This is a genomic window from Pseudomonas sp. B6(2017), assembly GCF_002112765.1.
GTDB classification, from domain to species: Bacteria; Pseudomonadota; Gammaproteobacteria; order Pseudomonadales; family Pseudomonadaceae; genus Aquipseudomonas; species Aquipseudomonas piscis.
Map to the genome: position 1 here is coordinate 1 of NZ_NEIQ01000002.1, position 109,047 is coordinate 109,047.

The window sequence follows — 109,047 nt, forward strand, 5'->3', positions numbered from 1 at the left end:
TCGCCGATGGTAGTGTGGGGTTTCCCCATGTGAGAGTAGGTCATCGTCAAGATTAAATTCCGAAACCCCAATTGCGAAAGCAGTTGGGGTTTTGTCTTTGCGCGGAGGAAAAACATTCCGATTCGAGGACAAATTTGCACAGTTATTTTCGAATCGGAACACTAGAATAGTGGCTATTTTTCTCAATTCCCGAGCCCTCTATGCTGGATCCGGTTGATACCCCCGGGGTGTCGGAATTGCCGCTGGATGATCTGGTCGCCTGCCATGAGTGCGACTTGCTGATGCGCAAGCCAAGACTCGCCCATGGCGAAAAAGCCCAATGCCCGCGTTGCGGTTACGAGTTGTATGCCCACCGGCACAACGTCGTCCAACGCAGCCTGGCCCTGGTGATCGCCGCCTTGCTGCTCTATGTGCCGGCCAATTTCCTGCCCATCATGCAGCTCGATCTCATGGGCCAGTCTTCCGACGATACGGTCTGGAGTGGGGTTCTAGGGCTGTTCGACACGGGCATGCAAGGCGTGGCAGTGGTGGTGTTCCTCTGCAGCATGGGCATCCCGTTGTTGAAGCTGATCTGCCAATTGCTGGTCCTGTTGAGCATTCGCTGGTGCATCGGTCGAAGCTACGGTCTGTTGCTCTATCGTATTTATCACCACCTGCGCGACTGGGGCATGCTCGAGGTCTACCTCATGGGGGTGCTGGTAGCCATCGTCAAGCTGGCCGACATGGCGTCCATTACCGTGGGCCTGGGCCTGGTGTGCTTTATCGCGTTGCTGTTGATCCAGGTCTGGCTGGAAGTGGTGATGTCGCCACACCAGGTCTGGCAGGCGTTATCTGGAGAAGACGTACATGCGGGCGATTGATGCGGGCATCCTGATTTGTACCGAATGCCATGAGTTGAACCGGCAGCAGGCCGACAGTCACAGCCAGACCTGCACACGTTGTGGAGCCAAGGTCCATGCCCGTCGTCCCAACAGCATCCTGCGGACCTGGGCATTGCTGATCACGGCGGCCATCCTCTATATCCCGGCCAACGTCCTGCCGATCATGACGGTCAGCGCCCTGGGCCAAGGCAGCCCCAGCACCATCATGTCGGGTGTCATCCAATTGGTGCAGCACGGCATGATCCCCATCGCCACGGTGGTATTCGTCGCCAGCATCCTGGTGCCGACCTTCAAGCTGGTGGGTATCGCCTTGCTGCTGTTCTCGGTGCAACGCCACCAACCGTTGTCGGCTAGGCAGCGGATCGTCATGTATCGCTTCATCGAATTCATCGGCCGCTGGTCGATGCTGGATATCTTCGTCATCGCCATCCTGGTGGCGGTGGTCAACTTTGGCCGGCTGGCCAGCATCGAAGCCAACCTCGGTGCGGTCGCCTTTGCCAGCGTGGTGATCCTCACCATGATGGCTGCGATAACCTTCGATCCCCGACTGATCTGGGACAACACGGAGTCGGACGACGACCATGAGTGATTTGCCTACTGCCAAAACCCGACCGGCTTCCAATTGGTCGGCCATCTGGGTGCTGCCCCTGATTGCCCTGGTCATTGGTGGCTGGCTGGGCTGGCGCGCCTACAGCGAGACCGGGATCCTGATCCAGCTACGCTTTGAAAGCGGCGAAGGCGTCCAGGCCAACAAGACCGAGGTGTTCTACAAAGGCATGCCCGTGGGCAAGGTCAAGTCCCTGGAACTGGATGACGAAGGCAGCTCCAAGGGCGTGGTCGCCACCGTCGAGATGAGCAAGGATGTCGAGCAGTACCTGAAGACCAACACGCGCTTCTGGCTGGTCAAGCCTAGTGTCAGCCTGGCCGGTATCACCGGCCTGGAAACCCTGGTCTCGGGCAACTACATCGCCGTCAGCCCGGGAGAAGGTGGCGAGCCGACCCGCAAGTTCACCGCGCTGGTCGAGGAGCCGCCCCTGTCCGATGCCAAGCCCGGCCTGCACCTGACCATCAAGGCCGAGCGCCTGGGCTCGCTGACCCGTGGCAGTCCGGTGTTCTACAAACAGATCCAGGTCGGCCAGATCAAGAGCTACCTGCTCTCCGAAGACCAGAGCACCGTCGAACTCAAGGTCTACATCGAGCCGACCTACGCCAGCCTGGTGCGCAAGCACACGCGCTTCTGGAATGCCAGCGGCATCAGTGTCGATGCCAACCTGAGCGGGCTGAAGATCCGCAGCGAATCCCTGGCCAGCATCGTCGCCGGTGGTATTGCCTTCGCCACTCCGGAGAATCGCAAGGACAGCCCGCCAACCGATCCGAGCCTGCCGTTTCGCCTCTACGAAGACTTCGACGCCGCCCAGGCCGGTATCCGGGTCAAGGTCAAGCTCAGCGATTTCGAAGGCTTGCAGGCCGGGCATACGCCAGTGATGTACAAGGGCATCCAGGTCGGCAGCCTGAAAGCCCTGAAGGTCGATGCCGACCTGACCAGCGCCACCGCCGAACTGACCCTTGACCCACTGGCCGAAGACTACCTGGTGCAGGGCACCCAGTTCTGGACCGTCAAGCCATCCATCACCCTGGCGGGCATCACCGGGCTGGAGGCCCTGCTCAAGGGCAACTACATCGCCGTTCGCCCGGGTGACAAGGGCGCCGCGCCGCAGCGTGAATTCGAGGCTCGGGCCAAGGCGCCACCGCTGGACCTGCGCACACCGGGCCTGCACATGGTGCTGTTCACCGACAACCTCGGTTCCCTTGAGGTCGGCAGCCCGATCCTCTACAAGCAAGTCAAGGTCGGCGCGGTGCAGAGCTACCAGTTCTCCCATACCCGCAAGCAGCTGGTGATCGGCGTCCATATCGAGAAGGAGTACGAGAAACTGGTCAACGGTTCGACCCGCTTCTGGAACGTCAGCGGCATCACCCTTACCGGAGGGCTGACCGGCGGTATCCAGATCAAGAGCGAGTCGTTGCAAAGCCTGATGGCCGGCGGTATCGCCTTCGATACGCCGATACCTGACGTGCCGCTGAAAAAACGCATCCCGCGGTTCCGCCTGTTCGCCAACCAGGAAGAGGCAGCGCAGCGCGGCATCACGGTGCAGATCAAGGTCGATCGCGCCGATGGCCTGCGTGCCGGCACCCCGGTGCGCTTCAAGGGCCTGGATGTGGGCAAGCTCGAACAAGTCAGCCTCAGCCCCGATATGCAGTCGGTGATGCTCAAGGCGCGGATCACCGAGGTGCCCGAGCGTATTGCCCGGGTCGGCAGCCAATTCTGGGTGGTCAAGCCCGAGTTGGGTTTGATGAAGACCTCGAACCTGGAGACCCTGGTCACTGGCCAGTACATCGAGGTCCAGCCACCGGAGAAAAACCTCGGTGCGCAAACCAGCTTCGTGGCCCTGCCACAGCCACCACAGGCCAGTGTCCAGGAGCCTGGCCTGAGCCTGGTGTTGAGCGCTGCCCGGCGTGGATCGCTGAAGATCGGCGTACCCGTGACCTACCGCGAGATAACGGTGGGCAAGGTCACTGGCTACGAACTGGGGCAAACGGCCGATCGGGTCCTGATCCACATTCTTATCGAGCCCAAGTACGCGCCACTGGTACGCGGTGGCACGCGCTTCTGGAACAGCAGCGGCTTTGGCGTGGATTTCGGCCTGTTCAAGGGCGCGACCGTGCGTACTGAATCCCTGGAGACCCTGATCCAGGGCGGTATCGCCTTCGCCACCCCGGAGGGCGAGCGCATGGGCAACCCGGCGCGGCCCGAGCAGACTTTCCCGCTGTTCGACCAGTTCGAGGATGAATGGCTGACCTGGGCGCCGAAGATTCCCCTCGGCAAGCAACCGGCCGCCCCAGTGACGCGCTAGCGCCAACCCAATAAAAAAGGCCGCCCTCGCAAGAGGGCAGCCTTTGTGTTTCAGCGCAGGGAAATCAGGCTTCGTCCAACTCCGCCTGTGTTTCATCCTCGGCGTGTTCGTTCATCACCGCCTTGACCTGGTCGTGGCGCCGGATGAACTTCCAGTCCGCTTCATCGATATAGATGCCGTTCGGACCGCTACCGCCTTCCAGGTCGATGGCCACCTGGGCCGAAACCTGCGGCTTCACACTGGCCAGGATCGGCACGAAGCCCAGTTGCAGGCTGGTCTCGAGCAGCGCCGCCTGGTTGCGTTCGTCGATGTCCGCCGCCTCGTCGAGGTAGTAGGGCAGACGGATACGCCCGGCCTGGTCGCGGTCCATCAAGTGCAGCAACAAGTACATGTTGGTCAGCGCCTTGATGGTCATGGTGGTGCCGTTGGACGCCGCGCCATCGATGTCGGTATGGATCACCGGCTGGCCGTTGACCTTGGTGATCTCGAACGCCAGCTCGAACAGGTCCTTCAGGCCCAGCTGGTTGTGGTTGGCCGCCACCAGCCGCGCCAGGTACTCCTTGGCCTCTTCGTTCTTGTTGTCCTGCTCGGCGCTCTGGCTCAGGTCGAACACCGACAGGGTCTCGCCTTCCTCGTACTGGCCGGCGCTGTGGATGATCTGGTCGATGTGCTTGAGCGCTTCCTTGTTGGGCGCCAGGACGATGCGGAAGCTCTGCAGGTTGGAAACCTGGCGCTTGTTGATCTCGCGGTTGAACAGCGCCAGCTGGTGTTCCAGGCTGTCGTAGTCGCTGCGGATATTGCGCAGGGTCCGGGCGATGTCGGTGACCGCCGCACGGCGCGCCTTGCCCAGGGTCAGGGCTTCCTCGGTGCGGTGCGAATAGGCGTTGATCAGCAATTGCAGGCGACGCTCGACATCATCCTCGCTGTCGAACTTGGCCACGCCCTTGAGGCGCACCTGGGCATACAACGCCTCGATCTGGCCATCGACCCGCTGCAGGCCCTGCCAGCTGTCCTGGTAGTCGTTGAGCAACGGCAGCAGGTTGTCCATGGAGTCGTCCACCGGGTCCATGAACGGTGTGCCGAACGGCAGGTCCGCCGGCAGCAGCTGGCGACGGCGCAGGGCGTCGTCGAGGGTGCGCTGCTTGGCTTCCATGTCGCTGATCTGGCGACCCACCAGTTGCAGCTTGGCCGACAGTTGCTGGACGCGCTCGGTGAAGGCGTCGCTGGAGCGCTTGAGTTCGTCCTGGGCGGCCTCCATCTGCGCCAACTGTTCCAGCTTCTCGCCTTCCTCGGCGCTCAGGGTCTGGGTCCGGCGGAAGTCTTCCAGGGCTTTCTGCGCATCCAGTACCTGCTGGTACAGGGCCTCGGTCTGGGTCTTGCTCGCGGCGCGGTCGGCAGCCACGGCGGCCTGGGTCTTGAGCTGCTTGAGCTCCTTCTCCAGGCGCTCCTTCTGGTCGCGCAGGGCCGCGCGGTCGGCCAGGGCCTGCAACGCCGGTGGTTCGATATGGGAGATGTCGATGGTCAGCCCGGGCACTTCGAAACGCTCGCCCTTGAAGCCGTCGAGGATCAGCTCCACGGACTTCACCCAGTCGCCATTGTCGTCCAGGGCGATGCCGTGCTCGCCCAGGGGCAGGCTGAACAGCGCGCTGTTGAACAGGCGCATCAGGCGTTCCACATCCTGCTGGGAGAACTCCTCGCGCAGGCGGGCGTAGCTGTTGTTGTCGGCGTGGTCGAGCTGCTGCTTCACCGACTTCAGGCGTTTTTCCAGGTCGCGCAGGCGCTCTTCCAGGTCTTCGGCGGAGAACTGCCGGGACTGGGCCAGGGCGCCGGCCAGTTCGTCGTGGGCATCCTTGGCCGCCAGCAGTTGCTGCTCCAGCACCTTGACGTCATCCACCAGGGCGAAGCGGTGCTTGAGCACCGACAGCTCGCCCAGCCAGCGCTGGGTGCCGGTGATTTCCCGCTCCAGGCGCATCATTTCCTGGGTACTGCTGCGCTGGTCGTTCTGCAGGGCGTCCTGCTCGTTGCGGTAGTGCTCGGCCTGGATGGTCAGCTCTTCCTTGCGTGCACTGGCGTAGTCCGACCAGGTGCCCAACAGCGAGTCCAGCAGCGGCGACAGGCGATGCAGCTTGCCGCGCAGGATGTCCCGTTGCTTCACGCCGTTGGCCAGGGCCTCCACCAGCGGGCCGGCAGCCACCAGGGAGTTGTAGTCCTGCTCCATGCGCCGCACATCGCGGAACGCCTCGTCGCAGGCGGCGATGTAGTCGACGCTGCCCGAGCGCAGGCTGTGCTCGAAGGCATCGAGGAACAGCTGCTTGAGCTTGGCGGCGGTGATTTCGCGCATGTGCAGCAGGTTGATGAACAGCGCGCGGAAGGTCTTCAGGCTCTGCTCGCTGGTGGAGCGCAGCGGGATCAGGGTCAGGTCCAGCGGGATCGAGGTGTGGCCACCGACCAGCAGGCGCCGCAGTTCATCGGGCTTGAGCTCGTAGGCCTTCAGGCCATGGCGCTCCAGGTTGGTGAACAGCTCTTTCTGCCGCAGGCAGGTGTCGTCCTTCTGGTAGTGGGCCAGGTCCAGTTGTCCGGCGTAGGCGAAGAACTGGTGGCCGAAGCCGCCACCCGGGCCGCGTCCCGATACGCCGATGACGTGGGGGCCGTGGGGCAGCGAGACTTCCACCAGGATGTAACTGGTGTCGGAGGCGAAGTAGAAGCGCCGCGACTGCTCCAGGCTGTACTTGCCGAAGCTCATGTCCGACATGCGCGCCAGGATCGGGAATTGCAGGGCGTTGATCGACGCCGACTTGCCCAGGTTGTTCGCACCGTAGACCGACAGCGGCTCTTCCAGGGGGAACAGGCCCAGGCTGTAGCCAGCGGTGTTCAAAAGGGCAAAGCGGCGGATGCCGTAGCGTTCCTTGCTCATGCGTCGAGCTCCTGTTCTTCGGCGATGGCCCGGGCCAGCGCGTCTTCTTCACTTTCCTCGGACTCGTCGAATTCGCTCAGGTCCAGCGGGTCATCGGTTTGCAGCAGTTTCTCGTCGCTGTCCTCGTCCACCAGTACCGGGGTCGGCAATGGCAGCACGCTGTGCAGGCTGGCCGCCAGGTCGCGGTCTTGCTGTACCGACAGGCAGACGTCGAGGAAGCGGTGCATCGGCGGCAGGAAGCGGTAGATCCCCGGTTCCTCCAGGGCGAAGCCCAGCTGGGTCATGCGGCGCATGATCTTTTCTTCCAGCTCTTCCTGGGTCTGCACTTCGGCCTGGATGAACAGGTCGCGGTACTTGTCCAGCAGCGAGGGCAGCTCGTCGCGACCCAGGCTGCCGCCGTCGAGCACGGCGATCGGGTCGCGGCCCTGGTCGGCCAGGTGCTCCACCAGGATGAAGGTGAACAGCGCCAGGCGCTGGGCGGTCTTGTTCACCTGCGCCGCGGCGTTTTCCGGCACGAAGTAATAGAAGCCGCGGGTATCGCACACCAGCTCGAAGCCCAGGGCCTTGAACAGGGTTCGGTACTGGTCCTGGAAGTTCGACAGTTGCGCGTACAGCTCCGGATCGCGGCGGCTGACGTGGTAGCCCTTGAACAGCTCGCGGAAGATCGGCGCCAGCTGGGACAGTTCGGAAAGATCAAGATGCATTGGCATTACTCGCAGTTTGCTCGGGCTGGTCGTCGCGAGCCGAGAGCAGGGCGAAGGAGCGCAGGCTGACCTGGTGCTCCTGGGTGTGGTATTCGCGGCGTTCGAGACGCTCGCGCTTGAAGCGTTTTTCCCGGGACAGGCGGGAGAACCAGTACAGCAGCTCGTCGGTGGCGCCGTCCGGTTCCTGGTCCAGCAGCCAGCTCATCAGGTCCGGCATCGGTAGGGCGTTCTCGCAGCGTTCGAGCATTTCCCGGACCGTGCGCGGTGCCTTGGGGGCCAGGCCCTTGTGGGTCTTGTGGGCCTTGGGGAAGCGCGCCGGCTTGGGCTCGAAGCGGGCCAGGGCGTAGACATAGGCCTCCACCTGGCCGGAGCTGCCGAGGAAGGTACTCTGCGGGCGGGTGAACATCGGCATCGCCGCCTGGGGCACCGCATCGATGCCCTTGCGCCGGATGACCGACAGGGCCAGGGCCGCGCCGCGGGTCACGGCGTTGTGCCGGCGGGCCTCTTCGCGCAGCGGCAGCAGCAGTTCCCGGGCATGGCGCAGGGTCAGCTGGGCGCTGGTCTGCATCTCCAGGATCCGCGCGTGGGTGCGCAGCAGCATGTCGTCGTCCACCAGGTGGCCCAGGCGCTGCTGTTCGGTGAGCATGCGCAGCAGCACGTTCTCCACCTTGCGCACGCCCTGCTCGAAGGCGCCGTCGGCGTTCACCAGCTGGATCATCGGCTCGACGTATTCGTCCCAGGTGGCCAGCACCTCGGCGTAGCGCTGGCGCAGGGGGATCTGCCGGTCGCTGGTCTTGGCCCGTTCGGCCACCGCCACCAGGGCCTGTTCGTCGTTGGCGAGTTTCTTCAGGACATCGCGTACCCGCATGTCCAGCAGGCGCAGCTGGCGCGCCAGGTCGTGGCCGTCGCGGATCTCGAAGGCGTCCTGGATGTAGCCTGCCAGGCGCTCCAGGTGGCGCAGGTAGGCTTCGATCTCCAGGCACAGGCCCAGGCGGTGTTCACGCCGCAGGTAGGCGAGGAAGTCGTGGATCTGCGCGTTGAGCTCGAAGCGGTTCGGGCTTTTCGCCACCGGGACCAGGATGTCCAGGCGTATCCATACGTCCAGCAGGTTGGTGATGTCCTGGGGCGTACTGTCCAGTTGCTGGGTGGCCAGTTGTGAGCGCAGTTCGGCAAGACTCAGGGTGCCTTGGTCGAAGTGCTCGCACAGTGGCTCCAGAAGTGCCCAGTGTTCGGCGAGGGCGCGCAACACGCGCTTGGGTTCGATCATCGGAATGGCCGGCTGGTTGGCAATGAAAAGCGGCGATTGTACTGCATCAGGGGGCCGACGATTCACCCAGGATCCAGTAAGGAGACGGACTGTCGCTTTTGCGCTGCATCAACTGCGGGCGATCTTCGGCGAAGGACGGTAGAATCCCCCACCTCAGTTATCCACAAGTGGCCGACCCTTGCTTATCGAGTCCCGTCGTCGCGCTTATCTGTCCGCCATGCAGGTGGTCAGTTGGTTGCCGCGCAGCGAATTGCCCTTTGCCGCCCCCTCGCGCCCCGAATTGCTGGTTTTGCCGGAGCCGGTGGTGGAGGCGTCGCCTGCGCCCGTCGCCGAGGCCCGGGCCGCAGCGGCCCCGGTGGCACGCAGTGTCGAGCGGCCGAAGATCGAAGTGCCGCGCCCGGCTGCGGCCTCTGCCCGCCCGGTCGCCAAGCCCGTGGTCGAGGACGAGGAAGCCGCCCCGGTGGTCAAGGCGCCGGTGGTCCCACCGCCGCGCTTCGCCCTGCAACTGTTGCGGGCCGGACATTGCCTGTTGCTGGTGGAATTGCCCACCGGCGAGGCGTTCCAGAGCCGCGACCCGGCCTACCTGCTGCTCAAGGACATGTTGCGCGCCGCCGGCCTGCCGGACAGCCCGCAGATCCTCGCCGAGCCGGTGCGCTGGCCGCGCCTGACCCGCGGCAACCTGGACCAGGGCCCCGAGGCCGCGCGGGATTTCGTCCAGGCCTTCGTCGGCATGCGGGTCGAAGAACAACCCTGCGCCTGCCTGTGGCTGGTGGGCCTGCCGGCCATACGTTTTGCCGGCGAGGCCGATGCCGAGTCCTACAACCGTGAGCTGGAGGTCGAGGGCCTGGGCTCGGCCTGGGCCTTGCCCGGGCTGGAACTGTTGATGGACGAGCCGCAGCGCAAGGCCGACGTCTGGCAAGCCATGCGCCGGTTGATGGCGCGCTGGAAAAGCAATGATGAGTAAGAGTAGCGATGAGTGACGCGTTGACCTTCCGCCTGGCCACCGAGGCGGACCTGGATGCCATCCTGAAGATCGAATATGCCGCGTTCAGTCACCCCTGGACCCGCGGCATCTTCATGGATGCCCTCAAATCCTATGAAGTCTGGCTGATGTTCGAAGGCAGCCAGCAAGTGGGGCACGGGGTGATCCAGGTGATCATCGACGAAGCTCACCTGCTTAACATCACCGTCAAGCCGGAAAACCAGGGCCGCGGCCTGGGCCTGCACCTGCTGGAGGCACTGATGAAGCGTGCCTACCAGAAGGACGCCCGGGAATGCTTCCTGGAAGTGCGCTCGAGCAACCAGACCGCCTATCGATTGTACGAGCGTTATGGCTTCAACGAGGTCGGGCGCCGCCGCGACTACTACCCGGCGGTGGGCGGGCGCGAAGACGCGCTGGTCATGGCCTGTACCCTGGTGGATTGAGCCGCGCCAGCCAGCGCTTTCTTCAGCGCTGGTCATCCAGTGGCTTGCGCCTGGCCAGCTCGGCTTCATCCAGGCCCGAGCCACCACCGATCTGCGAATCGTCGACGATGCTCAGGTCCCAATCGGCGGGCCGGCTGGCCCCTTTCTCCCGGACGGAGCGGGCGCCATCTTCCGGCGTCAGGACCTCCGGGCTCAGGTCGTTCGCGGTGGACCCATCCTCGGTGGCCGGGCCGTCGCTGCCAGCCACCGGGGCCTGGTCGTCGAAATGCAATTCCTCCATCGAACCCATGCGGTCCTGGTCGTCATCGATGGGCTCGGGTTGGGGCGCGTTGTAGGGGCGTCGTGGTTCAGTCATGGAAGGTCCTCGAACTTCAGGGGCTTGTAGGGATGGACCGAGCCCCTTGCCGAAGATTCCCCCCCATGGGATGACCGGTATCTGCCGCATCGCGCGTGACCCCGGCCGGAGGTCGTCTGTCAAACCTGCGCATCATTCCTGAGGCTTCACAGCATGAACGAACTACAAGACCTGATTGATAACAACGAGCGTTGGGCCGAAGCGATCAAGCAGCAGGATCCGGAGTTCTTCTCCAAGCTTGCCCGCCAGCAGACCCCGGAGTACCTGTGGATCGGCTGTTCGGACGCACGGGTGCCGGCCAACGAGATTGTCGGCATGCTGCCGGGCGACCTGTTCGTACACCGTAACGTGGCCAATGTGGTGCTGCACACCGACCTCAACTGCCTGTCGGTGATCCAGTACGCGGTGGATGTACTCAAGGTCAAGCACATCCTGGTCACCGGCCATTATGGCTGTGGCGGTGTACGGGCCTCGATGCAGGACCGCCAGCTGGGCTTGATCGATGGCTGGCTGCGTTCGATCCGCGACCTTTACTACGAACACCGAGATGCGCTGGGGGCCCTGACCACGGAAGAGGAGCGGGTCGACCGCCTGTGTGAACTCAACGTGATCCAGCAAGTGGCCAACGTCGGTCACACCAGCATCGTGCAGAACGCCTGGCATCGTGGGCAGAGCCTGTCGATCCACGGCTGCATCTATGGGATCAAGGACGGCCGCTGGAAGAGCCTGAACACCACCATCAGCGGCCCCGAGCAGTTGCCGCCGCAGTACCGCCTGCGCCCGGTGGGCTCGCCCTGAGGCACCGCCAGCGCCGGTCCGGGCCGACGCTGGCGCGACCTCACAGGTGTGGCGCTTCGGTGCTGGGCGCCGGTGCGGGGGACTGGAGCTGCAGCAATTGGCTCTTGACCGCCGCGCTGGCGCACTTGGCCGCTGCCTGCTGCTGGTCCAGCTTGCGGATCGAGGTGTAGAACAACTCGCAGGTCTTGGCCTTCTGCGTCACCTGCCAGGTCTGGGTGCAACTGTTCAACTGCGCCTGCGCATCGCTACCCGGCTTGCTGCCCATTCCCGCCTGCCAGCAAGCCGCGCTCAAATCCTGGCCCATCACCTTCAAGCCCGCGGCATCGGCCTTGGTTTCATCATCGTCGTAGTTGGCCGGATCTGCCGCATACCAGATGTAGCTCGGGTGGTTGGAGCCCAGTACCGGCACCTTGAGCCCGGCACTGGGGCTGATCTGCGCCAGGCCCAGCACATTCACCGTTACCCCGTACTGCTGCTTGAGCCAGCTGCGCACCGGCGCGCCGAAGGCCACCATCGGCAGGGCGGCGCCGCTGCTGCCCTGGCTGACCTGCTTGACCATGGTGGTCTGGTAGTTGTTGAAGTAGCCGTAGACGCCTTCCAGGTCCTTGCCGGCATTGGACGGTGCGGCGATCGGCGCGATGTCGACGATGGTCTGGTAGGCCGGGGTCTGCGTGGCGTCGATGCCGTTGGCGACCAGCAGGGTGGCCCAGCGATCGGTGGTAGCCGATTCGAGGTAGTCCTGGGCCTGGGTCAGGGAGTAGTCCGGCGGGAAGTGCAGGAGCTCGACGCTCTTGCGGTTTTCCAGGGCCATGCCCAAGGGCAGGAACAGGTACCAGCTATAGGCCCACTTGCCGTCGCTGTTGAGTTGGCTGGCGCCCTTGTAGGCCAGGTCGCCGGCGTCCAGCAAGGCGCCCAGGGGCTTGCCGTAGCCCGCCGGAACCCCGCTGAACGAGGCCAGGACCTTGTCGCCAGCGGTCTTGACGCTGACCTTGGCGTTGGCATAGCCATCGCGTTGCACGCTCTGGGTCAGGTAGTGCGCCACCGTCTGTTCCAGGGTCCAGTCGCGATAGCAGATGACGTTGCAGTTGTTGGGAAAGGCGAACAGCCGGGTCACCCGTTGCGGGCTGCCCAGGTCGACCTCGACATCGGCCATGACGGTGGAACTCAGCGTAGCGGCGGCCAGCGCGAGGGTCAGTCCTGCGAGTTTCAACATGCTCAGATCCTTTTCAGCGTGAACCCCGTCGAAGGGGGCAAGACATACTGGTACAGCGCCGGGCGCAGCGACAGCCGGCGCTGCAAAAATACCTTCCATCCGGCCGCTTGTCGGTACCTACCCCGGGATCAGGCGGGTCAGGGGAAAGCCCAGGCCATGGATCTGGCAGGCGCGCACGAGCACCACCATGAGCAGCAGGTACACCGGTTGCCATGGGCTGAAGTGATTCCAGTGCAGTGCCCCCAGCCACGGATGCCGGGCATGGAACTGCGGGTTCGCCTGGCCGATGCGTCCTGAGTGCAGCCAACCGATCAGGACAAAACCCAGGTAGCCGAGCATTCCGAGCAGACCGAGCCAGAAGCCGAACAGCGCCAGCATCACCAATTGCGGCACGCCGTGGCGCAGGATGAGCCAGTAGCTCCTTGGATTCAGGCGCTTGGGCACCAGGCGCTCGGTCAACCACAGGTCCGGTAACAGCAAGTGGCCAATCAATTGTTGCCAATTGCTGAGCAGGAGGATCCCGAACCCTCCCAGCATGGCACTGCAGACCAGCCCCAGGATCAGCGCCAGCTCAGGGCCGTAGCCTGGCCTGGGCATGAAGTACAGGCCCAGGGCCAGGCCGCTGCCCAGGCTGCAGCGTATCCAGTTGTCCACACCTATCAGGCGTGGAACCAGGCTCCTCCAGAACAACAGGTCGTGCTGGGGCAGGCGTTCCACCAGGGCCGGGAAGCGCGAGGCCAAGGTATGCGACAGCTCCAGGCAGGCCTGCCAGTGTTCGCTCTGGAAGTGACGGACCAGGGCGACCTGGCGGCGCCGGGACGGCGGGGTCAGGAACAGCCGCGCGGCTGCGGACTGGGGCGTGGTATCCGCGTTGTTGGCGGCATCGGCCTCTAGCTTCTGGTAGAAGGCTTCCTGTTGGTAGCGCTCGGCCAGCGCTCGCCACATCCATTCGGGTTCCGGGGTCGCGCCGCGCTTTTCATCCCAGCCGAACAGCTGGCATACCCCTTCGAACACCGACGCCGGCCAGGGCTGCTGATGCAACAGTTCCAGGACCTCACCCTGCCAGTACTGGCGATGGTCGAAGATCTGCAGCCAGGGCTGTGCGCAGTAGCCGCCCAGGCATTCGAGGAACTGCCGGTCCCGGCCTGCGGCCAGCAGTTCTTCCAGCACTCGGCGATATTGCTGCAACAGGCCTTGTACCAGTACCGCTTCCTGCAAGGCGGTCATCGACGGGCGTTGCCAGGGCGTCAGCCAATCCAGGTGGGCCACGGCCCATTCGATCAGCGCCAGGTGTTGTCCGGGAGTGTCGTAACAGATTGCCAGCAAATGCTTGAGGAAAGGTTCGGCGCAGTCCTGCTCTTGGGCCTGCTGCCAGCGCTGTGGCAGGTTGCTGGCGTCCAGGCCGTCCTGCAGCGATCGTAGCACTGGCACTGGCACTGGCACTGGCACTGGCACTGGCACTGGCACCGGCGCGGGGCCGGGCACTGGCAAAGGGGCCAGTTCCACCAGGCTCGACCATTGCCGCAGGTTGTCGGCTGCTGGCTGTTGCGCCTCGTGCGCAGCCTCGCTGATTCGCCAGCGGGCCAGTTGCAGTGCCCGTTCGTAGGCTTCGCGCAAGCGCTGGAAGCCCTCGGCATCGGTGTCGGGCCGCACGCTCTTCAACTGCCGGGCGTAGCTGCGCTTGATCTCTCGTTCATTGGCATCTTGTGGCAGCTCCAGCACCGACCAGCAGTCCATGGGTGGCTCCTAGTGCCAGTGGCCGTTTTCCAGGCGCTGCAGTTGCTCGTTGAGCTGGCCGCGCAGTTCACGGATCCGGCGCTCGTCCTGGGTGTCCAGCATCTGCTGGAACTGCCCGGCCCAGTAGCCGACCTGCTCGCGCAGTTCCCCCAGGCTCTCCTGGTAGAGGCGTTCCAGGCGAGCGCTGAGCAGGGTATTGGCCTGCTGGTCCCGAGGGTGGACCTTCAGTTGTGCCAGGGCCAGCAGGCGCTCCTGGATTTCCTCCGGGGTCAGTACCCCCGGGTTGTTCTCGATCACCAGCGAGTGGCTGTCCCCGGTCAGGGGAATGGTCACCTGGGCCTCCAGCAGGCCGTTGATGTCGTAGGTGAAGCGCACATCCAGCGAGACTTCCCCGGCCGGGCGCTTGGGCACCTTGATTTCCAGCTGGCCCAGGGCGACGTTGTCGCGCACCAGGCGGCTCTCGCCCTGGAAGATCTTCAGCAGCACATGGTCCTGATTGTCGTGCAGGGTCTGCACGGACTTGACCCGGCTCACCGGCACCACGCTGTTGCGCTCGATGATCGGCAGGTAGTGCCCGCTTTCGAACTGGTTGCCGTGCTGTTGGGTGGTCTCGATACCCAGGGTGTAGGAGCAGACGTCGGTTAGCACCACTTCTTCCAGGGCCAGGCTGCGTGCCTTGAGCGCGGCCTGCACCGCAGCGCCCTGGGCCACCACCTGGTCCGGGTCGAGGGTGATCGAGGGAAACCGGCCGAACAGCCCGGCTGCCAGCTTGCGCACCAGGGGCATGCGGCTGGCGCCACCGACCAGGAGGATTTCATCCAGGTCGCTGACCCGGATCCGCGCGTCGCGCAGGGCCCGCTCGATGGGCAGGCGCAGGCGTTCCAGCAGGGGCGCGCAGAGCGTCGCCAACTGGGCCTGGGTGATGGTCTGGGTCCACTGCCGGCCGTCCACCCGCAAGCTGAATTCGGCGCTGCTGTCCTGGCCCAGGGCCCGGCGCACGCGCTCGGCTTCGCGGCGCAGGGCCTGGAGCACGCTCTGGCGCTCGGGGAAGTCCGGGACCTGGGCCTGTTGTGCGAGGAAGTGCTCCAGCAACAGGCTGTCGAAGTCCTCGCCACCGAGGAAATTGTCGCCGGCGCTGGCGCGGACCTCCATGACCCCGTCGAACAGCTCCAGGATCGACACGTCGAAGGTGCCGCCGCCCAGGTCGAAGACCAGGAACGAGGTTTCCTTGTCACGCTGGTGCAGGCCGTAGGCCAGGGCGGCGGCAGTGGGTTCGTTGACCAGTTTCTCGACCTTGAGCCCGGCCAGCTCGCCGGCGATCCGCGTGGCCTTGCGCTGGGCGTCGCTGAAGTAGGCCGGCACGCTGATCACCGCTTCTACCACCGGTTCGCCATAGCTGCGCTCGACGTCTTCCTTGAGGCTCTTGAGCACCAGCGCCGAGAGTTCTTCCGGGCGCCAGGAGCGCTCGCCCAGGCGTACTTCGGTGTTGCTGCCCATGTAGCGCTTGAACAGCGCGGTGGTCAGGTGTGGATGGGTATGCAGGCGTTCCTTGGCGGCCTGGCCCACCAGGACCCGGCCTTCGTCGTCCAGGCCCACAACGCTGGGCGTCAGGAGCTGCCCCAGGGCGTTGGGCACCAGTTCGCTGGTAGTTTCGCGCCAGACCGCGACCAGGCTGTTGGTGGTTCCCAGGTCGATGCCTACGATCATGACGACGAACTCCTTGGCGGGGGTAAAACGGCTGAAACGAATAAGAGGCGCGCAGGATATTACCCGGCGGGGGAATGGGTAAAGAAAATGATGTCACATGGCTATTATAGGGGCGCGCCAACCATTGCCGCCCCTGGTTGGCGGCAATGGCGCACCGGGGGCCGGGTCAGGCCTTGAAGTGCAGGGCGTTGGTCAGGTCGCCCATGGGCTTCTGGCCACGAGCGACCATGGCCTGGTCGCGCTCCTTGAGGCCGTCGAGAGTCTCGAGTTGGAACACCCGGGTGATCAGCCGCAGGACCGAGGCGGTGTCATAGACCGTATGGTCCACCGTGCCCTTGCGGGCGAACGGCGAGACCACCAGCGCCGGGATCCGCGTCCCCGGGCCCCAGCGGTCGCCCTGGGGCGGTGCGACGTGGTCCCACCAGCCGCCGTTCTCGTCGAAGGTGACCACCACCACCATGTTTTTCCACTGCGGGCTCTCGCGCAGCACCTTCAGCGCCCGGTCCAGGTGCCGGTCGCCGGCGGCGACATCGGCATAACCGGCGTGCAGGTTGAGGTTGCCCTGGGGCTTGTAGAAGGTCACCGCCGGCAGCTTGCCGGCCTCGGCGTCGGCGAAGAACTTGTTGCTGCTCGACTCGTCCCCCAGGCCGCCGTCACGCAGGCGCTTGGCGCGCTCGCCCGGGTTCTCCGGGCCCTGGCGCACGAAATAGTTGAACGGCTGGTGGTGGTACTGGAAGTTGGGGATCTTGGGAATCCCGCCGGAATCCTTGAACTGCTCCAGGGTGGCCTGCCAGGCGCCGCCGTACCAGGCCCAGTCGACATTCTTCTTCGCCAGCTTGTCACCGATGTGTTCGTGGGTCTGGGGCACCAACACGCTGGGCAAGTCGGGCTTGGCGTAGTCCGGACGGTCCGGGTCGCGGATCCAGGTCGGCCAGTAGGGCGGGGCCATGGTGTTGACCGCGTAGCCGTCCGGGGTCAGCGCGCTGGGGCCGAATTGCGGTGCACCGTCCATGGCACTGGCCGGGGATTTCTCCAGGGGCTTGAGACGGGTGCCCTTGGGATCGTCGCCCTGCAAGGTGGCGATCTGTGACTTGGCCACCGAGTTGGCTGCATCCGGGTAGAACGGCGCCCTGGCGCTGATCAGGTACTGGTGGTTGAGGAAGGAGCCGCCGAAGGCGCCCTGGAAGAAGTTGTCGCACAGCACGAACTCCCGGGCCACGTCCCACAAGCGCAGGGAGTAGCGGGTCTGGGCGTAGTAGCCCATGGGCAGGGCGCCGGAGTCGGCCCAGGCGACGAAGCCATCGTTCTTGCCGCCGTTGATCTGCATCTGGTTCTGGTAGAACACATGCCACAGGTCGCGGGTCACCAGGCCCAGGGGCAGGTCCTCGCCCTGTGGCCCCTTGAGGGGGAATGGGGCGTTGGGCAGGTTTTCCTGGAACTGGCTTTCCACCGGATAGGTAACCCCATCCAGGGTCTGCGGACCGACTTGCAGCAGGCCGCCCCAGATCGGCGGCAGCTTGTCGAGCAGGCGGCCATCGCGATCGCGTTGTTGGAACGCCTCGGGCTTGAGGGCCGCCAGCGGCTGCTCGACCCCGGGGAAGTTGGCGAACAGGTTGTTGAAGCTGCGGTTCTCGGCGTAGATCACCACCACGGTCTGCACCTGCTCGCGCAGCGCCTGGTCCAGTTCGGTGGGCGACAGCGGGCGCTCATCGAGCTTGCACTGGGGGTCGCCGGCCTTGCCGCAAGCCGCCAGGGTGGCACCGACGCCCAGCACCGCGGCCCCGCCCAAAAAGCGCCGGCGGCTGGTGCCTGTGGGGTGCTCGGCAGCGTTTTCCTTGGTGTCACGCGGGTCGGTATCGTCGCTCATGGCGGCTCCTTGCTCGTCTGTCCGGGTAATCGTTACAAAGTATTTCGCAGGCACGGTAACAACCGAATATGACAAAAAAGCTACAGCGACGCAGGGGTGGGTTGGCTTCGGTGGAACCGCTCAAGCCCGGGCTGTGCCGGGAGTTATCCACAAGCCGCGCAGGGCGGCTTGTGGAGCCTGGGCGATGCTCAGGGGGTCATGGGTGGCAGGTAGGCCAGGGTCGTGCCCAGGGCCCAGAGCAGGATCAGCACCAGGGGCGTATGTACCAGCAACTGGACGAAGGAGAAGCCGATCAGGTCCCGGGCCTTCAGGCCCAGCACGCCCAGCAGCGGCAACATGTAGAAGGGGTTGATCAGGTTCGGCAAGGCCTCGGCAGCGTTGTAGATCTGCACCGCCCAGCCCAGGTGGTACTGCAGGTCGTTGGCCACCTGCATCACGTAGGGCGCCTCGATGATCCACTTGCCGCCGCCGGAGGGAATGAAGAAGCCCAGTACCGCCGAGTACAGGCCCATCAGCAAGGCGTAGGTATCGTGGGAGGCGATCTGCACGAAGAAGGTCGAGATGTGATGGGCCAGGGTCTGGCCGTCCACGCCCTTGACCACGGTCATCAGCGCCGCGATGGAGCCGTACAGCGGGAACTGGATCAGCACCCCGGTGGTGGTCGGCACCGCCCGGGCCACGGCATCGAGAAAGCTGCGCGGGCGCCAGTGCAGCAGGGCCCCGGTCATCAGGAACAGGAAATTGTAGGTGTTGAGCCCGGAGATCGCGGTGATCGCCGGCTTGGTGGCGAACTCGTGATACAGCCAGCCGGCGGCCAGCAGGGCCAGGAGGATGATCAGCAGCGGGCTGTGTTCCAGCCATTCGCCTGGGCGGGTGCGTGGTTGCGCCTTGGGCAGGCTGAAGCTGGGATCGACCCCGCAGGCCTGGGCGTCACGGGCGCTGCCGGGGCCGGGGGCGGTGGCGTAGGCGATCACCAGCGACACCACCACCAGCGCCAGCAGCAGTACGCCCGACTGCCAGAGGAAGATGGTCTGGGTGAAGGGGATCACCCCGGTGATGGCCAGGATCGAAGGCGGCAGGCTGCCGGGGTTGGCCTGCAATTGCGCGGCCGAGGATGACAACCCCAGGGCCCAGACCGCACCCAGGCCCAGGTAGGCCGCGGCGCCGGCGGCGCGGTAGTCCATGCGCAGCTCGGTACGCCGGGCCAGGGCCCGGACCAGCAGGCCGCCGAACACCAGGGACAGGCCCCAGTTGAGCAGCGAGGCGAGCATCGAGATCAGTGCCACCCAGGCTACCGCCGAGCGGCCGTTGGCCGGGATGCGAGCCAGTTTGTCGATCAGTTTCACCGCTGGCGGCGAGCTGGCCACCACATAACCGCCGATGACCACGAAGGCCATCTGCATGGTGAAGGGGATCAGGCTCCAGAAACCGTCGCCAAAGGCCATGGCTGCATCGGTGGGCTTGGCACCCATGGCCAGGGTGGCCAGGGCGACGATGATCACCGCCAGCGCGGCGAACACCCAGGAGTCGGGAAACCAGCGCTCGGCCCAGTTCGAACAGCGCAGGGCGAAGCGGGCGGAGCGGCTATCTTGAATATCGGCGGCCACGTGGATACCTCGTGTTTTCTTATGTTTGTAAGGAGGTCGGCCGCCCCGGGCTGGGGCGGTCGAGAACTGTGCAAGAATGCGGCAATTGCCACGTACTGCAAAGGATTGAACGCACATGACATTTTCCCCCGAAGAACGCGCCGCGCTGCTCCAGGTCAAGGGTGTGGGACCCACGGTGGTGGGGCGCCTGGAGCAGCTGGGCATCGCCTCCCTGGCCGAGCTGGCTGGCGCCGACGCCCTGGATATCGTGACCCGGGCCTCCTCCCTGGTGGGTTCCAGTTGCTGGAAGAACAGCCCCCAGGCCCGCGCGGCGATCCAGGCCGCCATCGCCCTGGCCAAGGGCAACTGAATCTGCGCCCGGTGCGGGGAACGGCTTGTTCCCCGGGACTTTTGCGTAGACCATGGCGCCCTTGTCTTGTGCCACCCGAGTTGCCCTCATGACCCTTGCCAGCGAATCGACGGCGCGTTTTTCCCGCGCCGACTACAGGACCCTGGGCCTGGCCGCCCTGGGCGGGGCCCTGGAAATCTACGACTTCATCATCTTCGTATTCTTCGCCCTGACCCTGAGCCAGCTGTTCTTCCCACCGGAAATGCCCGAGTGGCTGCGGCTGTTGCAGAGCTTCGGGATCTTTGTCACCGGTTACCTGGCCAGGCCCCTGGGCGGCATCCTCATGGCCCACTTCGCCGACCGCCTGGGGCGCAAGAAGGTCTTCAGCCTGAGCATCCTGATGATGGCGCTGCCGTGCCTGCTGATCGGCAGCATGCCCACCTATGCCCAGATCGGTTATTTCGCGCCCTTGTTGCTGCTGGCGCTGCGGGTCCTGCAGGGCGCCGCGGTGGGTGGCGAGGTGCCCAGTGCCTGGGTGTTCGTCGCCGAGCATGCTCCCCGGGCCCATCGCGGTTATGCCCTGGGGTTTCTCCAGGCCGGACTGACCTTCGGCTATTTGCTGGGGGCGTTGACCGCGACCCTCCTGGCCCAGGTCTTCAGCCCCGAGGAAATCCTCGACCACGCCTGGCGCTATCCCTTCCTGCTCGGCGGGCTATTCGGCGTGATCGGTGTCTGGCTGCGTCGCTGGCTGGGCGAGACCCCGGTGTTCATGGCCCTGCAGCAACAACGCGAGAACGCCAGTGAACTGCCCCTGCGCACGGTGCTGCGCGAACACCGCCTGGCGATCCTGCCAGCCCTGATCCTCACTTGCGTGCTGACCTCGGCGGTGGTGGTGTTCGTGGTCATTACCCCGACCATGATGCAGAAGAGCTTCGGCATGAGCGCCAGCCACACCTTCGCCCTGAGCAGCCTGGGCATCGTCTTCCTCAACCTCGGCTGTGTCCTGGCGGGCCTGCTCGTCGACCGCCTGGGGGCCTGGCGCACGGTGATGTTCTACAGCCTGCTGCTGCCCCTGGGGATCGCCGTGCTCTACGGCTGCCTGATCAACGGTGGCGCCTGGATCGGCCTGGCCTACGCCATCGCCGGCCTGGGGTGCGGCGTGGTGGGGGCCGTGCCGTCGGTGATGGTCGGGCTGTTCCCGGCACGGATCCGCGTCTCGGGGATTTCCTTCACCTACAACATCGCCTATGCCCTCTGGGCCAGCATCACCCCGTTGCTGTTGATCGCCCTGATGCCGTGGAGCCCTTGGATCTGCGTGATCTTCTGCGCGGTGATGGGGGCGATCGGGGCAGCCAGTGCCGGGTATTTCGGCACCCGGGTCGGCGAGGCCCGCCGGTCCCAGGTCCACGAAGCCGGCTGCTGTTGAGCTGGCGGCCTGGCTTCAGTCGACCAGCAACTGGTCCAAGTAGTGACTGCGCTCGTTGCTCAGGCGGGTTACGCAACGGTTGATCAAGGTGGTGTGGGCCGGTTTGCCCGGCTCCACGTCGACCGCCTCCAGCACGCAGGTGCTGTCGCGGTACTTGATCCAGGCGCGCTGGGCGTTCTTCAGCTTGCCCAGGTACTCCTGCTCCTGGAGCAGGTTGCCGGGATAACGCTGGTGGACCCGCTCCAGCAGCGCCTGGTAGCTCTGGTTGAGGGCGCTGTCGGCCAGCTCCTTGTCTTGCTGGGCACAGCGATCGACCTGCTGGCTGTATTGGATGTGCGCGCAGTCCAGGGCTGCTGCTCGCGCTGGCAGCCAAGCGCCGCCGGCGCCGAGCAGCAGGGCGGTGGCCAGAGCGAAGATCCGGGGCTGGCGAGGCATGGCGATCCCTTGGGCGAAGAATGAAGCGGGCATTCTACAGGGCCGCGGCCGGCACAAAAGCGACATGAGCGCGCGGGCCGCGAGTGGCCCCCTGGTGGCACGCTGGATAACCGGCAGATAACAGCCCGATGACAATTCGCCCAGCCGAGCCTGTCCGGTGCTCAACCGGACTATCATCAGGCCGAGGTTTTCCACCACACCGCAGGAGGCTCCATGGGCGCAGGACACAGTCACGGACAGGTACGGGCCGGGCACGAACGCAAATTGTGGATGGCCCTGGGGCTGACCGGCAGCTTCATGATCGCCGAGGTCATCGGCGCTTTCGTCACCGGTAGCCTGGCGCTGTTATCGGATGCCGCGCACATGCTCACCGATACCCTGGCGCTGGCGATATCCCTGGTGGCGATCCAGGTCGCCAAGCGCCCGGCGGACCGCAAGCGCACCTTCGGCTACGCGCGATTCGAAATCCTCGCCGCGGCCTTCAATGCCCTGCTGTTGTTCGTGGTGGCCTTCTACATCCTGTTCGAGGCCTGGCAACGCTTGCAGGCACCGCCCGAGATCCAGTCCACGGGAATGCTGGTGATCGCAGTGCTGGGGCTGATCGTCAACCTGATCTCCATGAGCCTGCTGGCCTCCGGCAGCAGCCAGAGCCTCAACGTCAAGGGCGCCTACCTGGAGGTCTGGAGCGACATGCTCGGCTCGCTGGGGGTGATCCTCGCCGCACTGGTGATCATGTACACCGGCTGGGGCTGGGTCGATTCGCTGGTGGCCGCGGCCATCGGCCTGTGGGTGCTGCCACGGACCTGGACCCTGCTCCGGGAAAGCACCAACGTGCTGCTGCAAGGTGTACCCGAAGGCATCGATATCGACCAGGTGGAGCAGGGCATTCGCGGCGTGCCAGGGGTCAGCGATGTGCACGACTTGCATATCTGGGCCCTGACCAGCGGCAAGAACGTGCTCAGCGCGCACCTGGTGGCCCAAGTGGGCAGCCGTGACGAGCAGGCGATCCTGGCCGAGGTCAGCGAGCTGGTGCAGGAGCGTTTCGAGATCGCCCACGTCACCTTGCAGGTGGAGCAGTCAGGCTTTCACGAACAGGCGCACCAGCACTGAGGGTGGCCCTCAGTCGCGCTCCTCGAGCACATAGCCGACACCGCGCAAGGTATGGATCAGCTTGCGCTCGAAGGGGTCGTCGATCTTGGCCCGCAAGCGGCGGATCGAGACCTCCACCACATTGGTGTCGCAATCGAAGTTCATGTCCCAGACGAAGGAGATGATCTGGGTCCGCGACAGCACCACGCCGCTCTGGCGCATCAGCAGGTGCAACAGGGCGAACTCCTTGGTGGTCAGGTCGATTCGCTGCTTGCCGCGAAAGGCCCGGTGCCGGCCCTGGTCCAGCTCCAGGTCGGCGACCCGCAGTACATCCGGTACCGGCGACTGCTCGCTGCGGCGCATCAGGGTACGGACCCTGGCCAGCAGTTCGGGAAAGGCGAACGGCTTGACCAGGTAGTCGTCGGCCCCCAGGTCCAGGCCACGGATCTTGTCCGCCAGCCGGCCCTGGGCGCTGAGCATCATGACCCGGGTATTGCTGAACTGGCGGATCTGGTCCAGCACGCCCCAGCCGTCGATCTGCGGCAGGTTGACGTCCAGGATCACCAGGTCGTAGGCATGCTGGCGCGTCAGGTACAGGCCATCGGCGCCGCTGTTGGCGCAATCCACCACATAACCACTTTCCGTCAATCCCTGTTGCAGGTAGTCGGCAGTCTTGAGTTCGTCTTCGATAACCAGGATGCGCATATTGAGGAAGTTCTCTGCAATTGAGGTTGGTAGTCGACAAACACTGGAAAGTTATTATTTAAGTTGTGGGCAAGTTGTCGTTGGTAAGTTGTTAAGTTGCTTGTGGAACTTCTCTTTCTGGGCGTGGAAGTACCGTGGGCCTTGGCTTTTTTGATGGGATCTTAATACAGAAGCCTGGGTCGTAAACCTTGATTACAGATTTGTAATTTTTGCGCCACCCTGCTGATAAGGACCGAAAGTTAAAGTTGGCCGATCTTGAATATTTCCCTGTCGACAAGTACAGCGGTGTAATTCATATCGGTCGAATAACCCTTTTATATGTACCGGTATATACCGCCGTGCCTGCGCCAAGACTTCGTTTCAGCAAGGGTCGGAACCTGATATGCCGAATTTCCCGAGAATCTGCGCCCGGGCCGCAAGGCGCTGTTGCACGGCTCTATTACTGGTCCTGGCGGGGCAAGCCGCGAATGCCGCCGGGCAACCGGTGTTGAGCCTGGACAGCGCCATGGCCAAGGCTTTTGCCAACAATCCGGAACTGGCCGCTGCGAGCTGGGAGATCGATATCGCCCAGGGCGCCCGCCAGCAGGCCGGGCTGATTCCCAACCCGGTGCTATCCACGGATATCGAGAACACCAAGCGCGGACAGGGCACCACCTCGGTCAAGCTCACCCAGACCCTGGAACTGGGGGGCAAGCGCGGCGCGCGGGTGGAGGTGGCCAGCCAGGGCCAGAGGCTCGCGGACCTGGAGCTGGATCGGCGGCGCAACCAGTTGCGCGCCGATGTACTGGACGCCTACTACGCAGCGCTGCGGGCCCAGGAGCGCACGCAACTGGCCGGGCGCTCCCTGGCCCTGGCCGAGCGCGGCCTGGCCGTGGCCCAGGGGCGGGTCGGTGCCGGCAAGGCATCGCCGGTGGAGGCCACCCGGGCCCAGGTGCAACTGGCGGAGATCCGCCTGGAACTCAATCGTGGCCAGTTGGAGCAGGACAACGCCTATCGGCAGCTGGCCAGGGTCACCGGTAGCGCCAGCGCGGACTTTTCCGCGGTGCAGGAGCAGTCCGGGGACGCCACTGCGCCGCCGGCGCCGGCGCAGCTGTTGAATCGCCTGCCCCAGACTGCGGAGCTGCGCCTGGCAGAGCAGGAGATCGCCCAGCGCGAGGCGTCCCTGGACCTGGAAAAGGCCCAGCGCATTCCCGACCTGGATATCAGTATCGGTAGCCAATACGACGCCAGCAGGAACGAAGACGGCAGCAAGAAGGACCGGATCAACCTGGTCGGCCTGTCGATGCCGTTGCCGTTGTTCAACCGCAACCAGGGCAACGTGCTCTCCGCCGCGCGCCGCGCCGACCAGGCCCGGGACCTGCGCAACGCCACTGAACTGCGCTTGCGTACCGAGACCCGCCAGGCCCTGGAGCAGTGGGAAACCGCCCGGCGTGAAGTGCAGTCGTTCAACCAGACCATCCTGCCCGCCGCCCAGAGCGCGGTAGACAGTGCCACCCGTGGCTTCGAGATGGGCAAATTCAGCTTTCTCGAGGTGCTCGACGCCCAGCGCACATTGATCGGCGCCCGCAACCAGTACCTGGTGGCGGTAGCGCAGAGCACGGATGCCTGGGTACGGATCGAGCGTATCTACGGCGACCTCAGCCGCTGGTGAAACCCTGGCTGCGGGGCCTCGCGTACTTCGCCCTGTTGCTGCTCAGCGACTGCGGCAGGGTGCCTCCGGCCAGCAGCCACGAGCCCCCCCGGCACTGGTGCGTGCACGAGCTGCACCGGGCCCTGGAGAAGTTCTTCTTTGCGTCTACTTCGTAAGGCCGCGCCTGCGCCGCCGACCCTCGACATTTTCAGGAGCATCCATGGACAAAAAACGCAGTCTTGTTGTGGCCATAGTGGCGGTGGCCGGCCTGGGGCTGGCGGCCTCGTTGCTGCCGGGCCTGTTCAATCGCCAGGCCCCGGCCACAGGCCAGCCTTCAGCGTCCACGGCGCCCGCCGGGCATGGCGAGCCGGGGCATACCGAGCAAGGGCACGGCGAACAGGGCCATGGGGAGGAGGGCCACGAAGGCCTGGTGGAACTCGATGCCCAGCAGATCGCCGCGGCCGGGATCGAGCTGGCCGAGGCCGGCCCGCGGCGTCTGGATCGCCTGCTCAGCCTGCCGGGGGAGATCCGCTTCGACGAGGACCGCACCTCGCATATCGTGCCGCGCGCCGCCGGGGTGGTGGAGTCGGTACAGGCCAACCTCGGCCAGTCGGTCAAGCGTGGCGACCTGCTGGCGGTGATTGCCAGCCAGCAGGTTTCCGACCAGCGCAGCGAGCTGGCGGCAGCCGGCCGGCGGGTGGAACTGGCCCGTACCACCTTCGAGCGTGAGCGTCAGTTGTGGGTCGACCAGATCTCCGCCGAGCAGGACTACCTGCTGGCGCGGCAGACGCTGCAAGAGGCCGAGATCGCCCTGGGCAACGCCCGGCAGAAGATGGCGGCGCTGGCTGGCAGTGCCCAGCTGGCGGGGGGCAACCGTTATGAAATGCGTGCACCGTTCGATGGCGTGGTGGTGGAGAAGCACCTCAGCGTCGGCGAAGTGGTGGGCGAGACCACGGCGGCTTTCACCCTGTCCGACCTGTCCCGGGTCTGGGCGACCTTCGGTGTATTCCCCAAGGACCTGGACAAGGTCCGGGTCGGCCAGTCGGTGAATGTCAGCTCCAGCGAACTGGGCTCCCAGGTCCGCGGGCAGGTGGCCTATGTCGGCAACCTGCTGGGGGAGCAGACCCGCACCGCCACGGTCCGGGTGACCCTGGCCAACCCCAAGGAGACCTGGCGCCCGGGCCTGTTCGTGGCGGTCGAGGTGGCCACCGCGGCCGTCGAGGTGCCGGTCAGCGTGCCCCAGGAGGCGATCCAGACCGTGGAAGAACGGCCTTCGGTGTTCGTGCGCGTGGCCGAGGGTTTCCAGGCTACGCCCGTGGTGCTCGGGGCCAGCCAGGATGGGTTCGTGGAGGTCCGCGAAGGCTTGGCCGCCGGCGCCCAGGTCGCCACGCGCGGCAGCTTCACCCTCAAGTCCGAACTGGGCAAGGGTTCGGCCGAGCACAGCCACTGAACAGGCCCTAGCGGAGAGTGACTATCCATGTTTGAACGCATCATTCAATTCGCCATCGAGCAGCGCATCATCGTCCTGCTGGGGGTACTGCTGATGGCCGGTATCGGCATCGCCAGCTACCAGAAGCTGCCGATCGACGCCGTCCCCGATATCACCAACGTCCAGGTGCAGATCAACTCCGCGGCGCCGGGTTTCTCGCCGCTGGAGACCGAGCAGCGCATCACCTTTCCCATCGAGACCGCCATGGCCGGCCTGCCCGGCTTGCAGCAGACCCGCTCGCTATCGCGTTCGGGCCTGTCCCAGGTGACGGTAATCTTCAAGGACGGCACCGATATCTTCTTCGCCCGGCAACTGGTCAACGAGCGCCTGCAGGTGGCTCGCGAGCAACTGCCCGAAGGGGTGGAGGCGCAGATGGGGCCGATTTCCACCGGGCTGGGAGAAATCTTCCTGTGGACCGTGGAGACCGAGGAAGGCGCACGCAAGGAAGATGGCACGCCCTACACCCCAACCGACCTGCGGGTGATCCAGGACTGGATCATCAAGCCGCAGTTGCGCAACGTTCCCGGGGTGGCCGAGATCAACACCATCGGCGGCTTCGCCAAGGAGTACCAGATCGCTCCTGATCCCAAGCGCCTGGCGGCCCACCGCCTGACCCTCACCGACCTGGTGACGGCCCTGGAACGCAACAATGCCAACGTCGGTGCCGGCTATATCGAGCGCAGCGGCGAACAGTTGCTGATCCGTGCCCCGGGGCAACTGGCCTCCATCGACGACATCGCCAACATCGTCATCAGCAGCAGCGACGGTACGCCGATCCGCGTGCGCAACGTGGCCCAGGTGGAAATCGGCCGTGAGCTGCGCACCGGCGCAGCTACCGAGAATGGCCGTGAAGTGGTGCTGGGCACGGTGTTCATGCTGATCGGCGAAAACAGCCGCGCGGTGTCCCAGGCGGTGGCCAAGCGGCTCGAGGAAATCAACCGCACACTGCCCGAGGGCGTGGTGGCGGTCACCGTGTACGACCGCACCAACCTGGTGGAGAAAGCCATCGCCACGGTGAAGAAGAACCTCTTCGAGGGCGCACTGCTGGTGATCGTCATCCTGTTCCTGTTCCTGGGAAACATCCGCGCGGCGTTGATCACCGCCCTGGTGATCCCGCTGTCGATGCTGTTCACCTTCACCGGCATGTCCAGCAACAAGGTCAGTGCCAACCTGATGAGCCTCGGCGCCCTGGACTTCGGGATCATCGTCGACGGTGCGGTGGTGATCGTCGAGAACGCCATCCGCCGGCTGGCCCATGCCCAGCAGAGCCACGGGCGCATGCTGACCCGCTCGGAGCGCCTGCATGAAGTCTTTGCCGCGGCCAAGGAAGCCCGGCGCCCACTGATCTACGGCCAGTTGATCATCATGGTGGTGTACCTGCCGATCTTCGCCCTCACCGGCGTGTCCGGGAAGATGTTCCACCCCATGGCCTTCACCGTGGTCATGGCCCTCCTGGGGGCGATGATCCTCTCGGTGACCTTCGTCCCGGCGGCCATTGCGCTGTTCGTCACCGGCAAGGTCCAGGAGAAGGAGAACCTGGTGATGCGCAACGCCAAGCGTGGTTATGCACCGGTGCTGGACTGGGTGATGCAGCGGCGCGGGCTGACCTTCGCCCTGGCCGGCGCGGTCCTGGTGGGCAGCGGCCTGCTGGCCAGCCGCATGGGCAGCGAGTTCATCCCCAGCCTCAGCGAGGGCGACCTGGCCCTGCAGGCCCTGCGGGTGCCGGGCACCAGCCTTTCGCAATCGGTGGACATGCAGCAGCGCCTGGAGAAGACCCTGCTGGCCCAGGTGCCGGAGGTAGAGCGGGTGTTCGCTCGCACCGGTACCGCGGAGATCGCCTCGGACCCGATGCCGCCGAACATTTCCGACAGCTACGTGATGCTCAAGCCCAAGGCCCAGTGGCCAGACCCGGGTAAGTCCCGGGAGGCGCTGATCGCCGATATCCAGCGCGCCAGCGCCATGGTGCCGGGCAATGCCTATGAGTTGTCGCAGCCGATCCAGTTGCGTTTCAACGAACTGATTTCCGGGGTGCGCAGCGATGTCGCGGTCAAGGTCTTCGGCGACGACATGGCGGTGCTGAACAAGACCGCCAACGAGATCGCCAGCGCCTTGCAGGGACTGTCGGGCGCTTCGGAGGTCAAGGTGGAGCAGACCACCGGGCTGCCGGTGCTGACCATCAATATCGACCGGGACAAAGCCGCGCGCTATGGCCTCAACGTCGGTGATGTGCAAGACACCATCGCGGTGGCCGTGGGCGGGCGCCAGGCCGGAATCCTGTATGAGGGCGATCGGCGCTTCGACATGGTGGTGCGCCTGTCCGATCAGTTGCGTACCGACATCGATGGGTTGTCACGGCTGCTGGTCCCGATCCCGGCGACGGCCGGCAGCGTCAACGGGCAGATTGGTTTCATCGCGCTGTCGGAAGTGGCCAGCCTGGACCTGGTCCTGGGCCCCAACCAGGTCAGCCGGGAAAACGGCAAGCGCCTGGTGATCGTCAGCGCCAACGTGCGCGGTCGGGATATCGGCTCCTTCGTCGAGGAGGCCACGACCCTGATCGCCGACAAGGTGAAGGTCCCGGCGGGTTACTGGACCACCTGGGGCGGCCAGTTCGAACAGTTGCAGGAGGCTTCCCAGCGCCTGCAGGTGGTGGTGCCGGTGGCCCTGCTGCTGGTGTTCGGCCTGCTGTTCATGATGTTCAACAACCTCAAGGACGGGCTGCTGGTGTTCACCGGCATTCCCTTCGCCCTGACGGGCGGGATCATGGCCTTGTGGCTGCGGGACATTCCGCTGTCGATCTCGGCGGGGGTCGGTTTCATCGCCCTGTCGGGGGTGGCGGTGCTCAACGGGCTGGTGATGATTGCCTTCATCCGCAACCTGCGGGAGGAGGGGCGGTCGCTGCCCATGGCCATCCGCGAGGGCGCCCTGACCCGGTTGCGTCCGGTACTGATGACGGCGTTGGTAGCGTCCCTGGGCTTCGTGCCCATGGCCTTGGCCACCGGCACCGGCGCCGAGGTGCAACGCCCCCTGGCCACGGTGGTGATCGGCGGCATCCTGTCCTCCACCATCCTCACCCTGCTGGTACTGCCCGCGCTGTACCAGTGGGCCCACCGCCGGGAGGAGTGATGCCTGTGTGATCGCTCCCGGCAGTGGCTTCGTGTAGGTACCGTCTTGCCCGTTAACGGGCAAGACGGTACCTACAGGTTTGCGGGGCGCGCGATCGCGGGTGTCGTCATGAAGGCGGTGCGTGAGCAAGGCAAAAAAAAGCGCCCCGAGGGGGCGCTGAAGATTCATCTCTTTCCAAAGGAGCATCATGAAAACGCTTCAAGAGATGAATGTGCTCTGTGGGCCAACGCCGTCAAATATCTTCGCCAGCCTTGCTGGGCGTGGAAGGGGCGTCGGTGGTGGCGGTTTCCGTTTTCTGCTCGGATTCGCCTTGAATCTGTTCCTGGCTGGCCAGGAAGGTTTCGCGGGCTTGTCGCGAACGTTCGCTGCCGTCGGCGGCCCAGGCACCGAGGCTGGTGCTGGCCAGAAGGCCGATGAACAACAGTTGGCTGGGGCGCATGATGCTTCTCCTGACAGGTTGCCCGCCTTCGAAAAACCAGCGGATCCGAATCTGCCAAGGAGTATAAGGAGACCAACCTAACGAGAAGGTGAGGTGGATATTACAGTTCTGCAAGACATGAGTCTGTGAAGAAGTTTTAACACCGGGCAGGCCGCAACCTGCCCGGCCAGAGCCATCAGAGCAGGGCCAGTGGGTATTCGACGATCAGCCGGAATTCCTCCAGGTCCGACTCGAATCGGCTGGAGCGGACGGTGGCCTGGCGGATGCGCAGGGCCAGGTCCTTGAGCTGTCCGCTCTGGAATACGTACTTGGCTTCGATATTCCGTTCCCAGCGCCGCTGGCCGGCCAGTGGATTGCCCGCCGAATCGCGTTGCATGTACTGCGCGTTGGCATGGCTGTAATCGGCGCCCCGGCCGCGTCCATAGCGGGCCATGAAGCTCAGGCCGGGGACGCCCAGGGTCTGCATGTCCAGGTCATAGCGCAGCATCCATGAGCGTTCCTTGGGAGCGTTGAAATCGCTGTACTGGATCGAGTTGTCGAGGAAGATCGAGTCCGACTGGCGCAGGTAGTCGAAGGGGTTGTTGCCGTTGTTGCGCTGGTGGGAGAGGGCCAGCGTGTGGGCGCCGAAGGTGGCGCCGATCTTGGCGCTCCAGATGTTGTTGTTCAGCTCGCCCAGCTCCTTGCGGCCTTCGTCCACCACGTTGTAGTAATTGAAGGCGCCCAGCAGCGTGAGGTCCTGGGACAACGGATACTTGCCCGAGAGGCCGAAGTAGCGCTGGTCCCACACCTCCTTGAGGCGGCTGCCGTAGAGGCTGACGCTGAGGTTGGGGTCGATTTGGTAGTCACCACCGAAGTAGCCGACCCAGGGGGAGTCCACCTGGCCCTTGTAGAAGGTGACGAAGCCCTCGCGCAGGCTGCTCTGGTTCGTCGAGCCCACGGCATGCAGGCGCCCGGCTTGCAGCTTCAGGTCGTCGAGGCTGGTGTTCTCCAGGGTGAAGCCGCGAAAGCTCTGGGGCATCACCCGGGAGTCGCCATAGTGCAGTACGGGTGTCGTGGGGAACACATCGCCGATCTTGGCCACGGTATCCAGGGCTCGCACCTTCACCGCGCCACCGGCCTTGCCGTAGCTGTCGGCCGGTTCGTTCCTGCCGTTCACCGGCAGCATGGCGAACGACCCCTTGCCGCCGCTGCGCCCTGTTCCGGAGTCGAGCTTGAAGGCATGCATGACAAAAGCATCGAGGCCGAAACCCACGGTGCCCTGGGTGAAGCCCGATTCGAACTTGCCGATCAGGCTTTGGGTCCAGGCTTCGGAGTAGCCATTGCCGGTGGGGCTGGACTGGCCCTTGCGGTCATCGCGATTGAAATAGAAGTTGCGTAGCAGCAGGTTGAGCTGGCTGCCTTCGATAAAGCCTTCGGGACGTTCCTCGGCAGCTACCGCCGCCATAGGACCGAGCCCCAGTGCCGCAGTGAGTGCGGACAGGGACACAAGAGGGTTGATACGCATGGGTGGGCGCTCCTGAGTGTGCAGCTATCGGTTTTTATATCGCCGCAGGCGTTCTTATTGGTTTGGCCGCCGGGGCATCGCCGCGCCCGGAGCCGTTGTCGATAGTTGCAAACCGCAGATAACGACGGGGTGACCCGACAGTTACAATTGCGCAAGAAAATGGCTGGCCAGAGATCGCCCGGATGAGCTGCAGCCCTTGTGGACCGGGCTCTTCGTGAATCTGGCCGAAGGTGGGAGAGGTGCCTTACAGATAAGTAATGCGCGCGCGATGATTCTGACAGGGTCGGTTTTTTATCCTCGTGGACATCAACAGAACGAGGAGGCTGTCATGAAACTACTTAACTTGAGCATCGCCGCGATGCTCTTTGCCATCTCTTCCCTGGCATTGGCCGAAGGTGGCGGTGACCGTACCTTCGCCCGGGCCATGCAGGAGAACGAAAAAGCCATGGAGCGCTACGCTGCGAAGCAGGGCAAGACCGCGCCGGTGGTGCGGAACTACCGCTATGGCATGGAGCTGGATATCGTCAAGGTGGTCAACGTCACTCCACCGATCAAGTCTTGCCAGGTGGTGCCTTCACGCATGACCTATGAAGACTCCAGTGGCCAGCTCAAGACCATCGAGTACCAGATCCTGGGCCAGTGCCGTAACAATGGCAGTTGATCCATGGATGGTCACTGCCTTGCCCGCGATGTGCCGGCCGGGTCCCCGAGGGCGGCCCGGCCGCTGCCGGCGTCTTCAGTCCTGCGCCGATCCGGGATGCAAGGCGACGATCATGTCGACCTCCACCGAGGCGTTCTTCGGTAGTTGGTAGACCCCCAGCGACGTCCTGGTATGCACGCCGGCCTCGGCAAATACCGCATAGAGAATTTCCGAAGCGCCGTCCGCCACTTCGCTTTGCTGGGTGAAGTCCGCCGCGCTCTGGACGTAGACGTTGATCCGCAAGATTCGCTTGATCCGCCCAAGGTCGCCGAGCATCTGCTCGAGGATGGCCAGGGCCCGCAGGGTGCAGATCCGCGCGGCGTGCCGGCCCTGCTCCAGGGAGGTCTCGGCACCGACCCGGCCCATCACCATCACCGCGTCGTCGACCCGGGGGATCTGCCCGCTGACGTAGACCTCGTCGCCGTTTCGTACCGCCGGCACGTAGTTGCCGCCAATGCGCATCTGGCCTTCGAAACTGTGGCCGACCCGTTCGGCCGCCTGGAGGAAAAGTGCCTTGCGTGATGCATCCATGAGCCAACTCCGTCGATCGCCAGTGAAATTTGCGAAATCGCACTATACCCATTGCCCTGTGCCGCACAATCCCCGGCCAAAGCCCCGTTTCACGGGGGGTGGCAGCCATCGAATTATTTTCGTCGGACAGCCTCGCACGGCTATTAAGAAATGTATTTCAGGGCCGATGTTAGGCCCAAGGCAGCCTATTTTTTCCAGTCCCCCGGTACACCCACATGTTCAATAAACGCTTGAAGCAAGAGCTGGCGACCATTCGTGAAGAGCTTTCGAGCCTTCAGCAGGTGAAGGAAAGCCTTGAAAGCGAGATGCTCGTGATCAATTTGAGCGCCGATGGACGGATTCAATCGGTCAACCACAACTTCGCCCAGGAAATGCTCTACAAGAGCGGCGACCTGGTGGGGCGTCCTCTGGAAGATATCGTCCCGGCCCACGTCAAGCACGACGAGTTCCACCTGCGGTTCAAAAGCACCCTGACCCGGGGCGAGCACTTTGCCGGGGCGGTGCGCCTGTTGCGTGGCAATGGCCAGGAAGCCTGGCTGCGTTCGATTTCCCAGCCGGTGCGCGACTCCGAGGGGCGGATCAAGTACTTCGCGATTTTCTCCAGCGACCTGACCCGCACCATCGAGGCATCCCGCGAGCACGAGAACCTGATCGGCGCCCTGGTGCGCTCCACCGCGGTGATCGAGTTCGACCTCAATGGCACCGTCCTCAGCGCCAATGAGCGTTTCCTGACGAGCATGGGCTACAGCCTGGCGCAGATCCAAGGCAAGCATCACCGCATCTTCTGCGAGCCCGAGGAGTACAACAGCCCGGCTTACCAAGAGTTCTGGCGGCGCCTGAACGCCGGCGAGTTCATCGCCGAGCGCTTCAAGCGGGTCGACTCCCATGGCCGGGTGGTCTGGCTTGAGGCCTCCTACAACCCGGTGATGGACGCCAACAACAAGCTCTACAAGGTGGTGAAGTTCGCCACGGTGATCACCGACCAGGTGAACCAGGAGTTGGCGGTGGCCGAAGCCGCCAGCATCGCCTACAACACCTCGTTGCAGACCGACACCTGCGCCCAGCGCGGCACTACCGTGGTGACCGAAGCGGTGACCGTGATGCAGGACCTGGCCAGGCACATGCAGGATGCCGGTAACGGCATCGAGGCCCTGAGCGAGCAGTCCCTGGTGATCGCCAGTATCGTCAAGACCATCAGCGGGATCGCCGAGCAGACCAACCTGCTGGCGCTCAATGCCGCCATCGAGGCAGCCCGGGCCGGTGAGCAAGGTCGAGGGTTCGCGGTGGTGGCCGACGAGGTGCGGCAACTGGCCTCGCGTACCAGCAGCGCGACCGACGAGATCGTCGGCGTGGTGCGCCAGAACCAGGACATGGCCCGCACCGCGGTGGAGCTGATGGTCGAAGGCAAGCAACGGGCCGAGCAGGGCCTGGCCCTGGCGGCGGAAGCCGGTACGGTGATCGTCGAGATCCAGGACGGCGCCCAGAAGGTGGTCAGCGCGGTGGGACAGTTCGCCAACCAGCTCTCGACTTGATGCCACCTGGCCAGGGGCGTCCGTTCAGGCGGGCGCCGGCCGGTTCAGGGCTGCAACGGCCCGTGGCATTCATAGTGCAGGCGATCGAACCACTGCCCGTGGAGCAGGAAGCTGCGGCGTGAATGGCCGTAGCGGGAAAAACCGCAGGCCTCGAGCACGCGCACCGAGCCGATGTTCTCCGGCCGGGCGTTGGCCTCGAGGCGGCTCAGGCCCAGCTCGCCGAACGCCCGTTGCAGTACCTGGGCTACCGCCGTCCTGGCGATCCCGCGGCCGATGAAGCGCTCGCCAACCCGATAACCCAGCTCGGCGCAATTGAAGTAGTGCCGTTGCACCCGGTGCAAGTTGACCCGCCCCACCAGCAGGCCGTCCTGGCGAATCAGGAACTGGTAGCCACGGTCCGCCTCGGCGTCTTGCCGCGCCTGGACGATCGCCTCGGCGACGCCCTCGCTGCAGTAGTAGCTGGGCGACCGGGCGTTGATCGAGGCTTCGAAGAACGCACGGTTCTGCTCTTCGAAGGCCAGCAGGTCATTCAGGTCGTCGAGCTGTGGAGCAGCGATCCGCAGGTGCGCCATGGTCCAGGTACCTCCATCCATTGGGGGCGCTTTCATCTCACGATTCGCCGCCCTCGGGCAAGCCCGGGACTCAAGTCTGCAGGTGTGGATGGATCAGCTCGGCGAACCATTCGATGAACACATTGAGGCGGCGCGAGCGATGGCGCCGATCGGGATACAGCGCGCAGATATCCATCGGCGCCACTGGCAGCCCGTGCAGCACTTGCACCAGCTCGCCTCGGTCCAGCAGGTGCTGCACATCGAAGCGTGGAACCTGGATCAGGCCCAGCCCCTGGCGGCAGCAGGCGATGTAGTTTTCCACGTTGTTGACGATCACCCGGCTGGGCAGGCTCATCAGGTGCTCACGGCCTTCGAGCAGGTATTCCCAGGGTTGCTCGCGGCCGGTGTCCGGTGAGGCATAACCGATCATCCACTGGCCTTGCTGCAGGTCCTGGGGGCTGTGGGGTTCACCATGGGCGGCGAGGTAGGCGGGGCTGGCGCAGTTGATCAACCCCAGCTGGCCCAGGGGGCGGGCGATCAGGCTGCTGTCGGCCAGGCTGCCGACGCGGATCGCGCAATCGACGCCTTCCTGCACCAGGTCGATGCTGCGGTCGCAGGCGCCCAGGGCCAGTTGCAAGCCGGGGTATTGAGCCAGCCACTGGGGCAGGGCGGGCACTATCAGGCGCCGGGCGATGCGGCTGGGCACATCGATGTTCAGGCGACCGCTGACATCCACCTGGCGATGCTGGAACAGCTGGTTGAGTTCCGCCGCGTCGGCCAGCAGGCGCCGGGCCCGTTCCAGCAGGATGGCGCCGTCGGCGGTCAGTTGCACCTGGCGGGTGGTGCGGTGCAGCAGCCTTGTGCCGAGGCCGGTTTCCAACTGCTGCACCGCCGAGGACACCGTGGCCCTGGGCAACTCCAGGACATGGGCGGCCTTGATGAAACTACCCATGTCGGCCACCTGGATGAACACCCGGTACTGCTCAAGTTTATCCATCGTCGCAACTGTCCTGGTTCGCGGGCATGCCTGGGGGGAGTGGACCGTGGCGCCGGTCCGGCAGGCCAATGTACCCCTTGGACGCGAGGATTACTTGGTGGTGTAGCCGCCGTTGATCAGTAAGGTCTGGCCGGTGATCCACCAGCCCTCGGTCACCAGGTGGCGGATGAAGGGCACCACGTCCTCGATGTCGGTCAGGCCGGTCTTGCTCGACGGCGACAGCGCCGCAGCGCTCTTGTGATAGGCAACGGCATCGGCGCCTTCGGCCGGGTAGAAGAACGGCGTGTCCATCGGCCCCGGACCCACGGCAGTGACCGAGATGCCCCGGGCGCCGAACTCCTTGGCCGCCGCCCGGGTGAAGTGCTCCACCGGCGCCTTGGCGCCGCCATAGGCGGCATAGAGCGGCGTGAACGCACCCAGCAACGAAGTCACCAGGGTCACCAGCTTGCCGTTGTCCTCCAGGTGCTTGCCGGCCTCCTTGATGAAAAAGAATGCGCTCTTGGCATTGACCGCGAACATCTGGTCGTACTCCTCTTCACTGATCTCGACTATGGGTTTCTTCAGCACCTTGCCCACGGTGTTGATGGCGATATCGATCTTGCCGAAGCGTGCCTTGACCTCGTCGAACAGGCGCTCCACTGCACCGGCGCGGGTCAGGTCGGCCTGCCAGGCCTGAGCCTGGACTCCCAGCTCCTGGAGGGCGGCCAGGGTCGCCCGGGCATCGGCGGCGCTGGCATCGCTGTTGTAGTGCACGGCCACGGCCCGGGCGCCGTGGCGGGCGAGGTCACGGGCGATCAGGCCGCCGAGGTTCTTCACGCCGCCGGCGATCAACACGACTTTGTCGTTCAGGGAATGGTCAGCCATGGTGCGCATCCTTCAAGTGTTGAAATGAAGGATGAGTCTAGTCCGGGGGGCGCTGTGGATAAGCCGCCGAGCGCTGGACGGATCATCCAGGAAATCCGTCCAATCGACCCATCTGCACGGCCAGGGCTTGACGCTACAATCGCTTTTTTTCAGGAGCCTGCCATGCCCGCATTTCGTCGTTCGGTCCCCCTGGACAAGGCCTATCGTCTGCTCAACCACGGTCCCACCGTACTGGTCAGCGCCGCCCATGAAGGGCAGCGCAACATCATGGCCGCCGCCTGGGCCATGCCCCTGGATTTCCAACCGCCGAAGGTCGCGGTGGTGCTCGACAAGACCACCTGGACCCGGCAACTGCTGGAGGCCTCCGGCAGCTTCGTGCTCAACGTGCCCTGTGTGGAGCAGGTCGACATCACCCAGAGCCTGGGCAACAGCTCCGGGCTGGAACTGCACCAGGGCGGTCGCGACAAATTCAGTGCCTACGGCCTGGCCACCTTCGCCGGCCAGGCCCTTGCCGCGCCGTTGCTGGGAGGTTGCGTGGCCTGGCTGGAGTGTCGGTTGCTGCCCGAGCCCCACAACCACCAGCAATACGATTTGTTCCTCGGCGAAGTGATTGCCGCCCAGGCCGACTCGCGGGTGTTCAGCGAGGGGCGTTGGCACTTCGACGGCCATGATCGGCTGCGCACCTTGCACCATGTGGCCGGTGGGCATTTCCTGACCATTGGCCAGAGTATCGACGGGCGCCAGTTGCCCTTGGCCGGCGAGGCCTGAACAGGAGGTTGCATGCACGAGGTTTTCCAACGCCTGGTGGCGCTGTTGGACAGGCACCAGGCCCGTTACCGGGTGATCGAGCACCCGGCCGAAGGGCAGTCGGCACGGGTCGCCGAGATTCGCGGCACCGAGCCGGGCCAGGGGGCCAAGGCCATGCTGTGCGGCCTCAAGGGCGGTGGCGATGCCTACGCCCTGGTGATCCTGTCCGGGGACCAGAAACTGGACATGAAGAAAGTCGGCGCGGCCCTGGGAGGCAAGAAAGCCCAGCTCGTGGCGCCGCAGCTGGTCCGGGAACTGACGGGCTGCGTGATCGGAGCCATCCCACCGCTGAGCTTCGATCCACGGATTGCGTTGATCGTCGATCCGCAGCTGACTTCGCGCTATGAACAAATCGCCTTCAATGCCGGGCGCCTGGATGCATCCATGGTGCTGGCCACCGAGGACTACCTGCGGATCGCCCAGCCGCGCTTGCTCGATGTGACCCAGGATGCGGCGCAAGAGGGCTGACGCGCCTTACCAGCTCACCTGGCCCAGGGCCGCGGCGAACGTGGTGAGTTTTGCCGAGCACTGGCGCGAGGGCGGGTAGACCAGCGACAGCTCGCGGCTGCGCCCGTCGTATGGCTGGAGAATGGGCCGCAGGCGCCCGTCGTCCAGGGCCTCGCGCACGGCGAACTCCATCAGTTGGGCGATGCCGAAACCACCCAGCACGGCGTCCACCAGGGCGTCGCCGATATCGAAGATCAAACGTCCCGTGACCGCCAGGTCCAGGGGCTTGCCCTGGTCCATGAATTGCCATTCCACCAGCCGGCCGCTGCGCAGGTTGCGCACGGTCAGGCAGTTGTGGCGCTGCAACTCGGCCAGGTCCCGAGGTGTGCCGTGGCGTTCCAGGTAGGCCGGCGCCGCCACCGTGACCCAGCGCAGCGGCGCCAGGGGGCGGGCGATCAGGCGCTGGTCCTGGATGGTTCCGGTACGCAGCACGGCATCGAAGCCTTCATCGACGATATCCACGATCCGGTCGGTCATCACCGCCTCGATGCTCAAGGCCGGATAACGCTCGGTCAGGCCGCCGATCACCGGCATCACCACCTTGCGTCCGAACAGCGAGGGTGTGCTGATCTTCAGCACGCCGGTGGGCGAGTCGCGGCGTTCCAACAGCAGGCTCTCGGTCTGGACCAGTTCCGCCAGCAGCGGTCCGGCACGCTCCACCAGCATCTGGCCGTCCGGGGTCAGGCTGACGCTGCGGGTGTTGCGTTGCAGCAGGCGCACGCCCAACTGCTGTTCCAGGCGCGAGATGGCCCGGGACAAGCCGGACTGGGTCAGCCCCAGGTCCCCGGCGGCGCGGGTGAAGCTGCGGGTTTCGGCCACTCGGACCAGCAGGCGCAGGGCGTTCAGATCCATGATTAAAGTCATTACTGAAAGAAGGAACGGCTTGTTTATCATTTAAATGGCATCGATGAAACTGACCGCCGTCATTTCATCCGAGGAGTCCCGCGATGTCCGCGAACCCGTTAGCCAAGCCGTCGGGCTGGATGCTGCTGTTGCTGGCCACGGCCCAGCTGATCATCGCCCTGGACGCCACCATCGTCTTCGTTGCCCTGCCGGAGATCGGCCAGCACCTGGGCTTTTCCGCCCAGCAGCTGCAATGGGTGGTCAGTGCCTACAGCGTGACCTTCGGCGGCTTCCTGCTGCTGGGCGGCCGGGCGGCGGACCTGTTGGGCAAGCGGCGTTTCTACATCGTCGGCCAGGGACTTTATGCCCTGGCGTCCCTGGCCGGGGGGCTGGGGGGCAGTGCCCTGTGGCTGGTGCTGGCGCGAGCGGTGCAGGGTGTGGGAGGCGCGATGCTGTTCCCCGCGACCCTGGCCCTGATCAACACCTACTACGCCGAAGGCCCGGCGCGTAACCGTGCCTTCGCGGTGTGGAGCGCGGCGTCGGCGGCGGGGCTGGCCCTGGGGGCGCTGCTGGGGGGCGTGCTGACCCAGTACTGGGGCTGGGCGGCGGTGTTCCTGGTCAACGTGCCCCTGGCCGGTGCGTGTGCACTGCTGGCCCGGCGCTGGATTCCCGCCGATCCTCCGCGCCAGCGCGGGCGCCAGTTCGACCTTCCGGGCGCCTTGAGCGTGACCCTGGGCGGCACCTTGCTGGTGTTCGCCATCGTCCAGGGGCCGGAATGGGGCTGGGCCGCCCCGGCGACCCTGGCCTGCCTGCTGCTGGCGCTGGCCTTGCTCGGGTTGTTCCTGCGTATCGAGCGCCTGGGGCGTGATCCGTTGATGCCCCTGCGCCTGCTGGGTTATCCACAGCTGCGCATGGCGATGCTGATCACCGCGTTGTTCATGAGCAGCTTCGGCGTGCAGTACTACTTCCTCAGCCTGTACTTCCAGCAGGTCTACCAGTTCAGTGTGTTGCACAGCGGCCTGGCCTTCCTGCCCTCGACGGTGCTCTGCACCCTGGGTATCTGGCTGGGCGAGCGGGCGCTGCGGCGCGCCAGCCTGCGGGCGGTCCTGGTCTGCGGCTTGCTGGCCGGGGCCCTGGGCATCGGCATGATCTACCTGGCGCTACCGGGCAGCCGGGGTTTTGTCGGCCTGTTACCCGGGATCGTGATCATGAGCATCGGCCAGGGCATGACCTGGAACACCATGTGGATCTCGGCAGGGCAGGGCATTGCCGCAACCGAGCAGGGCGTGGCGGCGGGCGTGGCCTCCACCAGCCAGCAGATCGGCGGCGCCCTGGGCCTGGCCTTGCTGGTGTCCCTGGCCAACACCCTGGGCCCGGTGGGCAACCAGGCCCAGGGCATCGAGCTGGCCACCGCCGCCAGTGCCCTGTTGGCGTTATTGGGCGCCTTGCTGGCCCTGCGCCTACCCCGCTCCCCGGTGGCGCTGCCGGGTTGTTCTGCGGCCTCGGGCTGAGGCCCTCAGTGAGCCTGGGGCAGGTGCCGGCGCACCGCCCAGAGCACGCCGGCCAGCAACAACAACGCCGCGCTGGCTTGCAGCAAGCTCGGCAGGTGCTGCAGGCAGATGAAGCCGTAGAGCAGGGCGAACAGGGTCTCGAACACGATCAACTGGCCGCTCAGGGTCAGTGGCAGGCGCCGGGTCGAGGCATTCCACATACGATTGCCGAACCACGAGCCGAGCACCGCGCTGCACAGGCTCAGGCCCCAGAACAGCATCCAGCGCTGGTCGCTGGCCTCGATCCGCGTGCCCGGCAACTCCAGGCCCTGGGCCAGCAGCCAGACCACGGTGCTCATCAGGCCGGTGGTGATGCCCCACAGGCTCGACCACTGGCCGCTGTCGAAGCGGCTGCTCTTGAGGTAGCGGGCGTTGTCCTTGGCGAACCAGGTCCAGCACAGCAGCGCGCCGAAGGCACACAGCAGGCCCAGGGCCCGCTGGCCCAGCTCCGGCGAATCGCCCTGGGCGGTGAGCAGGGTGTCGAGGTTGATGCAGCAGATCCCACCGAACACCAGCAGCAGCGGCCAGCGCAGGCGCCGCAACGGCACCGCGTCGGCATCCCCGCGCCCGGCCAGGGTGATGGTCAGGGGCAAGAGGCCGACGATCAGCGCGGTACTGGCCACCCCGGCCCACTGGATGGCGCTGGCCAGCAGCATGAAATAGATCAGGTTGCCGGTCAGTGCCAGCTTCACCAGCAGCAGCGCGTCGTTCCAGGTCAGGCGTTGCAGCAGCTCGCGAGCCTGGGACGCAGCCAGGAGCAGGGAGAATGCGCCATACAAGGTGAAGCGGGCGCAGCTGAGCATCAGCGGGCTGAACTCCGGCAACAGGCTGGGCACCACAATGGCCAGGCCCCAGACCGCACCGGCCAGGACCGCATAAGCAACTCCGCGTTTCATGCACACACTCGCAGCGATTCATCAAGGTGCGCAGGCTAGTCATTGCTGACCGGATGGACAAAGGATATATAGGCACCTACCTATTCTCCTGGGGAATACCTGATGAGTCGCTTCGCCCGGCACTTGCCGCCACTGGAAACCCTGGTGACCTTCGAAGCGGTGGGCCGCAACGCCAGCTTCACCCGGGCCGCCACCGAGCTGTGCCTGACCCAGAGCGCGGTGAGCAAGCAGATCCGCAGCCTGGAGCTGTCGCTCAAGACCGAGTTGTTCGAGCGCCAGGCCCGCGGAGTGAAGCTCACCGCCAGCGGCGCGGCGCTGTTCGCCCAGGTCAGCACCCAGCTCGAAGCCTTGTTGCGCAGCGTCACACGGCTGCGGGCCGGGCGCGATGCCAACACCATCACCGTGCAATGCACCCATGCGGTGGCGCAGTTCTGGCTGTTCCCGCGCTTGCTGGCATTCAACAAGCAGCACCCGGGGATCACCGTGAGCATCCACGCCAACAACGACATGGACGAGTCCAGCGTGGCCGAGCATGACTTCGGCATTCTCTACGGGCCGGGGCACTGGTCGTCCCTGGCGGCCACGCCGCTGTTCGCCGAGATCGTCTACCCCATCGCCAGCCGGCGCCTGGAGTTGCCGGTGGTCAGCGAGCTTGGGCAACTGGCGGCCTTGCCGCTGATCCAGCTGGACGCCTCGGCCTGGAACTGCATCGACTGGCGGGACTGGTTCCGTCACTTCGGCCTGGACTACAGCGCGCCGCCGGGAGCCTTGGGCTTCAACCAGCTGACCTTGATGTTCAGCGCCGTGCAGCAGGGGCTGGGGGTGGGCCTGGGCTGGGATTTCATGGCCCGCGACGGGGTGGCCAAGGGCGAGTTGCTACGGGTTGGCGACTGGGCCTTCCATACCGGCCAGGCGGACTTCCTGGTGCACCTGCGCAACCGGCGCCTGTCGGCCAGCGGCCAGTTGTTCCATGACTGGCTGGTGGCCCACGGCGCCGAGTGAAGCTCAGGCCCGGGGCACGCTGAAGCGGAATTCGCTGCCCTTGCCCACCTCGCTGTAGGCCTGGATCGTGCCGCCGTGGGCCTGGACGATGCCCTGGGTGATGTACAGCCCCAGGCCAGTGCCGTTGGGGTTGCCTTCCTTCATGGTCCAGTAGCGGTCGAAGACGAACGGCAACTGGTCGGCGGGGATACCTTCCCCGGAGTCGCGGACGCTGAACACGATCTGCTCGCCGTCGGACATCGCCACCACCCCGACCTTGCCCTGCTTGGGGGTGAACTTGATGGCGTTGCCCACCAGGTTCGACAGCACCTGGAACAGCCGCTCGGGGTCGGCGTGGATGGTCAGGTCCGGTTCGGCGTGGAAACTGATATCGATGGACTTGTCCAGGGCCAGGGGCGCCAGCAGCGAATAGGCTTCCTCGAAGATCTGCACGACGTCCAGCGGCTGGGGGGCGATGCGATACCGCCCGGCCTCGATCTTCGAGGTGTCCAGCAGGTCCTCCAGCAGGATGTTCATGCGGCTGGCGGCCTGTTGCATGGTGTCGATGGCCGAGGAGATGCGCCGCGAGGTGTGCGGGCCGTCGGAGCTGAAGGCCTTTTGCATCATGCCGCAGAGCATGGAGATCACGGTCATGGGGTTGCGCAGGTCGTGGGACACCACCGCTACCAGCTCGTCCCGGGCGCGCACTGCCTGTTGTTCGCGCAGCACCTGGCGCGCCAGGTCGTGCTCCAGGGCCGAGCGGCGCAGGTCGTTGGCGGCGAAGCGGTCGCCGTGGCTCCACTTGCTGGAGATCCCGGCCATTTCCACTTTCCAGATCTCGAACGAGGTACGCGGTCGCAGGCGCAGGCCGGCGTCGGAGTTCTCCAGGTTCAGGGGCTTTTGCGGGTTGCCGCTCCAGTTGATGTTTTCCTTCACCTCGGGCCGGAACCACAGCACGCCGTTATCCACAGGCTTGGGCAGGCTCATGGCCAGGACACCGCTGGCCACCTGTTGATAACTGGCCGCCGGCGGGTAGACGCTGGCCAGGTGGTGAGTGGCGAACACCGGTTGCCCGGACGCTTGCAACCAGCGGTGCAGGGCGCGGATCTGCTCTGGCGGCGGGCAGTTGCCGAAGCAGTGCAACTGGCGATCCTCGATGATCGCCACGCCGCCGGCCCGGGTCAGCTCCAGCAACTGCCCGGGTTCCTGGGCCAGGCTGGCGAACACGCTGCCGCTGGCCTGCTCCATGGCCTGGTTGAGGCTGGCCAGGGTGGCGAGCTTTTCCTCACGCTGGCGGCTGACTTCCAGGGCTTCCATGGCGCTGATCTGCAGCGACAGCACCTGGCCGATGGTCTGGCAGGCGATGCGCAACTCGTGGGGTACCAGCAGTGGCTGGCGGTTGCCGCAACTGATCAGGCCCCAGAGCTGGTCGTCCTTGAGCAAGGAGATGCTCATGGACGACAGCACGCCCATGTTCTTCATGTACTGGCAGTGGATCGGCGACACGCTGCGCAAGGTGGCGAAGCTCAGGTCCAGGGCTTGGCCGGTGTCCGGGCGCAAGGTCGGCACCAGCGGCACCGGCTGGTAGTCGGCATCGGGAATGATCCGCAGCCAGTTGCTGCGGTACAGCTCGCGGGCCTGCTGGGGAATGTCCGAGGCGGGGAAGAACAGGCCGTTGAACACTTCCATGGTCGGCCGCGTAGCCTCGGCGATCACCTGGCCGTGGCCCTCTTCTTCGAAGCGATAGATCAGCACCCGGTCGTAGCCGGTCATGGCCTGGATCTCGCTGACGCTAATGGCGTACAGCTCTTGCAGGGTCTTGGCGGTCTGCAGGCGGCGCAGCAGGCGCCCGAGGTTGTCGGTGCGCTGCTTGAGCTCCGGTGCCTGGTGCTGTTCGAGCTGGTGCTCCAGTTCCAGGATCAATACGCCCTGGTGCCGGTGCAGCAAGGCTTCGAAGCGCCTGCCATGGAGCTCCAGGTACAGCGGCGTGGCATCGAGCAAGTGTTGCAGTTGCAGCCGTTGGCGAATGCTCTGGGTGTGTTCGGTGCCCAGGAGGCTGTCCAGGGGCTGCTCGACGACTTGCTCGGCGCGCTGGCCCAGCAGGGTCTCGACGTTGGCGCTGACCTGGCGGATACGCAGCCCTGGCTCGTCCAGGGTCAGCAGGACGCCGTGGGGCTGGATTGCGCCCGGGGAGCGGATGGGTTCGTTGGCGCAGTTGGCCAGCAACTGCTCGAAGGCCTGGGAATCCTGGGGGGTCATAGCAGCACCTCGCGGTTGTCGAGCCAGTGCTCGAAACAGGCAAATGTGGATTGCGCGGCGTCCACCACTTGCTGGCGGGCGCTGGTGTGGCTGGGCATGCGGCCTAGGTAGTCGAGGAAATCCTTCCAGCGCCGGCCGGTGAGGGCGCCGTAGACGTCGAGGAAGGCCCCGCCATTGCCGGCATCCAGCGCCAGGCGCCGGGCCATTTCGCGGCGCAGGATCTGCCCGCCCAGGGTCGCGCCCTCCAGCACATAGAGAGTGCCCAGGCAGGCGCCCGGAGTGTCCAGCCGGGGCAGCTGCGGGCAGCGTGGCAGGTGGTCGATCTCGGCCTGGTTCAGGCCCAGGGCCAGCAGGTCGCCGTTCAGCGCTGGAGTCTTGCGCCGCAGTTGCGGCTCGTACCCGGCCGGAATCAGCCCGCTTTGATCCAGGGCCGCCTCCAGGGGCTGGTAGAACCCGTAGTAGGCCTGGACCAGGCGCTGGTACCAGGCAGCGTCGAGCTGCTCGGAGAAAAATGGCAGGCGTTGTTCCAGGGCCACATGCAGGGTCGCGGTGCCGGCGCGCAGGTCCTGGAGCAGGAAGGAAGCGGCAGTGTCTTGATGCGGTTGGGGCATTCAGGGATCCGGGAGTCGCTGCGGTAGGTGGATGCGCCATGGGCGTCATCGAGCACCGGGACCAGGCAGTGGTCCCTGCAATGGAGCCATCGCACGGAAAAGAACAGGAACGTCACTTTACCTGTGGTTTGCCGGAGCGGCGCAGATTTTTCGTCGCTCCGGCAAACGGTCATGGGTAGTCGATCGACGGCCTACCGCAGCTCTGACTCCGACAGCACGGCATTAATTCCCTTGGCCGGCTGTCGGGCTGGGTCAGATCCAGACGTCGTTCAAGGCGGTGCGTGCGCCGCCCTTGTCACCGGTGTTGAGTACGCCCCGAGGCTCGATCAGCAGCAGCTTGACCTCCTGCTCGGACCAGGGCTTGTGTTCCACGCCCCGGGGCACGACGAACATCTCGCCGCTGGCGATGGACACCTGGCCGTCACGGAAGTCGATGTGCAGCAGGCCATCGAGGACGATGAAGGTTTCGTCGGTCTCGGCGTGGGAGTGCCAGACGAATTCGCCTTGCAGCCTGGAGATCTTGAACTGGTAGTCGTTCATCTCGGCGATCACCTTGGGGGTCCACTGTTCGCTGAACAGGCCGAGCTTCTGGGCGAAGTTGATGCTCTGGTACTGGCGTTGCGCGGTGCTGCCGGCGGGATGGTCCATGGGAACTCCATATCGTTGGTGAATGAGCGCCCAGGGTAGGCAACCCGCGGTTGTGGATTCTTGAACGATTGTGCGTGGCTCAGCGGCCGAGCATCTTCAGCCAGCGCGCCGGCGGCAGGCCATAGGCCTGGCGGAACTGGCGGGTCATGTGGCTCTGGTCGGCGAAGCCGGCAGCCAGCGCCGCGTTGGCCAGGGGCTGGCCCTGCACCAGCAGCGCCCGGACCAGGTCCAGGCGGCGCATGCTCAGGTAGCGATAGGGGCTGGTGCCGAACAGCAGGCGAAAATCCCGGGACAGGCTCCAGCGATCGCGCTGGCTGTGGGCGGCCAGCTCATCGAGGGTCAGGGTGCGGTCCAGGGCACTGTGGATGTATTCCCGGGCACGTTCGGCGGCCTGATAGTCGAAGCGTTGCCGGGGCGCCGCGACCCCGGATACCCGATTGAGCGCGTGGGCCAGGTCGAACAGGGCATCTTGCTGCTCCAGCGGGTCCAGGGGGCTGTCGATATTGTGCAGCAGGGTCTGGGTGGCGGCGAACAGCCGTGGATCGGCGGACAGGCCGCCAGCGATGAAGGGCAGGGGCTGGCCGCCGAGGATCTGCTGGATCAACGCCGGCTCGACATACAGCATGCGGTAGTGAAAGCCATCCTGGGTCCCGGCCTCGCCATCGTGGGCTTCGTCCGGATGCAGGACCATGGTTGCGCCCGGCAGGCTATGGCGCCAGCCGCCGCGATACTGGAAGCTCTGTACCCCATGCAGGGTGCGGCCGATGGCGTAGGTATCGTGGCGATGCATGTCGTAGCCATGGCCGGCGAAGTAGGCTTCGATGCGTTCCAGGCCCCGGGCGGGCGGTGCGCGGTGAACCCAGTCGGTGATGATCGGTCCGGCCATGGGGCAGTCCAGGAGCAGGTAGCTGAAACCGGCACGTTAACCCGAGGCCATGCCGGCTGTCTTGCCCGGCCCATCACGCGCTATCGAGTTGTGCCTGCCGGCCCAGGTGGCCGAACTCGATGGGGACCTTGGTGTAGAACAGCGCGAAGTCTTCCTGGGCCAGGCGTTCGAACAATTGCCGGGCTTGTGCTTCGCTGATGGCCAGGCGGATTTCCAGGGGCTGGTCGGCCAGGTCGAAAAAATGCGCCGAATGCAGTTGCCGGGAATGGCCGAAGCCTTCGACGGCGCTGGAAAGGGTGGCGCCCTGCAGGCCCATTTCCCGGGCCAGGTCGATGATCCAGTCGCCGAGCATCCGACCGTGGTAACGCCGGTTCTGCTGGGTGAAGAAGGTCACCAGGTAGCCTTGCATGATTGCCCTCCCACGACATGGCAGCCCGTTGATTGAGCATAGCTGGCGGCCGGCTCGGTGGTTGCCTGGGCGCAACGAGAGGAGTAGCGTCCACCAGCTCGCTACAGGCTCATGCGGCAGCGTTTGGGGCCCATGACACGAACCCCGACCAGGACGCTACGTCCCGCAGGAGACCGAACATGGCAGTGACCTTCCGCCCGGTGGTGGACGCCGATATCCCGCGTATCTGCGGCTTTGTGCGCAGCGCCCAGGAGCTGTTCTTCTTTTTCCCCGCCGCCACCTGGCCCTTGACCCATGAGCAGTTGCGCGACTCTATCGCCCAGCGCAGCGATTCCACGGTGATCGAGCGTGACGGGCAGGTGGTGGGTTTCGCCAATTTCTATCGCTGGGAACAGGGCGGTACCTGCACCATCGGCAACGTGATCGTCGACCCGGATGTGCGCAGCGTCGGGCTGGGCGCGCAGTTGATCGGGCAGATGATCTATCTCGCCCGCAGCCGGCACCAGGCCAGCGACGTGACCCTGTCCTGCTTCAACAGCAATGTGGCGGGGCTGTTGTTCTATCCGAAGCTGGGGTTCGTGCCCTTCGCCATCGAGGAGCGCAAGGACAAGCAACACGAGCGGGTGGCGCTGATCCACCTGCGCTACAGCCCGAGCTGAGGCCGGGAATCTCTTTTCAAGACGGAAGCCATTCATGAGCAAGCTGCGGGTCGGGATTATCTTTGGTGGCCGTTCGGCCGAGCATGAAGTGTCGCTGCAATCGGCACGCAACATCGTCGATGCCCTGGATCGCTCGCGTTTCGAGCCGGTGTTGATCGGTATCGACAAGCAGGGCCACTGGCACCTCAACGACACTTCGAACTTCCTGATCAACCAGGAGAACCCGGCGCTGATCGCCCTCAACCAGTCCAACCGTGAGCTCGCGGTGGTGCCGGGCAAGGCCAGCGGGCAACTGGTGGAGACCTCCAGCCAGGAGCTGCTGGGGCACGTCGATGTGATCTTCCCCATCGTCCACGGCACCCTGGGCGAAGACGGTTGCCTGCAGGGCCTGCTGCGCATGGCCGACTTGCCCTTCGTCGGCTCCGACGTGCTGGGCTCGGCGGTGTGCATGGACAAGGACATCAGCAAGCGCCTGCTGCGCGATGCCGGCCTTGCGGTGACGCCCTTCGTCACCCTGACCCGCGCCAACCGTGCGCGCCATGACTTTGCCCGGGTCCGGGCGGCGCTTGGCCTGCCGTTGTTCGTCAAGCCGGCCAACCAGGGCTCGTCGGTGGGGGTGAGCAAGGTCGAGGACGAGGCCCAGTACCACGCCGCGGTAGAGCTGGCCCTGGGCTTCGACCACAAGGTGCTGGTGGAGTCGGCGGTGCGTGGCCGGGAGATCGAGTGCGCGGTACTGGGCAACGACCAGCCTATCGCCAGTGGCTGTGGCGAGATCGTGGTCGGCAGCGGTTTCTATTCCTATGACAGCAAGTACATCGACGAGCAGGCGGCCCAGGTGGTAGTGCCGGCGGCCATCGACCATGAAGCCAGCGAGCGGGTTCGCGCCCTGGCCATCGAGGCTTTCCAGGTGCTGGGTTGCTCCGGGTTGGCGCGGGTCGATGTGTTTCTCACCGACAGTGGCCAGGTGTTGATCAACGAGGTCAACTCCTTGCCGGGGTTCACGCGCATCAGCATGTACCCCAAGCTATGGCAGGCCGCGGGCATGAGCTACAGCGAACTGGTCAGCCGGTTGATCGAGCTGGCTCTGGAGCGGCACGACGAGCGGCAGGCGCTGAAAATCACCCGCTGAAGCGGATCACAACCTTGATTGGGATACTACGGATGAGTGCGGCAACACCGGCATCGGTTTATCTTTTTTCCTACGGCACCCTGCAGGACAAGGCGGTGCAACTGGCCAACTTCGGCCGCGAACTGGAGGGTCGCCATGACGCCATGCTCGGCTACGACCAGCACTGGGTGGAAATCACCGACCCGCAAGTGCTGGCCAGTAGCGGCAAGACCCATCACCCGATCCTGCGTCCGGGGTCGGCGGACAGCGCACCGATCCCCGGCATGGTGTTTCGCCTCACTGCCGAGGAACTGGCAGCCGCCGACCGCTATGAAGTCTCGGACTACAAGCGAGTCAGCGTGACCTTGTCTTCCGGTATCCAGGCCTGGGTCTACATCAGCGCCTGAGTTCAGCGCGCCATGACCATCATCCCCAGGCACACCACTACCAGTAGCAACGTCCCGAGCACCATGAACAGATAATTGATCGGGGTGAAGCGGGCGTTGCTCTGGCCGTGCAAGTCGCCAGCCGCGGCATTCAGGCCGCGCTGGCCCAGCCAGGTGATCCAGGCCAGGGCCGGTATCAGCAGCAGGTTGGCGATATCCACCAGCGGAAAACCGACGTTGTTGCGCGCCAGGCTGTCCAGGACGTTGTTGGCCACCGATACGACCACGAACAGGGTCGCCAGGCCATCGTGCTCCCATTTGAAATCCTGGCCATCGCGCTTGAGCCGGGCATCGGCCTCGCGGTACAGGGCATGGGTGAAGAAGATGGCGAAAATCGCCCGGGCCACAGGCCACATTTCCTCACCGCTGTCTTGCTTGAACTGCTTCCAGTTCTTGTAGGCCCAGTACACCCGGTAGAGGCCGAAGGTGAGGATGAACAGGGTGAGGAACTTGCCCCGGGACACTACGTAGAACGGTGGCTGCTTCGCCTCCGGCAGGGAGGTGGCCAGATCCGCCTGGGGCGGGGCATAGAGGTTGTCAGACACGAGCACTCCTTGGGTTGGGTCTGAAGGGGGAGGCAACGTTAGCTCAGGTTGTTGGCCAAGAACCAGCGTGGTCTCGCTGGTCGATCGGAACCGGGTTCAGGCCCGGGGTGGATCCGCCGGCCGAACGTAGTGAATATCCCATTCACTTTCACCCACCTGAACAAAACCCAGGCGTCGATAAAAACGATTCGAGTCACTGCCGCGCAACGCATCCAGGTGGATGGGTAGTTGTTCGTTGGCGGAGCGTTGCAAAAGCTGCTCCAGGGCCTTGGCGCCGAGGCCCCGCCCTTGGAATTGCGGTAGGACGTACAGGTGCTGCAGGCGCAGATGGTCTGCGTGTGATTGGCTCTGGATAAAGCCCACAGGCTGTCCGTCACTGAGGATGAAGTGGCAGCGTTCGGCCGCGAAGCTTGCAGCAAATCGCTCTCGGGCCCGCTGAGGATCGAAGCGCCCCAGGCGCTCAAGGCTTTCGCGCATGGCCGAGATGCGCATCTGGACCAGGGTTTCCAGGTCGCTCAGGGAGGTGGGGAGTAGTGCACTCTCGTGGCTCATGTGCGACCGATCCAGGAGTACTGGAAGGTCTTTTCCTCGCCCCGATGGCCTCGGCGCCGGTAGCTGGCCAGGCTGGGGGTGGAGCAGTAGGTGCAGAGCGGGCTGATCTCGATCTGCTCGTCCGCCACGCCAGCGGCATGCAGCAGATGCACGGCGTAGCGGCTCAGGTCGAACCACAGCGAACCTTCCTGGCTGGCCGAAGGCGGAGCGATCTGCGATGGCAGCAGCGGCGCGGGTTGCTCGTGGCTCCAGGGGGCCTGGCTGGCAGGCCAGGGGCGCTGCGAGTCCGCCGAGAAGGGGGCGATGAAGTCGGCGCTGACCTCATAGCAGCAAGGCTTGATCGAGGGGCCGATGGCGACCCGCACTTGGTGTGCTTCAACCCCCTTGGTCGCCAGGTGTTGCAGCACATTGGCGATGATCCCGCCGTGCAGGCCCTTCCAGCCGCCATGCACCGCCGCGACCCAGGAACCGTCGTCGCTGCTGATCAGGATCGGCAGGCAGTCGGCGGTGACCACGGCGATCGGGCGGTTGGAGCGAGTCAGTACCGCATCGCCACGGATGATCCCGCTGGGCAAGGTCGTGCTGGCCTCGATGACATCGCCGCTGTGCACCTGGGAGCAGAAGAACAGGCTGGCCGGTAGCGTCGCGCCGATGGTGGAGAACTCATGGCGGATACCTGCGATCTGCTTCAACACGTTTGCCTGGAAACTCATCGGGCTTGTGCTCGGTTACCTCGGGATTGGTGGCAGAGCATAGCGGTATCCGATGCATTTTTGCTGACCGGCAAGCCGTGGAGCGAGGGGGGTGACCAGCGGTCGCCCCGATGCCAGAGCCTCAGGAGCCGAGCGGGATGTACAACTCCACCACGCTGTCAGGGTGCATTGGGCCGAGGAAGCGTTCACCGCTGTACTCGAACTCCACCGCATCCACGGGTACCAGCCCGGCGGCGGGCAGCCATTCGCTGTAGGCGGCGCGGAAGGTTTCCGGCAGGGTTTGCACAGTGCCGTGGTGCTCCACCCGAGCGTAGTGGCGAGCGGGGATTTCCAGCTCCACCATGCCGGGTACCAGGGGCGCGTCGGCGGCCACCGGCAGGCCGGCTATGTACCGCCATTGGCTGTCGTCCAGGGGCTGGCAGATGCCGTAGGTGCCCATGGGGTCGGCCAGGCGCTGGATCTCCTGCTCGCGGGGTTCGAAGCGTTGCCACAACTCGGGGATGGAGCCCGCATCGCCCTGCTGCCAGGCCATGCCGATGATCCGCTGCGCGCTGAGAAATACCCGTTCCGGCACCTGGGCCTTGGGGAGCTGGCGTGGGGGTTGGGCCAGGTAGCGTTGCAGCTGGCCCAGCATCTTCTGGCCGCGAGCGATCTCGCTTTCCAATTGCCGTGCCTGCTCTCGCAGCGCCTGCTCCATGGCCGGCGGGCTGTCCAGGCCGCCCTGGTCGGCCAGGGCACGGATGTCCTCCAGGGACATGCCCAACTGGCGTAGCCAGACGATCCGCCCGAGGGTGGCGATCTGCTGTGGGCCGTAGTAGCGGTAGCCGTTGTCGCGCCCGGTGAGCATGGGGGCGAACAGGCCGATGCTGTCGTAGTGGCGCAGGGTCTTGGTGGTGAGGCCGTGGCAGCGGGCCATTTGTCCGATGGTGAGCATGGAGCGTCCTGGGTGTTGTTGGGCTTGCCGGCATGTTGGGCCTTTACCTAAGGGCAAGCTCAAGCCCGGCCGTGGTGCTCAGGATGATTTTGTGGGCTTGATCAGGCTCTGGGCGGGAATGCCGAACAATTGATGCAGTTTCCAGATCATGGGCAAGGTGAGCGCGCGCTTGCCGTTGAGCACTTCATAGACGCGGTTGGTACGGCCGATGGCGGGGACCAGGTCGGCGGCGGACAGCCCGGACTGTTCCATGCGGAACTTGATCGCCTCGATCGGATTGGGCAGGTCGATGGGGAACTGCCTGGCTTCGTAAGCTTCGATCAGGGTGATCATCACGTCGAAGTAATCGCCTTCAGGGGTTCCCGGTTGTGGTTCGTTGTCGAACAGCGGCGAGACGCTCTTCAGTGCCGCGCGGTAGTCCTGGTCGGTGTGGATGGGGCGGATGTTCATGTGGGTTACTCCATGTCTACGCTGTCAGCGTCAATCGCGTCGTACTGCTGGTGAGTGCCGACGAACTTGATGTAGAGCGCACCGAAACGATAGGCCACGGCAACGATCAATCGATACTCGTTGCCCTTGATGTTGAAGACCACCCTGCGGCTTTTGAGAATGCTGGCGTTGCGGTACTGGTCCTTGATCTGCGCAGGGTTGGACCACTCTGCATTCCTTGCTTCATCGATCCAGGCCAGCAGAGGCTGTTCTGCGTCCGGGTAGCGTTTCCAGAAGGCCTTCAACTGACTGACTGCAATAATTCTCATGGCGCGATCCTAGTCCCGTCATGGGACTTAAACAAGTCGCTGAGTGAGTCGAGCGACGTACGGGCAGATCAATGGATCGGCCCGCAGACGCTACCTGGACTCAGTGACGATAAGGTCATGCGCAGAGCGTGGTGTGCACGTCGTCCATCGGTGCCTTGCCCATCTCCGCCAGGAAAGTGTGCCGCCCAAGCATAGCGGTCGCACCGGGGCTCCATGGCTGTCTCCAGGGTGAATTGCTTTGCCAGATGCAACAGGGTCGAGGCGTGCTCCAGGGCTTCGCTGATCGGTACATCGGCCTTCACGCGCAACAGCGGATGCAGGTGTTCGCCCCACAGGGAAAAGCGGATTTCACCGTGGGTGGTCAGGGGCGTGGTTACGCGAAGGGTTGCAGGGGCTTGGCCATTTCACTGGTGGCGGCCCAGCCCAGGCCCTGGTAGAGGGGTTGGCCGGAGCGAGTGGCATGCAGGATGGCGAAACCCAGGCCACGTTGCCGGAACTCGGCATCCGCCAGTTGCATCAGCGTCGTGGCCAGGCCCCGGCGGCGGTGGCTGGGCTCGACGTAGACATTGAGCACGTAGCCGCGTTGATCCTGGGTCGGGTGAGCCGGGTGGGGCGGCCAGTCGATGTTCATCAGGCCGATGCTGGCCACGGGCTGCTCGGCTTCCAGCAGCACGAAGCCGTAGTAACGACCGTCCACCAGGCGTTGATGCAGCCAGGGACGAAAGTGTTCGGTCATGACCTGCAAGGTGGCTGGCGGGTGGCCGGCGTCGAGGAACATCGCCTGGCGGTGGGCGCACACCAGTTCCAGGTCCTGGAGGCCCAGGCGACGCACGCTCAGGCCTGGGACGGTGATATCGGCGGGGATCGGCTGCATTGTCTGTTCCTCGTTGGCAAGCGCTGATGCTAGGGCAGAACTTCCTGCCCGATCAGATACAGAGCGCTGCAAAAAACAGCATACAGGCCCACAAAAAAGGGCCGGCCTCACGGCCAGCCCTTGAGTGCAGCGCAGAACCTTCAGTCCCCCAGCGCTTCGCCTTCACGCCGTGGGTCGGCGCCACCGGCCCAGGAGGCTTTGCCCTTCGCATCACGCACGCGAACGATGGCCTGGGTGCCGCTGGTCATGTCGATTTCATTCACCTGGTGCCCCTGGGCCTGCAACGCCTGTTTCAGCGCTGGGCTGAACTGGCCCTGCTCCAGCTCTGTGGGGCCGTTGCGGCTGCCGAAGTTGGGCAGGCCGACGGCGGCTTGCGGGTCGAGGTTCCAGTCGAGCATGCCGATCACCGACTTGGCCACGTACTCGATGATCTGCGAGCCGCCGGGGGAGCCGACGCTGGCCAGCAGCTCGCCGCTGGCACGATCGAAGACCAGGGTCGGCGCCATGGACGAGCGCGGGCGCTTGCCCGGCTGCACGCGGTTGGCCACCGGCTGGCCGTTCTCCTCGGGAATGAAGGAGAAGTCGGTCATCTGGTTGTTGAGCATGAAGCCCTGGACCATCAGGTGCGAGCCGAACGCCGCTTCCACCGTGGTGGTCATGGACACCGCGCCGCCCTGGTCATCCACCGCCACGACCTGGGAAGTGGAGATGCGCATCGGCGAACGGTCCGGCGCATAGGCCACCTGGATGCCCCGCGGTTTGCCGGGCTCGGCCTGGCCCATGCTGCGCTCGCCGATCAGGGCGGCACGACTGGCCAGGTAGTCCGGGGCGATCAGGCCGGCCACCGGCACTGGCACGAAGTCACTGTCGGCCACGTACAGGCCGCGGTCGGCGTAGGCCAGGCGCTCGGCCTCGGCGATCAGGTGTACCGTTTGTGGCGCCGGTTCCAGGCCGGCCGGTTGTTGGGTTTTCTGCGGTTTGAGATTGGCCAGGGTGTAGCGTGGATCACGCTGCTCCAGGGCTTGCAGGGTGCCGAGGATCTGCGCCACCGCCACGCCCCCGGAGGAGGGCGGCGGCATGCCGCAGACCTGCCAGCGCTTGTAGTCGCTGCACAGTGGCGCGCGCTCCTTGGCGCGGTAGTTCTGCAGGTCGGCGAGCGACAGGCTGCCGGGGTTGGCGTGGCCCTGGACCTTGGCCACGATCTCGGCAGCGATCGGCCCCTTGTACAGCGCGTCCGGGCCTTCCTGGGCGATGCGCTTGAGCACTGCGGCCAGCTGCGGGTTCTTCAGCAGGGTGCCGACGGCCTTGGGCGTGCCGTCGGCGTTGAGGAAGTAGGCGGCCATGTCCGGCGAGCGCGGCAGGGCGCTGTCGCTGCTGATCATGGTGTGCAGCCGTGGCGAGATGGCGAAGCCTTGTTCGGCCAGGCGGATCGCCGGTTCGAACAGTTGCGCCCAGGGCAGGCGACCGTGTTGCTTGTGGGCCATCTCCAGGGCACGCAATACCCCGGGAGTGCCCACCGAGCGTCCGCCGATCTGCGCCTGGGGGAAGGGCATGGGCTTGCCGTCGGCCTGCAGGAACAGCTTCTCGGTGGCGCCTGCCGGGGCGGTTTCGCGGCCGTCATAGGTGCGCACGGCCTTGCCATCCCAAAGCACGATCATCGCCCCGCCGCCGATCCCCGAGGATTGCGGTTCCACCAGGGTCAGCACGGCCTGCATGGCGATCGCCGCATCGATGGCCGAGCCGCCCTTGCGCAGCATTTCGCGCCCGGCCTCGGCGGCCAGCGGGTTGGCGGCAGCGGCCATGTGCTTGGCGGCGTGCCGGGTCTGCATGTCGGTGCGGTAGCCCGAGGCGACTTCCGGAGCGGGGGGCAGGGCGGTGGACGCCGGTGGGTTGTGGCAGGCGGCAAGGCCCAGGGCGGCGGCGATCAGGCCGATGCCGGCCAATTGGCGATAACGGGAGGGGAGGGTCGAGAACACGCGTTGAGCTCCGTTCGCAGGGGAATTGAAGTGTCGTCCGTGGGGGCAATGTACAGCACTAGAAAGCAGCGTTGGGCTTCACCGGCCGGCAACCCCCGGCCTTGTGCGACCGCCCGGGCGCTTCAACCTGCACCGATTGACCTGTATCAGGGCACCTGGCAGCCGTTGGGCACATGGTTGGTGGCAAACCATAAAGCCTGATGAGAGGACGCCATGTACACGAGTAAGTGGTTGCTTGTTTTCGGATTGCTGTGGGGGAGCCAGGCGTGGGGAGCGCCGCCCAGCGAACCGATCCAGCCGGTGCAGCCGGCGAAGATCACGGATGTCGACAAGGTGGAGCTGGGCAAGCAATTGTTCTTCGACCCGCGCTTGTCCAAGTCCGGTTTCATTTCCTGCAACTCCTGCCACAACCTGAGCATGGGTGGCAGCGACAACCTGCCGACCTCCATCGGCCACAACTGGCACCAGGGGCCGATCAACTCGCCCACGGTGCTCAACTCGGGTCTGAGCATCGCGCAGTTCTGGGACGGCCGCGCCGCCACGCTCCAGGAGCAGGCCGGCGGCCCCATCGCCAACCCGGGGGAGATGGGCTTCACCCACGACCTGGCGGTGGACGTGCTGCGCTCCATCCCGCAGTACCGGGCCTCGTTCAAGCGGGTCTACGGTGACGATGGCATCAAGTTCGATGACGTGACCAACGCCATCGCGGCCTTCGAAGACACCCTGGTGACCCCCAACGCGCCCTTCGACCGCTGGCTGCAAGGCGACCAGGCGGCCATCAGCCCCACCGCGCTCAAGGGCTACCAGTTGTTCAAGTCCATCGGCTGCGTGGCCTGCCACAACGGCGAGGCAGTGGGCGGCAGCTCGTTCCAGAAGATGGGCATGATCGAGCCCTACGTGACCAAGAACCCGGCCCAGGGCGTTGCCGGGCTGACCGGCAAGGACGCCGACCGGATGCGCTTCAAGGTCCCGACCCTGCGCAACGTGGCACTGACCTATCCCTACTTCCACGACGGTGCCTACTGGACCCTGGACGAGGCGGTGGACGTCATGGCCCGCCTGCAACTGGGACGCAAGCTGGACACCTCGCAGGTCAGCCAGATCGTCGCGTTCCTGGAGACCCTGACCGGCGACCAGCCGGACTTCAAGCTGCCGATGCTGCCACCTTCCTCGGCACAGACTCCACGGCCACAGCCATTCAACTGACCATGAAAAAAACCGCAGCTGGCTGCGGTTTTTTTTGCGTTGCGCTCCTGTTGATGGATGGCCGACCTACATCGGCCGAGGGTTGATCAACGCGGTCAGCACATGGTCGGCCCACTCTCCGTTGATCTTCAGGTAGGCGCGGGCCCGGCCCTCTTGTTCGAAGCCCAGGCGCGCAAGCAGTTGGGCACTGCGCAGGTTCTCGGGGCGGTGGTTGGCCATGATCCGATGCAGTTGCAGCTCATCGAAGGCATGGCCGATGGCCGCTTGCAGGGCTTCGTGCATCAGGCCCCGGCCCTGGGCGTGTCGGGCCAGGGCGAAACCCACGTGGCAGGCCTGGAACGCACCTCGCACGATGTTGGTGAAATTGCAGGCGCCCAGTACTTGCTGCTCGGCGCGATCGAACAGCAGCCAGTGCCGGGCCTCTTGGGCGGCGACTTTGCCTGCCATGTCCCCTAGCCGCTGGGCCACCGCTGCAAGCTGGAAGTACTCCTCGTCGCGCAGCGGCTCCCAGGGCGCGAGGTGCTCGCGGTTATCCAGGAGGTAACGCTGCAGGGCCGGGGCTTGGGCTTGATCGGCGCTGCGCAGGACCAGGCGCTGGGTATGCAGGGGCAGGGGAGTCGGGGTTTCGGAAGCGTTCATATCTACCGCCTGCGGAATTGGGGAAGGGCGCAACCATGGCCCGGCAAAGGCCATGGTGGATGGGCTGGAAGCCTAAGGCTTGGCGGTCTTTTGCTGCCAGGCGTTCGCGGCGGCCGCGGCCTTGAACTTGGCGCGGTTCTCCGGGGTGGCCGGCGGTTCGGAGTCGCCGAAGATCGCCTTCAGCCAATGGCCGTCGGTGGGGTTGGGGAAGAGGATGAACTTGCGCCCGAACTGCTCGCGGTCTTCGTTCATCAGTTGGCTGCGCTGCTGGACGTCGGCTACGTAGTACTTGCGTTTGAAGTCGTTGAGGTTGTCGCCGAGCATCACCACCACGTTGTGGTCCTTGGCGATTTCCTGTTGGCGTGGCTCCTTGTTGGAGCTGTCGCGATACACCGTCAGGTGCTGCTCGTCGGCGAACGGCAGCTGGTTGTGGCGCAGGTTGGCCAGGGCATATTCGTAGGTCTTTTCGCCTTGGTCGCGGCTGGTGACGTAGAACACTTCGACGCCCTTGGACTGGGCGTACTTGAGGAACTCCACCGCCCCCGGGGTGGCGACCGGGCCGTTGTCGGCGACCCACTGGTCCCAGGCGGCGTCGTCGAAGAACTCCTTGTCCGAGTTGATCAGGTAGCCCCAGTAGCTGTTGCTGCTGAGCACGGTGTCGTCGATATCGCTGATGATCGCCAGCGGGCGGTCGCCGGCCTTGCGTTGTTGCAGGGCCTGGTCCAGTTGCATCCTGGCCACGTTGAAGCCCTGGTAGTACAGCGCCTGGAACTCGGCGGCGGTCTGTCGCCAGGCCACGGCGGCGGTCAGCAGGTTGGAAGATGGCGCGCTGGCCTGGTCGGCGAAGGCCGGGGCACAGGTCATGGCCAGAAGCGAGAACAGCCAGGGGGCGAGGGAAGTCCCGGTGGTTTTTATTGTCATGGTCGAGCCCTAGAAGTGAGGATTGCGCAGCTCTCACGAACACTGCCCGGGTGTTCTATCCCAGGCTGCGCCGGCGCTCAATGCGGGTGTCGCGATTGTGGATCAATGAGGCGTAATCCCGGGTACTTTTTCGCGGGCATAAAAAAACGGCCTACCTTGCGGTAAGCCGTTTTTCGGTACTTGGTGGCTACACAGGGACTTGAACCCCGGACCCCAGCATTATGAATGCTATGCTCTAACCAACTGAGCTATGTAGCCAAGTGGCGCGCATTATTCGCTCAGAACGAACATGCGTCAAGCGTTTTTTTCAAAAAAATATCCACGCTATCAACCGCTTATCAAAATCCCCGCTTTGCTGGCATTCCCGGGTCGCAACCTGCGGCTCGAGATGCAGGGATGCATTGCGAGCGAAACAGGTCGTTAGCAAGCTAAGGGGATGGCGTGAGTGCCGGTAAAAGTGGCACATTGACGCACCTGCCCCTGTGCATCCACCCGTTGTACGGAAACAATCCTATGGCTATCAGCAATGCCCAGCCTGTCGCAACGACGGCTTCTCCTGCTTCCCAAGGCAGCCCGCTGGTCCTGCGCATCATTGGCGCGGTGGCGCTCGCGCACCTGATCAACGACCTGATCCAGGCGGTGATGCCGGCGATCTATCCGATGCTCAAGGCCAACTATGGCCTGACCTTCACCCAGGTGGGCCTGATCACCCTGACCTTCCAGCTCACGGCATCGTTGCTGCAGCCCTGGGTGGGCTACTACACCGACCGTCGGCCCCAGCCGTTCCTGCTACCGGCGGGAATGATCTGCACCCTGGTCGGCATCCTGATGATGTCCCAGGTGGGCAGCTTCGGCTTGATCCTGCTGGCTTCGGGGTTGATCGGCATCGGCTCCTCGACCTTCCACCCGGAGGCTTCCCGGGTGGCGCGGCTGGCGTCTGGCGGTCGCTATGGCCTGGCGCAATCGAGCTTCCAGGTAGGTGGCAATGCTGGCACCGCGTTCGGTCCGTTGCTGGCGGCGGCGATCATCATTCCCTATGGCCAGGGCAACGTGGCCTGGTTCGGCCTGTTCGCGCTCTTCGCCCTGGTGGTGCTGTATGCCATCAGTCGCTGGTACGCCAACCACCTGCGCCTGTACCAGCTCAAGCAGGGACAGGCAGCGACCCACGGGCTCTCCAGGGAGCGAGTGGTCAGTGCCCTGGTGGTGCTGGGGCTGTTGGTGTTCTCCAAGTATTTCTACATGGCCAGCTTCACCAGCTATTTCACTTTCTACCTGATCGAGAAGTTCGACCTGTCGGTGGCCAGTTCACAGTTGCACTTGTTCCTGTTCCTGGGAGCGGTGGCGGCGGGGACCTTCTTCGGTGGTCCCATCGGCGACAAGATCGGGCGCAAGGCGGTGATCTGGTTCTCGATCCTCGGGGTGGCGCCGTTCACCCTGCTGCTGCCCCATGTCGACCTGTTCTGGACCAGCGTACTGAGCGTGGTGATCGGCTTCATCCTGGCCTCGGCGTTTTCGGCCATCGTGGTCTACGCCCAGGAACTGGTGCCAGGAAAGGTGGGCATGATCGCCGGGATATTCTTCGGCCTGATGTTCGGTTTTGGCGGGATCGGTGCAGCGCTGCTGGGGCACCTGGCGGACCTGCACGGTATCGAGCATGTGTATTTCCTGTGCTCGTTCCTGCCGCTGTTCGGCGTATTGGCGATCTTCCTGCCCAGGACCCGCAAGGCCTGAGGCCACATGGCTGTCGGACACGCCCGGGCCATGCCCGGGCGTTGTGTTTGTGGGCCTAGCAATTGTTTTGGCGTTGGCGTGCACAATCTTGTCGGAAGGCATTGGGCGACTGGCCGCAAAGGCGCTTGAAGAACCGCGAGAAGTAGGTGGGATCGCTGAAACCTAGCTGATCCCCTAGCTGGCTGATACCGATGTTGCTGTACACCAGGCTGCGCTTGGCCTCCAGCATCAGGCGCTGGTGGATGATCTGCAGGGCGGTCTGCCCGGCCAGTTCCCGGCACAGGGTATTGAGGTACACGCTGGACAGGCCGATACGGTGGGCCAGGGATTCCACTGTAGGGTGTTCTCGGTAGTGCTGTTCCACCAGCCTGATGAAATGTCCCAGCAACTGCTGGTGACGCTCGTTGCGGTTGCCGGGCATGGCGTTCCGCTGACTGCGGCGGGCGATCCAGATCATCAGCACGTTGACCAGTGATTGCAGCAGCAGATCCCGGGCCGAGGCGCTACCTTCGTACTCATGCAGCAGTGTCTTGAACAGGGTGTCGAGACTGCGCCGGTCGGACCCCACCGAGTAGCAGCCAGAAGATGCCAGCACTGCCAGTGGAGCGCCCAACTGCGTTTCCAGCTGGGCGACCAGGGGGGCCGCCAGGGTCAGCACGTAGCCCTGGATATCGGCGCTGAACTGGAAGCCATGGACCATCAGCGGCGGTATGACCTGGACCGCCGTCTCCTGTACTTCTCGGCGCTGGCCTTCGACTTCTACCATGGCCTGGCCACGCTGCACGTACAGCAACTGGTAAAGGTCTGCGTGGCGATGGGGCTTGATCTCCCAGTGGTGCAGGCTGCTGCGTTCGGGGATGGATTCGCAGTGCAGCAGGTCCGGGGTCGGCCAGGCCTGGTTCTCGCCATAGAGCTTGAAGACCGGGATGCTGGAGAGGCTGGCTTTCATGGGCTCTGGACCTTTACGAGGAGAGGGGTGGACTGCTCGATAATCGAACGCTGTTTGTAAAAGTGCATTTTTTGTGGCGGTTTATCACCATTTTTTGCGTTTTTTGTCAGTAAAAATGCAGGGTAGAACAATAACCATAAATTCCGATCGAGGCCTGTGGCCCGCATCGGAACACCCTGTGAGACGACGACAATGAAGACTCAGGTTGCGATTATCGGTGCCGGCCCATCCGGACTGCTGTTGGGCCAATTGCTGCACCGGGCTGGTATCGACACGGTGATCCTCGAGCGCCAGGCCCCGGACTACGTCCTGGGTCGCATCCGTGCCGGAGTGTTGGAGCAAGGCACGGTGGACCTGTTGCGCGAAGCCGGCGTTGCCCGGCGCATGGACGCCGACGGGCTGGTCCACGAAGGCGTGGAGCTGTTGCTGGGCGGGCGGCGGGTACGTATCGATCTCAAGGCCCTTACCGGTGGCAAGACCGTGATGGTCTACGGCCAGACCGAAGTCACCCGCGACCTGATGCAGGCCCGAGCGGCCTGCGGTGCAGTGACGCTCTATTCGGCAAGCCAGGTGCAACTGCATGACCTGCAAGGCGAGCGGCCTTACGTCACTTGTGAGCAAGACGGTCAGTCATTGCGGATCGACTGTGACTACATCGCCGGGTGCGACGGCTTCCATGGCGTGGCCCTGCAAAGCATTCCCCAAGAGTTACTCACACACTATGCACGTGAGTATCCCTTTGGCTGGTTGGGGCTGCTGGCCGATACTCCACCGGTCAACCCTGAGTTGATCTATGCACAGCACGACCGGGGTTTCGTGCTGTGTAGTCAACGTTCCCTGACTCGCAGTCGTTACTACCTGCAAGTGCCTCTGGGCGACAAGCTCGAAGATTGGTCCGATCGGCGTTTCTGGGAGGAACTCAAGGTGCGCCTGCCTGCTGACTTGGCTCAGCGCCTGGTGACCGGCCCATCGCTGGAAAAGAGCATCGCCCCCCTGCGCAGTCATGTGGTGGAGCCGATGCAGCACGGCAAGCTGTTCCTGGTAGGGGACGCGGCTCACATCGTCCCGCCCACCGGGGCCAAGGGGCTGAATCTGGCGGCGTCCGATGTGCACTACCTGTACCGCATCCTGGTCAAGGTCTACCGGCAGGGACGGATCGATCTTGTGTCCAGGTATTCCGAACTGGCCCTGCGCCGGGTTTGGAAAGGCGAAAGGTTCAGCTGGTTCATGACCAATCTCATGCATGATTTCGGCGAGCATCAGGATGCCTGGGCACACAAGATGCAACAGGCCGACCGTGAGTATTTCCTCCATTTCCCTGCGGGCCAGTTGAGCATCGCCGAGAACTACGTGGGGCTGCCCTACGAGGAGGTGGGCTGAACAATGGCAGCGCGCAACGCACGCGCAGGAGCTCGATTCAGACGCGGCTGAATATGTCGGTTCTGTAGCTTTCTCGTATCTAAATGATAATCATTAGTATTACACTCCGGTCCCCATCCCTTAGCGCACCGTTAAGGTGCATTGGTTCGACAAGGATTGCGTGTAATGAAACTCAGCTCCTGCCTGTTCAACTCCCTCCTATTGAGTGCCGGTGTCGGCTTGCTTGGGCCGCTGGCACAGGCCGCCGAGACCGGTGACGACTCCAAGCCGACATCGCTGGAATTGGATACCGCCTTCGTCACGGCCAGCGGTGGTGCCACTGATCTCAAGGATGCGCCGGCCAGCGTCAGCGTCATCACCCGTGAGGAAATCGAACGTCAGCCGGTCTATGACCTCAACACCTTGCTGCGCCGGGTGCCGGGCGTGACGGGAGGCTTCGGCCCGGTGGGCGAGCAGTCGAAGATCAAGCTGCGGGGGCTGGACGACAAGTACACGCTGATCCTGGTGGACGGCAAGCGGGTCGGTAGCTCCGGGGATATCAGCTACCGCCGTGACCTGGCGCGCCAGGACCTGAACTGGATCTCGCCGAACATGATCGAGCGCATCGAGATCGTCCGTGGGCCGATGTCCTCGCTTTATGGCTCGGATGCCATGGGAGGGGTGATCAATATCATCACCCGCAAGGTGTCGCGGACCTGGAGCGGTTCGGCCAGCACCAATATCACCGTGCCCAAGGATTCCGACCGCGGCCAGACCACCCAGTACAGTGCCAACCTGGCCGGCCCGCTGACCGAATCCCTGGGCCTGCGCCTGGGGGCCAACGTGACCCGGCGCGCGGCGGATGAGGCTCAGGCCCGTCTCGATTCGAAGGGCGAATTCATGTATGGCGACGGGGCTGGAGGCTCCAAGGACCAGAGCCTGAATGCCCTGCTGGACTGGCAGATCAATGATGAGCAGAGCCTGTCCTTCGAGGCTGTACATGGGGTAGAGCGTGCCTGGGCTCCAAAAAGCGAGGATGCGGTTGGGGAGTCGTTCGGCCCCAGCCGCCTGATCCGCGACAGCTACATCCTGTCCCATGTCGGGGAGTGGAGCTTCGGTACCTCGAAACTCGATGCCTACCTGAACAAGTACCGCAACGATATCGACTGGGGCAAGGCCAGTTCCGAAGAGAAGATCGTCGAAGGCAGCCTGAATATGCCGTTCGAGTTACTGGTGGACCAGCGCCTGACCGTCGGTGGGCAATGGAAGCGTGAAGAGCTGACCAACACCGACACCCTGGGCACGGTGCCGGTGGACTACAAGGGCGCGCCAGTCAGTGGCTCGACCCTGAAGGGTGATTATTCGGCGGCCTTCATCGAGGATGAGCTGTTCCTCCTGGACAACCTGTCCCTGACCCTGGGCAACCGCTTTGACCACAGCGACAAATATGGCAATCACAACAGCCCGCGGGCCTATGTGGTCTACCACCCGCATCCGGACTGGACGGTGCGCGGCGGGGTGTCCAAGGGCTTTCGTGCGCCGAGCCTGAAGGAGGGCAGCGCCGGCGCGGCGACCGAGTCCGGTGGCCGTGGCTGTGGCTCGCTCAAGCCCCTGGGATACAAGGAGGGTAGTTGCTGGATGGCCGGTAACCCGGACCTGACGCCCGAAACCAGCACCAACAAAGAGATCGGCGTGTCCTTCAACCATGACGACTGGGAGCTGGGCCTGACCTACTTCCATACCGATTTCAGAGACAAGATCGAATATGCGCCTCTGGATTTCTACCAGGGTCGCTGGTGGACCATGCTGGATAACATCGACAAGGCCCGGACCCGCGGCTGGGAAGGCACCACCCGGATCCCGCTGGGCGACTCGGTGAACTGGCGCACCAACGCCACCTACATGCTGGAAAGCCGCAACTTATCCACCGGCGAGGACCTGATCAGTGCGCCCAAGCTCTCGCTGTTCAGTGCGCTGGACTGGCAGGTCAACGATCGCTTGAGTACCGAACTGTCGGCGCAGCATGTGGGCAAGCAGCGAGGGATACGCAATGACTTCGTGCAGTCCTACACCACCTACGACTTGACGGCCAACCTGGCCCTGACCAAGTGGCTGACCTTGAATGGCGGGGTACAGAACCTGCTGGACAAGGACCTGCGGGACGGCTCGACCAACTTCTATGTGCCTGGCAGGGCGTTCTTCGCGGGGGCGACCACCTACTTCTGAGGTTACAACAGGGCTACCCCATTGCCTGGCAGTGGGGCGGCCCTGTTGCTAGGAGTATGTCTAGACTTGGCATTGCGCCAGGGCGGGCGAGAGGCTGGCAAAACAGAGGGCATAAAAAACAAACCCCCGTGCATCCTGGGGATGTACGGGGGTCGCTGTCGTCCGGTGGGGATCAGACGTTGAAGCGGAAGTGCATCACGTCGCCATCCTTGACGATGTACTCCTTGCCTTCCAGGCGCCACTTGCCGGCTTCCTTGGCACCGGCTTCACCCTTGAACTGGATGAAGTCGTCATAGGCCACCACTTCGGCGCGGATGAAGCCTTTTTCGAAGTCGGTGTGGATCACGCCCGCAGCTTGCGGTGCGGTGGCGCCGACGCGAACGGTCCAGGCCCGAACTTCCTGCACGCCGGCAGTGAAGTAGGTCTGCAGGTTGAGCAGTTCGTAGCCTGCGCGGATCACGCGATTCAGGCCAGGCTCTTCCAGGCCCAGGGCCTCGAGGAACATGTCCTTTTCTTCACCTTCTTCCAACTCGGCGATCTCGGCTTCGATCTTGTTGCATACCGGTACCACGACCGCGCCTTCTTCTTCGGCGATGGCCTTGACCACGTCCAGGTGCGGGTTGTTCTCGAAGCCATCCTCGGCCACGTTGGCGATGTACATCACCGGCTTGCTGGTCAGCAGGTGGAAGCCACGGATCACGGCCTTTTCTTCGGCGCTCATGTTCTTCATCAGGCTGCGTGCCGGCTTGCCTTCGGTGAAGTGCGGGATCAGTTGCTCGAGAATGGCCTTCTGGGCGAGGGCGTCCTTGTCGCCGCCCTTGGCATTGCGCGCTACCTTCTGCAGTTGTTTCTCGCAGCTGTCGAGGTCAGCGAAGATCAGTTCCAGATCGATGATCTCGATGTCGCGCTTCGGGTCGACGCTGTTGGAGACGTGAATCACGTTCTCGTCTTCGAAGCAGCGCACTACGTGGGCGATGGCATCGGTCTCGCGGATGTTGGCGAGGAACTTGTTGCCCAGGCCTTCACCCTTGGATGCGCCTGCCACCAGGCCGGCGATGTCGACGAATTCCATGGTGGTCGGCAGGACGCGGTTCGGCTTGACGATCTCGGCCAGGGCATCCAGGCGCGCATCGGGCATTGGCACGATGCCGCTGTTGGGCTCGATGGTGCAGAAGGGGAAGTTCTCCGCCGCGATGCCGGACTTGGTCAGGGCGTTGAACAGGGTGGACTTGCCGACGTTGGGCAGGCCGACGATGCCGCAATTGAATCCCATGGTGTTTCCCCTCGGGTAAGAGTCAGGCCTTCTGGCTGTGCAGGTTTTTCATCGCGCGGTTCCATTCACCGGCGAAGATATCCGGCAGCACGCCGAGGGCAAAATCGATGCTGGCATCGAGTTTTTCCTGTTCGGCGCGTGGCGCACGACCCAGGACAAAGTTCGAAACCATGCTGGCGACGCCCGGGTGGCCGATGCCGAGCCGCAGGCGGTGAAAGGTATTCTGGTTGCCGAGCTGCGCGATGATGTCCCGCAGTCCGTTGTGCCCGCCGTGTCCGCCGCCGGTCTTGAGCTTGGCGACGCCGGGAGGCAAGTCTAGTTCGTCATGGGCCACCAGGATTTCTTCGGGCTTGATGCGGAAGAAACCCGCAAGCGCCGCCACGGCCTGGCCGCTGCGGTTCATGTAGGTGGTGGGAATCAGCAGACGAATGTCCTGACCCTGGTGACTGAAGCGCCCGGTCAGGCCGAAATATTTGCGATCGGCCACAAGGTTCACACCTTGTTTGTCGGCGATGCGCTCAACAAAAAGGGCCCCTGCGTTATGCCGGGTCTGTTCGTATTCAGGGCCTGGATTACCCAGGCCGACGATCAGTTTTATGGCATTCACGATAGGGGCCCTTCTCTGGAGTTGTGGATAACATCGCCGCGCAGCTTGGCAGCGGCGAAAGTGGACGACAACAGCTCATTTACCATGATGCGTAAACTTCGCGTTCTCGCCCGCTTTCTCGCTACGTCACTGTCCGCGATGTTTCCGCTACTCCGGCGTCAGAGTGAAATTACTCTGCAGCGCCTTCAGCAGCTTCTGGAGCAACACGTGGAGCGTGGACGTTGGCTACTGCCAGGTCGTTGCCGTGTGCCAGGGCCACGAACTCAACGCCTTTAGGGGCCTTGATGTTGGACAGGTGAACGATGGTGCCGATTTCAGCGTCAGCCAGGTCGACTTCGATGAACTCAGGCAGATCTTTCGGCAGGCAGGAAACTTCGATTTCCGACACTACGTGGGAGATCTCGCCGCCTTTCTTCACAGGTGCAGATTCGTTGATGAAGTGCACTGGAACGATGGCGGTCAGTTTCTGGCCGGCAACTACGCGAACGAAGTCGGCGTGCAGCACGTGGCCTTTGGCTGGGTGGCGTTGCAGGGCCTTGATCACGACGTTCTGCTTGGTGCCACCGACGTTCAGTTCGATGATGTGGCTGTAGGCAGCTTCGTTTTCCAGCAGCTTGGCAATTTCCTTGGCCAGCATGCTGATGGATTCAGGGGCTTTGTCGCCACCGTAAACAACAGCTGGAACCAGGCTGGCGAGACGACGCAGGCGGCGGCTCGCACCTTTCCCCAGGTCGGAACGCACTTCAGCATTCAGGGTAAAATCGTTCATTTTGTATCTCCAAAATAACCTCGTTCGCCTTGGCGTTTGCGACCAGCGCCAAGGGCGATACGGGCAAAAAAGCCCCGTCCCAACCTAGGTTGGGACGGGGCGCTTTTCGTCATCGAGATGTTTTGCCAGGGACTAGCCCTTAGCGGAACATCGCGCTGATCGATTCTTCGTTGCTGATACGGCGAACCGCTTCGGCAACTACCGGTGCGATATCCAGTTGGCGGATACGTGCACAGGCTTGTGCTGCTGCGGACAGCGGGATGGTGTTGGTCACCACCAGCTCGTCCAGCACGGAATTTTCGATGTTCTCGATGGCCCGGCCCGACAGCACAGGGTGTGTGCAGTAGGCGAAGACCTTGGCGGCGCCATGCTCTTTCAGGGCCTTGGCCGCGTGGCACAGGGTGCCGGCGGTATCGACCATGTCGTCGACCAGAATGCAGGTGCGTCCTTCGACGTCGCCGATGATATGCATCACTTCGGAGTGATTGGCTTTCTCACGACGCTTGTCGATGATCCCGAGATCAACGCCCAGGGACTTGGCCACGGCACGTGCACGCACGACGCCGCCGATGTCCGGGGAGACGATCATCAGGTTTTCGAAACGCTGGTCTTCGATATCGTCCACCAAGACTGGGGAACCGTAGATGTTATCTACCGGGATATCGAAGAAACCCTGGATCTGGTCAGCGTGCAGGTCAACCGTGAGAACACGGTCGATGCCGACTACGGTGAGCATGTCAGCCACGACTTTCGCGCTGATAGCCACACGTGCGGAACGCGGACGGCGATCCTGACGGGCATAACCAAAATAAGGAATAACAGCAGTGATACGAGTAGCCGAGGAACGACGGAAGGCATCAGCCATCACGACGAGTTCCATCAGGTTATCGTTGGTCGGAGCGCAGGTCGGCTGAATAATGAAGACGTCTTTACCGCGGACATTTTCATTGATCTCGGCAGTAATTTCGCCGTCGGAAAATTTTCCAACAGAAATGTCACCGAGAGGGATATGCAGCTGACGTACGACACGCCGAGCCAGATCGGGGTTGGCGTTCCCCGTAAAGACCATCATCTTGGACACGCGCAGTACCTGAAGGCTGAGGGTATACCTGGATGAGTATAAGGAAAATGGCAGGGGCGGCTGGATTCGAACCAACGCATGGCAGGATCAAAACCTGCTGCCTTACCGCTTGGCGACGCCCCTGTATCTGTTGCTTCGAGTGCCTGGCACTCGTTTCCGTTAGAGCAGTGTTTGCAGCTTGCGATGCAACATCGAAACGTTGCTTCCTTTTGCTACAAACCCTGAAAGGGTCTCTGTAAGAAGGGCCGAGACTTTATCAGCTTCAGCTTTGCTTGGGAAGCCCCCAAACACACAACTTCCAGTTCCAGTCAGTTTTGCTTCGGTAAATTTACCTAGCAAATTCAATGCGTTACGTACTTCTGGATAACGCCTTGCGACTACCGGAAGGCAGTCATTTCTGCTGTTTCCCTTGGGAACGGGGCGCACTTTAATGGGCGCGCTGTCACGTGTCAACAGCGGATCGGAAAAAATTTCTGCTGTACTTACAGAGACTTGCGGTACCAGCACGAGGTACCACGGCTCCTCGGGGTATTCGGGGCTGAGTTTTTCCCCGACGCCCTCGGCGAATGCCGCATGCCCACGGACGAAGACCGGTACGTCGGCGCCCAGGGTCAAACCCAGTGCCGCAAGGCGGTCTTCATCCCAGTCCAGCTGCCAGAGATGGTTCAGGCCCAGCAGGGTAGTGGCGGCATTGGAGCTGCCGCCACCGATGCCGCCGCCCATGGGCAGGATCTTGTCGATCCAGATGTCGACACCCAGGGTGCAGCCGGATTGTTCCTGGAGTTTCTTCGCGGCCTTGACGATCAGGTTGCTGTCGTGGGGGACGCCTTCGAACTCGGTATTCAGGCGGATCACCCCGTCATCACGTACGGCGAAAGTGATTTCGTCGCCGTAGTCGAGGAATTGGAACAGCGTCTCCAATTCGTGATAACCGTCTGCACGACGTCCCAGGATATGCAGCATCAGGTTGAGCTTGGCCGGGGAGGGCAGGGTCAGCTTTTGCACGCTCATGTCATTGCCCCAGCTTGCGTGGTTGCCATTCCTTGATCACCAGGGTGACGTCAAGGTCGCTGCCATGCAGCTTGATCCGCTCGGGCAACCAGTAGCCGTTCTGCTGCGAGTAGCTGCTGTACTCCACTTGCCAGCCGTCCTGTTCCAGGCTCGCCAGGTGGCTGTCGCCATCCAGGGTCAGGCGGCTCTTGCTACCCGGGGCGGGCAGGCCCCGAACCCACCAGCCCAGGTGAGACACCGGCAGTTTCCAGCCCAGTTGTTCTTCCAGCAGCGACTCCGGGCTGCTGGCTTCGTAGCGGCCCTGGTTGGCCACTTCGAGGCTGACCTGGCCCGGGCGACCGGTCAGGCGTGCGGCGCCGCGGCCCAGCGGGCCGGACAGGCGGATGTCGTAGTAATCCTGGCGTTGCAGCCAGAACAGCGTGCCGCTGCCGGAGTCCTTGGGGGCACGGATGCCGATCTTGCCGTTGATCTGCCAGCCATCGAGAGCACTCAACTGGTCCTTGTGCTGGCGCCATTGCGCCGGGTTGCCCTGGCCCTGGACGGATTCGCGGGCGCCGAAACCGGCGCAGCCGGCCAGCAGGGCAATGAAGCTGAAAACGATGAAGTGGCGCACGAGCATGGTCTTAAAGAGTCTCTGATCCGGTCAGGCGTTTGATGGTCTGGCGCAGCACGGGGTTGTCCGGCTGGTCCTTGAGGAATTTGCTCCAGATCTGCCGGGCTTCGCGCTGCTTGTCGTTATGCCACAGGACTTCACCCAGGTGCGCGGCGACTTCCGGGTCGGGGAAGCGCTCCAGGGCTTGGCGCAGAAGGCGTTCGGCCTCGTCCAGGTTGCCCAGGCGATAGTTCACCCAGCCCAGGCTGTCGAGCACCGCCGGATCGTCCGGCGTCAGCTGGTGGGCCTGTTCGATCAGGGCCTTGGCCTCGGTATAACGAGTCGTACGATCGGACAAGGTATAGCCCAGGGCGTTCAGTGCCATGGCGTTGTCCGGTTCGCGCTGGATGATCAGGCGCAGGTCCTTTTCCAGCTGCCCCAGGTCATTGCGTTTCTCGGCCTGCATGGCGCGGGTGTAGAGCAGGTTCACGTCGTCGGGATACTGCTTCAGCGCCTGCTGGATGACGCTCCAGGCGCGCGGCCCCTGGTTGTTCGCCGACAGGGTCTCGACCTCGATCAGATACAGCTGGATGGCGTAGTCGGGTTGGGCGTCGCGAGCCGCCACCAAGCGTTTTTGCGCTTCATCGGTACGGCCGTTGTTCATCAGGATGTCGGCTTGGCGCAGTTGCGCCGGCAGGTAGTCGTTGCCCGGGCCGACCAGGGCATACTCGGCCAGCGCCCCTTGCGGGTCGTTGAGCTCTTCGGCGATCCGGCCCAGGTTCAGGTGCGCGGAATCTTCATGGCTTTCCCGGGCGATCAGGTCCTCGAGGTAGCCCTTGGCCTCGTCCCAGGCCTTGGCTTCCAGGCACACCAGCGCCAGGGAGTAGCGTAGTTCGTCGTCCTCGGGGTACTGCTGGACCAGGCTCGAGAACTGTGCCTTGGCATCTTCCATGCGGTCCTGCTCCACCAGCATGCGGGCGTAGGTCAGGCGCAGGCGCTTGTCATCCGGGTACTTGCGGATGCTTTTTTCCAGCAGCGGCAGGGCTTCCTTGCCGCGATTCAGGCTTTGCAGCAGGCGGGCGCGCAACAGCAGCGGCGCCACTTCGCCGTCCTCCGGCGGATTTTCCTCCAGCAGAGCCAGGGCCTCCTTGGCGTCGCCATCCTGCTGCATCAGCAGGGCCTTGCCGAAAATCAGCTGGCTGTTGTGTGGGTGCTTTTGCAGTAAGCGGTCGAAACCTTTCATCAGGCCCTCACGGGTTTCCTGATCGGTATCGGCGGCGGACAGGGCCAGGAAGTCGAAATGGGTATCGCCCTTGCCCTGCAGGACCTTCTCCATATAAAGCATGGAATCGTCATAGCGCCCGGCGCGGGCCAGCTGGATGGCGGCCGCACGCTGCGCCTCGAGGTCGTCGGGGGCGTTTTTCGCCCAGATCAGCGATGTATCCAGGGCCGCTTGGTCGGCGCCCAGGTACTCGGCGATGCGAAAGGCCCGCTCGGAGATGCCCGGGTCCTGGGTGTTGATGGCCTGGGTCACGTAGTTGTCCAGGGCAATGTCGAAGCGATTGCGCTGGCCCGCCAGCTCGGCGCTCAGCAGGCTGAAGACGGTGTCTTCGCTGAACGAGGAGTAGACCTTGGGCTTTTCAGGGGCCGGGGTGCTGTCTTCCACCGACGACGTAGCGTCCGATGAAACAGGGGCCAGGGATTGGCATCCGCTGAGGAAGACAAGGGCGAGGAGCAACGCGGAGGATCTATTCATATAGGAAGAGGGCGACTAACCTGCGGTCGGATCATCATGACACAAGCCTTCGGCCAAACATAACCGAGACTCAACGGGATGCCAGAACAGAGGCAGTCTATTAGGACAATAGTCGGCGGGAGTTGTTCTGAATCTGTCGAAGTAGGACAATTGCCGGCTTCTCGACATCATCAGCGACCTTGAATGGCCTTCCTTGCACTTGGTATTAACCACAAGACTGCTTCTGTAGACGTCCGCGAGCGCGTGGCCTTTACCCCTGAGCAGTTGGTTGAGGCCTTGCAGCAGCTCTGCCGACTCACCGACAGCCGCGAAGCTGCGATCCTCTCCACCTGCAACCGCAGTGAGCTCTATGTAGAACAGGATCATCTTTCGGCCGATGTGGTGCTGCGCTGGCTGGCCGAATACCACCATCTGAGCCTGGACGACCTGCGCGCCAGTGCCTATGTACATGAAGACGATGCGGCAGTTCGTCACATGATGCGCGTGGCCTCCGGCCTGGACTCGCTGGTGCTGGGCGAGCCGCAGATCCTCGGGCAGATGAAGTCCGCCTATGCCGTGGCCCGGGAGGCCGGCACCGTCGGCCCCTTGCTGGGGCGGCTGTTCCAGGCGACCTTCAATGCCGCCAAGCAGGTCCGCACCGATACCGCCATCGGTGAAAACCCCGTATCCGTGGCTTTTGCCGCGGTGAGCCTGGCCAAGCAGATCTTCAGCGACCTGCAGCGCAGCCAGGCGCTGTTGATCGGCGCGGGCGAGACCATCACCCTGGTCGCCCGGCACCTGCACGAACTGGGCGTCAAGCGCATCGTGGTGGCCAACCGCACCCTGGAGCGCGCCAGCCAGCTGGCGGAACAGTTCGGCGCCCATGCGGTGCTGCTCTCGGACATCCCCCAGGAGCTGGTGCACAGCGATATCGTCATCAGTTCCACTGCGAGCCAGCTGCCGATCCTGGGCAAGGGTGCGGTGGAGAGTGCCCTGAAACTGCGCAAGCACAAGCCGATCTTCATGGTGGATATCGCCGTTCCCCGGGATATCGAGCCGGAAGTCGGCGAGTTGGACGACGTTTACCTCTATACCGTCGACGATCTTCACGAAGTGGTCGCAGAAAACCTCAAGAGTCGCCAGGGCGCGGCACAGGCTGCCGAGGAACTGGTGAACATCGGCGCCGAGGATTTCATGGTGCGCTTGCGCGAGTTGGCGGCAGTGGATGTGCTCAAGGCCTATCGTCAACAGAGCGAGCGCCTGCGTGACGAGGAGCTGCAGAAGGCCCTGCGCATGCTGACCAACGGTAGCAGCGCCGAAGACGTGCTGGCCCAGCTGGCCCGTGGCCTGACCAACAAACTGCTGCACGCACCGAGCGTGCAGTTGAAAAAGCTTTCCGCCGAAGGCCGCCTCGATGCGCTGGCCATGGCCCAAGAACTCTTTGCCCTCGGTGAGGGCTCTTCGGATAAAACCCCGCAATGAAAGCGTCACTGCTCAGTAAGCTGGACATTCTCCAGGACCGTTTCGAGGAACTGACCGCCTTGCTTGGCGATGCCGAGGTCATTTCCGACCAGGCCAAGTTCCGTGCCTATTCCAAGGAGTACGCGGAAGTCGAGCCGATCGTCGCCTCCTACAAACAGGTGCTCAAGGTCCAGGCCGACCTGGAGGGCGCCCAGGCGCTGCTCAAGGACAGCGATCCGGACCTGCGGGAGATGGCCGTGGAAGAAGTCCGCGAAGCCAAGGAACAACTGGTCGAGCTGGAAAGCAACCTGCAGCGCATGCTGTTGCCCAAGGATCCCAACGATGGACGCAACGTGTTCCTGGAAATCCGTGCCGGTACCGGTGGTGACGAGGCGGCGATCTTCTCCGGCGATCTGTTTCGCATGTATTCGCGTTATGCCGAACGGCGTGGCTGGCGCCTGGAGATTCTCTCCGAGAACGAGGGCGAGCATGGCGGCTACAAGGAAATCATCGCCCGGGTCGAGGGCGAGAACGTCTACGGCAAGCTGAAGTTCGAGTCCGGGGCGCACCGCGTACAGCGAGTGCCGGCCACCGAATCCCAGGGGCGCATCCATACCTCGGCCTGCACCGTGGCGGTACTGCCCGAACCGGATGAACAGGAAGCCATCGAGATCAACCCGGCGGACTTGCGCATCGATACCTATCGTTCTTCCGGCGCCGGCGGCCAGCACGTGAACAAGACCGACTCGGCCATCCGCATCACCCACTTGCCCACCGGCATCGTGGTGGAGTGCCAGGAAGAACGTTCCCAGCACAAGAACCGTGCGCGGGCCCTGTCCTGGTTGTCGGCCAAGCTCAATGACCAGCAGGCCAGTGCGGCGGCCAGCGCCATCGCCAGCGAGCGCAAGCTGCTGGTGGGTTCGGGCGACCGCTCCGAACGTATCCGCACCTACAACTTTCCCCAGGGGCGTGTCACTGACCACCGGGTCAACCTGACCTTGTATTCCCTGGACGAAATCATCGCCGGTGGCGTGGAAGCGGTGATCGAGCCGCTGCTGGCCGAGTACCAGGCCGACCAACTTGCCGCATTGGGTGATTGAATGACCATCATCGCCAGCCTGTTGCGCGCCGCCCAACTACCCGATTCGCCAACCCCGCGCCTGGACGCCGAGCTGCTCCTGGCCGCGGCCCTGGGCAAGCCCCGCAGCTTTCTGCATACCTGGCCGGAGCGCATCGTGCCCAGCGAAGCGGTCCTGGTGTTCAGTGAATACCTGCAACGGCGTCGCTCCGGCGAGCCGGTGGCCTACATCCTCGGCCAGCAGGGGTTCTGGAAGCTCGACCTGGAAGTGGCTCCCCATACCCTGATCCCGCGCCCCGACACCGAACTGCTGGTGGAGACCGCCTTGCAACTGTTGCCTGCCGGCCCGGCCCGGGTTCTGGACCTGGGCACCGGCAGTGGCGCCATTGCCCTGGCCCTGGCCAGCGAACGCCCGGCCTGGCAGGTCACAGCGCTGGACCGCGTGCTGGAAGCCGTGGCCCTGGCCGAACGCAACCGCCAGCGCCTGCAACTGGCCAATGTCACGGTGCTCAGCAGCCACTGGTTCGATTCGATCCAGGGCCAGCGCTTCGGCTTGATCGTCAGCAACCCGCCCTACATTGCCGAAGCCGATCCGCACCTGGCGGCCGGCGACGTGCGTTTCGAACCGGAAAGCGCCCTGGTGGCCGGCAAGGATGGTCTCGATGACCTGCGCCTGATCGTGGCCCAGGCTCCGCTGCACCTGGAAGCCGGTGGCTGGTTGATCCTGGAGCACGGCTACGACCAGGCCCCGGCGGTACGCGAGTTGCTAGCCGCACAGGGTTTCATCGAAGTCCATAGCCGGGTCGATCTCGGTGGCCATGAGCGCATCAGCCTGGGGTGCTTGCCGTGCTGACCGACGAGGAGCTGTTGCGCTATAGCCGGCAGATCCTGTTGCAGCAGGTCGACATCGACGGTCAATTGCGCCTCAAGCAGAGCCGCGTGCTGATTGTCGGCCTCGGCGGCCTTGGCGCTCCTGCGGCGCTCTACCTGGCAGCGGCCGGGGTCGGCGAGCTGCACCTGGCCGACTTCGACAGCGTCGACCTGACCAACCTGCAGCGCCAGATCATTCATGACAGCAATAGCGTCGGTTCGAGCAAGGTGGACTCGGCCATTGGCCGGCTGTCTGCCCTCAACCCGCAGATCCGCCTGGTACCCCATCCGGTGGCGCTGGACGAGGACTCCCTGGTCGCCGCCGTGGCAGGCGTGGACCTGGTGCTGGATTGCAGTGACAATTTTTCCACCCGCGAAGCGGTGAACGCCGCCTGTGTCGCCGTCGGCAGGCCCCTGGTCAGTGGTGCGGCGATTCGCCTGGAAGGACAGTTGTCGGTATTCGATCCGCGCCTCACGCACAGTCCTTGCTATCACTGCCTGTACGGGCACGGCAGCGAGGCTGAACTGACCTGCAGCGAAGCCGGGGTCCTGGGGCCGCTGGTGGGAACCGTCGGCAGTCTGCAGGCGCTGGAAGCCTTGAAGCTGCTGGCCGGTTTCGGCGAGCCGCTGGTGGGCAGATTGTTGCTGATCGATGCCCTGGGTACGCGTTTTCGCGAGCTGCGGGTCAAGCGCGACCCAGGCTGCAAGGTCTGTGGAGGCCGGCATGAGTGAAGCGCCGGTGGCGGTCTTCGATTCCGGGGTCGGCGGTTTGTCGGTCCTGGCGGAGATCCAGCAGTTGCTGCCCAATGAGTCGCTGCTGTATCTCGGCGACTGCGGCTACATTCCCTACGGCGAAAAGACTCCTGAATTCATCCGCCAGCGCTGCGGCCTGATGGCCCGCTTCTTTCGCGAGCAAGGGGCCAAGGCCCTGGTATTGGCCTGCAATACCGCCACCGTGGCCGGCGTGGCCGACCTGCGGCGCGACTTCCCGGATTGGCCCATCGTCGGCATGGAGCCGGCGGTCAAGCCTGCCGCGGCGGCTACCCGCAGCGGCGTGGTCGGGGTCCTGGCTACGACCGGTACCCTGCAGAGCGCCAAGTTCGCCGCCTTGCTCGACCGTTTTGCCGGCGATGTGAAGGTCGTCACCCAGCCTTGTCCGGGCCTGGTGGAGATGATCGAGAACGGCGACCTGCATAGCGCGGCCTTGTGCCAATTGCTGCAGGGGTATGTCGAACCGCTGCTGGCGGCGGGCTGCGACACCATCATCCTGGGTTGCACCCACTATCCGTTTCTCAAACCCGTGCTGTCACGGATGCTGCCAGAGCACATCAGCCTGGTGGACACCGGTGCGGCGGTTGCCCGCCAACTGCAGCGCCTGCTCGACGAGGGCGACCTGCGCGCCCATGGCCCCGTGCGGGAAACCCGCTTCTGGACCAGCGGCGATGTGCCGCATTTTGCCAAGGTACTGCCCATCCTGTGGCAAGAATCCGGTAGTGTGCAGTCTTTCGATTTGTGAAAAAAACGTTAAATTCCGCTGTCGGCGCTGAACTTCTGATTAGGCGCAGACTTCTATAGCCTATCTACCAGGCGGTACAAAAACGTTCAAAATAGTTCAATAAAAGGATGTTCCTGATGAAGCGACTGTTATGTCTGGCCGCGCTTGCGGCCGCGTTGTTGGGGCCAAGTCTCTCCGCGCATGCCGCCGGGATGGAGTTTTCCGTGGGGCAGACCGGGGACTCGACGCAAGCCTACCGGCTTGGTATGCAATTCGATTGGGACAAGAGCTGGTTGCAAAGCGATGTCGGTCGCCTGACCGGTTATTGGAGCGGTGCCTACACCTACTGGGACGGTGACAAGAAGTCGAGCAACCACAGCCTGTCGTTCTCCCCAGTATTCGTCTACGAGTTCGCAGGAAACAGCGTCAAGCCCTACGTAGAGGCCGGGATCGGCGTCGCGGCGTTCGCCCACACCCAGGTGGAAGACAACAAGCTGGGTTCATCCTTCCAGTTCGAAGACCGCATCGGCTTCGGCCTGCGCTTCAACGGCGGGCATGAGATCGGCATCCGTGCCACGCACTACTCCAACGCCGGTATCAGCAGCCCCAACGATGGGGTAGAAAGCTACGCCCTGCACTACACGATGCCGCTCTGAGCCGTCCCAGCGATACGCCGTGGCGATGCCCCGGCGTTCGTTCAGGCAATCCGCCTCGCCCAATTCGAATTCGCGGCAGATCAAGGGGCGCAGCTCATAGATAGAGCAACGCATGCTGTCGCGATCCAGCGCCGCGCACCAGCCATCATCCAGGCGCCGCATCACCTCCCCACCCCAGTCGTCGATATCGATGAAGCGTTCGGGCACCCCGGTATCGGTGATCAGCATCACTTCCAGCTGGCAGCAGCAGGCGGCGCAGGTGGAGCAACTGATGGCGGGTTCGGCGATGGAGGTAACGGGAATGGTGGTCATAGGCGTGTAGTGTAAGGCCACGGGGCCGGACTGTGTGAAAGCCCAGACAGACGCTCAGCCTTCAGCGGCCAGTGGCGGAGCCTCCAGGGCCGCTTGCGCCAACACGTGCAGCAGCGGCAACAGCAGGGCCCAGAGCACTCCCAGCCCGACCAGGGTTGGCCCTGTTCCGTATGGAAAGCTCACGCCGGCCAGTCGGCCCCCGGCGTAGTAGGACAGCGGGCCTGCCAGCGCTCCCAGCAGGCAGGCCCGCCACCAGGGGCGTGCACTCCAGGCCAGGCCGTGGCGCAAGGTGCTGGCCAGAAGGACCCAGAGCAGCATCAGCCAGAAGGGAATCAATAGACTGACTTGCTGGAACTGAAACACCCCGAGCCAATTCAGGAAGCTGTCCAGGGTGATGCCGATCAGGGCAATGCCGAGCATCATCGGACCTTCGTCGTTCCAGCGGCCGACCCAGCGAAAGTGCGCCAGTACGATCACGACTCCAAGCAATAGCCACAGGCTGTCGCCACTGAGCACGCAGGTGAACCAACCCAACTGGAACAGCAGGGCATTGAGCAGTTGCCTAGGCATCGAGGCGCCCCAGCAGTGGTTGTGGCGCCGCGGCGGGTTTGGCCAGCAGCAGTTGCGCGGTGCCGATGGTGCGTTCCAGAAAACCGCCTTCGCAGTAGCACAGGTAGAACTCCCAGAGCCGCAGGAAATAGGGGTCGTAGCCCAGCTCGCCCAGGCGGCCGTGGGCGCGGCGGAAGTTCTCGTGCCACAGGCGCAAGGTTCGGGCGTAGTGCAGGCCGAAGTCTTCCATGTGCAGCAGGTTCATGTCGGTGTCGCGACTGACCACCTCGAGCATTTTCTGCACGCAGGGCAGGGCACCGCCGGGGAAGATGTAGCGCTGGATGAAGTCCACGCTGTTCTTCGCCCGCTCGTAGCGTTGGTCGCGAATGGTGATGGCTTGCAGCAGCATCAGGCCGTTGCTCTTGAGCAAGCCCGCGCATTGCTTGAAGTAAGTGGGCAGGAAGCGGTGGCCCACGGCTTCGATCATCTCGATCGACACCAGCTTGTCGTACTGGCCACGCAGGTCGCGGTAATCCTCCAGCAGCAGGGTCACCCGGTCCTGCAAGCCGGCGGCGTCGATCCGCTGCCGGGTGTAGGCGAACTGTTCCCTGGACAGGGTGGTGGTGGTGACCCGGCAGCCATAGTGCTGCGCGGCATACAGGGCCATGCTGCCCCAGCCGGTGCCGATTTCCAGCAGGTGGTCTTGGGGGGTGAGCGCGAGCTTCTGGCAGATGCGCTGCAGCTTGTTCAACTGGGCCTGCTCCAGGCTGTCCTCGGCGCTGCGAAACTGCGCGGCGGAATACATCATGGTGGGGTCCAGGAACTGCTCGAACAGTTCATTGCCCAGGTCGTAGTGGGCAGCGATGTTTTTCTGCGCGCCCTTGCGGGTGTTGCGGTTGAGCCAGTGCAGGCCGCGAACCAGCGGCCGGCCGAACCTGGCCAGGCCGCCTTCCATGGCGTCCAGCACTTCCAGGTTGCTGACGAACACGCGGATGACCGCTGTGAGATCCGGGGTGCTCCAGTACCCATGGATGAAGGCTTCGCCGGCGCCGATGGAGCCGCTGCTGGCCACCAAGCCCCAGACGCTGCTGTCATGGACGTGGATTTCCCCCAGCAGGGCGGCGCCGCTGCTGCCGAATACCTGTCGTTCGCCGTCTTCGTGGATCACCAGTTGGCCGTGCCGGAGTTGCGCCAGTTGCCGCAGCACGCCGCGGCGCAACAGGTTGGCAGTGAGGCCGTGAGTGCTGATCAGAGTGGTTTTGGCCGAGACGCTAGAGGATTTCATGGCGGCGATCCTTGGATGGTACGGCGGCTGTGCGAAAGGCGCCAACGGCGGCCTGATGGGGAAAAAAGCGCAGGCCCTTGGCAGCCAGGAGCAAGGCCTGCCAGTAGATCGCCAGGCAAGTCTTGGCGGTCATCCACGGAAAGCGCCGCAGATACTGGTGCAGGCTGCGGCGATCCAGGGCCTGGCGTTGCAGGTTGAGGGTGGCGTCGAACAACTTGAGCTCACCCTGCCAGTCGGCCATGTGCACGCCGAGACGCTCGGCCGGAGGACTGAAACTCATGCGGTACTCCAGATCCCGGGGCAGGAATGGCGACACGTGAAAGGCCTTGGCCACGGCGAAATGCTGGTACTCCGGGGACTGTGCGTTGTGCGGGCTGGCCGGCAGCACATAGTGATAGCGCTCGCGCCAGGGGGTGTTGGTGACCTCGCAGAGAATCGCCGCCAGTTGCCCATCGGCCTCGTAGCAGTAGAAGAAGCTCACCGGGTTGAAGGCCAGGCCCCAGCTGCGCACCTGGGTCAGCAGGCGCACCGCGCCAGCCGGAGCATGGCCGATGGCCTCGGCCACCTGCTGGCGTACGGCGTCGATCAGGTCCATGCCCTGGCCGGTGAAGGCCGGCAGGTAGTCGCCTTGACGAAAGGCGAAGGGCGCGAAGCGGCTCCGGCCAGCCAGGGGCGAGAGGCCCAGCACCGCGTCCTGTTCCTCCAGGTCCAGGTACAGCAAGCCGATCCGGTAGCGGAAGGCGTGGCACTTAGGGGCGAAGCGCCGGTGGCTGATCCAGCCGCTGTACAGGGCGCTGTTCACAATTGTTCTCCGAAGGCCTGGGCCACCCGCAGGGCACTGACCACGCCGTCCTCATGGAAACCGTTAGCCCAGTAGGCGCCGCAGTAGAAGCTGTGCCGGGCGCCTTGCAGTTCGCTCCAGCGCGCTTGCGCGGCCACCGCCCCCAGGCTGTATTGCGGATGGGCGTAGGTGTAGCGGGCGAGGACCTTCGACGGATCGATGGCCGCACTCTGGTTGAGGCTGACGCAGAAGGTGGTGCTGCTTTGCAGGCCCTGGAGAATGTTCATGTCGTAGGTCACGGCAGCGGCTTTCCCGGCGCTGGCATCGAGGCGGTAGTTCCAGCTGGCCCAGGCCAGGCGACGGCGCGGTAGCAGTCGGGTATCTGTGTGCAGCACCACATCGTTGTCGGCGTAGGGCAGGGCTTGCAGAATCTCCTGTTCGGCGTGGCTAGGGCTGGCCAGCAGCCGCAGGGCCTGGTCGCTGTGGCAGGCGAACACCACCTTGTCGAAGCGCTCGCTGCCGGCGGCGCTGTGGATGACCGCGCCGAGTTCGTCGCGCTCGACCCGCTGCACCGGGCAATCCAGGCGGATGCGCTCGCGAAACGGTGCCGTCAGTGGTTCGATGTAGCGGCTTGAGCCGCCTTCGATCACGTACCACTGGGGGCGGTTGTTCACCGACAGCAAGCCGTGGTTCTTGAAGAAGCGGACAAAGAACTGCAGGGGGAAACCGAGCATCTGCCCCCGTGACATCGACCAGATCGCCGAGCCCATGGGCACAATGTAGTGCTGGATGAAGCGCTCGCCGTAGCCCTGGCTCTTCAGGTAGTCACCGAGGGTGGTCGAGGCCGTGATCCGCTGGTTTTGCAGGTCGAGCTGCGAGTGTTGGTTGAAGCGCAGGATGTCTCGCAGCATGCCCCAGAAGCCCGGCGACAGCAGATTGCGTCGCTGGGCGAACAGGCTGTTGAGGTTGTTGCCGTTGTACTCCAGGCCCGTGGCCGGATCGCACACCGAGAAGCTCATCTGGGTAGCTTTGAACTTGACGCCGATCTGTCCCAGCAGGCGGATGAAATGGGGATAGGTCCAGTCGTTGAAGACGATGAAGCCGGTGTCCACGGCCTGGGTTTCGCCATTGAGGCTGACCTGCACGGTATGGGTGTGCCCGCCGATCCAGCTGCCGGCTTCGTAGACCTGGATGTCATGGCGACGGTTCAGGAGGTAGGCGCAGGTCAGGCCGGCGATGCCGCTACCGATGATGGCGATTTTCATGGGGCATTCCCCGTGCGGGCCAGGCGCTTGGCGATGGCCAGTTGCAGGCGGCCGGGCAGCCAGGAAAGCAGCTTGAGGCCGAAGATGAACGGGGTGGGGAACGCGATTTCCAGATCCCGGCGGGGCAGGCGCTGGTGGATGTGCCGAGCGGCCTTCCGGGCGCTCCAGCGCATGGGCATGGCGAAGTCGTTGCGTGCGGTCAGCGGCGTGTCGACAAAGCCCGGGCTGACCAGGGTCACATCGATGCCTTCGGCAGCCAGGTCGATGCGCAGCGATTGCAGCAGATAGCGCAGCGCTGCCTTGGAGGCGCCGTAGGCACCGGCCCGGGGCAGCGCCAGGTAGGTCACTGAGCTGGCCACACCCACCAGGTGCGGGCGATTGCCGGCGCGCAACAATGGCAATGCGGCTTCGATGCAGTAGCCGGCGGCCAGCAGGTTGGTACTCAGTACCCGTTCGATCAGCGCTGAGTCGAATTGCTGCACCTCGATGTACTCGCAGGTCCCGGCATTGAGGATCACGCTGTCCAGAGCGCCCCAGGCCTGGGCGATGCGCTTGCCGATCTCGCGCACCTGCAAGGCGTCGCCAAGGTCGCCCGGCACCACCAGCACCCGGCCCGGGTACCGCTGGGCCAGGGCCTCCAGCGGCTCGCGCGAGCGGGCACTGAGCGCCACCTGGGCACCAGCCTCGAGCAGCTCTTCGGCCAGTGCTGCGCCGATGCCGCTGCTGGCGCCGGTGAGCCAGATCCGCCTGGGCATGGCCGCGTTCATCCGAGCCTCCTTTTCAACCAGGCGATCACTGCCCCGATCAGTGGCAGGTGTTCGTAGAGCAGGGCACCCGCGTCGAAATAGTCGCGGTGGCGATAGACCAAAGCGTCGCGCCATTGCAGGTGCGAACAGCCGGCCACCTGGATCAGGTCGCCGCCGTTGAGGCGCGGGTGGCGATAGCTCATGGTCCAGCGCAGGTAGCCCTGGCCTTCGGCGCACTGGTCGCTGCCGTGGAAGTCGAAGCGCAGTTCGCGGACGTTGGCGTACAGCTGGGCGAAGTAGTCGCGCAAACTGGCCAGTCCATGAACCTCGTGCAGAGGGTCGGTGAACTGGATGTCATCGCTGTAGAGCTGGCCCAGGCGATCGAGGTTATGGGCGCCCAGGGTGGCGAATTCCCGGGCGAAGTGGTCGAGGAAGTCACTCATCGCCGGCTCCCGCATCCAGCCGCGAGGGCAGTGCCTTGAACGCCGCCAGGGCCCGTTCCCGGGACCGTGACAGATCCACCATCGGCGCCGGGTAGTCGGCGACGCCGAACAGCCCGCCCAGGGTCGCCGGGTTGTGGATATCTTTTTTGTTCAGCCCGGCCAGTTGTGGCAGCCAGTGCTTGATGAAGCGCCCCTCGCTGTCGAATTTCTGCGATTGGCTCACCGGATTGAAGATGCGGAAGTAGGGCGCCGCATCGGTGCCGGTGGAGGCGCTCCACTGCCAGCCACCATTGTTGGCCGCCAGGTCGCCGTCGATCAGGTGACGCATGAAGAACCGCTCGCCTTCGCGCCAATCGATCAACAGGTTCTTGGTCAGGAACATCGCCACCACCATGCGCAGGCGGTTGTGCATCCAGCCGGTCTCCAGCAACTGGCGCATGGCGGCATCGATGATCGGCAGGCCGGTGCGGGCTTCTTGCCAGGCCGCCAGTTCCTCGGGAGCGTCGCGCCATTTCACGGCTTCGGTTTCCGGTCGGAAGGCGCGGTGCCGGGATACCCGTGGGTAGCCCGCCAGGATGTGCTTGTAGAAGTCGCGCCACAGCAGCTCGTTGATCCAGGTGACGGCCCCGGGGTTGCCGCTTTCGAACTCGCCCCGGTTGCTGCGCAAGGCGGCGTGCAGGCATTGGCGGGGCGAGATCACGCCGGCGGCGAGGTAGGGCGACAGCTGGCTGGTGCCGGGCTTGGCCGGAAAGTCGCGTTCACCCTGGTAGTAGTGGATCTGCTCATCGGCGAACCGCTCCAGGCGCGCTTGCGCTTCGTCTTCGCCGGCGGGCCACAGTTCGCGCAAGGCGGGCTTCGGGGTGGGGAAGCCCTCGATCTGGCCTGGCAGCGGATCGGCACTGATCGACAGCGGCATCTGCGCCCCGGGCGCGCTCACCAGCACGGGCAGCGCGGTGTGCAGGCGGCTGTAGCAGACCTTGCGGAACTGGCTGAAGACCTGGAAGTAGCCGCCGCTCTTGGTCAGCACGCTGCCGGGCTTGAACAGCAGTTGATCGAAGTGGCCTTGGACGCTGATACCGGCCTTCTCCAGAACCCGGGCCACTGCTGCATCGCGACGGCTTTCGTGGATGCCGTATTCCTGGTTGAAGTGCAGCGTGCCTATCTGCAGTTGCCGGCACAGCTCCAGCAGGACCTGGGGCGCCTGGTCCCAGGTGGCGGCGCTGCGAACCAGCAGCGGGATGTTCAGCTGGCCCAGGGCGGTACTCAGCGATTGCAGGTTGCGCAGCCAGAAATCGATCTTGCAGGGCGCATCATCATGGGCCTGCCACTGCTCCGGGCTCAAAAGGTACACCGCCACGGTCGGGCCTCGCTGGGCGGCGGCGCTCAGGGCGGTGTTGTCGTGTAGGCGCAGATCGCTGCGCAGCCAGATCAATTGCATGTCGGTTTCCGAGTCAGAAAAGGCCTCGCTCGAGCAGTGCCTGGTAGGCCGCAATCGGGTCTTGGGCCAGGTACAGATCGGCGATTTCAGTGATACATGCGGACCACTCGGCGGGGTGGATGCACACCGCGGGTCCGGCGATGAATTTTTTGCAGGCGATGCCGCCCAGCAACCGCGGCAGTTGGACGGGGTTGAGCGCCTTGCTGGAGTACAGCAGCAGGCCCCGGGCTTGCAGGCGCTCGGTGGCCAGGGCCAGTTCGCCCCCGTGCAGGGGCCAGTCGAAGACCTCTACCGGGCAATCGGCGCTGCTGGCCAGCCAGGCGGTGAGCCACAGGTGGGGTTCCAGGGGCAGGTCCGATTGGTTGACCAGCAACAGCGGCGCGCCCTGCACCTGGCGGTTGTTGTGGTAGATCCGGGCGCCAAGCTTGCTGCGCAGCCATGAATAGAAGAACACCTGCTCGGACTGGCTGCCGACTTGCCCTTGCCAATGCTGTTCCAGCTCCGCCAGCAGCGGCATCAACAGCTGCTCGCACAAGGTGCGCGGTGGATACAGGGCCATGGCCTGGTTGAAGGCATCGTCGACCTTGCGCTCGGCCAGCTGGCCGATGGCTTGCCTGAGTACCTGGCGCAGGCGTTGCCAATCGTTTTGCGCCGGGACGCTGAACGCCGGGGCGTTTTCGAGCAGGTGCCTGACCTGGCTGACCGCGACGCCACGGTTGAGCCAGGTCAGGATGGTCAGCACCTGTTGCACCTGTTCCCGGGTGTACAGGCGGTGCCCCTTGGGCGTGCGGTGGGGCACGATCAGTCCGTAGCGCCGCTCCCAGGCGCGCAAGGTGACTGCATTGACGCCGGTCAGCCGGGCGATCTCGCGGATCGGCAACCACTCCTGGTCCGGGCTGCCTTGGGGAGCCGTGGCGGGCAAGAGATTGGGTTCCATGGGTTAGATCGCGTTGCGCAGGCTGAGGTTTTCCGGGTGCGGCTGCAGGTACAGCTGCCGCTCGATATAGGGATCGGGGTGTCGGCGCAAGTGATGCTTGAGCAAGGTCAGGGGTACCACCAGGGGCACGATGCCCTGGCGATACTGGCCGATGAGGTGCTGCATTTCCTGCTTGTCTTCGGCGCTGATGGCCTGCCGGAAGTAACCGCTCAGGTGCTGTAGCACATTGCTGTGGGTACCCCGGGTAGCGCATTGCCTCAAGGCGTTCATCAATTGGCTGAAATAGCGTGGGCCGACCTGTGCCGCATCCTGTCTGCCCATGCTGCCCAGCAGGTGGCCGAGGACCTTGTACTGCACCGGGTGATGGGCCATCAGCAGGTATTTGCAGCGGGCATGGAATTCGGTGAGGGCGCGGCGAGTCAGGCCTTGCTCGAGCAGGACCTGCCAGTCGCGGTAGACGTAGACCCGGGCCAGGAAGTTTTCCCGCAGCACCGGATCGTTGAGGCGTCCGGCTTCTTCCATTGGTAGGTCAGGGCGTCGCTCGCAGAAAACCCGCGCATATACACCACGGCCATCGCGCCGATGATGAGGCCCGCTGCCCTCGTAGACCTTGACCCGTTCCAGTCCGCAGGAGGGTGAATCCTGCATGAAGATGTAGCCGCACAGGTCGGTCATTTCGGCGGCCATCCGTTCGGCGTAGTCCTGTAGGGGGCGGGTGACATCCAGGGCTTCGTCCAGGGTCCCGATGGCCCGTGGCTGGTCGTTGCCCTGCACCAGTCTGATCGGTTCGCGAGGGACGCCCAGGCCGATGGCGACCTCCGGGCAAAGCGGCACCAGCTCGAAGTGCTCGGCGAGTACCCGGCTGCACAGGCGGGATTCCTTGTGGCCGCCGTTGTAGCGGACTTCGGCGCCGGCCAGGCAGGCGCTGATGGCGATTTTCGGCTTGGCGGTCATGGTTCGGCCTCCGGATACCTGTACATAAAACGAAGCGTGTACAACTTTTTTCCATCATAGGTTTAAAGTTGTACAAGTCAAATTATTTGTACAGGTATTGGCGGCTGCTCGCTGCGTTCAATGCCAGCCGATCCGCCATAGGCGGTCGTCTTTCAGGGCTTGCCAATCCAGGCGCTGGTTGCGGCAGCTGAGGACCGCCTGCAGCTGGACTTCCAGCACACGGCCTTCTTCATTGCAGAACAGTTTGGTGACGAGAAAATGCTTCTCGCGATGCTGCGGGTGGGCTGCTGTCCATTTCGACAGCAGCAATTTACGCGGGGCGATCCGGTTCACTGCAGGTTCGCGTGCAGTCTGCGAGCAGCCTCCTGGCCACTTAACCAGGCGCCCTCGACACGCCCGGACAGGCACCAGTCGCCGCAGGCGTACAGGCCCAGGTCGGCGTCGGCCAGGGCACCCCACTCGTGACTGGTAGCAGGGCGGGCATAGAGCCAGCGGTGCGCCAGGCTGAAGGCGGGAGCGGGCATGACGCTGTGCAGCAACTCGGCGAACGCGCCATGCAGCTGCTCGATCACGGCCTCCTTGGGCAGGTCGATGTGTTGTCGACTCCAGGTGCTGGAAGCGTGCAGGACCCAGGTGTCGAGGTGGCTATCACGCCCGGGTTTGCTGCGATTGCGGGCCAGCCAGTCCAGTGGGCTGTCCTGGACGAAACAGCCCTGCATCGGGGTTTCCAGGGGTGTTTCGAAGGCCAGGGCGACCGCCCAGGTCGGGTCCATCTTCACTCCGGCGGCGACTGCCGCCAGTTTCGGCGCGGCGGCCAGCAGGGCGGTGGCCTGTGGCGCCGGGGTGGCGATGATCACATGGCTGAACGGCCCATGGTTGGAGCCTTCGGCATCCTGCAGGTGCCAGTGCCGCTCGCCGCGAAAGACTTCGGTGATACGGCACGCGAAGTGCACTTCGAGGTCGCCGATCAGGGCGCGAGTGATGGCGCTCATGCGCGGCGCGCCGACCCAGCGGGTTTGCTCGTCGGGGGAAGGGCTGAGCTGGCCGGCATGGGAGTTGTAGAGCTGCGGTGTCCATTCGGCGACCCAGCCTTGGGCCTGCCAGCGCTGGACTTCGGTGACGAAGCGGCGATCGCGGGCGGTGAAGTACTGGGCTCCCAGGTCCAGGCTACCGGCGTCGCTGCGCTTGCTCGCCATGCGGCCACCGCTGCCATGGCTTTTGTCGAAGAGTTGGACGCAGTGCCCGGCGTCTCGAAGCGCCTGGGCGGCGGAGAGTCCGGCGATGCCGGTACCAATGATTGCAATGGGTACTGTCATAGGGGCCTCGTTTACCTTTTTGTACAGACTACGCCGCTGCCAAAACCTGTACAATGTTGTTCTTTGGTATAGCTTTCGGCGTCATCGGTTGTGCAGGTTGTCTATCGTTAAAACGCAGCCTGCCCGATTGAAAAGATCCCTGCTTATAAAAATAGACTAGGGATTCGGGTAAAACGCCACGCGAGGAACACGTCATGCATATCTTGCTGACCGGCGGTACTGGTTTGATCGGGCGGGCGTTATGTCGCCATTGGCTGGCCCAGGGGCACCAGTTGAGTGTATGGAGTCGCCAGCCTGATAAAGTTGCCGCCTTGTGCGGGCCCCAGGTACGGGCAGTCAAATCTCTGCAAGAGCTGGACCAGGCGCCGCTGGATGCGGTGATCAACCTGGCCGGCGCGCCCATAGCCGATCGTCCCTGGACCCACAAGCGCAAGGCGCTGCTGTGGGCCAGCCGCATCACCCTTACTGAAACCCTGCTGGCCTGGATCGAGAGCCGCGAGCAAAAGCCCCGGGTGCTGGTCTCCGGGTCTGCGGTGGGGTGGTATGGCGACGGTGGAGAACGGGAGCTGGCCGAGGACTCTCCGCCGGTCAGCGAAGATTTTGCCAGCCAGCTGTGCATCGCCTGGGAAGAAACCGCCCAGCGTGCAGAAGCCATGGGTGTGCGCGTGGTGCTGGTGCGCACCGGCCTGGTGCTGTCCGCCGACGGCGGCTTTTTGTCGCGCCTGCTGCTGCCGTTCAAGCTGGGCCTGGGTGGTCCGATCGGCAACGGTCGGCAGTGGATGCCGTGGATCCACATCGATGACCAAATCGCCCTGATTGATTTTCTTGTGCATCAGGATGCGGCACGGGGTCCTTATAATGCCTGCGCGCCGCAGCCGGTGCGTAACCGCGAGTTCGCCACCGCCCTGGGGCGAGTCCTGCGCCGGCCCGCATTGCTGCCGCTACCGGCCTTTGTCCTGCGCCTGGCGCTGGGCGAGTTGTCGCTGTTGCTGCTGGGAGGCCAACGTGCCGTGCCCGCGCGCTTGCTGGAAGCGGGCTTCACTTTCCAGTTCACCGATTTGCCCGCGGCCCTGGACGATGTGTCCAGCCGCCATTGAAATAGGACGTTGCATGACCGATCACGCGTTGCTTCTGGTCAATCTCGGTTCGCCGGCCTCCACCTCCGTGGCGGATGTGCGCAGCTACCTCAATCAGTTCCTCATGGACCCTTATGTGATCGACCTGCCCTGGCCGGTGCGGCGCCTGTTGGTGTCGCTGATCCTGATCAAGCGTCCGGCCCAGTCGGCCCATGCCTACCAATCGATCTGGTGGCAGGACGGTTCGCCGCTGGTGGTCATAAGCCAGCGCTTGCAGCGAGTGATGAGCGAGCAATGGAAGTGCGGGCCGGTGGAGCTGGCGATGCGCTACGGCGAGCCATCGATCGAATCGGCGCTGCTGAAATTGGCGGCCAAGGGGCAGCGCAAGATCACCCTGGCGCCGCTTTATCCCCAGTTCGCCGACAGCACCGTGACCACGGTGGTCGAAGAGGCGCGGCGGGTGATACGCGAGCACCGCCTGGATGTGCAGCTCAATGTATTGCAGCCTTTCTACGACGAACCCGAGTACATCGACGCCCTGGTCGCCAGTGTCAGGCCGCATCTGGAGCAATCCTTCGATCACCTGCTGCTGAGTTTCCACGGCTTGCCCGAGCGGCACCTGCAAAAGCTCAATCCGGGGCATAGCCTGGATGGCGCAGGTGACTGCTGCCAGGATGCCTCCCCGCAGGTGCTCGCCAAGTGTTATCGCGGCCAGTGTTTCCGCACGGCCAAGGCCTTCGCCGGGCAAATGGGCCTGGCTGACGAGCAATGGTCGGTGTCGTTCCAGTCGCGCCTGGGGCGGGCCAAGTGGATCGAGCCCTATACCGAGGCTCGGTTGGATGAGCTGGCGAAGCAGGGCGTGAAGAAGTTGCTGGTGATGTGCCCGGCCTTCGTCGCCGATTGCATCGAGACCCTGGAAGAGATCGGTGATCGTGGACGTGAGCAGTTTCGTGCCGCAGGGGGGGAGGACCTGGTGCTGGTCCCCTGCCTGAATGACGACCCGCAATGGGCCCAGGCCTTGAACGCCTTGTGCCTGCGGGCACCCCTGGCGCTATAGAGGTTTCGCCGGCCCGGCCCTCATTGATTGCAGGACCGGTCGGCGAAGGTGTTTTCAGATCAGGGGGTCGTCGGACTTCTTGTTCTTCCAGCCGTCGTTGCCCGGCAATATCAGGTTCAGGGCAATGGCGACGATGGCGCACAGGGCGATGCCCTTGAGGCCGAAGTCGTCCTGCCCGGTACCGCTACCCACCAGCATCCCGCCGATACCGAACACCAGGGTCACCGAGACGATCACCAGGTTGCGTGCCTCGCCCAGGTCGATCCTGTGGCGGATCAGGGTGTTCATGCCCACGGCGGCGATCGAACCGAACAGCAGGCAGAGGATCCCGCCCATCACCGGTACCGGGATGCTCTGCAGCAATGCGCCGAACTTGCCGATGAAGGCCAGGGAAATGGCGAATACCGCTGCCCAGGTCATGATCTTCGGGTTGTAGTTCTTGGTCAGCATCACCGCGCCCGTCACTTCGGCGTAGGTGGTATTGGGCGGGCCGCCGAACAGGCCGGCAGCGGTGGTGGCGATGCCGTCACCGAACAAGGTGCGGTGCAGGCCGGGCTTCTTCAGGTAGTCGCGACCGGTCACGCTGCCTACCGCGATCACCCCGCCGATATGCTCGATGGCCGGGGCCAGGGCCACCGGAACGATGAACAGGATCGCCTGCCAGTTGAACTCCGGTGCCGTGAAATGCGGCAACGCCAGCCACGGGGCGGCGGCGATCTTGGCGGTATCCACCACGCCGAAGTAGAACGACAGGGCGAAGCCCACCAGCACCCCGGAAATGATCGGTACCAGGCGGAAGATCCCCTTGCCGAACACCGCCACCACCAGGGTGGTGAGCAGCGCCGGCATCGAGATCATCATGGCGGTCTGGTAATGGATCAGCTCGCTGCCATCGCCCGCCTTGCCCATGGCCATGTTGGCGGCGATGGGAGCCATGGCCAGGCCGATGGAGATGATCACCGGGCCGATCACTACCGGCGGCAGCAGGCGATCGATGAAACCGGTGCCTTTGATCTTCACCGCCAGGCCGAGGAAGGTATAGACGAAGCCTGCCGCCATCACCCCACCCATGGTCGCGGCCAGGCCGAACTGGCCCTTGGCGAGGATGATCGGGGTAATGAAGGCGAAGCTCGAAGCCAGGAACACCGGTACCTGGCGACCGGTGACCAGTTGGAACAACAGAGTCCCAAGACCCGCCGTGAACAGCGCCACGTTGGGGTCAAGACCGGTGATCAGCGGCATCAACACCAAGGCGCCAAAGGCTACGAAGAGCATCTGGGCGCCAGACAACACCTGGCGCCAGAGCGGATCGTTGAACTCATCCTGCATGATCAGGAGTCCTTCTGCTTGGTGCCGAAGATCTTGTCACCGGCATCACCCAGGCCAGGAATGATGTAGCCATGCTCGTTGAGTTTCTGGTCGATGGACGCGGTGTAGATGGTCACGTCCGGGTGAGCCTGCTGGACGACGGCGATGCCTTCGGGAGCGGCCACCAGGACCATGGCGCGGATGTCCCGGCAACCGGCTTTCTTCAGCAGGTCGATGGTGGCGACCATGGAACTGCCGGTCGCCAGCATTGGGTCGATGATCATCGCCAGGCGCTCGTCGATTTCCGGTACCAGTTTTTCCAGGTAGGTGTGGGCCTGCAGGGTTTCCTCGTTGCGGGCCACGCCCACGGCGCTGACCTTGGCGCCCGGGATCAGGCTCAGCACGCCTTCGAGCATGCCGATGCCGGCACGCAGGATAGGCACCACAGTGATCTTCTTGCCGGCGATCTTTTCCACCTGGACGGGGCCGCACCAGCCTGGAATCTCATAGCTTTCCAGGGGCAGGTCCTTGGTGGCTTCGTACGTCAGCAGGGCGCCGACTTCCTGAGCGAGTTCGCGAAAATTCTTCGTGCTAATGTCTGCGCGGCGCATAAGGCCAAGTTTATGACGGATCAGCGGATGGCGGATCTCATGGATGGGCATAGGGAAAGGCTCCGGCGGCGGGCAAAAAAACCGGCCTAGATTAATCTATCCGGGGTTGATGTCCTATAGACATGAAGTACGTTAGTCCAGAAACGCTTGATCTGACCGGGCCGGATGCGTACCTTTGCCCGCTTTTCCGAAACTGCCACCCCCCTGGAGAGCGCCATGTCCGCTGATCTCGAGCATATCCGTCAAATCATGCGCGAGGCTGACTGCCTGTACACCGAAGCTGAAGTCGAGGCGGCCATCGCCCGGATCGGTGCACAAATCACTGAAGAACTGGCTGAGCGTAATCCGGTGGTGTTCTGTGTCATGAACGGCGGGCTGATCTTCGCTGGCAAGTTGCTGACGCACCTGCGTTTTCCCCTGGAAGCCTCCTATCTGCATGCGACCCGGTATCGCAACGGAACCAGCGGTGGCGAGCTGTTCTGGAAGTCCAAGCCGGAAATCTCCTTCATCGACCGCGACGTGCTGATCATCGACGACATCCTCGACGAAGGGCACACCCTGACCGCCATCATCGATTTCTGCCACCATGCCGGCGCCCGCGCCGTGCATACCGCGGTACTGATCGACAAGGATCATGACCGCAAGGCCCGTCCCGACCTCAAGGCCAACTACATGGGCCTGCCCTGCGTCGACCGTTATGTCTTCGGCTACGGCATGGACTACAAGGGCTACTGGCGCAACGCCGCCGGCATCTATGCCGTGAAGGGCCTGTAAGACATGGCCGGGCCGAGCTTTCTCGATCAAGCGTTGTTCAGCGACCTGGCAGAGAAGGCCGCGGCCAACCCCCGTGGTCGCCAGCACCACAACTTCCACGCCATGGAAGAGCCCTGCCATCGCCTGGCGGTGGGGTTGCAGCCCTCGACCTATATCCCGCCCCATCGCCACCTGAGTGCCGATAAAGCCGAGACCTTGCTGGTGCTCAAGGGCCGCCTGGGCCTGTTGGTCTTCGATGAGGCCGGCCAGGTCCAGGACAAGCGCGAGCTGCAGGCCGGCGGCGACTGCGTTGGCGTGGATCTACCGGCTGGGGTGTTCCATGGCCTGGTGGCCCTGGAGCCCGATAGCCTGATGTTCGAATGCAAGGCCGGGCCTTATCGTGCGTTGAATGCGAACGAACAAGCGACCTGGGCGCCCCGCGAAGGCGAGCCCGGCGTAGCCGAATACCTGGCCTGGATGCGCGCGCAGTTCGACTGACCCGCCCGCGATCCTGCCAAGGGGTGAATCACTGAAGGCGGCGCTTTCCCCCGGGGAACGCCGCCTTCGGCATTGATGGCCGCCTGGTGGCTGCAATATCCGGGGAAAGCCGTGCTAGAGTGCTCGGCCCTTGCCTGGAGCCTGTCATGAGCCTGTTGATTCGCAGTAGCGCAGTCCTTCTTCTGAGCTTGAGCCTGCCCCTGGCGGCCGCCCCGGCGCCCTTGCATGGGCAGTTCCTGCCGCCGGACGACCTGACCCTGCGCGATGCGGTGCCTGAACAACAGCAACTGCTGCAGGTCACCGAATATTCGGTGGTCATCGGCAGCCAGCGCCAGTCCAACCAGCAGCCGATTCCGGTAACTTCGCCGGTCTGGGTGCGGCTCAAGGGCAAGCCCTTGAACAAGGGCGCCACCATCAGCCAGGTATTGGTCAACTTCGATGGCGAAAGCAAAAGCCTGAAAAAACCGCAATACGATGCCCAGAGCCGAACCCTGACCCTCTATTACCCGCTGGCCCAGTACCGGGCGGTGATGGACCTGCTGCGCAACGACACCGTGTATTGCCAGTTCCTCAGCTATGCCAACGGCCACATCTGGGCCGACCTGCATACCGGCAGCGTGCGTCCGCGTTGAGGCTGGAGGCGGGCTGGAGGTAAACTGCCCGCCCTGTGAAATGTCTGCGAGCTGGAGTCGGCGATGCGTAAAGATAAGAAACAAGTGATTGGTGACGAGATCGGTGATGAGCAGGTCAAGTTGTTCCTCGATTTCGAACCGGCCGATGCCACCTCGCCGTCCCTGCACAAGCTGATCAAGGCCTATCGCGGCCTGCGTATCGATGACTTCGAGCGCTTCCTGGGCTTTTTCGTCGCCGCCGGTTACGACCTGGACGGCCGGGACGAGCAGGGCAAGACCTTCGTCGAGCTGATCCGTGACCAGCGCAACGGCGCCGACTACATCGAACTGCTGGACAAGGCCCGCGGCTGATTGCGCTTTGTCCGGTGTGCCGAAGCTATTGGCCAGGCATAAAAAAACGCCCCGTCCTGCAAAGGACGGGGCGTTTTTCATGGTCGCGGCTCAAGCGTAGCTTTCGGTTTCCTTGCTTGGCTCCACCAGCTCCAGGCGCAGATTGTTCTCGCTGTTGATCTTGCGATACAGCGCGGCGTCGGTAGCCAGGACCTTTTCCCTTGCCGGGAAGATTTCCTTGAGCTTGGCGGCCCATTCGCCGCTGGTCTTGGCCGGGAAGCAGCGTTCGATCAGTTCCAGCATGATCGATACGGTCACCGAGGCGCCAGGCGAGGCGCCCAGCAGGGCGGCCAGGGAACCGTCCTTGGCGGCCACCAATTCGGTGCCGAACTGCAGGATGCCGCCTTTTTTCGGATCCTTCTTGATGATCTGCACCCGCTGGCCGGCCACTTCCAGGCGCCAGTCCTCGGCCTTGGCTTCAGGATAGAACCGACGCAGGGATTCCAGGCGCTGCTCCATGGACTGCATGACTTCGCTGACCAGGTACTTGGTCAGGTCCATGTTGTCGCGAGCCACGGCCAGCATCGGGCCGATGTTGCCGGCGCGAACCGACATCGGCAGGTCCAGGAACGAACCGTGCTTGAGGAACTTGGTAGTGAAGCCGGCATAAGGTCCGAACAGCAGGGATTTCTTGCCATCGACCACGCGGGTATCCAGGTGCGGTACGGACATCGGTGGCGAACCCACGGCGGCCTGGCTGTAGACCTTGGCCTGGTGGTGCTTGACCACTTCCGGGTTGTCGCAGCGCAGCCACTGGCCGCTGACCGGGAAGCCGCCGAAGCCCTTGCTCTCCTCGATGCCCGAAGCCTGCAGCAACGGCAGGGCCGCGCCGCCGGCGCCGAGGAAGACGAACTTGGCGTCGACTTCGCGGGTGTTGCCGCTGTTGACGTCCTTGATGCTCACGGTCCAGCCGTTGGCCTTGTTGCGCTTGAGGCCGGTGACGCGCTTGCAGTACTTGACCTGGGCGTCGGGGGCGCTGGTCAGGTGCTTGAGCAACTGGTTGGTCAGGGCGCCGAAGTTGACGTCGGTACCGTTGATGACCCGGGTGGCGGCGATGGTTTCATCCGCCGGGCGGCCCGGCATCATCAGCGGCATCCACTCGGCCATCTTGGCCTTGTCCTCGGTGTACTCCATGTCCGCGAAGGCATGGTGCTGGCTCAGCACTTCATGGCGCTTCTTGAGGTAGGCGACACCCTTGTCGCCCTGGACGAAGCTCAGGTGCGGCACCGGATTGATGAAGGACCTGGACGAGCCGAAGGTGCCTTTGCGGGTCAGGTAGGACCAGAACTGCTTCGACACCTCGAACTGGGTGTTGATGTGCACGGCTTTCTTGATATCGATGCTGCCATCGGCGGCCTGCGGCGTGTAGTTCAGCTCACAGAGGCCGGCGTGGCCGGTACCGGCGTTGTTCCACGGGTTGGAACTCTCCGCGGCACCCGAATCCATCAGCTCGACGACTTCCAGCTTGATCGCGGGGTCGAGCTCCTTGAGCAGTACAGCGAGGGTGGCACTCATGATGCCGGCCCCGACCAATACAACGTCTACTGCTTCGTTATGCGCCATTAACGCGTCTCCAAAATCTGCAGCACCAAATTGACGGCATGGCTGCCAGGAGTGACGGGGCGATTCACGTGGTGCCCCAGGTTACCCATGGCCAGGATTGCCATGTCCGAGTCTTCGCAATTCTTTGCAACTTCTGCGGACGCTACCAACCGGGCCTCAAGGTGCATATGAACGCATCTCGGGGAGCCTCGGGGCAATTCGACTTATGGTCGATACATCCGCCAGTGCAACCAAATCCGTCAGCGGACAGGCTTCAAGCTTCAGCTCTCGAGGAGCGCTCGGACCTGTGTAATCGGGCTGTTGTAGAGGCTAATGGTGCCAGTTCAGACGCAAAACTATTCATTTGCTCGCCACACTCTTGTGAAGTTGTGAAAACCCGTTTTTTCACGCTCTTTTGAAGACGTGAACCTCAAAAAAGGGCTGCCTCGGCCTGGCACCTGGCCCGAGCGGTGGTACCGGCATGACAGGGGCATGCGGGCACGACGGGCGAACAGCATAAGTGTCCGAGCAATGGCAGCTCTGCAGATTCGTGAAAAGTGGAGGGTTGCAAGGTGGGACAACAGCAAGCACGCCAGCTTCACTCGATCTGTGTGGGCGGCTCTCTGTGGGCGGTGCGGGGTGCCAAGGCAGTGGCGTTGGCGGTACTGCGAGGCCCGATCAGGAGACGTCCTTATAATCGGGGGGAGATTGTAACGAAGAAATGTGCAGAAATGATCCTGTTTCGCGACTTTTATTAGGCTTTTGGTCAGGTGGCCAGTATCGGTCGCGCCCCGGTGACCAGGCTGCGCGGGCTCACGCGGGCGCTGGCGGGCAGCATCTGGTGCAGCCAGTTCAGGCGGATCTCCTGGATTTCCACCCAGCCGTCGCCGACAGGTGCCTCGATACTGTGGCGAAATGCCTGGCAGCGGCCCTGGCAATCCAGCAGGGCGAAGCTACGGAACTCATGGCGTGGAGCGAACAGGGAGCGAAGGAGCTTCATGACCAGGCACCTAGTGTGTCATTGACGATAAGCATGCCGCCGAGCCGTTACATCATCGTGTATTACGGGTGAACGGCAGGTTACAGGAACCTGCTTGTACGGGACCTGTCCGAGTGATGACTTAAGTCCCCGACAATGCTGGTTTGCCGCTGTCGTGCACCGCTATACTGCGGGCCTGTTTGTGCCTGATTCCTGGAGAAATGAGCATGTTGCAACGCCTGTTGTTCGGTTTGATCACTGTGGCCAGCCTGTCGCTGGCAGGCTGCGCCCACAGCCCGCAACAACTCACTCCGGAGCCCAAGCTCACCTCCCAGCTGGCGCCAGTGGGCCATGGCCAGCCGGTGGTGGTGAGGGTGGTCGATGGCCGTTCGTCCCCTGTATTGGGCACACGTGGTGGCCTGTACCCTGAAACCAGCTCGATCACCGTGCAGGGCGCGCAGATCCTGCCCAAGCTGCAGGCCCAGGCCGAAGCTGCGGTGCGCCTGCTGGGCTTTACCCCGACCACCGGTGGCAGCAATGCCCCCCAGTTGACCGTGACCCTGGCCGAGCTCAAGTATCAATCGCCCAAGGAAGGCATGTACGTGACCGAGGCGACCATCGGTGCGACCTTCCGCTCCGATGTGCAGAACGCCAACCGCCGCTACAGCGGCCGCTATGGTGCTTCCCTGGACCAGCGCTTCGGCATGGCGCCGAACCAGGACACCAACACCAAGCTGGTGGGCGACGTACTGAGCGACGCGCTGACCCGTCTGTTCAAGGACCCGAGCATCGGCCAGATCCTCGGCGAGTGATGCGCGCCCTGTAGCTGCCGTCGCCGGCTGCGAGCAAGCCCACACGGTCTTGTTTGACGCTATAAGCCGACAGATGCAAAAAAGCCCGGGTCCCTTGGACGCCGGGCTTTTTCGTTGCCTGTCGGGCAGTGCTTCACGCCGCTTCGACGTAGAGGTCCAGCACGCTGACGCCGGTCAGCAGGTCGGTCTCCGGCAAGTCCGCGTGTTGATGCCCGCCAAGGGCGCAATACACCAGCCAATGGCGATCCTGGACGTTGAAGGCCAGGGCTCCGACCAGCGCCTGCTGTTCCTCGCTAGGGGCGATCAGGTAGAGGCGGTCCTGGTTTTCTGCATGCAACATGACAAGCTCCGTGGGGCATCGAGGGGCGACAGACTGGCTTGTTCAGATGACGAAAAGATGACGATCTAAATTAATTGTCCGGCGCCTCGTTACTGGTCGGAAAGGTCCGCGGGGCCGCCCGGGGATTGAGTAGAATCCGCGCCGCGGGCGCACTCGACGGCCCGAACACCGGTCTTTTTCGAGGTTCATGATGTCGTTGCAAATGTTCTGGTCGATGTTCAGTGCCCATCCCGGCAAGCTGATCAACCTGTTCGCCCTGCTATTGGCCTGCCCGGGCAGCTGGCTGCTGCACGCCACTCGTCGCCGCGAGCAGCGGGCCCTGGCCAACCTGGCAGTCCAGAGTGAAGAACGGGCGGTGGACCAGCCCATGCTGATGCTCGACCCGGCCACCCTGCGCATCAACCGCTTCTTCTATCGTTTCGGTTTCGCCTGCCTGGGCCTGGCGCTGCTGGTGTCCTGGATCAGCACGCGGTTCTGATCGCCCACCTGGCCACGAATACGACAACGGCGCCCGCAGGCGCCGTTGTGCTTTAGCAGCCCGGGCTCTACAGCGCCAGGCCGGCCTTGACCCGATACTGGTTGCGGACCGGGGTCGCATACTGCAGCACCAGGTAGGGGCGATGCTCCGGCGGGCATTCTTGCAGGCGACGCTGCCATTCCTGCTCGGCCTTGGCCAGTTCCTGGGCCGGGAACACCTCGGCGGCGCTGGGCACCTGCAGCTGCGGATCGGCATCGCTCCACTGGGCATAGGCCAGGTAGTGCACCGGGAACAGCCGGTAGCCGCCGAGGATCTGCCGATCCATTTCCATGGCCAGTTGCTTGGTATCTTCGAACTTTTCGCTGATGGGCGTGGCGAAGTTCACGTGGACCCGGCCCTTGTAGCCGGTGATGCCCTTGGCGATGCTCACGTCGTCTTCCCCCGGTGCCTTGGTGTAGCTGCCGGTGGTGGCGCGGATATACAGCTCCCGGGCCTTGGCCTGGTCGCAAGGGTCGTATTCGTAGCTGATGGACACCGGCGTCAGGTTCAGTGACTGGATCACTTCGCCGAACGGTTCGTCCTTGCGGCTCATGTGGAACATCTTGAGGATCGCCGACTCGGTACGGTCGTCGCCGTCCTTGGCCCGGCCCTCGGCCTGGGCGATCCAGATCGACTGGCCGTCGTTGCGGATCGAGTGGTTGATGTAGGCCGACAACAGTTGGTAGGCCGCGAGCTTTTCCCTCCGCCCGCTGAGGGAGCGATGCACGATGAAGCTCTTGTTCAGGCGCATCAGATCGCTGACGAACGGTTTCTGCAGCAGGTTGTCACCGATGGCGATGCGTGGGGTCGGCAGGCCGGCGTGATAGACCGCATAGTTGACGAACGCCGGGTCCATGACGATATCGCGATGGTTGGCCAGGAACACGTAGGCGGTTCCCGACTTGAATTGCTCGACGCCGGTATAGGTCACGCCGTCGGTGGCGCGCTCGATGGTGTGGTCGACATAGAACTCGACCTTGTCCTGCAAGGTCGCCACCGAGGTGATGCCGGCGAATTCGCGGCGCAGGCGGTGAGCGATCAGGGGCTTGAGCAGCCAACCGAAAGTGTTGGCAAAACGCGGGAAGCGAAAGTGGGTGAGGATATCTAGGAATGCCTTGTCGCTGAGCAGCCGGGCCAGCACCGCTGGTACTTCGCTGTCGTGGTAAGGTCGGATGGCATCGAATTCGCCCATCATGCTCTCTTGTTGGAAACGGCTAGGGTAAGAAGAAGGTTCGGATCGAAAAAAAGCCGGGCGCGGTCTGAAGATTCAGCTCAAGCATTAAAGCCCTGCAAATAGACCGGCGATTATACGCATAAGTCACTCGGGAGACCGCGATGCTGGAAACCGACCATTATCAATGTCCTTACTGCGGCGAACAGGCAGAGGCGGTGCTGGATCTGTCCGCCGGCGACCAGACCTATATCGAGGACTGCCCGGTTTGTTGCCGGCCCATCGTGTTCACGCTGCAGACCGATGGCCAGGAATGGATGCTGGATGTGCACGCGGAAAACGACTGAACCTGGGGGAGTGGTGCTTATGCAGCGGATCTACGAGCCGGAAAATCTGATGGAAGGCGAACTGCTCCAGCGCATGCTGGCCAGCGAGGGCATCGAGGCGCACCTGCAGGGACGCGACTTGTTGGGCGGGGCAGGGGAGTTGCCGGTCTTCGGGCTGTTGGCGCTGTCGGTGGAAAACCACGAGGCGCAGCGCGCGCGGGAACTGATCGCTGCGTACAATGCCGCCCTGCCGTTGCCCTTCGAAGAGCCGGAGGGTTTTGCCGGCGTGCTGGTCTGTTAGGCTGAGCGCCGATTTGCCGAGAGTCGTATTGCCCCATGTGTGGACGTTATGCCCTGTTTCGCTGGAACCCCGCCTTCGCGGCCTTGCCGGGATTTCCCGCGGACCAGCGGGCCCAATGGAATATTTCGCCGAATGATTCGGTGCTGATCCAGCGCCTGGAGAACGACCAGCGTACCCTGGCCAGGGCTCGTTGGGGCTTGACCCCGGCCTGGTTGACCGACCTGTCCCGTACCCCGGCCCACGCCCGGGCAGAAACCCTGGCCGAGCAACCGATGTTCCGCCAGGCGTTTCGCGAACGGCGCTGCCTGCTGCCGGCCAACGGTTTCTATGAATGGCGCGGAGGCAGCCGCAAGCGTCCCTACTGGCTGACGCCGGGGGAAGGGTCGTCGATCTTCTTCGCTGCGATCTGGGAGGCGTACCCGGTGCAGGAGCAGGTCTGGTTGAGCACCGCGGTGGTGACCCAGGCGGCTTCTACCCTGCGCCGCCCGCTGATCCTCGACGCTGCCGGCCAGGATGCCTGGCTGGATCCGCAGACTCCCCTGCATGTCCTGCACGCCTTGCTGGCCAGCCCGCCCGCAGCCTTGCGCGAGCGGGTCCTGGCCAACCTGGTCAACGATCCCAAGCTCAATGGGCCGGAGTGCCTGACCCCCGCTTGAGGCCGGGGCGAGGCACCTCGCCATTCAGACCCTGAACTGGTTGATCAGCCGGCGTTGCTGTTCGGCCAGCTTGGTCAGGCCGGCGCTGGCGGCGCTGGACTCGTCGGCCCCGCCAGCCACTTCGTTGGCCACCTGGCCGATGTTGATCACGTTGCGGTTGATGTCCTCGGCCACCGCGCTCTGCTCCTCGGCGGCGCTGGCGATCTGGGTATTCATGTCGTTGATCACCGAGACCGCCTGGGTGATGGTCTCCAGGGCCTGGGCCGCCTTGGCCGCATGCTCCACGCTCTGGTCGGTCTTGTGCTGGCTGTCCTCCATGACCCGCACCACTTCCCGGGTGCCTTGCTGCAGTTGCTGGATCATCGACTGGATTTCCTCGGTGGCCTGCTGGGTCTTCTGCGCCTGGTTTCTCACTGCGTCGGCGACCACCGCGAAGCCGCGACCTTGCTCGCCGGCACGGGCGGCCTCGATCGCTGCGTTGAGGGCCAGCAGGTTGGTCTGCTCGGCGATCCCGCGGATAGCGATGAGGATGGCGTTGATGTTCTCGCTGTCCTTGGCCAGGGTCTGCACCACGGTCACCGCGCGACCGATCTCTTCGGCCAGGGCGGCGATGGCGCTGGAGGTATCACGCACCACTTGCATGCCCTGGCTGGCGGCCTGGTCGGCATGGCTGGCCGCTTGTGCAGCCTGGGTCGCGTTGCGTGCCACGTCCTGGGCGGTGGCGGTCATCTCGTGCACCGCAGTGGCCACCTGGTCGATTTCCACCATCTGCTTGTGTACGCCCTGGTTGGTGCGGATGGCGATATCGGCGGTGTGTTCCGAGGAGTCGCTGACACTCTGCACCGAGGTCACCACTTGGCTGATCATCGCCTGCAACTTGGCCAGGAAGGTGTTGAAACCCTTGGCGATCGAGCCCAGCTCATCGGCGCGGTCGCTGCTCAGGCGGCGAGTCAGGTCGCCTTCGCCCTGGGCGATATCGTCGAGCATCGCCACCATCTGCCGCAGCGGCCGGGCGATGCCGTGGCCCACCAGCCAGATCACCAGCAGGCCGACGCCGGCGATCACCAGGCCGACCATGGCCATGCCGAAAGTGTCGGCCTGGCGCTGTTCGGCCAGGTCGCTTTGGAGCTTGTCCAGGTCAGCCATTACCGCGCCCAGGGGCAGTTGCAGCATCAGGGTCCACTGGGCATCGGTCTGGCCGATGCCGAAGGGCAGGTAGAGGGCGATCTTGCCGTTGGCCTGGTCGACGTCATAGGTCACCTCGCCGCGCTTGAGATTGGACAGCTTGGCGACGGTATCGCTGTTGAGTACGTCGCTGACCTTCTCGCCGAACTTGCCGGGGTCCTTGGTGTAGGCCACCAGGCGCGCGTTGCCGCCGATCAGGGCCATCTCGCCGGCGCCGCCGTAGAGCTTCTGGTTGGCGCCCACCAGCATGTCCTGGATGAAGTTCACCGACAGGTCGGCACCGACTATGCCCTGGAACTTGCCGTCCAGCAGGATGGGCTGGATGAAGGAGGCGAGCATCACCACCTTGTCGCCGACCTTGTAAGGCGCGGGGTCGATCACGCAGGGCTTGAGGTTGTCCTTGGAGCACAGGTAGTACTCGCTGGCCCGCACCCCGGTGGACAGCACGGTCCGGTCATTGACGTCGGCCAGCTTGTCCAGGCCCAGGCTGGAGTCCTGGTTGCGGAACCACCAGGGCAGGAAGCGGCCGCTAGCGGCATCGATGCCGACCACGTTGGTGCCGACGTAGGCCCCGTCGTTGTGGTCGATGGCGTTGGGCTCCCAGCCTATATAGGCGCCGAGGATCTTCGGGTTCTGGGTGACGTTTTCCTTGATCAGGGCGATCAGCTGTTCGCGGCTCAGGTTCAGTTGCGCCTGGCCCTGGGCATCCCGGCTGCCCATCAGGGCGTTGACCCGCACCAGGCCTGCGGCAATCAGCAGCGGCGCCTCCAGTTCCCGCTGGATCTGGCTGACCTGGGTCTGCGCCAGGCCGCTCAAGCGTTGCTCGATGACTTGCTCGAACTGGACCTGGGTCCTTTCCTGCACCATCTGCTGGGTCCGGGCGCCGGAGAACAGGGCATACAGCACCAGGGCTGCAACCACGCTGAGGACGATGGCTCCGGCCAGTGCGGCCACCGAAAACTGGATCGACTTGAACTTCATAGAGGCTCCGGGCGCAGGAATTGAGGTCTGCCGTGCTGTATCGGCCGCAGCCCTATGGGTCATTAGCCCGGATTGCACAAATGACGCCTCGAAGGAGGCGGAGGTCGTTAGTGGCAAGGTGCCATGTCAAATGCCACGGGCCCTGGGGACAAGATGAATTTTTTCCTGCAGCGCTGACCTGCATCTCAATTGCGAGCAAAAAAGCGTTTTGCATCTGGCGCGGATACCAACTCGCCCTTAGGATACGCGCCATGTTTTCAGGGAGGTTTTCATGAAGAAGTCATTGGTTGTATGTGCGCTGAGCGCCGCGGTATTGCTCAGTGGTTGCGAGACGGTCAACACCACCAACGCAGGTGTGGTGGGCGTGGATCGCAAACAGTCCATGTTCAGCATGGTATCCAGTGCCGAGGTCAACCAGTCCTACGCGCAGTCCTACCAGGAGACCCTGAGCGAGGCTAGCAGCCAGGGCGCACTGGACAAGACCAGCGCCAACGCCAAGCGCCTGCAGGTCATCGCCAACCGCCTGATTGCCCAGGCCCCGAACTTCCGTCCGGATTGCGCGCAGTGGAAATGGGAAGTCAACCTGATCAAGAGCGATGAGCTCAACGCCAACTGCGGTCCTGGCGGCAAGATCATTTTCTACTCCGGCCTGATCGAGCAGCTGAAGCTGACCGACGATGAAATCGCCGCGGTGATGGGCCACGAGATCGCCCACGCCCTGCGTGAGCACGGTCGCGAGGCGATGTCCAAGCAGTACGCGCTGGGTGCCGGCAAGCAGATCGCGACCCTGTTCGGTGTTTCCCAGCAGACGGTTGCCCTGGGCGACAACGGCGTCAACCTGTTGATGACCCTGCCCAACAGCCGTGAGAACGAGAACGAGGCTGACCTGATCGGCCTGGAGCTGGCCGCCCGTGCCGGCTACAACCCGAACGCGGCCATTACCCTGTGGAACAAGATGGGCCAGGCTGCCGGTGGTTCCGCGCCGCCCGAGTTCATGAGCACTCACCCGGCGTCCACCAGCCGTATCGCCTCGTTGCAGGCGGCGATTCCCAAGGTGATGCCGCTGTACCAGCAGGCCAAGAAGTCCTGATCCACCGCGTCAGCCGATGATGCATGCGCCGGCAAGGCGGTTCCCGTAACGGGGGCTGCCTTGCCGGCGTTTTCGTTTACAGCCAGCCGCTGCTCTGCATGGCCTTGTACACCGCGACCAGGGCCAGGATGACGAACGCCGATGCCGCCAGGCGCCGGATCAGGGTCAGTGGCAGTTTGTCCGCGGCGAAGTTGCCGGCAAGCACCACTGGTACGTTGGCGATCAGCATGCCCAGGGTGGTGCCGATGATCACCAGCCACAATTCCGGATACTGCGCAGCCAGCATGACCGTGGCGACCTGGGTCTTGTCGCCGATCTCGGCCAGGAAGAAGGCGGTCAGGGTCGTGAGGAAGGGGCCGAACTTGCGCGCGGTGGTGGCTTCGTCGTCGTCCATCTTGTCCGGCACCAGGGTCCACAGCGCAGTGGCGGTGAAGCTGGCGGCGAGGATCCAGTGCAGGGTCGCATCCGAGAAGAAGCTGCCGAACCAGGCGCCTACCGCACCGGCGGCCGCATGGTTGGCCAGGGTCGCGGCGACGATGCCGGCGATGATCGGCCAGGGTTTGCGAAAGCGCGCAGCGAGGATCAGGGCAAGCAGTTGCGTCTTGTCGCCGATTTCGGCCAAGGCAACGATTGCGGTGGGAACGAGCAGGGAGTCCAGCATCAGGGTTTTCCTAAGGGGCGGGTCGACACGGCTATGACACGTACAGCCTTCCCGCCCCGGGTAAGGTGTGCGTGTCATAGGTCTTGTCAAACCCGGCAGCCCGTCTGTGCGGACTCTTGGGTCGCATGCGCCATGGTCTTCGGACCAAGTATGTTGACGCATGCCGGACGAGCGTGGCGCTCGTGGGAGACTACTCCCCTAGGACGGAGCGGATTCTGCCTAGGCAAAATCCTTTCGGCAAGCCTTGTTGGTGAAAAAGACGCTCAGCCGCGCTTGGCCCGGTAGATGCGGAAACCATCGCCTTCGGCCTTGATCGCGCAGGGCCCCAGATGCTCTTCGATCAGTGGCTGGTAGCGCAGGAAACTGTTGGCGACTACCCGCAGTTCGCCGCCTTTTTCCAGATGTTCCCTGGATTTTTTCAGCAGGTTTTCCGTGGCCTGATAGTCGGTGTGGACCCCGGTATGGAACGGCGGATTGGTCAGGATGCAGTTCAAGCCCATGGGCGCGGCATCGATACCGTCCCCGGTCAGGACTTCGCCTTCCAGGCCGTTGGCTGCCAGGGTCAGGCGGCTGCTCCGGGCCGCGAAGGCGTCCACGTCCAACAGGGTCACGCGGGTTTGCGGATAGCGGCGCTTGACCGTCGCCCCCAGCACTCCGGCGCCACAACCGAAATCCAGCAGGTGGCCGGCAGGCAAGTGGTCCAGGTGTTCGAGCAGCAGCGCGGTGCCGCGATCCAGGCGGCCATGGCTGAACACGCCGGGCAGGCTGACGACCTTCAGCGGACCTTCGGCCAATGGCAACAGGTACTCCTGGGCCAGGCTCTCCAGGGCCACAGGTTCGGGGACGTTGCTCACCGTGACCTGCCACAGCTGGCAATGCCTGGCGCTATCGAGCTTGCGCGGCTTGCCGAAGGCGGCGAGCTGCTTGGCGGTGCTTTCCACGCCGGCGCGCTTTTCCCCCACCAGGTACAGCTCGCGCCCGGCCAGGCGCGAAGCCAGGGTGTTGAGCAGGTAGTGGGCCAGGTCCTTGGACTTGGGCAGGAACAGCACGGCGCTGTCGAAGGCGCTGTCCGGGGCGTTCACCCCGAAATGGCAGCGGTCCGGGAAGCGGGCTTGCAGCGCCGTGTGGTCGCCGGCGTGCCAGCTCCAGCCCTGGGCGGCCGGCAGGCGGCCGAGCAGGTCATCGGCGCTCAGGCCGGCCAGCAATACCTGGCCCTGGAACAGCTCGGCCTGGCGTAAGAGTATTTCGCTGCGTATGTCCATCGTCCGCACCTGAAAAAAAGTGGCGCAGTCTATCAATTCACGACCCGCAGCGGTTCACCATTGAAGAAGGCCCGGGCATTTTCCACCAGTTGGCCGACGATGCGCTGGCGGGCTTCGCGACTGCCCCAGGCGTTGTGCGGGGTTACGATCAGGCGCGGGATATCGGCCTCCAGCAAGGGGTTGCCGTTGACCGGCGGCTCGACACTCAGGACGTCGGTGGCCGCGCCCCCCAGGTGGCCGCTGCGCAGAGCGTCGGCCAGGGCCTGTTCGTCGATCAGCCCGCCGCGGGCGGTGTTGACCACCAGGGCCCCGGGCTTGAGCAGGGCCAGCTCCCGGGCGCCGATCAAGTTGCGGGTGTGTTCGTTGAGCGGGCAGTGCAGGGTCAGGGCATCCACCTGGGGCAGCAGTTCGTCCAGGGGCAGGCGGTCGGCGCGCAGCGGGCGTCCGGGAATCTGTCCCAGGACCACGCGCATGCCGAAGGCTTCGGCCAGGCGTGCCACCGCGCCGCCCAGTTCGCCATGGCCCAGCAGGCCCAGGGTCTTGCCCGCCAGCTCCATGATCGGGAAATCCAGCAGGCAGAACTGGCTGGCCTGCTGCCAGCGTCCGGCAGCCACGGCCTGTTGATAATCGGCGACCCGTGTCGCCAGGTTGAGCAGCAGCATCAGGGTGTGCTGGGCCACCGACGGCGTGCCGTAGCCCTGGCAGTTGCTGACGGTGATGCCCTGGCGCCGGGCGGCTTCCAGGTCGATGTTGTTGGTGCCGGTGGCCGTCACCAGGATCAGTCGCAGCTCGGGACAGGCGGCCAGGGCCTGGGCGTTGATCGCCACCTTGTTGCTGATGGCCACCTGGGCTCCTTGTAGGCGCTCGGCCACCTGTTCCGGGGACGTATGGGCATGCAAGTGCAAGGGACTGAAACTGTCGTGCAGCGCCCCCAGATCCAGGTCACCCAAGTCAAGCGAACTGTGATCGAGGAAGACGGCGCGGCGATTGTCGGTCATGAACTGTACCTTTCGTGCGAGGAAACCAAGGCGTAATCTGCCGAGCCTAACAGATGAAATAATTAGACATATACAGGAGCCTGCATGTACCTCACCGAGTTCTTGACCGTTGCCCTCATCCATCTGCTGGCGGTGGCCAGCCCCGGCCCGGACTTTGCCGTGGTGGTGCGCGAAAGCGTGACCCATGGCCGTCGCGCCGGCACCTGGACCGCCCTGGGAGTGGGTTCGGCGATCTTCCTGCACGTGGGGTACTCGTTGCTGGGGATCGGCCTGATCGTTTCCCAGTCCATCGTGCTGTTCAACGCCCTGAAGTGGCTGGCCGCCGCCTACCTGCTGTACATCGGCTACAAGGCCCTGCGTGCCCAGCCAGCCAAGCCGGCCACGGACGACCTGCACAAGGAGGCCGGCGGGCGCACCGCCCGCGGAGCCTTCACCTCAGGTTTCGTCACCAATGGCCTGAATCCCAAGGCGACGCTGTTCTTCCTCTCGCTGTTCACCGTGGTGATCAACCCTCATACCCCGCTGGCGATCCAGGCCGGCTATGGGGTCTACCTGGCGGCGGCCACGGCCCTGTGGTTCTGCCTGGTGGCCATGCTGTTCAGCCAGCAGCGGGTGCGTGCCGGTTTCGCCCGCATGGGCCATTGGTTCGACCGCACCATGGGTGCGGTGCTGATCGCCATCGGTGTCAAGCTGGCCTTCACCGAGATGCATTGAGGGCACTGAGCTGGTTCAGGGACGCCACGTAATGCCGTGGCGTATCCCCGAGCAAGCGCTGGAACATGGCGCTGAAGGCCCGGGCGCTGCCATAGCCCAGTGAGTCGGCCACGCTGTGCACGCTTTCCCCGGCGAGCAGGCGTGGCAAGGCTTCCATCAGGCGCAACTGTTGGCGCCAGGCATTGAAATTCATCCGCACCTGCTGCTGGAACAGCCGCGCCAGGGTCCGTGAGCTGGCGCCCACCTGCTGCGCCCAATCCTCCAGGGTGTAGCAATGGTCGGGAGTGCGCAGCAGGGCCAGGCAGATGGCTTGCAGGCGGCGGTCCTGGGGCATCGGGATATGCAGCGGCAGGTTCTCCAGGCCGGCGATCTCCTCCAGCATCAGTTGCTGGATCAGCGGGTTGCGGGCCTGCTTCGGGCCTTGCACCGCGCGCAGGATCAATTCCCTCAACAGCGGTGTGACCGCCAGTACGCAGCACTGCTGCAAGGATGCCGGGCAGAGCTCGGAAGCGATGAACAGCGTGCGCATGCGCACTTCCCCGGCCATGAAGATCTCATGCTCCACCAGCGGTGGAATCCATACTGCGCGAGTCGGAGGGATGACCCAGGCGCCATGGGCGGTCACCAGGCGCATGGTGCCGCAGGCGGCGTACAGGAACTGCGCCTCGTGATGACAGTGCAGCGGCTGGTGCGCGGCATCGGCGTAGTCCCTGGAGTAGGCGCTGACCGGGCCCTGCTGGAAGTGGCTGATTAACATGTCCGTTTTGATGACTTTGTTGTCCAGAATGCTGTTTGTCGCCAACCTAGCATAGGCGTCACCTTCACTACCTGCAGCGTGCCGCCATGAACCAAGCCCGAAATGTCATCCGCTACGTCAATGCCGCCCATGTCATCGACCACATGTTCATGCTGATCTTCCCTGCGGCGGTACTGGGCATGACCCAGGCCTTCGCCATGGACTATGCCGCGCTGATCGGCTTGTCCCTGGGAGGTTTCATCGCCTTTGGCGCCTGCTCGTTGCCGGCCGGCTGGCTGGGCGACCACTGGAGCCGCCGACGCATGTTGCTGCTGTTCTTCTTCGGCATCGGTGGTTCCTCGATCCTCACGGGCCTGAGCAGCAGCCCGGCGATGTTGACCCTGGGCCTGACCCTGATGGGGGTGTTCGCCGCCATCTATCATCCGGTGGGCACGGCGATGTTGGTGGCCTACGCCCGCAACCGTGGGCGCGAGATCGGTATCAACGGCATGTGGGGCAACCTGGGGGTGGCCTTCTCGGCGCTGCTCACCGGCTTCCTGGTGGCTCGCTTCGGCTGGCGTTCGGCATTCATCCTGCCAGGCGCCGTGGCGATCGTGCTGGGTATCGGTTTTGCCTGGCAGGTGCGTGAGGAGCCGATCCCGGTCCGGGCCCATGCGCCGCTCAAAGGGCAGGGCGGACAGCAGATCTCGATGTTCCTAGTGTTCGCTGTCCTGGCGCTGGCCACGGCCACTGGCGGCGTGGTGTTCAACGCCACCACCATGACCTATCCGAAACTGTTCCAGGAGCGCTTGCTGGACGTCTTCACCTCGCCGCAGACCCTGGGACTGGTGGTGAGCCTGGCCTACGCCTTCGGTGCGGTGGCGCAGTTGACCATGGGGCGCCTGCTGCATCGCTTCAGCCTGAAATGGCCATTCATCGTCATGACCCTGTTCCAGGGGCCTTTGTTGCTGGCGCTGGCCCATGCAGAGGGCTGGAGTGTGATTGTGCTGGGCGCGGCGTTCATGTTCGTGGTGTTCGGCCAGGTCACGGTCAACGATGCGATGGTCGCCAACT

General features: G+C 64.0%; 108 protein-coding genes, 2 tRNA genes, 4 pseudogenes and 1 riboswitch (1 of these 115 only partly in view). Of the genes and pseudogenes, 46 read left to right on the plus strand and 68 right to left on the minus strand.

Annotated features, from left to right (window positions below; translation table 11 throughout):
* The first annotated feature begins 200 nt into the window (after positions 1-200).
* The 3 genes from CAG11_RS03210 to CAG11_RS03220 are packed head-to-tail and all read left to right on the plus strand — an operon-like array spanning position 201 to position 3,793.
* Positions 201-860: a paraquat-inducible protein A gene (locus tag CAG11_RS03210; protein ID WP_085594626.1), complete on the plus strand. Its 660-nt coding sequence runs from the start codon at positions 201-203 to the stop codon at positions 858-860.
* Positions 847-1,470 carry a paraquat-inducible protein A gene (locus CAG11_RS03215; RefSeq protein WP_085594628.1) on the plus strand — a complete coding sequence of 208 codons (624 nt, stop codon included), beginning with the start codon at positions 847-849 and terminating at the stop codon, positions 1,468-1,470. The genes CAG11_RS03210 and CAG11_RS03215 overlap by 14 nt, the downstream gene beginning before the upstream one ends.
* A complete protein-coding gene (locus CAG11_RS03220; RefSeq protein WP_085594630.1) occupies positions 1,463-3,793 on the plus strand; it encodes a PqiB family protein in 2,331 nt (776 codons plus the stop codon). Before CAG11_RS03215 ends, CAG11_RS03220 begins: the two co-directional genes overlap by 8 nt.
* Before the next feature lie 64 nt (positions 3,794-3,857).
* Here the strand turns inward: CAG11_RS03220 and mksF are convergent, their stop codons facing one another.
* From mksF to mksB, 3 genes are read right to left on the minus strand one after another with little or no spacing between them, the layout of a single operon-like run.
* Positions 3,858-6,707, minus strand: coding sequence for an Mks condensin complex protein MksF (gene mksF, locus CAG11_RS03225; RefSeq protein ID WP_085594632.1), 2,850 nt, complete (start codon positions 6,705-6,707; stop codon positions 3,858-3,860).
* Entirely contained in the window at positions 6,704-7,411 is a 708-nt protein-coding gene (gene mksE / locus CAG11_RS03230; RefSeq protein WP_053132143.1) for an Mks condensin complex protein MksE, read from the minus strand. Before mksE ends, mksF begins: the two co-directional genes overlap by 4 nt.
* Positions 7,401-8,678 carry an Mks condensin complex protein MksB gene (gene mksB / locus CAG11_RS03235; protein ID WP_053132175.1) on the minus strand — a complete coding sequence of 426 codons (1,278 nt, stop codon included), beginning with the start codon at positions 8,676-8,678 and terminating at the stop codon, positions 7,401-7,403. The genes mksE and mksB overlap by 11 nt, the downstream gene beginning before the upstream one ends.
* A 178-nt stretch (positions 8,679-8,856) precedes the next feature.
* Here mksB and CAG11_RS03240 point away from each other — a divergent pair, with 178 nt between their 5' ends.
* Together CAG11_RS03240 and rimI are read left to right on the plus strand one after the other, a co-directional pair.
* Positions 8,857-9,642, plus strand: coding sequence for an energy transducer TonB (locus CAG11_RS03240; RefSeq protein WP_085594634.1), 786 nt, complete (start codon positions 8,857-8,859; stop codon positions 9,640-9,642).
* An 8-nt stretch (positions 9,643-9,650) separates the two neighbouring features.
* Positions 9,651-10,103 carry a ribosomal protein S18-alanine N-acetyltransferase gene (gene rimI / locus CAG11_RS03245; protein ID WP_085594636.1) on the plus strand — a complete coding sequence of 151 codons (453 nt, stop codon included), beginning with the start codon at positions 9,651-9,653 and terminating at the stop codon, positions 10,101-10,103.
* A gap of 22 nt (positions 10,104-10,125) precedes the next feature.
* Here rimI and CAG11_RS03250 read toward each other — a convergent pair whose 3' ends face one another.
* A complete protein-coding gene (locus CAG11_RS03250) occupies positions 10,126-10,458 on the minus strand; it encodes a serine kinase/phosphatase (RefSeq protein WP_085594638.1) in 333 nt (110 codons plus the stop codon).
* Between the two features lie 153 nt (positions 10,459-10,611).
* Between CAG11_RS03250 and can the strand changes: the two genes are divergently transcribed.
* Positions 10,612-11,256 (plus strand): carbonate dehydratase, encoded by a 645-nt coding sequence (can, locus tag CAG11_RS03255; protein ID WP_053132134.1) that lies wholly within the window; start codon positions 10,612-10,614, stop codon positions 11,254-11,256.
* A gap of 40 nt (positions 11,257-11,296) precedes the next feature.
* On the opposite strand, the gene CAG11_RS03260 is transcribed toward can, so the two are convergent.
* The 5 genes from CAG11_RS03260 to CAG11_RS03285 form a co-directional block, all read right to left on the minus strand.
* Positions 11,297-12,469 (minus strand): hypothetical protein, encoded by a 1,173-nt coding sequence (locus CAG11_RS03260; protein ID WP_085594640.1) that lies wholly within the window; start codon positions 12,467-12,469, stop codon positions 11,297-11,299.
* Positions 12,470-12,586: 117 nt separating this feature from the next.
* A complete protein-coding gene (locus tag CAG11_RS03265) occupies positions 12,587-14,206 on the minus strand; it encodes a J domain-containing protein (RefSeq protein WP_158091407.1) in 1,620 nt (539 codons plus the stop codon).
* Positions 14,207-14,215: 9 nt separating this feature from the next.
* Entirely contained in the window at positions 14,216-15,913 is a 1,698-nt protein-coding gene (locus tag CAG11_RS03275; protein ID WP_085594646.1) for a molecular chaperone HscC, read from the minus strand.
* A 166-nt stretch (positions 15,914-16,079) separates the two neighbouring features.
* Positions 16,080-17,780 (minus strand): acid phosphatase, encoded by a 1,701-nt coding sequence (acpA, locus tag CAG11_RS03280; RefSeq protein WP_085594648.1) that lies wholly within the window; start codon positions 17,778-17,780, stop codon positions 16,080-16,082.
* 188 nt (positions 17,781-17,968) lie between these two features.
* Complete coding sequence (locus CAG11_RS03285) at positions 17,969-19,387, minus strand: short-chain fatty acid transporter (RefSeq protein ID WP_085594650.1); 1,419 nt, start codon at positions 19,385-19,387, stop codon at positions 17,969-17,971.
* A gap of 115 nt (positions 19,388-19,502) precedes the next feature.
* On the opposite strand from CAG11_RS03285, the gene CAG11_RS03290 reads away from it, so the two are divergent.
* Positions 19,503-19,736 carry a Pathogenicity locus gene (locus CAG11_RS03290; protein ID WP_053132117.1) on the plus strand — a complete coding sequence of 78 codons (234 nt, stop codon included), beginning with the start codon at positions 19,503-19,505 and terminating at the stop codon, positions 19,734-19,736.
* An 88-nt stretch (positions 19,737-19,824) separates the two neighbouring features.
* Positions 19,825-21,141, plus strand: a complete 1,317-nt coding sequence (locus CAG11_RS03295) for an MFS transporter (protein WP_085594652.1) — start codon at positions 19,825-19,827, stop codon at positions 21,139-21,141.
* A gap of 15 nt (positions 21,142-21,156) precedes the next feature.
* Here the strand turns inward: CAG11_RS03295 and CAG11_RS03300 are convergent, their stop codons facing one another.
* Entirely contained in the window at positions 21,157-21,576 is a 420-nt protein-coding gene (locus CAG11_RS03300) for a lysozyme inhibitor LprI family protein (RefSeq protein ID WP_053132113.1), read from the minus strand.
* Between the two features lie 213 nt (positions 21,577-21,789).
* Between CAG11_RS03300 and CAG11_RS03305 the strand changes: the two genes are divergently transcribed.
* Positions 21,790-22,686 (plus strand): cation diffusion facilitator family transporter, encoded by an 897-nt coding sequence (locus CAG11_RS03305; protein ID WP_085594654.1) that lies wholly within the window; start codon positions 21,790-21,792, stop codon positions 22,684-22,686.
* A gap of 9 nt (positions 22,687-22,695) precedes the next feature.
* On the opposite strand, the gene CAG11_RS03310 is transcribed toward CAG11_RS03305, so the two are convergent.
* Positions 22,696-23,370 (minus strand): heavy metal response regulator transcription factor, encoded by a 675-nt coding sequence (locus CAG11_RS03310; protein ID WP_085594656.1) that lies wholly within the window; start codon positions 23,368-23,370, stop codon positions 22,696-22,698.
* Between the two features lie 382 nt (positions 23,371-23,752).
* Between CAG11_RS03310 and CAG11_RS03315 the strand changes: the two genes are divergently transcribed.
* The 3 genes from CAG11_RS03315 to CAG11_RS03325 all read left to right on the plus strand — a co-directional run bounded on the left by CAG11_RS03315 (position 23,753) and on the right by CAG11_RS03325 (position 29,612).
* The gene (locus CAG11_RS03315) at positions 23,753-25,021 is read left to right on the plus strand and encodes a TolC family protein (protein ID WP_085594658.1); all 1,269 of its coding nucleotides are present in this window, start codon (positions 23,753-23,755) and stop codon (positions 25,019-25,021) included.
* Positions 25,022-25,220: 199 nt separating this feature from the next.
* Entirely contained in the window at positions 25,221-26,450 is a 1,230-nt protein-coding gene (locus tag CAG11_RS03320) for an efflux RND transporter periplasmic adaptor subunit (RefSeq protein WP_022640941.1), read from the plus strand.
* Positions 26,451-26,477: 27 nt separating this feature from the next.
* Positions 26,478-29,612: a CusA/CzcA family heavy metal efflux RND transporter gene (locus tag CAG11_RS03325; RefSeq protein WP_085594660.1), complete on the plus strand. Its 3,135-nt coding sequence runs from the start codon at positions 26,478-26,480 to the stop codon at positions 29,610-29,612.
* 232 nt (positions 29,613-29,844) lie between these two features.
* Here CAG11_RS03325 and CAG11_RS03330 read toward each other — a convergent pair whose 3' ends face one another.
* Positions 29,845-30,051 carry a hypothetical protein gene (locus tag CAG11_RS03330; RefSeq protein ID WP_085594662.1) on the minus strand — a complete coding sequence of 69 codons (207 nt, stop codon included), beginning with the start codon at positions 30,049-30,051 and terminating at the stop codon, positions 29,845-29,847.
* A gap of 175 nt (positions 30,052-30,226) precedes the next feature.
* Positions 30,227-31,555, minus strand: a complete 1,329-nt coding sequence (locus CAG11_RS03335; RefSeq protein ID WP_085594664.1) for an OprD family porin — start codon at positions 31,553-31,555, stop codon at positions 30,227-30,229.
* Positions 31,556-31,883: 328 nt separating this feature from the next.
* Between CAG11_RS03335 and CAG11_RS03340 the strand changes: the two genes are divergently transcribed.
* Positions 31,884-32,216: a DUF2790 domain-containing protein gene (locus tag CAG11_RS03340; protein WP_085594666.1), complete on the plus strand. Its 333-nt coding sequence runs from the start codon at positions 31,884-31,886 to the stop codon at positions 32,214-32,216.
* A gap of 75 nt (positions 32,217-32,291) precedes the next feature.
* Here CAG11_RS03340 and CAG11_RS03345 read toward each other — a convergent pair whose 3' ends face one another.
* Positions 32,292-32,786, minus strand: coding sequence for a RidA family protein (locus CAG11_RS03345; protein ID WP_085594668.1), 495 nt, complete (start codon positions 32,784-32,786; stop codon positions 32,292-32,294).
* Positions 32,787-33,091: 305 nt separating this feature from the next.
* On the opposite strand from CAG11_RS03345, the pseudogene CAG11_RS34410 reads away from it, so the two are divergent.
* A pseudogene (locus tag CAG11_RS34410) lies at positions 33,092-33,724 on the plus strand (PAS domain-containing protein); the annotation flags it as partial.
* Between the two features lie 165 nt (positions 33,725-33,889).
* Positions 33,890-34,318, plus strand: a pseudogene (locus CAG11_RS34415) (methyl-accepting chemotaxis protein); the annotation flags it as partial.
* 44 nt (positions 34,319-34,362) lie between these two features.
* On the opposite strand, the gene CAG11_RS03355 reads toward CAG11_RS34415, so the two are convergent.
* The 3 genes from CAG11_RS03355 to CAG11_RS03365 form a co-directional block, all read right to left on the minus strand.
* Positions 34,363-34,911: a GNAT family N-acetyltransferase gene (locus CAG11_RS03355; RefSeq protein WP_022640933.1), complete on the minus strand. Its 549-nt coding sequence runs from the start codon at positions 34,909-34,911 to the stop codon at positions 34,363-34,365.
* A gap of 49 nt (positions 34,912-34,960) precedes the next feature.
* Positions 34,961-35,866, minus strand: coding sequence for a LysR family transcriptional regulator (locus tag CAG11_RS03360; RefSeq protein WP_085594672.1), 906 nt, complete (start codon positions 35,864-35,866; stop codon positions 34,961-34,963).
* Positions 35,867-35,956: 90 nt separating this feature from the next.
* A complete protein-coding gene (locus CAG11_RS03365) occupies positions 35,957-36,730 on the minus strand; it encodes an SDR family oxidoreductase (protein WP_085594674.1) in 774 nt (257 codons plus the stop codon).
* A 162-nt stretch (positions 36,731-36,892) separates the two neighbouring features.
* Here CAG11_RS03365 and CAG11_RS03370 point away from each other — a divergent pair, with 162 nt between their 5' ends.
* Together CAG11_RS03370 and CAG11_RS03375 are read left to right on the plus strand one after the other, a co-directional pair.
* Positions 36,893-37,498: a flavin reductase family protein gene (locus CAG11_RS03370; protein WP_085594676.1), complete on the plus strand. Its 606-nt coding sequence runs from the start codon at positions 36,893-36,895 to the stop codon at positions 37,496-37,498.
* Between the two features lie 12 nt (positions 37,499-37,510).
* Positions 37,511-38,005 carry a YbaK/prolyl-tRNA synthetase associated domain-containing protein gene (locus CAG11_RS03375; protein ID WP_085594678.1) on the plus strand — a complete coding sequence of 165 codons (495 nt, stop codon included), beginning with the start codon at positions 37,511-37,513 and terminating at the stop codon, positions 38,003-38,005.
* A 6-nt stretch (positions 38,006-38,011) separates the two neighbouring features.
* Here CAG11_RS03375 and CAG11_RS03380 read toward each other — a convergent pair whose 3' ends face one another.
* A complete protein-coding gene (locus CAG11_RS03380; protein ID WP_085594680.1) occupies positions 38,012-38,896 on the minus strand; it encodes a LysR family transcriptional regulator in 885 nt (294 codons plus the stop codon).
* Positions 38,897-38,991: 95 nt separating this feature from the next.
* On the opposite strand from CAG11_RS03380, the gene CAG11_RS03385 reads away from it, so the two are divergent.
* Positions 38,992-40,398: an MFS transporter gene (locus tag CAG11_RS03385; protein WP_085594682.1), complete on the plus strand. Its 1,407-nt coding sequence runs from the start codon at positions 38,992-38,994 to the stop codon at positions 40,396-40,398.
* 5 nt (positions 40,399-40,403) lie between these two features.
* On the opposite strand, the gene CAG11_RS03390 is transcribed toward CAG11_RS03385, so the two are convergent.
* Positions 40,404-41,333: a DMT family transporter gene (locus CAG11_RS03390; protein WP_085594684.1), complete on the minus strand. Its 930-nt coding sequence runs from the start codon at positions 41,331-41,333 to the stop codon at positions 40,404-40,406.
* A 102-nt stretch (positions 41,334-41,435) separates the two neighbouring features.
* Here CAG11_RS03390 and CAG11_RS03395 point away from each other — a divergent pair, with 102 nt between their 5' ends.
* Positions 41,436-42,335 carry a LysR substrate-binding domain-containing protein gene (locus CAG11_RS03395; RefSeq protein WP_085594686.1) on the plus strand — a complete coding sequence of 300 codons (900 nt, stop codon included), beginning with the start codon at positions 41,436-41,438 and terminating at the stop codon, positions 42,333-42,335.
* A gap of 3 nt (positions 42,336-42,338) precedes the next feature.
* Here CAG11_RS03395 and CAG11_RS03400 read toward each other — a convergent pair whose 3' ends face one another.
* The 5 genes from CAG11_RS03400 to CAG11_RS03420 all read right to left on the minus strand — a co-directional run bounded on the left by CAG11_RS03400 (position 42,339) and on the right by CAG11_RS03420 (position 47,127).
* Positions 42,339-44,573, minus strand: coding sequence for an ATP-binding protein (locus CAG11_RS03400; RefSeq protein WP_085594688.1), 2,235 nt, complete (start codon positions 44,571-44,573; stop codon positions 42,339-42,341).
* The gene (locus CAG11_RS03405; protein ID WP_085594690.1) at positions 44,570-45,184 is read right to left on the minus strand and encodes a biliverdin-producing heme oxygenase; all 615 of its coding nucleotides are present in this window, start codon (positions 45,182-45,184) and stop codon (positions 44,570-44,572) included. The genes CAG11_RS03400 and CAG11_RS03405 overlap by 4 nt, the downstream gene beginning before the upstream one ends.
* Before the next feature lie 252 nt (positions 45,185-45,436).
* A complete protein-coding gene (locus CAG11_RS03410; RefSeq protein ID WP_085594692.1) occupies positions 45,437-45,832 on the minus strand; it encodes a cupin domain-containing protein in 396 nt (131 codons plus the stop codon).
* Positions 45,833-45,911: 79 nt separating this feature from the next.
* Positions 45,912-46,718 carry an AraC family transcriptional regulator gene (locus tag CAG11_RS03415; RefSeq protein ID WP_085594694.1) on the minus strand — a complete coding sequence of 269 codons (807 nt, stop codon included), beginning with the start codon at positions 46,716-46,718 and terminating at the stop codon, positions 45,912-45,914.
* Positions 46,719-46,791: 73 nt separating this feature from the next.
* The gene (locus CAG11_RS03420) at positions 46,792-47,127 is read right to left on the minus strand and encodes a DUF190 domain-containing protein (RefSeq protein WP_085594696.1); all 336 of its coding nucleotides are present in this window, start codon (positions 47,125-47,127) and stop codon (positions 46,792-46,794) included.
* Between the two features lie 179 nt (positions 47,128-47,306).
* Between CAG11_RS03420 and CAG11_RS03425 the strand changes: the two genes are divergently transcribed.
* The 3 genes from CAG11_RS03425 to CAG11_RS03435 are packed head-to-tail and all read left to right on the plus strand — an operon-like array spanning position 47,307 to position 49,301.
* Positions 47,307-47,786, plus strand: a complete 480-nt coding sequence (locus CAG11_RS03425) for a GNAT family N-acetyltransferase (RefSeq protein WP_053132067.1) — start codon at positions 47,307-47,309, stop codon at positions 47,784-47,786.
* A gap of 34 nt (positions 47,787-47,820) precedes the next feature.
* Complete coding sequence (gene ddlA / locus CAG11_RS03430; protein WP_085594698.1) at positions 47,821-48,915, plus strand: D-alanine--D-alanine ligase; 1,095 nt, start codon at positions 47,821-47,823, stop codon at positions 48,913-48,915.
* A 32-nt stretch (positions 48,916-48,947) separates the two neighbouring features.
* Positions 48,948-49,301 carry a gamma-glutamylcyclotransferase family protein gene (locus CAG11_RS03435; RefSeq protein ID WP_085594700.1) on the plus strand — a complete coding sequence of 118 codons (354 nt, stop codon included), beginning with the start codon at positions 48,948-48,950 and terminating at the stop codon, positions 49,299-49,301.
* Between the two features lie 2 nt (positions 49,302-49,303).
* Here CAG11_RS03435 and CAG11_RS03440 read toward each other — a convergent pair whose 3' ends face one another.
* The 9 genes and pseudogenes from CAG11_RS03440 to ggt all read right to left on the minus strand — a co-directional run bounded on the left by CAG11_RS03440 (position 49,304) and on the right by ggt (position 55,692).
* Positions 49,304-49,885 (minus strand): hypothetical protein, encoded by a 582-nt coding sequence (locus CAG11_RS03440; protein ID WP_085594702.1) that lies wholly within the window; start codon positions 49,883-49,885, stop codon positions 49,304-49,306.
* 96 nt (positions 49,886-49,981) lie between these two features.
* On the minus strand, positions 49,982-50,437 hold the full coding sequence (locus tag CAG11_RS03445; RefSeq protein ID WP_085594704.1) for a GNAT family N-acetyltransferase: 456 nt from the start codon (positions 50,435-50,437) through the stop codon (positions 49,982-49,984).
* Positions 50,434-51,150 carry a polyphenol oxidase family protein gene (locus CAG11_RS03450; protein WP_085594706.1) on the minus strand — a complete coding sequence of 239 codons (717 nt, stop codon included), beginning with the start codon at positions 51,148-51,150 and terminating at the stop codon, positions 50,434-50,436. Before CAG11_RS03450 ends, CAG11_RS03445 begins: the two co-directional genes overlap by 4 nt.
* 121 nt (positions 51,151-51,271) lie before the next feature.
* A complete protein-coding gene (locus CAG11_RS03455; protein WP_085594708.1) occupies positions 51,272-52,084 on the minus strand; it encodes a MerR family transcriptional regulator in 813 nt (270 codons plus the stop codon).
* A gap of 78 nt (positions 52,085-52,162) precedes the next feature.
* Positions 52,163-52,534, minus strand: a complete 372-nt coding sequence (locus tag CAG11_RS03460; protein ID WP_085594710.1) for a type II toxin-antitoxin system HigA family antitoxin — start codon at positions 52,532-52,534, stop codon at positions 52,163-52,165.
* Positions 52,535-52,539: 5 nt separating this feature from the next.
* Positions 52,540-52,842: a type II toxin-antitoxin system HigB family toxin gene (locus tag CAG11_RS03465; RefSeq protein ID WP_085594712.1), complete on the minus strand. Its 303-nt coding sequence runs from the start codon at positions 52,840-52,842 to the stop codon at positions 52,540-52,542.
* Positions 52,843-52,957: 115 nt separating this feature from the next.
* Positions 52,958-53,207, minus strand: a pseudogene (locus CAG11_RS03470) (DUF3077 domain-containing protein).
* Between the two features lie 8 nt (positions 53,208-53,215).
* Entirely contained in the window at positions 53,216-53,716 is a 501-nt protein-coding gene (locus tag CAG11_RS03475; RefSeq protein ID WP_085594714.1) for a GNAT family N-acetyltransferase, read from the minus strand.
* 140 nt (positions 53,717-53,856) lie between these two features.
* Positions 53,857-55,692, minus strand: coding sequence for a gamma-glutamyltransferase (ggt, locus tag CAG11_RS03480; RefSeq protein WP_085594716.1), 1,836 nt, complete (start codon positions 55,690-55,692; stop codon positions 53,857-53,859).
* 213 nt (positions 55,693-55,905) lie between these two features.
* Between ggt and CAG11_RS03485 the strand changes: the two genes are divergently transcribed.
* Entirely contained in the window at positions 55,906-56,898 is a 993-nt protein-coding gene (locus tag CAG11_RS03485) for a cytochrome-c peroxidase (protein WP_085594719.1), read from the plus strand.
* Positions 56,899-56,964: 66 nt separating this feature from the next.
* On the opposite strand, the gene CAG11_RS03490 is transcribed toward CAG11_RS03485, so the two are convergent.
* The 3 genes from CAG11_RS03490 to CAG11_RS03500 all read right to left on the minus strand — a co-directional run bounded on the left by CAG11_RS03490 (position 56,965) and on the right by CAG11_RS03500 (position 58,716).
* Positions 56,965-57,537, minus strand: coding sequence for a GNAT family N-acetyltransferase (locus CAG11_RS03490; protein ID WP_085594721.1), 573 nt, complete (start codon positions 57,535-57,537; stop codon positions 56,965-56,967).
* A 72-nt stretch (positions 57,538-57,609) separates the two neighbouring features.
* Positions 57,610-58,458, minus strand: a complete 849-nt coding sequence (locus CAG11_RS03495; protein WP_085594723.1) for a 5'-nucleotidase, lipoprotein e(P4) family — start codon at positions 58,456-58,458, stop codon at positions 57,610-57,612.
* Positions 58,459-58,639: 181 nt separating this feature from the next.
* Positions 58,640-58,716: transfer RNA gene (locus CAG11_RS03500), tRNA-Met, on the minus strand.
* 255 nt (positions 58,717-58,971) lie between these two features.
* Here CAG11_RS03500 and CAG11_RS03505 point away from each other — a divergent pair.
* Positions 58,972-60,189 carry an MFS transporter gene (locus tag CAG11_RS03505; RefSeq protein ID WP_085594725.1) on the plus strand — a complete coding sequence of 406 codons (1,218 nt, stop codon included), beginning with the start codon at positions 58,972-58,974 and terminating at the stop codon, positions 60,187-60,189.
* A 55-nt stretch (positions 60,190-60,244) separates the two neighbouring features.
* On the opposite strand, the gene CAG11_RS03510 is transcribed toward CAG11_RS03505, so the two are convergent.
* Positions 60,245-61,138, minus strand: a complete 894-nt coding sequence (locus CAG11_RS03510; protein WP_085594727.1) for a helix-turn-helix domain-containing protein — start codon at positions 61,136-61,138, stop codon at positions 60,245-60,247.
* Positions 61,139-61,330: 192 nt separating this feature from the next.
* Here CAG11_RS03510 and pobA point away from each other — a divergent pair, with 192 nt between their 5' ends.
* A complete protein-coding gene (gene pobA, locus CAG11_RS03515) occupies positions 61,331-62,518 on the plus strand; it encodes a 4-hydroxybenzoate 3-monooxygenase (protein ID WP_085594729.1) in 1,188 nt (395 codons plus the stop codon).
* A gap of 165 nt (positions 62,519-62,683) precedes the next feature.
* Entirely contained in the window at positions 62,684-64,723 is a 2,040-nt protein-coding gene (locus CAG11_RS03520) for a TonB-dependent receptor domain-containing protein (RefSeq protein ID WP_085594731.1), read from the plus strand.
* Positions 64,724-64,895: 172 nt separating this feature from the next.
* Here CAG11_RS03520 and ychF read toward each other — a convergent pair whose 3' ends face one another.
* The 8 genes from ychF to CAG11_RS03560 form a co-directional block, all read right to left on the minus strand.
* Positions 64,896-65,996, minus strand: coding sequence for a redox-regulated ATPase YchF (gene ychF / locus CAG11_RS03525; RefSeq protein ID WP_022640901.1), 1,101 nt, complete (start codon positions 65,994-65,996; stop codon positions 64,896-64,898).
* Positions 65,997-66,018: 22 nt separating this feature from the next.
* Positions 66,019-66,603: an aminoacyl-tRNA hydrolase gene (gene pth, locus CAG11_RS03530; protein ID WP_085594733.1), complete on the minus strand. Its 585-nt coding sequence runs from the start codon at positions 66,601-66,603 to the stop codon at positions 66,019-66,021.
* Positions 66,604-66,772: 169 nt separating this feature from the next.
* Complete coding sequence (locus CAG11_RS03535; protein WP_085594735.1) at positions 66,773-67,372, minus strand: 50S ribosomal protein L25/general stress protein Ctc; 600 nt, start codon at positions 67,370-67,372, stop codon at positions 66,773-66,775.
* A gap of 139 nt (positions 67,373-67,511) precedes the next feature.
* A complete protein-coding gene (locus CAG11_RS03540; RefSeq protein WP_003171603.1) occupies positions 67,512-68,453 on the minus strand; it encodes a ribose-phosphate pyrophosphokinase in 942 nt (313 codons plus the stop codon).
* Positions 68,454-68,501: 48 nt separating this feature from the next.
* A tRNA-Gln gene (locus CAG11_RS03545) sits at positions 68,502-68,576 on the minus strand.
* Positions 68,577-68,612: 36 nt separating this feature from the next.
* On the minus strand, positions 68,613-69,464 hold the full coding sequence (gene ispE, locus CAG11_RS03550; RefSeq protein ID WP_085594737.1) for a 4-(cytidine 5'-diphospho)-2-C-methyl-D-erythritol kinase: 852 nt from the start codon (positions 69,462-69,464) through the stop codon (positions 68,613-68,615).
* Between the two features lies 1 nt (position 69,465).
* Positions 69,466-70,083 carry a lipoprotein insertase outer membrane protein LolB gene (gene lolB / locus CAG11_RS03555; RefSeq protein ID WP_085594739.1) on the minus strand — a complete coding sequence of 206 codons (618 nt, stop codon included), beginning with the start codon at positions 70,081-70,083 and terminating at the stop codon, positions 69,466-69,468.
* 4 nt (positions 70,084-70,087) lie between these two features.
* Complete coding sequence (locus CAG11_RS03560; RefSeq protein ID WP_085594741.1) at positions 70,088-71,812, minus strand: tetratricopeptide repeat protein; 1,725 nt, start codon at positions 71,810-71,812, stop codon at positions 70,088-70,090.
* Between the two features lie 183 nt (positions 71,813-71,995).
* Between CAG11_RS03560 and hemA the strand changes: the two genes are divergently transcribed.
* From hemA to CAG11_RS03590, 6 genes are all read left to right on the plus strand, one after another.
* Positions 71,996-73,273 carry a glutamyl-tRNA reductase gene (gene hemA / locus CAG11_RS03565; RefSeq protein ID WP_031320508.1) on the plus strand — a complete coding sequence of 426 codons (1,278 nt, stop codon included), beginning with the start codon at positions 71,996-71,998 and terminating at the stop codon, positions 73,271-73,273.
* A complete protein-coding gene (prfA, locus tag CAG11_RS03570) occupies positions 73,270-74,352 on the plus strand; it encodes a peptide chain release factor 1 (RefSeq protein WP_022640893.1) in 1,083 nt (360 codons plus the stop codon). The genes hemA and prfA overlap by 4 nt, the downstream gene beginning before the upstream one ends.
* Positions 74,353-75,183 carry a peptide chain release factor N(5)-glutamine methyltransferase gene (gene prmC, locus CAG11_RS03575; RefSeq protein ID WP_085594743.1) on the plus strand — a complete coding sequence of 277 codons (831 nt, stop codon included), beginning with the start codon at positions 74,353-74,355 and terminating at the stop codon, positions 75,181-75,183.
* The gene (locus tag CAG11_RS03580) at positions 75,177-75,932 is read left to right on the plus strand and encodes a molybdopterin-synthase adenylyltransferase MoeB (protein WP_085594745.1); all 756 of its coding nucleotides are present in this window, start codon (positions 75,177-75,179) and stop codon (positions 75,930-75,932) included. Before prmC ends, CAG11_RS03580 begins: the two co-directional genes overlap by 7 nt.
* Positions 75,925-76,716: a glutamate racemase gene (gene murI / locus CAG11_RS03585; protein ID WP_085594747.1), complete on the plus strand. Its 792-nt coding sequence runs from the start codon at positions 75,925-75,927 to the stop codon at positions 76,714-76,716. Before CAG11_RS03580 ends, murI begins: the two co-directional genes overlap by 8 nt.
* Before the next feature lie 116 nt (positions 76,717-76,832).
* Positions 76,833-77,351 (plus strand): acyloxyacyl hydrolase, encoded by a 519-nt coding sequence (locus CAG11_RS03590; RefSeq protein WP_085594750.1) that lies wholly within the window; start codon positions 76,833-76,835, stop codon positions 77,349-77,351.
* A 9-nt stretch (positions 77,352-77,360) separates the two neighbouring features.
* Here CAG11_RS03590 and CAG11_RS03595 read toward each other — a convergent pair.
* The 12 genes and pseudogenes from CAG11_RS03595 to CAG11_RS03650 all read right to left on the minus strand — a co-directional run.
* Positions 77,361-77,663: pseudogene (locus tag CAG11_RS03595) on the minus strand (YkgJ family cysteine cluster protein); the annotation flags it as partial.
* Between the two features lie 54 nt (positions 77,664-77,717).
* The gene (locus tag CAG11_RS03600) at positions 77,718-78,233 is read right to left on the minus strand and encodes a DUF2878 domain-containing protein (protein ID WP_085594752.1); all 516 of its coding nucleotides are present in this window, start codon (positions 78,231-78,233) and stop codon (positions 77,718-77,720) included.
* Positions 78,226-79,497 (minus strand): cyclopropane-fatty-acyl-phospholipid synthase family protein, encoded by a 1,272-nt coding sequence (locus CAG11_RS03605; RefSeq protein ID WP_085594754.1) that lies wholly within the window; start codon positions 79,495-79,497, stop codon positions 78,226-78,228. The genes CAG11_RS03600 and CAG11_RS03605 overlap by 8 nt, the downstream gene beginning before the upstream one ends.
* Positions 79,484-80,299 (minus strand): DUF1365 domain-containing protein, encoded by an 816-nt coding sequence (locus CAG11_RS03610; protein WP_085594756.1) that lies wholly within the window; start codon positions 80,297-80,299, stop codon positions 79,484-79,486. The genes CAG11_RS03605 and CAG11_RS03610 overlap by 14 nt, the downstream gene beginning before the upstream one ends.
* The gene (locus tag CAG11_RS03615) at positions 80,296-81,543 is read right to left on the minus strand and encodes an NAD(P)/FAD-dependent oxidoreductase (protein WP_085594758.1); all 1,248 of its coding nucleotides are present in this window, start codon (positions 81,541-81,543) and stop codon (positions 80,296-80,298) included. The genes CAG11_RS03610 and CAG11_RS03615 overlap by 4 nt, the downstream gene beginning before the upstream one ends.
* Positions 81,540-82,310: an SDR family oxidoreductase gene (locus CAG11_RS03620; RefSeq protein ID WP_085594760.1), complete on the minus strand. Its 771-nt coding sequence runs from the start codon at positions 82,308-82,310 to the stop codon at positions 81,540-81,542. Before CAG11_RS03620 ends, CAG11_RS03615 begins: the two co-directional genes overlap by 4 nt.
* A complete protein-coding gene (locus CAG11_RS03625) occupies positions 82,307-82,732 on the minus strand; it encodes a nuclear transport factor 2 family protein (protein WP_085594762.1) in 426 nt (141 codons plus the stop codon). The genes CAG11_RS03620 and CAG11_RS03625 overlap by 4 nt, the downstream gene beginning before the upstream one ends.
* Complete coding sequence (phrB, locus tag CAG11_RS03630; protein WP_085594764.1) at positions 82,725-84,170, minus strand: deoxyribodipyrimidine photo-lyase; 1,446 nt, start codon at positions 84,168-84,170, stop codon at positions 82,725-82,727. The genes CAG11_RS03625 and phrB overlap by 8 nt, the downstream gene beginning before the upstream one ends.
* Positions 84,171-84,183: 13 nt before the next feature.
* Positions 84,184-85,107 (minus strand): MerR family transcriptional regulator, encoded by a 924-nt coding sequence (locus tag CAG11_RS03635; RefSeq protein WP_085594766.1) that lies wholly within the window; start codon positions 85,105-85,107, stop codon positions 84,184-84,186.
* Positions 85,108-85,110: 3 nt separating this feature from the next.
* A complete protein-coding gene (locus CAG11_RS03640) occupies positions 85,111-86,061 on the minus strand; it encodes a DUF523 and DUF1722 domain-containing protein (protein ID WP_085594768.1) in 951 nt (316 codons plus the stop codon).
* A gap of 117 nt (positions 86,062-86,178) precedes the next feature.
* Positions 86,179-86,394 (minus strand): TIGR02450 family Trp-rich protein, encoded by a 216-nt coding sequence (locus tag CAG11_RS03645; protein WP_085594770.1) that lies wholly within the window; start codon positions 86,392-86,394, stop codon positions 86,179-86,181.
* The gene (locus CAG11_RS03650) at positions 86,391-87,377 is read right to left on the minus strand and encodes an NAD(P)/FAD-dependent oxidoreductase (RefSeq protein WP_085594772.1); all 987 of its coding nucleotides are present in this window, start codon (positions 87,375-87,377) and stop codon (positions 86,391-86,393) included. Before CAG11_RS03650 ends, CAG11_RS03645 begins: the two co-directional genes overlap by 4 nt.
* A gap of 194 nt (positions 87,378-87,571) precedes the next feature.
* Between CAG11_RS03650 and CAG11_RS03655 the strand changes: the two genes are divergently transcribed.
* Both CAG11_RS03655 and hemH read left to right on the plus strand, forming a co-directional pair.
* Positions 87,572-88,474 (plus strand): TIGR01777 family oxidoreductase, encoded by a 903-nt coding sequence (locus CAG11_RS03655; protein ID WP_085594784.1) that lies wholly within the window; start codon positions 87,572-87,574, stop codon positions 88,472-88,474.
* Between the two features lie 13 nt (positions 88,475-88,487).
* Positions 88,488-89,510: a ferrochelatase gene (gene hemH, locus CAG11_RS03660; RefSeq protein ID WP_085594785.1), complete on the plus strand. Its 1,023-nt coding sequence runs from the start codon at positions 88,488-88,490 to the stop codon at positions 89,508-89,510.
* Positions 89,511-89,564: 54 nt separating this feature from the next.
* Here hemH and CAG11_RS03665 read toward each other — a convergent pair whose 3' ends face one another.
* Both CAG11_RS03665 and upp read right to left on the minus strand, forming a co-directional pair.
* The gene (locus tag CAG11_RS03665) at positions 89,565-90,839 is read right to left on the minus strand and encodes a uracil-xanthine permease family protein (RefSeq protein WP_022640874.1); all 1,275 of its coding nucleotides are present in this window, start codon (positions 90,837-90,839) and stop codon (positions 89,565-89,567) included.
* 2 nt (positions 90,840-90,841) lie between these two features.
* On the minus strand, positions 90,842-91,480 hold the full coding sequence (gene upp / locus CAG11_RS03670) for a uracil phosphoribosyltransferase (protein ID WP_022640873.1): 639 nt from the start codon (positions 91,478-91,480) through the stop codon (positions 90,842-90,844).
* A gap of 165 nt (positions 91,481-91,645) precedes the next feature.
* Between upp and CAG11_RS03675 the strand changes: the two genes are divergently transcribed.
* The 4 genes from CAG11_RS03675 (at position 91,646) to CAG11_RS03690 (ending at position 93,663) form a co-directional block, all read left to right on the plus strand.
* The gene (locus CAG11_RS03675) at positions 91,646-92,203 is read left to right on the plus strand and encodes a hypoxanthine-guanine phosphoribosyltransferase (RefSeq protein ID WP_031320504.1); all 558 of its coding nucleotides are present in this window, start codon (positions 91,646-91,648) and stop codon (positions 92,201-92,203) included.
* A 3-nt stretch (positions 92,204-92,206) separates the two neighbouring features.
* A complete protein-coding gene (locus tag CAG11_RS03680; protein WP_085594786.1) occupies positions 92,207-92,680 on the plus strand; it encodes a WbuC family cupin fold metalloprotein in 474 nt (157 codons plus the stop codon).
* 146 nt (positions 92,681-92,826) lie between these two features.
* Positions 92,827-93,312 carry a hypothetical protein gene (locus CAG11_RS03685; RefSeq protein ID WP_022640870.1) on the plus strand — a complete coding sequence of 162 codons (486 nt, stop codon included), beginning with the start codon at positions 92,827-92,829 and terminating at the stop codon, positions 93,310-93,312.
* A 63-nt stretch (positions 93,313-93,375) separates the two neighbouring features.
* Complete coding sequence (locus CAG11_RS03690; RefSeq protein WP_085594787.1) at positions 93,376-93,663, plus strand: PA4642 family protein; 288 nt, start codon at positions 93,376-93,378, stop codon at positions 93,661-93,663.
* Between the two features lie 90 nt (positions 93,664-93,753).
* Here the strand turns inward: CAG11_RS03690 and mqo are convergent, their stop codons facing one another.
* Both mqo and CAG11_RS03700 read right to left on the minus strand, forming a co-directional pair.
* Positions 93,754-95,265 (minus strand): malate dehydrogenase (quinone), encoded by a 1,512-nt coding sequence (gene mqo, locus CAG11_RS03695; RefSeq protein ID WP_085594788.1) that lies wholly within the window; start codon positions 95,263-95,265, stop codon positions 93,754-93,756.
* Positions 95,266-96,010: 745 nt separating this feature from the next.
* Positions 96,011-96,244 (minus strand): hypothetical protein, encoded by a 234-nt coding sequence (locus CAG11_RS03700; protein WP_085594789.1) that lies wholly within the window; start codon positions 96,242-96,244, stop codon positions 96,011-96,013.
* Positions 96,245-96,450: 206 nt separating this feature from the next.
* Here CAG11_RS03700 and CAG11_RS03705 point away from each other — a divergent pair, with 206 nt between their 5' ends.
* Complete coding sequence (locus tag CAG11_RS03705) at positions 96,451-97,035, plus strand: YajG family lipoprotein (RefSeq protein ID WP_022640866.1); 585 nt, start codon at positions 96,451-96,453, stop codon at positions 97,033-97,035.
* Between the two features lie 133 nt (positions 97,036-97,168).
* Here the strand turns inward: CAG11_RS03705 and CAG11_RS03710 are convergent, their stop codons facing one another.
* Positions 97,169-97,375: a hypothetical protein gene (locus CAG11_RS03710; protein ID WP_085594790.1), complete on the minus strand. Its 207-nt coding sequence runs from the start codon at positions 97,373-97,375 to the stop codon at positions 97,169-97,171.
* 190 nt (positions 97,376-97,565) lie between these two features.
* Here CAG11_RS03710 and CAG11_RS03715 point away from each other — a divergent pair, with 190 nt between their 5' ends.
* A complete protein-coding gene (locus tag CAG11_RS03715) occupies positions 97,566-97,853 on the plus strand; it encodes a hypothetical protein (protein WP_177409094.1) in 288 nt (95 codons plus the stop codon).
* A gap of 67 nt (positions 97,854-97,920) precedes the next feature.
* Here the strand turns inward: CAG11_RS03715 and CAG11_RS03720 are convergent, their stop codons facing one another.
* Positions 97,921-99,087 carry a 1-acyl-sn-glycerol-3-phosphate acyltransferase gene (locus CAG11_RS03720; protein ID WP_053132005.1) on the minus strand — a complete coding sequence of 389 codons (1,167 nt, stop codon included), beginning with the start codon at positions 99,085-99,087 and terminating at the stop codon, positions 97,921-97,923.
* A 140-nt stretch (positions 99,088-99,227) separates the two neighbouring features.
* On the opposite strand from CAG11_RS03720, the gene CAG11_RS03725 reads away from it, so the two are divergent.
* The 3 genes from CAG11_RS03725 to CAG11_RS03735 are packed head-to-tail and all read left to right on the plus strand — an operon-like array spanning position 99,228 to position 100,346.
* Positions 99,228-99,410: a CPXCG motif-containing cysteine-rich protein gene (locus CAG11_RS03725; RefSeq protein WP_022640863.1), complete on the plus strand. Its 183-nt coding sequence runs from the start codon at positions 99,228-99,230 to the stop codon at positions 99,408-99,410.
* A 19-nt stretch (positions 99,411-99,429) separates the two neighbouring features.
* Positions 99,430-99,690, plus strand: coding sequence for a putative signal transducing protein (locus tag CAG11_RS03730; RefSeq protein WP_022640862.1), 261 nt, complete (start codon positions 99,430-99,432; stop codon positions 99,688-99,690).
* 35 nt (positions 99,691-99,725) lie between these two features.
* A complete protein-coding gene (locus tag CAG11_RS03735; protein ID WP_053132002.1) occupies positions 99,726-100,346 on the plus strand; it encodes an SOS response-associated peptidase in 621 nt (206 codons plus the stop codon).
* Between the two features lie 24 nt (positions 100,347-100,370).
* Here the strand turns inward: CAG11_RS03735 and CAG11_RS03740 are convergent, their stop codons facing one another.
* Positions 100,371-102,512, minus strand: a complete 2,142-nt coding sequence (locus CAG11_RS03740; RefSeq protein ID WP_085594792.1) for a methyl-accepting chemotaxis protein — start codon at positions 102,510-102,512, stop codon at positions 100,371-100,373.
* Between the two features lie 271 nt (positions 102,513-102,783).
* On the opposite strand from CAG11_RS03740, the gene CAG11_RS03745 reads away from it, so the two are divergent.
* Complete coding sequence (locus tag CAG11_RS03745) at positions 102,784-103,602, plus strand: M48 family metallopeptidase (protein WP_085594793.1); 819 nt, start codon at positions 102,784-102,786, stop codon at positions 103,600-103,602.
* A 76-nt stretch (positions 103,603-103,678) separates the two neighbouring features.
* Here CAG11_RS03745 and CAG11_RS03750 read toward each other — a convergent pair whose 3' ends face one another.
* The 3 genes from CAG11_RS03750 to CAG11_RS03760 all read right to left on the minus strand — a co-directional run bounded on the left by CAG11_RS03750 (position 103,679) and on the right by CAG11_RS03760 (position 106,523).
* Positions 103,679-104,263, minus strand: a complete 585-nt coding sequence (locus CAG11_RS03750) for a TMEM165/GDT1 family protein (protein ID WP_085594794.1) — start codon at positions 104,261-104,263, stop codon at positions 103,679-103,681.
* Positions 104,264-104,339: 76 nt separating this feature from the next.
* A riboswitch (yybP-ykoY riboswitch) is annotated at positions 104,340-104,474 on the minus strand.
* 52 nt (positions 104,475-104,526) lie between these two features.
* Positions 104,527-105,525, minus strand: coding sequence for a class I SAM-dependent methyltransferase (locus CAG11_RS03755; protein ID WP_085594795.1), 999 nt, complete (start codon positions 105,523-105,525; stop codon positions 104,527-104,529).
* A 32-nt stretch (positions 105,526-105,557) separates the two neighbouring features.
* A complete protein-coding gene (locus CAG11_RS03760; protein ID WP_022640857.1) occupies positions 105,558-106,523 on the minus strand; it encodes a 2-hydroxyacid dehydrogenase in 966 nt (321 codons plus the stop codon).
* Positions 106,524-106,607: 84 nt separating this feature from the next.
* Here CAG11_RS03760 and CAG11_RS03765 point away from each other — a divergent pair, with 84 nt between their 5' ends.
* Positions 106,608-107,237, plus strand: coding sequence for a LysE family translocator (locus CAG11_RS03765; protein WP_085594805.1), 630 nt, complete (start codon positions 106,608-106,610; stop codon positions 107,235-107,237).
* Here CAG11_RS03765 and CAG11_RS03770 read toward each other — a convergent pair.
* Positions 107,221-107,994, minus strand: a complete 774-nt coding sequence (locus CAG11_RS03770) for a helix-turn-helix domain-containing protein (protein WP_085594808.1) — start codon at positions 107,992-107,994, stop codon at positions 107,221-107,223. The genes CAG11_RS03765 and CAG11_RS03770 overlap by 17 nt on opposite strands.
* An 86-nt stretch (positions 107,995-108,080) precedes the next feature.
* On the opposite strand from CAG11_RS03770, the gene CAG11_RS03775 reads away from it, so the two are divergent.
* Positions 108,081-109,047, plus strand: partial view of an MFS transporter gene (locus CAG11_RS03775; RefSeq protein WP_085594810.1) — the 5' portion only. The gene runs 218 nt beyond the window's last position; 967 of the gene's 1,185 nt are visible here — the first part of the coding sequence; it begins with the start codon at positions 108,081-108,083; its stop codon lies off the right edge, out of view.

Bases quoted from the DNA above. Each gene is read 5' to 3' on its own strand.
- CAG11_RS03425 (WP_053132067.1), top strand. From the start codon at position 47,307: ATGGCAGTGACCTTCCGCCCGGTGGTGGACGCCGATATCCCGCGTATC.
- CAG11_RS03370 (WP_085594676.1), top strand. From the start codon at position 36,893: ATGCCCGCATTTCGTCGTTCGGTCCCCCTGGACAAGGCCTATCGTCTG.
- CAG11_RS03435 (WP_085594700.1), top strand. From the start codon at position 48,948: ATGAGTGCGGCAACACCGGCATCGGTTTATCTTTTTTCCTACGGCACC.
- CAG11_RS03505 (WP_085594725.1), top strand. From the start codon at position 58,972: ATGGCTATCAGCAATGCCCAGCCTGTCGCAACGACGGCTTCTCCTGCT.
- CAG11_RS03685 (WP_022640870.1), top strand. From the start codon at position 92,827: ATGAGCCTGTTGATTCGCAGTAGCGCAGTCCTTCTTCTGAGCTTGAGC.
- CAG11_RS03650 (WP_085594772.1), bottom strand. From the start codon at position 87,377: ATGACAGTACCCATTGCAATCATTGGTACCGGCATCGCCGGACTCTCC.
- CAG11_RS03360 (WP_085594672.1), bottom strand. From the start codon at position 35,866: ATGGATAAACTTGAGCAGTACCGGGTGTTCATCCAGGTGGCCGACATG.
- CAG11_RS03260 (WP_085594640.1), bottom strand. From the start codon at position 12,469: ATGTTGAAACTCGCAGGACTGACCCTCGCGCTGGCCGCCGCTACGCTG.
- CAG11_RS03300 (WP_053132113.1), bottom strand. From the start codon at position 21,576: ATGCCTCGCCAGCCCCGGATCTTCGCTCTGGCCACCGCCCTGCTGCTC.
- CAG11_RS03450 (WP_085594706.1), bottom strand. From the start codon at position 51,150: ATGAGTTTCCAGGCAAACGTGTTGAAGCAGATCGCAGGTATCCGCCAT.
- CAG11_RS03745 (WP_085594793.1), top strand. From the start codon at position 102,784: ATGAAGAAGTCATTGGTTGTATGTGCGCTGAGCGCCGCGGTATTGCTC.
- CAG11_RS03215 (WP_085594628.1), top strand. From the start codon at position 847: ATGCGGGCGATTGATGCGGGCATCCTGATTTGTACCGAATGCCATGAG.
- CAG11_RS03410 (WP_085594692.1), bottom strand. From the start codon at position 45,832: ATGGACCATCCCGCCGGCAGCACCGCGCAACGCCAGTACCAGAGCATC.
- CAG11_RS03700 (WP_085594789.1), bottom strand. From the start codon at position 96,244: ATGAAGCTCCTTCGCTCCCTGTTCGCTCCACGCCATGAGTTCCGTAGC.
- mqo (WP_085594788.1), bottom strand. From the start codon at position 95,265: ATGGCGCATAACGAAGCAGTAGACGTTGTATTGGTCGGGGCCGGCATC.
- rimI (WP_085594636.1), top strand. From the start codon at position 9,651: ATGAGTGACGCGTTGACCTTCCGCCTGGCCACCGAGGCGGACCTGGAT.
- CAG11_RS03490 (WP_085594721.1), bottom strand. From the start codon at position 57,537: ATGAACGCTTCCGAAACCCCGACTCCCCTGCCCCTGCATACCCAGCGC.
- CAG11_RS03325 (WP_085594660.1), top strand. From the start codon at position 26,478: ATGTTTGAACGCATCATTCAATTCGCCATCGAGCAGCGCATCATCGTC.
- CAG11_RS03465 (WP_085594712.1), bottom strand. From the start codon at position 52,842: ATGAGAATTATTGCAGTCAGTCAGTTGAAGGCCTTCTGGAAACGCTAC.
- phrB (WP_085594764.1), bottom strand. From the start codon at position 84,170: ATGCAATTGATCTGGCTGCGCAGCGATCTGCGCCTACACGACAACACC.
- prfA (WP_022640893.1), top strand. From the start codon at position 73,270: ATGAAAGCGTCACTGCTCAGTAAGCTGGACATTCTCCAGGACCGTTTC.
- CAG11_RS03740 (WP_085594792.1), bottom strand. From the start codon at position 102,512: ATGAAGTTCAAGTCGATCCAGTTTTCGGTGGCCGCACTGGCCGGAGCC.
- murI (WP_085594747.1), top strand. From the start codon at position 75,925: ATGAGTGAAGCGCCGGTGGCGGTCTTCGATTCCGGGGTCGGCGGTTTG.
- CAG11_RS03395 (WP_085594686.1), top strand. From the start codon at position 41,436: ATGAGTCGCTTCGCCCGGCACTTGCCGCCACTGGAAACCCTGGTGACC.
- CAG11_RS03340 (WP_085594666.1), top strand. From the start codon at position 31,884: ATGAAACTACTTAACTTGAGCATCGCCGCGATGCTCTTTGCCATCTCT.
- mksE (WP_053132143.1), bottom strand. From the start codon at position 7,411: ATGCATCTTGATCTTTCCGAACTGTCCCAGCTGGCGCCGATCTTCCGC.
- hemA (WP_031320508.1), top strand. From the start codon at position 71,996: ATGGCCTTCCTTGCACTTGGTATTAACCACAAGACTGCTTCTGTAGAC.
- CAG11_RS03770 (WP_085594808.1), bottom strand. From the start codon at position 107,994: ATGTTAATCAGCCACTTCCAGCAGGGCCCGGTCAGCGCCTACTCCAGG.
- CAG11_RS03655 (WP_085594784.1), top strand. From the start codon at position 87,572: ATGCATATCTTGCTGACCGGCGGTACTGGTTTGATCGGGCGGGCGTTA.
- CAG11_RS03275 (WP_085594646.1), bottom strand. From the start codon at position 15,913: ATGATCGTAGGCATCGACCTGGGAACCACCAACAGCCTGGTCGCGGTC.
- CAG11_RS03680 (WP_085594786.1), top strand. From the start codon at position 92,207: ATGGCCGGGCCGAGCTTTCTCGATCAAGCGTTGTTCAGCGACCTGGCA.
- CAG11_RS03705 (WP_022640866.1), top strand. From the start codon at position 96,451: ATGTTGCAACGCCTGTTGTTCGGTTTGATCACTGTGGCCAGCCTGTCG.
- mksF (WP_085594632.1), bottom strand. From the start codon at position 6,707: ATGAGCAAGGAACGCTACGGCATCCGCCGCTTTGCCCTTTTGAACACC.
- CAG11_RS03690 (WP_085594787.1), top strand. From the start codon at position 93,376: ATGCGTAAAGATAAGAAACAAGTGATTGGTGACGAGATCGGTGATGAG.
- CAG11_RS03710 (WP_085594790.1), bottom strand. From the start codon at position 97,375: ATGTTGCATGCAGAAAACCAGGACCGCCTCTACCTGATCGCCCCTAGC.
- acpA (WP_085594648.1), bottom strand. From the start codon at position 17,780: ATGAGCGACGATACCGACCCGCGTGACACCAAGGAAAACGCTGCCGAG.
- CAG11_RS03355 (WP_022640933.1), bottom strand. From the start codon at position 34,911: ATGGATGGAGGTACCTGGACCATGGCGCACCTGCGGATCGCTGCTCCA.
- CAG11_RS03460 (WP_085594710.1), bottom strand. From the start codon at position 52,534: ATGAACATCCGCCCCATCCACACCGACCAGGACTACCGCGCGGCACTG.
- CAG11_RS03265 (WP_158091407.1), bottom strand. From the start codon at position 14,206: ATGGACTGCTGGTCGGTGCTGGAGCTGCCACAAGATGCCAATGAACGA.
- CAG11_RS03720 (WP_053132005.1), bottom strand. From the start codon at position 99,087: ATGATGGGCGAATTCGATGCCATCCGACCTTACCACGACAGCGAAGTA.
- CAG11_RS03455 (WP_085594708.1), bottom strand. From the start codon at position 52,084: ATGCTCACCATCGGACAAATGGCCCGCTGCCACGGCCTCACCACCAAG.
- CAG11_RS03755 (WP_085594795.1), bottom strand. From the start codon at position 105,525: ATGGACATACGCAGCGAAATACTCTTACGCCAGGCCGAGCTGTTCCAG.
- CAG11_RS03765 (WP_085594805.1), top strand. From the start codon at position 106,608: ATGTACCTCACCGAGTTCTTGACCGTTGCCCTCATCCATCTGCTGGCG.
- CAG11_RS03605 (WP_085594754.1), bottom strand. From the start codon at position 79,497: ATGAAATCCTCTAGCGTCTCGGCCAAAACCACTCTGATCAGCACTCAC.
- can (WP_053132134.1), top strand. From the start codon at position 10,612: ATGAACGAACTACAAGACCTGATTGATAACAACGAGCGTTGGGCCGAA.
- CAG11_RS03760 (WP_022640857.1), bottom strand. From the start codon at position 106,523: ATGACCGACAATCGCCGCGCCGTCTTCCTCGATCACAGTTCGCTTGAC.
- CAG11_RS03715 (WP_177409094.1), top strand. From the start codon at position 97,566: ATGTCGTTGCAAATGTTCTGGTCGATGTTCAGTGCCCATCCCGGCAAG.
- prmC (WP_085594743.1), top strand. From the start codon at position 74,353: ATGACCATCATCGCCAGCCTGTTGCGCGCCGCCCAACTACCCGATTCG.
- CAG11_RS03675 (WP_031320504.1), top strand. From the start codon at position 91,646: ATGTCCGCTGATCTCGAGCATATCCGTCAAATCATGCGCGAGGCTGAC.
- CAG11_RS03620 (WP_085594760.1), bottom strand. From the start codon at position 82,310: ATGAACGCGGCCATGCCCAGGCGGATCTGGCTCACCGGCGCCAGCAGC.
- CAG11_RS03415 (WP_085594694.1), bottom strand. From the start codon at position 46,718: ATGGCCGGACCGATCATCACCGACTGGGTTCACCGCGCACCGCCCGCC.
- CAG11_RS03475 (WP_085594714.1), bottom strand. From the start codon at position 53,716: ATGCAGCCGATCCCCGCCGATATCACCGTCCCAGGCCTGAGCGTGCGT.
- CAG11_RS03590 (WP_085594750.1), top strand. From the start codon at position 76,833: ATGAAGCGACTGTTATGTCTGGCCGCGCTTGCGGCCGCGTTGTTGGGG.
- CAG11_RS03330 (WP_085594662.1), bottom strand. From the start codon at position 30,051: ATGCGCCCCAGCCAACTGTTGTTCATCGGCCTTCTGGCCAGCACCAGC.
- CAG11_RS03220 (WP_085594630.1), top strand. From the start codon at position 1,463: ATGAGTGATTTGCCTACTGCCAAAACCCGACCGGCTTCCAATTGGTCG.
- CAG11_RS03335 (WP_085594664.1), bottom strand. From the start codon at position 31,555: ATGCGTATCAACCCTCTTGTGTCCCTGTCCGCACTCACTGCGGCACTG.
- CAG11_RS03295 (WP_085594652.1), top strand. From the start codon at position 19,825: ATGACCCTTGCCAGCGAATCGACGGCGCGTTTTTCCCGCGCCGACTAC.
- pobA (WP_085594729.1), top strand. From the start codon at position 61,331: ATGAAGACTCAGGTTGCGATTATCGGTGCCGGCCCATCCGGACTGCTG.
- lolB (WP_085594739.1), bottom strand. From the start codon at position 70,083: ATGCTCGTGCGCCACTTCATCGTTTTCAGCTTCATTGCCCTGCTGGCC.
- ispE (WP_085594737.1), bottom strand. From the start codon at position 69,464: ATGAGCGTGCAAAAGCTGACCCTGCCCTCCCCGGCCAAGCTCAACCTG.
- CAG11_RS03345 (WP_085594668.1), bottom strand. From the start codon at position 32,786: ATGGATGCATCACGCAAGGCACTTTTCCTCCAGGCGGCCGAACGGGTC.
- CAG11_RS03495 (WP_085594723.1), bottom strand. From the start codon at position 58,458: ATGACAATAAAAACCACCGGGACTTCCCTCGCCCCCTGGCTGTTCTCG.
- CAG11_RS03445 (WP_085594704.1), bottom strand. From the start codon at position 50,437: ATGAGCCACGAGAGTGCACTACTCCCCACCTCCCTGAGCGACCTGGAA.
- CAG11_RS03725 (WP_022640863.1), top strand. From the start codon at position 99,228: ATGCTGGAAACCGACCATTATCAATGTCCTTACTGCGGCGAACAGGCA.
- CAG11_RS03315 (WP_085594658.1), top strand. From the start codon at position 23,753: ATGCCGAATTTCCCGAGAATCTGCGCCCGGGCCGCAAGGCGCTGTTGC.
- CAG11_RS03375 (WP_085594678.1), top strand. From the start codon at position 37,511: ATGCACGAGGTTTTCCAACGCCTGGTGGCGCTGTTGGACAGGCACCAG.
- CAG11_RS03520 (WP_085594731.1), top strand. From the start codon at position 62,684: ATGAAACTCAGCTCCTGCCTGTTCAACTCCCTCCTATTGAGTGCCGGT.
- CAG11_RS03380 (WP_085594680.1), bottom strand. From the start codon at position 38,896: ATGGATCTGAACGCCCTGCGCCTGCTGGTCCGAGTGGCCGAAACCCGC.
- CAG11_RS03405 (WP_085594690.1), bottom strand. From the start codon at position 45,184: ATGCCCCAACCGCATCAAGACACTGCCGCTTCCTTCCTGCTCCAGGAC.
- CAG11_RS03560 (WP_085594741.1), bottom strand. From the start codon at position 71,812: ATGAATAGATCCTCCGCGTTGCTCCTCGCCCTTGTCTTCCTCAGCGGA.
- CAG11_RS03750 (WP_085594794.1), bottom strand. From the start codon at position 104,263: ATGCTGGACTCCCTGCTCGTTCCCACCGCAATCGTTGCCTTGGCCGAA.
- CAG11_RS03640 (WP_085594768.1), bottom strand. From the start codon at position 86,061: ATGACCGCCAAGCCGAAAATCGCCATCAGCGCCTGCCTGGCCGGCGCC.
- CAG11_RS03510 (WP_085594727.1), bottom strand. From the start codon at position 61,138: ATGAAAGCCAGCCTCTCCAGCATCCCGGTCTTCAAGCTCTATGGCGAG.
- CAG11_RS03635 (WP_085594766.1), bottom strand. From the start codon at position 85,107: ATGGAACCCAATCTCTTGCCCGCCACGGCTCCCCAAGGCAGCCCGGAC.
- hemH (WP_085594785.1), top strand. From the start codon at position 88,488: ATGACCGATCACGCGTTGCTTCTGGTCAATCTCGGTTCGCCGGCCTCC.
- CAG11_RS03250 (WP_085594638.1), bottom strand. From the start codon at position 10,458: ATGACTGAACCACGACGCCCCTACAACGCGCCCCAACCCGAGCCCATC.
- CAG11_RS03600 (WP_085594752.1), bottom strand. From the start codon at position 78,233: ATGCCTAGGCAACTGCTCAATGCCCTGCTGTTCCAGTTGGGTTGGTTC.
- CAG11_RS03290 (WP_053132117.1), top strand. From the start codon at position 19,503: ATGACATTTTCCCCCGAAGAACGCGCCGCGCTGCTCCAGGTCAAGGGT.
- CAG11_RS03420 (WP_085594696.1), bottom strand. From the start codon at position 47,127: ATGCAAGGCTACCTGGTGACCTTCTTCACCCAGCAGAACCGGCGTTAC.
- CAG11_RS03390 (WP_085594684.1), bottom strand. From the start codon at position 41,333: ATGAAACGCGGAGTTGCTTATGCGGTCCTGGCCGGTGCGGTCTGGGGC.
- mksB (WP_053132175.1), bottom strand. From the start codon at position 8,678: ATGATCGAACCCAAGCGCGTGTTGCGCGCCCTCGCCGAACACTGGGCA.
- CAG11_RS03320 (WP_022640941.1), top strand. From the start codon at position 25,221: ATGGACAAAAAACGCAGTCTTGTTGTGGCCATAGTGGCGGTGGCCGGC.
- CAG11_RS03735 (WP_053132002.1), top strand. From the start codon at position 99,726: ATGTGTGGACGTTATGCCCTGTTTCGCTGGAACCCCGCCTTCGCGGCC.
- CAG11_RS03535 (WP_085594735.1), bottom strand. From the start codon at position 67,372: ATGAACGATTTTACCCTGAATGCTGAAGTGCGTTCCGACCTGGGGAAA.
- ddlA (WP_085594698.1), top strand. From the start codon at position 47,821: ATGAGCAAGCTGCGGGTCGGGATTATCTTTGGTGGCCGTTCGGCCGAG.
- ychF (WP_022640901.1), bottom strand. From the start codon at position 65,996: ATGGGATTCAATTGCGGCATCGTCGGCCTGCCCAACGTCGGCAAGTCC.
- upp (WP_022640873.1), bottom strand. From the start codon at position 91,480: ATGCCCATCCATGAGATCCGCCATCCGCTGATCCGTCATAAACTTGGC.
- CAG11_RS03665 (WP_022640874.1), bottom strand. From the start codon at position 90,839: ATGCAGGATGAGTTCAACGATCCGCTCTGGCGCCAGGTGTTGTCTGGC.
- CAG11_RS03485 (WP_085594719.1), top strand. From the start codon at position 55,906: ATGTACACGAGTAAGTGGTTGCTTGTTTTCGGATTGCTGTGGGGGAGC.
- CAG11_RS03615 (WP_085594758.1), bottom strand. From the start codon at position 81,543: ATGAAAATCGCCATCATCGGTAGCGGCATCGCCGGCCTGACCTGCGCC.
- CAG11_RS03730 (WP_022640862.1), top strand. From the start codon at position 99,430: ATGCAGCGGATCTACGAGCCGGAAAATCTGATGGAAGGCGAACTGCTC.
- CAG11_RS03385 (WP_085594682.1), top strand. From the start codon at position 38,992: ATGTCCGCGAACCCGTTAGCCAAGCCGTCGGGCTGGATGCTGCTGTTG.
- CAG11_RS03210 (WP_085594626.1), top strand. From the start codon at position 201: ATGCTGGATCCGGTTGATACCCCCGGGGTGTCGGAATTGCCGCTGGAT.
- CAG11_RS03400 (WP_085594688.1), bottom strand. From the start codon at position 44,573: ATGACCCCCCAGGATTCCCAGGCCTTCGAGCAGTTGCTGGCCAACTGC.
- CAG11_RS03305 (WP_085594654.1), top strand. From the start codon at position 21,790: ATGGGCGCAGGACACAGTCACGGACAGGTACGGGCCGGGCACGAACGC.
- CAG11_RS03625 (WP_085594762.1), bottom strand. From the start codon at position 82,732: ATGAGTGACTTCCTCGACCACTTCGCCCGGGAATTCGCCACCCTGGGC.
- CAG11_RS03365 (WP_085594674.1), bottom strand. From the start codon at position 36,730: ATGGCTGACCATTCCCTGAACGACAAAGTCGTGTTGATCGCCGGCGGC.
- CAG11_RS03310 (WP_085594656.1), bottom strand. From the start codon at position 23,370: ATGCGCATCCTGGTTATCGAAGACGAACTCAAGACTGCCGACTACCTG.